Annotated in this window: 58 protein-coding genes; 35 read left to right on the top strand and 23 right to left on the bottom strand. The window is 62.7% G+C overall.

Translation table 11 applies throughout. The features are described 5' to 3' along the window. Positions 1-184: 184 nt before the first annotated feature. From OO306_RS13880 to OO306_RS13860, 5 genes are all read right to left on the bottom strand, one after another. Complete coding sequence (locus OO306_RS13880; RefSeq protein WP_186676797.1) at positions 185-1,318, bottom strand: HlyD family secretion protein; 1,134 nt, start codon at positions 1,316-1,318, stop codon at positions 185-187. Next, entirely contained in the window at positions 1,318-2,964 is a 1,647-nt protein-coding gene (locus tag OO306_RS13875; protein ID WP_265969066.1) for an MFS transporter, read from the bottom strand. Before OO306_RS13875 ends, OO306_RS13880 begins: the two co-directional genes overlap by 1 nt. A gap of 68 nt (positions 2,965-3,032) precedes the next feature. Continuing rightward, complete coding sequence (gene mobA / locus OO306_RS13870) at positions 3,033-3,608, bottom strand: molybdenum cofactor guanylyltransferase MobA (protein WP_265969064.1); 576 nt, start codon at positions 3,606-3,608, stop codon at positions 3,033-3,035. A gap of 61 nt (positions 3,609-3,669) precedes the next feature. After that, positions 3,670-6,798 (bottom strand): efflux RND transporter permease subunit, encoded by a 3,129-nt coding sequence (locus OO306_RS13865; protein WP_265969062.1) that lies wholly within the window; start codon positions 6,796-6,798, stop codon positions 3,670-3,672. Positions 6,799-6,809: 11 nt separating this feature from the next. Next, on the bottom strand, positions 6,810-7,997 hold the full coding sequence (locus OO306_RS13860; RefSeq protein WP_099429461.1) for an efflux RND transporter periplasmic adaptor subunit: 1,188 nt from the start codon (positions 7,995-7,997) through the stop codon (positions 6,810-6,812). A 157-nt stretch (positions 7,998-8,154) separates the two neighbouring features. On the opposite strand from OO306_RS13860, the gene OO306_RS13855 reads away from it, so the two are divergent. From OO306_RS13855 to ilvA, 4 genes are all read left to right on the top strand, one after another. Beyond that, positions 8,155-8,856 carry a response regulator transcription factor gene (locus tag OO306_RS13855; protein ID WP_027596751.1) on the top strand — a complete coding sequence of 234 codons (702 nt, stop codon included), beginning with the start codon at positions 8,155-8,157 and terminating at the stop codon, positions 8,854-8,856. A gap of 6 nt (positions 8,857-8,862) precedes the next feature. Then, positions 8,863-10,164 (top strand): ATP-binding protein, encoded by a 1,302-nt coding sequence (locus tag OO306_RS13850; RefSeq protein ID WP_238211772.1) that lies wholly within the window; start codon positions 8,863-8,865, stop codon positions 10,162-10,164. A gap of 260 nt (positions 10,165-10,424) precedes the next feature. Next, a complete protein-coding gene (locus tag OO306_RS13845; RefSeq protein ID WP_265969060.1) occupies positions 10,425-10,856 on the top strand; it encodes a PACE efflux transporter in 432 nt (143 codons plus the stop codon). Between the two features lie 181 nt (positions 10,857-11,037). Further along, entirely contained in the window at positions 11,038-12,600 is a 1,563-nt protein-coding gene (gene ilvA, locus OO306_RS13840) for a threonine ammonia-lyase, biosynthetic (protein WP_027596754.1), read from the top strand. A gap of 121 nt (positions 12,601-12,721) precedes the next feature. On the opposite strand, the gene OO306_RS13835 is transcribed toward ilvA, so the two are convergent. After that, entirely contained in the window at positions 12,722-13,903 is a 1,182-nt protein-coding gene (locus OO306_RS13835) for a hypothetical protein (RefSeq protein WP_027596755.1), read from the bottom strand. 307 nt (positions 13,904-14,210) lie between these two features. Between OO306_RS13835 and OO306_RS13830 the strand changes: the two genes are divergently transcribed. Beyond that, positions 14,211-14,444 carry an RHS repeat-associated core domain-containing protein gene (locus tag OO306_RS13830; protein WP_323055830.1) on the top strand — a complete coding sequence of 78 codons (234 nt, stop codon included), beginning with the start codon at positions 14,211-14,213 and terminating at the stop codon, positions 14,442-14,444. Between the two features lie 132 nt (positions 14,445-14,576). Here OO306_RS13830 and OO306_RS13825 read toward each other — a convergent pair whose 3' ends face one another. Further along, complete coding sequence (locus tag OO306_RS13825) at positions 14,577-15,044, bottom strand: VOC family protein (RefSeq protein WP_099429457.1); 468 nt, start codon at positions 15,042-15,044, stop codon at positions 14,577-14,579. Between the two features lie 109 nt (positions 15,045-15,153). Then, entirely contained in the window at positions 15,154-16,773 is a 1,620-nt protein-coding gene (locus OO306_RS13820) for an NADP-dependent glyceraldehyde-3-phosphate dehydrogenase (protein WP_265969059.1), read from the bottom strand. A gap of 150 nt (positions 16,774-16,923) precedes the next feature. Here OO306_RS13820 and OO306_RS13815 point away from each other — a divergent pair, with 150 nt between their 5' ends. Then, positions 16,924-18,402 carry a bifunctional diguanylate cyclase/phosphodiesterase gene (locus OO306_RS13815; protein ID WP_265969058.1) on the top strand — a complete coding sequence of 493 codons (1,479 nt, stop codon included), beginning with the start codon at positions 16,924-16,926 and terminating at the stop codon, positions 18,400-18,402. A gap of 20 nt (positions 18,403-18,422) precedes the next feature. On the opposite strand, the gene OO306_RS13810 is transcribed toward OO306_RS13815, so the two are convergent. Further along, positions 18,423-22,250, bottom strand: a complete 3,828-nt coding sequence (locus OO306_RS13810; protein WP_265969057.1) for a DUF6543 domain-containing protein — start codon at positions 22,248-22,250, stop codon at positions 18,423-18,425. 331 nt (positions 22,251-22,581) lie between these two features. Here OO306_RS13810 and OO306_RS13805 point away from each other — a divergent pair, with 331 nt between their 5' ends. The 7 genes from OO306_RS13805 (at position 22,582) to OO306_RS13775 (ending at position 29,927) form a co-directional block, all read left to right on the top strand. Then, positions 22,582-23,736 (top strand): hypothetical protein, encoded by a 1,155-nt coding sequence (locus tag OO306_RS13805; protein ID WP_265969056.1) that lies wholly within the window; start codon positions 22,582-22,584, stop codon positions 23,734-23,736. Between the two features lie 43 nt (positions 23,737-23,779). Beyond that, a complete protein-coding gene (locus tag OO306_RS13800; RefSeq protein ID WP_265969055.1) occupies positions 23,780-24,898 on the top strand; it encodes a glycosyltransferase 61 family protein in 1,119 nt (372 codons plus the stop codon). A 410-nt stretch (positions 24,899-25,308) separates the two neighbouring features. Then, positions 25,309-25,485, top strand: a complete 177-nt coding sequence (gene eppA, locus OO306_RS13795; RefSeq protein WP_077068395.1) for an EPS-associated small membrane protein EppA — start codon at positions 25,309-25,311, stop codon at positions 25,483-25,485. A 347-nt stretch (positions 25,486-25,832) separates the two neighbouring features. Further along, positions 25,833-26,390 (top strand): polysaccharide biosynthesis/export family protein, encoded by a 558-nt coding sequence (locus tag OO306_RS13790; RefSeq protein ID WP_085273384.1) that lies wholly within the window; start codon positions 25,833-25,835, stop codon positions 26,388-26,390. A 23-nt stretch (positions 26,391-26,413) separates the two neighbouring features. Further along, on the top strand, positions 26,414-27,529 hold the full coding sequence (locus OO306_RS13785; RefSeq protein ID WP_085273383.1) for a hypothetical protein: 1,116 nt from the start codon (positions 26,414-26,416) through the stop codon (positions 27,527-27,529). Positions 27,530-27,549: 20 nt separating this feature from the next. Then, positions 27,550-29,109, top strand: a complete 1,560-nt coding sequence (locus OO306_RS13780; RefSeq protein WP_099454019.1) for a Wzz/FepE/Etk N-terminal domain-containing protein — start codon at positions 27,550-27,552, stop codon at positions 29,107-29,109. A gap of 11 nt (positions 29,110-29,120) precedes the next feature. Beyond that, complete coding sequence (locus OO306_RS13775; protein ID WP_027596764.1) at positions 29,121-29,927, top strand: CpsD/CapB family tyrosine-protein kinase; 807 nt, start codon at positions 29,121-29,123, stop codon at positions 29,925-29,927. Between the two features lie 134 nt (positions 29,928-30,061). On the opposite strand, the gene galE is transcribed toward OO306_RS13775, so the two are convergent. The 3 genes from galE to OO306_RS13760 form a co-directional block, all read right to left on the bottom strand. Next, a complete protein-coding gene (gene galE, locus OO306_RS13770) occupies positions 30,062-31,030 on the bottom strand; it encodes a UDP-glucose 4-epimerase GalE (RefSeq protein WP_265969051.1) in 969 nt (322 codons plus the stop codon). 108 nt (positions 31,031-31,138) lie between these two features. Beyond that, positions 31,139-33,739, bottom strand: a complete 2,601-nt coding sequence (locus OO306_RS13765; protein ID WP_265969049.1) for a cellulase family glycosylhydrolase — start codon at positions 33,737-33,739, stop codon at positions 31,139-31,141. Positions 33,740-33,744: 5 nt separating this feature from the next. Beyond that, positions 33,745-35,271, bottom strand: coding sequence for an O-antigen ligase (locus OO306_RS13760; protein ID WP_085273379.1), 1,527 nt, complete (start codon positions 35,269-35,271; stop codon positions 33,745-33,747). A gap of 94 nt (positions 35,272-35,365) precedes the next feature. Here OO306_RS13760 and OO306_RS13755 point away from each other — a divergent pair, with 94 nt between their 5' ends. The 11 genes from OO306_RS13755 to OO306_RS13705 all read left to right on the top strand — a co-directional run bounded on the left by OO306_RS13755 (position 35,366) and on the right by OO306_RS13705 (position 47,515). After that, on the top strand, positions 35,366-36,742 hold the full coding sequence (locus OO306_RS13755) for an oligosaccharide flippase family protein (protein WP_238211729.1): 1,377 nt from the start codon (positions 35,366-35,368) through the stop codon (positions 36,740-36,742). Between the two features lie 275 nt (positions 36,743-37,017). Then, positions 37,018-38,484, top strand: a complete 1,467-nt coding sequence (locus OO306_RS13750; protein WP_265969046.1) for an FAD-dependent oxidoreductase — start codon at positions 37,018-37,020, stop codon at positions 38,482-38,484. A 106-nt stretch (positions 38,485-38,590) separates the two neighbouring features. Beyond that, positions 38,591-39,208: a DapH/DapD/GlmU-related protein gene (locus OO306_RS13745; RefSeq protein ID WP_085273376.1), complete on the top strand. Its 618-nt coding sequence runs from the start codon at positions 38,591-38,593 to the stop codon at positions 39,206-39,208. Further along, positions 39,201-40,157: a glycosyltransferase family 2 protein gene (locus tag OO306_RS13740; RefSeq protein WP_265969045.1), complete on the top strand. Its 957-nt coding sequence runs from the start codon at positions 39,201-39,203 to the stop codon at positions 40,155-40,157. Before OO306_RS13745 ends, OO306_RS13740 begins: the two co-directional genes overlap by 8 nt. Positions 40,158-40,165: 8 nt before the next feature. Beyond that, positions 40,166-40,696 carry a serine O-acetyltransferase gene (locus OO306_RS13735; RefSeq protein WP_027596772.1) on the top strand — a complete coding sequence of 177 codons (531 nt, stop codon included), beginning with the start codon at positions 40,166-40,168 and terminating at the stop codon, positions 40,694-40,696. A gap of 5 nt (positions 40,697-40,701) precedes the next feature. Next, positions 40,702-41,679 carry a glycosyltransferase family 2 protein gene (locus OO306_RS13730; RefSeq protein ID WP_265969043.1) on the top strand — a complete coding sequence of 326 codons (978 nt, stop codon included), beginning with the start codon at positions 40,702-40,704 and terminating at the stop codon, positions 41,677-41,679. 7 nt (positions 41,680-41,686) lie between these two features. Continuing rightward, entirely contained in the window at positions 41,687-42,688 is a 1,002-nt protein-coding gene (locus tag OO306_RS13725; RefSeq protein WP_085273372.1) for a VirK/YbjX family protein, read from the top strand. Between the two features lie 49 nt (positions 42,689-42,737). Continuing rightward, entirely contained in the window at positions 42,738-43,940 is a 1,203-nt protein-coding gene (locus tag OO306_RS13720; protein WP_027596775.1) for a glycosyltransferase, read from the top strand. After that, positions 43,937-45,124, top strand: a complete 1,188-nt coding sequence (locus OO306_RS13715; protein WP_265969042.1) for a glycosyltransferase family 2 protein — start codon at positions 43,937-43,939, stop codon at positions 45,122-45,124. Before OO306_RS13720 ends, OO306_RS13715 begins: the two co-directional genes overlap by 4 nt. Beyond that, on the top strand, positions 45,124-45,888 hold the full coding sequence (locus OO306_RS13710; RefSeq protein ID WP_265969041.1) for a WecB/TagA/CpsF family glycosyltransferase: 765 nt from the start codon (positions 45,124-45,126) through the stop codon (positions 45,886-45,888). Before OO306_RS13715 ends, OO306_RS13710 begins: the two co-directional genes overlap by 1 nt. A gap of 211 nt (positions 45,889-46,099) precedes the next feature. Then, positions 46,100-47,515 carry an undecaprenyl-phosphate glucose phosphotransferase gene (locus OO306_RS13705; protein WP_085273370.1) on the top strand — a complete coding sequence of 472 codons (1,416 nt, stop codon included), beginning with the start codon at positions 46,100-46,102 and terminating at the stop codon, positions 47,513-47,515. A gap of 32 nt (positions 47,516-47,547) precedes the next feature. Here OO306_RS13705 and OO306_RS13700 read toward each other — a convergent pair whose 3' ends face one another. Continuing rightward, positions 47,548-48,483, bottom strand: coding sequence for a LysR substrate-binding domain-containing protein (locus tag OO306_RS13700; RefSeq protein ID WP_085273369.1), 936 nt, complete (start codon positions 48,481-48,483; stop codon positions 47,548-47,550). 146 nt (positions 48,484-48,629) lie between these two features. On the opposite strand from OO306_RS13700, the gene OO306_RS13695 reads away from it, so the two are divergent. After that, complete coding sequence (locus OO306_RS13695; RefSeq protein ID WP_265969040.1) at positions 48,630-50,006, top strand: L-serine ammonia-lyase; 1,377 nt, start codon at positions 48,630-48,632, stop codon at positions 50,004-50,006. Between the two features lie 165 nt (positions 50,007-50,171). Here OO306_RS13695 and OO306_RS13690 read toward each other — a convergent pair whose 3' ends face one another. Further along, positions 50,172-50,849 carry a DUF3313 domain-containing protein gene (locus OO306_RS13690; RefSeq protein ID WP_265969038.1) on the bottom strand — a complete coding sequence of 226 codons (678 nt, stop codon included), beginning with the start codon at positions 50,847-50,849 and terminating at the stop codon, positions 50,172-50,174. A 252-nt stretch (positions 50,850-51,101) separates the two neighbouring features. Here OO306_RS13690 and OO306_RS13685 point away from each other — a divergent pair, with 252 nt between their 5' ends. Continuing rightward, positions 51,102-51,344 carry a type II toxin-antitoxin system RelE/ParE family toxin gene (locus OO306_RS13685; protein ID WP_265969037.1) on the top strand — a complete coding sequence of 81 codons (243 nt, stop codon included), beginning with the start codon at positions 51,102-51,104 and terminating at the stop codon, positions 51,342-51,344. Continuing rightward, on the top strand, positions 51,325-51,630 hold the full coding sequence (locus OO306_RS13680; protein WP_186676873.1) for a DNA-binding transcriptional regulator: 306 nt from the start codon (positions 51,325-51,327) through the stop codon (positions 51,628-51,630). Before OO306_RS13685 ends, OO306_RS13680 begins: the two co-directional genes overlap by 20 nt. A gap of 131 nt (positions 51,631-51,761) precedes the next feature. Here the strand turns inward: OO306_RS13680 and OO306_RS13675 are convergent, their stop codons facing one another. The 3 genes from OO306_RS13675 to OO306_RS13665 form a co-directional block, all read right to left on the bottom strand. After that, positions 51,762-53,057 carry an FAD-binding oxidoreductase gene (locus OO306_RS13675; RefSeq protein WP_265969035.1) on the bottom strand — a complete coding sequence of 432 codons (1,296 nt, stop codon included), beginning with the start codon at positions 53,055-53,057 and terminating at the stop codon, positions 51,762-51,764. Positions 53,058-53,071: 14 nt separating this feature from the next. Next, entirely contained in the window at positions 53,072-54,160 is a 1,089-nt protein-coding gene (locus tag OO306_RS13670) for a polyamine ABC transporter substrate-binding protein (RefSeq protein WP_265969034.1), read from the bottom strand. A 129-nt stretch (positions 54,161-54,289) separates the two neighbouring features. Then, complete coding sequence (locus OO306_RS13665; protein WP_027596784.1) at positions 54,290-55,648, bottom strand: glutamine synthetase family protein; 1,359 nt, start codon at positions 55,646-55,648, stop codon at positions 54,290-54,292. Between the two features lie 152 nt (positions 55,649-55,800). On the opposite strand from OO306_RS13665, the gene OO306_RS13660 reads away from it, so the two are divergent. Further along, on the top strand, positions 55,801-56,700 hold the full coding sequence (locus tag OO306_RS13660) for a helix-turn-helix domain-containing protein (RefSeq protein WP_099429435.1): 900 nt from the start codon (positions 55,801-55,803) through the stop codon (positions 56,698-56,700). An 81-nt stretch (positions 56,701-56,781) separates the two neighbouring features. Next, positions 56,782-58,695, top strand: a complete 1,914-nt coding sequence (locus OO306_RS13655; RefSeq protein WP_265969033.1) for an AAA family ATPase — start codon at positions 56,782-56,784, stop codon at positions 58,693-58,695. Between the two features lie 36 nt (positions 58,696-58,731). Here the strand turns inward: OO306_RS13655 and OO306_RS13650 are convergent, their stop codons facing one another. Continuing rightward, complete coding sequence (locus OO306_RS13650) at positions 58,732-60,117, bottom strand: aldehyde dehydrogenase family protein (RefSeq protein WP_265969031.1); 1,386 nt, start codon at positions 60,115-60,117, stop codon at positions 58,732-58,734. Positions 60,118-60,223: 106 nt separating this feature from the next. Here OO306_RS13650 and OO306_RS13645 point away from each other — a divergent pair, with 106 nt between their 5' ends. Further along, positions 60,224-61,114, top strand: coding sequence for a LysR family transcriptional regulator (locus tag OO306_RS13645; RefSeq protein ID WP_099430907.1), 891 nt, complete (start codon positions 60,224-60,226; stop codon positions 61,112-61,114). A 77-nt stretch (positions 61,115-61,191) separates the two neighbouring features. On the opposite strand, the gene OO306_RS13640 is transcribed toward OO306_RS13645, so the two are convergent. After that, on the bottom strand, positions 61,192-61,455 hold the full coding sequence (locus OO306_RS13640; protein WP_265969029.1) for a PAAR domain-containing protein: 264 nt from the start codon (positions 61,453-61,455) through the stop codon (positions 61,192-61,194). A gap of 1,497 nt (positions 61,456-62,952) precedes the next feature. Between OO306_RS13640 and OO306_RS13635 the strand changes: the two genes are divergently transcribed. The 3 genes from OO306_RS13635 to OO306_RS13625 all read left to right on the top strand — a co-directional run bounded on the left by OO306_RS13635 (position 62,953) and on the right by OO306_RS13625 (position 64,923). Then, a complete protein-coding gene (locus OO306_RS13635) occupies positions 62,953-63,396 on the top strand; it encodes a hypothetical protein (RefSeq protein ID WP_099429423.1) in 444 nt (147 codons plus the stop codon). A gap of 57 nt (positions 63,397-63,453) precedes the next feature. Continuing rightward, positions 63,454-64,200, top strand: coding sequence for a phytanoyl-CoA dioxygenase family protein (locus OO306_RS13630; RefSeq protein ID WP_252824243.1), 747 nt, complete (start codon positions 63,454-63,456; stop codon positions 64,198-64,200). Positions 64,201-64,401: 201 nt separating this feature from the next. After that, positions 64,402-64,923, top strand: coding sequence for an acyloxyacyl hydrolase (locus tag OO306_RS13625; protein ID WP_027596791.1), 522 nt, complete (start codon positions 64,402-64,404; stop codon positions 64,921-64,923). 114 nt (positions 64,924-65,037) lie between these two features. Here the strand turns inward: OO306_RS13625 and OO306_RS13620 are convergent, their stop codons facing one another. The 4 genes from OO306_RS13620 to OO306_RS13605 form a co-directional block, all read right to left on the bottom strand. Continuing rightward, positions 65,038-67,173, bottom strand: a complete 2,136-nt coding sequence (locus OO306_RS13620; protein ID WP_265969023.1) for a TonB-dependent siderophore receptor — start codon at positions 67,171-67,173, stop codon at positions 65,038-65,040. 296 nt (positions 67,174-67,469) lie between these two features. Further along, on the bottom strand, positions 67,470-68,360 hold the full coding sequence (locus OO306_RS13615) for a universal stress protein (protein ID WP_238211675.1): 891 nt from the start codon (positions 68,358-68,360) through the stop codon (positions 67,470-67,472). Between the two features lie 55 nt (positions 68,361-68,415). After that, positions 68,416-69,882, bottom strand: coding sequence for an efflux transporter outer membrane subunit (locus OO306_RS13610; protein WP_265969022.1), 1,467 nt, complete (start codon positions 69,880-69,882; stop codon positions 68,416-68,418). Between the two features lie 17 nt (positions 69,883-69,899). Further along, positions 69,900-70,682 (bottom strand): helix-turn-helix transcriptional regulator, encoded by a 783-nt coding sequence (locus OO306_RS13605; protein ID WP_238211655.1) that lies wholly within the window; start codon positions 70,680-70,682, stop codon positions 69,900-69,902. A 415-nt stretch (positions 70,683-71,097) separates the two neighbouring features. Here OO306_RS13605 and OO306_RS13600 point away from each other — a divergent pair, with 415 nt between their 5' ends. Further along, the gene (locus tag OO306_RS13600) at positions 71,098-77,466 is read left to right on the top strand and encodes a non-ribosomal peptide synthetase (RefSeq protein WP_265969021.1); all 6,369 of its coding nucleotides are present in this window, start codon (positions 71,098-71,100) and stop codon (positions 77,464-77,466) included. Positions 77,467-77,675: 209 nt separating this feature from the next. After that, the coding region (locus tag OO306_RS13595) for a non-ribosomal peptide synthetase (protein ID WP_265969019.1) at positions 77,676-89,076 on the top strand (11,401 nt) is incomplete at its 3' end.

Below are 89,076 nucleotides of genomic sequence, written 5' to 3'. Positions count from 1 at the left end.
CGATGCTGAGAACCTGGTGATGTTCAACGGTGTTGTCATTCGCCCGGCTGCTGTAGCGCGCTGCCATGTCATACGGGCTTTGTGTAGGAGCAGCCTTGCGCTGCGAAGAGGCCAGTAAAAGCAGCGAATAACTACTGTGTTTTCACCGGCCTCTTCGCAGCACAAGGCTGCTCCTACACGGAATCTACTGCGCATCCCGGGTATCGATACTGACCACCACCGACATCCCTGGCCGCAACCGCTTCGCCTCTGGCTGGTCGGCATCCACAGTGATGCGCACCGGGATCCGCTGGGCAATCTTGACGAAGTTGCCGGTGGCGTTGTCGGCCTGCAGCAGGGCGAATTCGGAGCCGGTGGCCGGCGAAATCTGCTGCACATGGCCGTACAGCTTCTGGTGGTTCAGCGCATCCACGGTGAAACTCACCGGCTGGCCGATGCGCACCGCGGCCATCTGGGTTTCCTTCATGTTGGCGATCACCCACAGAGTATCAGGCACCAGCGCCATCAGTTGCGCACCGGAATTCACGTAGGCACCCAGGCGCGTGCCGATCTGCCCCAGCTGGCCATCGCGCGGGGCGGTCACGCGGGTGTTGTCGAGGTCGATACGGGCGAGCTCGACGGCGGCCTTGGCATTTTCCACCGACGCCTGCAACGCGGCCCGGTTGACCACCACGGTTTCCCGGTCCTGCCGGGCGATTTCCAGGGCAGCCTTGGCCTGGGCCAGGCTGGCGACAGCAGCCGCCTGGCTGGCACGGGCCAGGTCCAGCTCGCGGCGCGACACCGAACCGTCGCTGACCAGCGCCTGGTTACGGCTGAGGTCGGCCTTGGCCTTGGCCGCCTGGGCCGTTGCATCGCCGATGGCCGCCTGGCGCTGGGCAATGGTGGCCTCGGCGCTGTTGCGTTGCTGCAGGTTATTGGCCAGTGCCGCCTGCTGCTGTTGCAACTGGGCGATGGCCTGGGCCAGGCGTTGCTTATAGATGCGGTCGTCCAGTTGCACCAGCAGGTCGCCTGCCTTGACGAACTGGAAGTCATGCACCGGCACATCGACGATGTAGCCACTCAGTTGCGGGCCGATGATCGTCACCTGGCCGCGCACCAGTGCGTTTTCGGTGCTCTCGATGGCGCTGCCGAACGGGGGCAGGCGCCAGGCGTAGAGCACCAGCAGGATGCCGGCCAGGGCCACACAGGCAAAACTGATCGACGACAGGATGCGCATCCGGCGCGAGCGTACCGGGCTGGTCGGTTCACTGGGCGGCGGCGTGCCTTCTGGGGTTTCAGCAAGGGCAGTGGTGGTGGTCGTGCGGGTTTCGTCGGTCATCAGGTAGGCGCGCCGCGGCTAGAGTCAGGGGAGGTGGCCTTGCGGGCCGTGTACCAGAGCCAGGTGCTGCGGATGCAGATCCAGATCATGGTCAGGATAGCGATGCTGCCGATCAGCATGAACACATCGTTGTAGGCCATCACGTTGGCCTCGCGGGTGGCCGCACTGGCCAGCACGCGCATGCCGGCCTCGCTGCGCAGCGCGGGGTCGGCAAGGAGGCCGGCATAGCCGCCACCGCCGCTTTGCACCCGGGCGTTGACCAGGGGTTCGAGGTAGCTGAGGCGGTCCATCAGGTGGCTGGAATGGAATTTCTCGCGCCAGGTCTGGAAGGTGCCGAGCAGCGCCGCGCCAATCAGGCCGCCGAGGTTGTTGCAGATGCCGAACAGCACCGAAAAGCTCACCAGGTTGCGCGGGTTGGCGCGCACATGGCTGATGCCTAGGGCCATCGACGGGCCCAGGAAGAACGTGCTGCCGAAGGCCAGCAGGAACTGGCTCAGGTACATCTGTGCCGGGCGGGTGAGGTTGCTTGAGCTGCTGTCCATGAATGCCCCGGTGGCCATCGCCAGTAGCGACACCAGCAACGGGATCACCAGGTGCTTGGGGTCGATGGTCAAGGCGCTGGTCGCCAGGCCCGCCACCGCACCCAACAACATGATCGCGTACAGCGTGCGCATCTGCTCGCTGCCCATGTTCAACACTTGCAGAAAACCGACCGCGCCGGTGGACTGCTCCGAGGTGACCATGCGGATCAAAATCACGCACAGGGCCAGGCGGATGATCGTGCCGCTGCCCAGCCAGCGGGTCATCAGCAGCGGGTTCTGGCGATTGTGCTCGATGGCCAGCCCGCTGAATATCAGGCCAATCGACGCGGCCAGGGCCACACCGATCCAGGGCGTGTCCAGCCACCAGTCAATGCGCCCCAGCGACAGCGCGGCGCAGAGCAGGGCAGTGCCGCTGGCCATCAGGGTGAAGGTGAGAAAATCCAGCGGCTCGAAGGTCTTGAAGCGGTCACCCGGTGGCAACTTGAGCATCAGCACGCAGCCCAGTGCGGCCAACGCCAAGCCGAGTTCGAACAGGTATAGCCCGCGCCATTCGGCGATCTGCAGCAAGTCTTCAGAGAACAGCCGCGCCAGCGGCAAGGCCAATTGCGAGGCGCCCAGGCCCAGCACCATGGCCTTGAGCCGCCACTGCGCGGGGAACGCCTGGATCATATAGTACAGGCCCAGCGAACTCAGCGCGGCGCCAACCATGCCATGGGCGGCGCGCACGGCAATTGCCGAGTTGAGGTCATTGACGAGCAGGTGGCCAAAGGTGACCAGCGCATAAAGCACCAGGAACACTTCGGTGAAGGCACGCAGGCCGAACTGCTGGCGAAACTTGACCAGCAGCAGGTTGATGGACACGTTGGTCATCACATAGGCGGCCGGCAGCCAGGCCATTTCGGCGGTGGTCGCCCCCAGCGCACCCTGCAGGAACACCAGGTTGGCTGTTACCAGCGCGTTGCCCAACCCACCGGTGATCGCCACCAACAGGCCCACCAGGCCAAAGGCCAGGCGTTTGGCGGGCGAGTGCAAAGGCGTCGACGGCGATCCGGGCAGGCTGGGTTTTTCGTGGGGGAGCCACTGGCGGGGGGCGTATTTGTCCATGGGCAGACTTTACGTGAGGGGCTGGGGCATTAACACCGTCTGGGCTCAAGCTTGCCGCGCGGCGTGCGTCAGTTTTGCAGTGTTTCCGGGCTATTGAAGTTGCTCAAACGCGGATCGTCTTCGGCACACACCAGCGCGTGCACAGCCCCTTTCAGCAGGGCCTTCTGCAAACTTCGCTCATTGGCCGCCCACGCCTGCTCCAGCACCGGCAACACCTTGCGCGGCAGCACACTGAACATTGGCTGCCAGTAGCCTGCTTGGCGCACCATCGCCGCACTGTCGCCGGCCACCGCCAGCCGCAGCAGGTCTGCGATCAACGGCTGGTCGATCAGCGGTGCATCGCAGGCCAGTACCACCACCCATTCGTGGCGTGCCGCTGTCAGGCCTGCAATCACCCCGGCCAACGGCCCAGGGAAATCGGGGGCTGCATCGCCCACCAACTGGTCAGCATAGGCTCGATAGGCGTCCTGGTTGCGGTTGCAGGAAATGATCAGGTCATCGCTCAGCGGGCGTACCACGCGTTGCACATGCGCCACCAATGGCTCGCCTTGCCAGGCCAGTAACCCCTTGTCGCGGCCGCCCATGCGTTGGCCGCGGCCACCGGCGAGGATGAGAATGGAGCAGGGGGGCAGGGCAGCAGGCATGAAAAAGGGTTCCGGGCAGTCAATGCCAGGAACCCTCCCATGTCATGCGGTGCTTGTCCAGTCAGCGTGCGTCAAGTGCTGGGGTCGCCTCGGCTTTAGCGCCGCGACCGCGCCCGGCCAGGCGCATCACCACGACGAAGAACACCGGCACGAACACCACCGCCAGGGTGGCGCTGAGCATGCCGCCGATCACACCCGTGCCAATCGCCTGCTGGCTGGCCGAGCTGGCGCCGGTGGCGATGGCCAGGGGCACCACGCCGAGGATGAACGCCAGCGAGGTCATCACAATCGGCCGCAGACGCAGGCGGGCGGCCTGCACCGCGGCATCGACGGCATCGACACCCTGGTCCACCAAGCTCTTGGCAAACTCGATGATGAGGATCGCGTTCTTGGCCGACAGGCCGATCAGGGTGATCAGGCCGACCTTGAAGAACACGTCATTGGGCATGCCCCGCAGGGTGACTGCCAGGACCGCACCGAGTACCCCGAGCGGCACCACCAGCAGTACGGCAGTGGGGATCGACCAGCTCTCGTACAACGCAGCCAGGCACAGGAACACCACCAGCAGCGACAGCGCCATCAGGATCGGCGCCTGGCTGCCGGACAGCCGCTCCTGCAGCGACAGGCCGGTCCATTCCAGGCCTGCTCCGGCCGGCAGCTGCGCGACCAGGCGCTCGACTTCGGCCATGGCTTCACCCGAGCTGTAGCCCGCCGCCGGTTCACCGGAGATCGACACCGCCGGGTAACCGTTGTAGCGGGTCAGCTGCACTGGGCCGCTGACCCACTTCGCCTGGACGAAGGCCGCCAGCGGCACCATCTTGCCACTGCTGTTGCGCACATGGATTTTCAGCAAGTCTTCGACCTGGCTACGCTGGTCGCCTTCGGCCTGCACCACCACCCGTTGCATACGCCCTTGGTTGGGGAAGTCGTTGACGTAGCTGGAGCCGACGGCGGTATCCAGCACCGCGCCGATGTCGGCGAACGACACTCCCAGGGCATTGGCCTGGCGACGGTCGATTTCCAGTTGCACCTGCGGGCTTTCGGCCAGCGACGCTTCGCGCACGTTGGTCAGCATCTTGCTTTTGCCAGCACCTGCCAGCAGCGCATCGCGGGCGGCCATCAGCGCGGTGTGGCCCATGCCGCCACGGTCCTGCAGGCGGAACTCAAAACCGGTCGACTCGCCCAGGCCATCGATGGGCGGTGGCAGCACGGCGTAGGCCACAGCGTCCTTGAGCTGAGTGAAGGCCATAGTGGCGCGGTCGGCAATCGACTGGGCGCTGTCATCGGCACCGCGCTCAGACCAATCCTTGAGCGTGGTGAACGCCAGTGCCGCGTTCTGCCCGCTGCCAGAGAAGCTGAAGCCGAGGATCAGCGTGGTGTTGCCGACACCGGGTTCCTCTGCGTTGTGCGCTTCGATCTGCGCCGCTACTTGCTCGGTACGCATGCGGCTGGCGCCTGGCGGCAGTTGGATGTCGGTGATGGTGTAGCCCTGGTCTTCGGTGGGCAAGAACGCCGTGGGCAGTTGGCTGAAACCGTAGCCCAGCACGGCCAGCAGCACGCCGTACACCAGCAGGTAGCGACCGCTGCGCTTGAGCGCTTGCACCACCCAGCGCTGATAGCCGTTGCTCATGCTGTCGAAGCGTCGGTTGAACCAGCCGAAGAAGCCCTTGCGCTCGTGGTGCTCGCCTTTGCCCAACGGTTTGAGCAAAGTCGCGCACAGTGCTGGGGTCAGGCTCAGGGCGAGAAACGCCGAGAACAGGATCGACACCGCCATCGACACCGAGAACTGCTGGTAGATCACGCCCACCGACCCTTTCATGAAGGCCATCGGCAGGAACACGGCCACCAGCACCAGGGTAATGCCGACAATCGCCCCGCTGATCTGGCCCATGGCCTTGCGCGTGGCTTCCTTGGGCGGCAGGCCTTCTTCGGCCATGATCCGCTCGACGTTTTCCACCACCACGATGGCGTCGTCGACCAGAATGCCGATGGCCAGGACCATACCGAACAGGGTCAGCACGTTGACCGAGAAGCCCATGGCCAGCATCACGGCGAAGGTGCCCATCAGCGCCACCGGCACTACCAGGGTCGGGATCAGCGTGTAGCGCAGGTTCTGCAGGAACAGGAACATCACCGCGAACACCAGCAGCATGGCTTCGAACAGCGTGTTGATCACCTGCTGGATCGACACTTTGACGAAGGGCGAGGTGTCATACGGGATGTCGTATTTGACGCCTTCCGGGAAGTAGCGCGACAACTCCTGCATCTTGGCCCGCACCAGGTCGGCGGTTTCCATGGCGTTGGCGCCGGGGGCCAGCTGTACGCTGAATGCGGTCGCGGGTTTGCCATTAAGGCGCGTGCCGTACTGGTACTCCTGGGCACCGATCTCGACCCGGGCGACATCGCCGACGGTCACCGTGGAGCCGTCCGCGTTGGCGCGCAGGACAATGGCCGCGAACTCCTCAGGCGTGCTCAGCTGGCCCTTGACCAGCACGTTGGCTGTGATTTCCTGGGTGCCGCGGGCGGGCAGGTCACCAATACTGCCTGGGGCGACCTGGGCGTTTTGCGCGGCAATGGCATCAGCCACATCGTTAGGCGTGAGGTTGAAACCGATCAGCTTGCTCGGGTCGATCCAGATCCGCATGGCACGCTCAGAACCATACAGCTGAGCCTTGCCGACGCCCTTCAGGCGGCGAATCTCGTTCATCACGTTGCGCGCAAGAATGTCCGACAGGGCGGTTTCGTCGAGCTTGCCGTCCTCCGAAGTCAGGGTGGCCAGCAGCAGGAAGCCGGTGGACACCTTCTCCACCTGCAGGCCCTGCTGGGTCACGGGGCGAGGCAGGCGCGACTCGACCACCTTGAGGCGGTTCTGCACATCGACCTGGGCCAGGTCCGGGTGCGTGCCAGGTTCGAAGGTGGCGGTGATGGTGGCGCTGCCCAGGCTGCTTTGCGACTCGAAGTACAGCAGGTTGTCGGCGCCGTTGAGTTCCTGCTCGATCAGGCTGACCACGCTCTCGTCCATGGTCGCCGCCGAGGCGCCTGGGTACACGGCGTAGATTTCCACTTGCGGCGGGGCCACGTTGGGGTACTGGGCCACCGGCAGTTGCGGGATGGCCAAGGCGCCGGCAAGCAGGATGAACAACGCGACTACCCAGGCGAACACTGGGCGGTCAATGAAAAAGTGCGGCATCAATCAGCCCCTCACTGGCGGTTGTGCTGTGCGATCGGCGGCGCGCCGGGCGCTGTGCCCTGGCTCGCTTCGACCTGCACCTGGTCGCCGGCCTTGACGTGTTGCAGGCCTTCGATAACCACTTGTTCACCGGGCGCCAGGCCTTCGCTGACCACCCAGCGGTCGCCCTGGGCGCTGCCCAGCACGACCTGGCGATCGCTGACGCGGGCCTGCGGGTCGACCACCAGTACTTTCGGCACACCGGCGCTGTCGCGCAGGATGGCGCGCTGCGGCACGCTGAGGCCCTTGGGCTGTACCGCTTGTTCCAGGCGCACGCGCACGTAGCTGCCCGGCAGCAGGTCGAGGTCCGGGTTGGGGAACTCGCTGCGCAGGGTGATCTGGTTGGTGCTCGGGTCGACGCTGATGTCAGAGAACAGCAGCTTGCCGGGCAGCGGGTAGGCGCTGCCGTCGTCCTGAATCAGCGTGGCGCGAGCCTGGCCGTCGCCGACCTGTTGCAGCTCGCCGGCACGCAGGGCACGGCGCAGGGCGTTGAGCTCGCGGGTCGACTGGGTGACGTCGGCATGGATTGGGTCCAGTTGCTGGATGGTGGCCAGGGGCGTGGTCTCGTTCTGCCCGACCAGTGCACCTTCGGTCACCAGCGCGCGGCCGATGCGCCCGGAAATGGGCGCGGTCACCGTGGCATAACCCAGGTTCAGGCGGGCGCGCTCCAGGGCAGCCTTGGCCTCGGCGACCTCGGCATCAGCCTGCAGGAAGCTGGCCCGGGCATTGTCGTATTCCTGGCGGCTCACGGCTTTGTCGTCGACCAGCTCGCGGTAGCGTTGCTCTTGCAGGCGCGCTTGATACAGGTTGGCCTGGGCCTTGGCCAGGGTGGCGCGGGCGCTGTCGTGGTCGGCCTTGAACGGCGCCGGGTCGATGAGAAACAGCACGTCGCCTTGCTTGACGTCGCTGCCCTCGCGGTAGACCCGCTTGAGCACCACGCCAGCTACACGTGCGCGCACTTCCGCAGTCCGCGGTGCCAGGATACGGCCGCTGAGTTCGCTGCTGATGGCCAGCGGCTGCAGTTGCAGGGTTTCGACGCGCACCTGCGGGGTGGGCTCTTTTTCGTCCTGCTCGGCGCTGTCGCCACAGCCGGCCAGGGATATGCTCAGAAACGCCAGAAGCGCCACGGGGCGCAGGCGAGGGGGGAGGCTAGTAGGCATACGGATCTTCCGATGATGACGCGGTGTATGCTACGGCAGGCGTTCCCTTGGTGGCTGTTAATACCTGTAGGGCGAGTGTGAAAAAGTGTGAAGAAGCGTCCTGCCTCGGCGTAGGATTCTATATCCTGCCTGGACTTCCTCTTGTGTCAAAGCGCTTATGCCAAACCTTTTATTGGTCGAAGACGACAGTGCCTTGTCCGAACTGATCGCCAGCTACCTGCAACGCAATGATTTCCATGTCCAGGTGATCGCCCGCGGCGACCACGTGCTGGACGCGTTTCGCCGGCAAAAGCCTGACCTGGTGATCCTCGACCTGATGCTGCCCGGCATCGATGGCTTGCAACTGTGCCGCTTGCTGCGCCAGGAATCGCAGAGCCTGCCGATCCTTATGCTGACCGCCCGTGACGACAGCCACGATCAAGTGCTGGGCCTGGAAATGGGCGCGGACGATTACGTGACCAAGCCCTGCGAGCCCCGTGTGCTGCTGGCCCGTGTGCGCACGTTGTTGCGCCGCAGCAGCGTCAATGAACCGCGCCTGGACAGCGATTTGATCCAGATCGGCGGCCTGCGCATCGACCTGGCCGAGCGCACCGTCAGCTGGCGCGGCGAAGAGGTGGAGCTGTCCAGCGGCGAGTACAACTTGCTGGTGGTGCTGGCGCGCAACGCGGGCGAAGTGCTGAACCGCGACCGCATCCTGCAGCAACTGCGCGGCATCGAGTTCAACGGCACCGACCGTTCGGTGGACGTCGCCATCTCCAAGCTGCGCCGCAAGTTCGACGACAGTGCTGGCGAGGCGCGCAAGATCAAGACCGTGTGGGGCAAAGGCTACCTGTTCAGCCGTGTCGAGTGGGAGTGCTGACCGAGCATGCTGAAGATCCTGGTGCGCCTGTACCTGCTGATCATCGTCGCCTACGCTGGTGCGCTGCTGTTCATCCCTGACTCCATCGTCGGCCTGTTCCATGAACGCTTCATGGCGTACAACCTGGACCAGACCAAAGGGGTGCAGTCGCTGATCGTCCGCCAGTTCCACCAGGCCCCGCAAGAGCAGTGGCCAGCGGTGGAGCGAGACCTGGCCAATGCCTTCGCACCGCTTGAGGTCAAGCTGCTGCGCATGGACCAGGCCGACCTCAGCGCGGATGAACAGGCCCGGCTGGAACATGGCTTGTACGCCGTGCGCATCGCAGACTGGGGTTATTACGAGACGGTGCTGGCACCGCTCGACAAGGACTGGCTGGTGCGCCTGCATGCGCCCCCTGATCCACTGGACATCAACGTGCTGTCCTGGGGCGTGACGGTGTTGATCGGTGCAGCCATGCTCGGCTGCCTGCTGCTGTGGGTGTGGCCGCACTGGCGTGACCTGGAGCGGCTCAAGGAAACCGCTCGACGCCTGGGTCAGGGGCAGATGGCAGAACGTACACACATTTCGCCGCACTCGAACATCGGTGAGCTGGCCGGGGTGTTCGACACCATGGCCAGCGACCTGGAACGCCACGTCAACCAGCAGCGCGAGCTGCTCAATGCCGTGTCCCACGAGCTGCGCACCCCACTGACCCGCCTGGACTTCGGCCTGGTGCTGCTGTTCGACGAAGTGCCGGCTGCCAGCCGCAAGCGGCTGTTGGAGCTGGTCGGCCATGTGCGTGAACTGGATGAGCTGGTGCTGGAGCTGTTGTCCTACAGCCGTTTGTACAACGCCGACCAGGCGCGTGAGCGGGTCGAGGTATCGCTGCTGGAGCTGGTAGACAGCGTGCTGGGCAGTTTTGCCGAAGAGCTCGACAGCCGTGGTATCCAATGGGAAGTGCGGGCCGAGCGTGAACTGCCACGCTTTGTGCTCGACCCCCGGTTGACCGCGCGGGCCGTGCAGAACCTGGTGCGCAACGCGATGCGTTATTGCGACGAAAGCCTGTTGCTGAGGTTGCGGCTCGAGGATGACGGTGCCTGCCTGCTGACGGTCGAGGATGACGGGATTGGTATCCCGGTCGAGGAGCGTGAGCGGATTTTCCAACCGTTCTACCGGTTGGACCGTAGCCGTGATCGCAATACCGGCGGGTTTGGCTTGGGGTTGGCAATCAGTCGACGGGCCATCGAAGGGCAGGGGGGCACACTGACGGTGGCGCAATCGGCGCTGGGCGGGGCGCAGTTCAGGATTCGTTTGCCGGCGGGTGGGTAGGTTGGCTGTGCCGGCCCGTTCCCACAGGAACGCACACTTTTGAAGTGAGGCGGCGAGCCTGTGGGAGCGGGCTTGCCCGCGAAAGGGCTTAGCCTGCTAGATGCAGCTTTCGGCCAAACGACTCGTCCACAGCACAAACCGATCCTTGCCGCTAGCCTCACGCCCATGCGCCGCAGTGCCGGTTTGCCCGCGCGCGCAGCACTGGTACTCTTGTGGGCCAAATCTTTAGGTTTGGCAGATCGTATTTCAGGGAGTTGAACATGCAAGGCAAGGCCCGCAAGATCGTCCAGGCCATTCTTTACGAAGCCATCGCCGTTGCCTGCGTGGCACCCGCGCTGGAACTGGCGTTTGGCGCCGGGATGGCTCAGTCGGCGGTGTTGTCCTTCCTCATGTCAGGAATCGCCATGAGCTGGAACATGGCATTCAACTGGGGCTTCGAGCGTTGGGAAGCGCGTCAGCCGCAACGCGAACGCACCTTCATGCGCCGGGTCTTGCATGCCTTGGGCTTTGAAGGCGGGCTGGTAGTGATTCTGCTGCCGCTGGTGGCGTGGTGGCTCGATGTCAGCCTGTGGGCGGCCTTCTTGACCAACCTGGCGCTGTTCGTGTTCTTCTTCGTGTATGCATTCGTTTTCCAGTGGGGGTTCGACAAGGTGTTCGATGTGCCGCTTTCGGCGCAGCAGGCAAAGTGTTGACTTGCTGCCCTGCGGCGGGATAAGTTCCTACCCCATGAATACCTTCCCGCATGTGAACGCCATTATTATTACCGCCATTATCAGTTTGGCGGGCTAGCGCGTACGTGCACCTAACCCGCCCTGGAGGCGGGTTTTTACTCTCTGACTCCTGGGCAACGTGAAAATAGCCAAGGAGTCATCGATGACCAGCTTCAGCGCCAACCTGCGTACCCCTGTCACGCCACAGCAACTGCTGTCGGAACAGGTACGGCGTATTCTCGCCGCACCGGTGTACGACCTGGCCATCGAAACGCCGCTGCAGGCAGCGCCAGCACTGTCCGCCAGCCTGGGCAACCAAGTGTTGCTCAAGCGTGAAGACCTGCAACCCACCTTCTCATTCAAGATCCGCGGTGCCTACACCCGCCTGTCACGGCTGACGCCCGCCCAGCGCGAACGTGGGGTGATCACCGCGTCCGCCGGCAACCATGCCCAAGGCGTGGCGCTGGCGGCTTCGCACCTGGGGCTGAAAGCCACCATCGTCATGCCAACCACCACGCCCTCGTTGAAAGTGGAGGGCGTGCGCTCGCGTGGTGGCCATGTGGTGCTACACGGTGAGAGCTTCCCCCATGCACTGGCCCACGCCCTGCAATTGGCCGACAGCGAAGGTGCCACCTTCGTACCGCCGTTCGATGACCCAGACGTGATCGCCGGTCAAGGCACCGTGGCCATGGAGATCCTGCGCCAGCGCCCAGGTGCACTGGATGCGATCTTCGTCCCGGTGGGCGGTGGTGGGTTGGTGGCGGGCATTGCGGCCTACGTGAAATACCTGCGGCCCGAGGTCAAGGTGATCGGCGTCGAGCCGGAAGACTCCAACTGCCTGCAGGCGGCCTTGGCCGCGGGCGAGCGGGTGATCCTGCCGCAAGTCGGCACCTTTGCCGATGGCGTGGCGGTGGCGCAGGTCGGTGCTCACTGTTTTGAGCTGTGCAGGCACTTCGTCGATGAAGTGATCACCGTTAACAGCGACGAACTGTGCGCAGCAATCAAGGACATCTACGACGACACCCGCTCGATCACTGAACCTTCCGGTGCCCTGGCTGTGGCCGGCATCAAGAAATACGTGGCCCGCGAAGGCGTGCAGGGGCAGACCTTGGTGGCGATCGACTCTGGTGCCAATGTCAATTTCGACCGCCTGCGCCATGTGGCGGAGCGGGCCGAGCTGGGTGAACAGCGTGAGGCGATCATCGCCGTGACGATCCCTGAGCAGCCAGGCAGTTTCCGCGCATTTTGCCAGGCACTGGGCAAACGCCAGATCACCGAGTTCAACTACCGCTATTACCCGGGCAAAGAAGCGCGTTTGTTTGTCGGGGTGCAGACGCACCCGCTGCACGACCCTCGGGAAAACCTGCTGACCAACCTCGCCGAGCAGGGTTACAGCGTGCTCGACCTGACCGACAACGAACTGGCCAAGCTGCATGTGCGCCACACTGTGGGTGGGCATGCGGCGCCGGGGGCGGATGAGCGTGTACTGCGCTTCGAGTTCCCGGAGCGGCCAGGGGCACTGCTGGGCTTTCTGGAGCGGTTGGGCAAACGCTGGAACATCAGCCTGTTCCATTACCGTAACCATGGTGCAGCGGAGGCGCGCGTATTTGCTGCGCTGGAAGTGCCAGGGGATGAGCTGGCGACGTTGCCGCAGACGCTGGATGAGATGGGCTACCGTTATTGGGATGAGACCGAAAACCCAGCGTACAAGCTATTTCTGGGTTGATCTGTAGGAGCAGCCTTGTGCTGCGAAGAGGCCGGCGACAGCAACCTTGATCTTGGTTATGTTCACTGGCCTCTTCGCAGCGCAAGGCTGCTCCTACAAGTTGCGCGTAGCGCTGGGGTGCTTAGCGCTCACGCATAAAGAAGCCCGCCACATACTTGCGGAAGGTTTCCAGGCTCTTGAAGTCGGCATAGCGCTTGAAGTTCTCGGCATCCGGCTCCGGGCCAATTGGCTGCTCCAGCAGCGACACCGAAAGCACCCGGTCCTGATCAGAGGTCAGCACCAGCTCATCCATCACCTGCCCGCCGATCACCGGTCGACGCATCTGGACCTTCACGCCTTTGCTGGCCATCCAGTCGATCAGCGACACCAACGCCTTGAGTGGCTCACGCTCTTCATCGCGGTACACCGGGAACAGGTGAGCGCGTGACAGCACGGGCACGCTGGCGACATGGATCAGCTCGTAAAAGTGGCTGCCAGCACTAGCAGGCGAATACAGCGCCAACGCCAAGAGCGGCCCGGCTGCACGGCTGCCTCCCCAATACAGGTGGTGGCCCTGGAAGTCGAACCCGTCCTCGCTGCGGCTATTGAACAGCTTGCGCCCTTTGATCTGGTCGACGCAGTCCAGCATCAGGCCATGCCGACGATGATTGCCGAACACCGTCGCCTCGCGCAGGCGGGCCTTGAGCATCATCATGTGCTTCATGTCCAGCCGGGTTTCAAGGTAGTTGCTGGCTGGCACTCGCTCCAGCAGCGGGTAGCGGCTGGCAACGCTGCGCAGCTCGGCAAACTGCCCAGTGAGGTCTTTTTTCAGGTGGGTGGCGTAGAGGTTCAAGCCGCTGATCTCGATCCAGGTCAGCAGCAGCGACAACAGCCGTTGTTGTTCGCGCCGGTCAGTGCCCTCACTGCCACTGTTGTCCTGGGCCGGGCGAAAGTCACCGATCAGGCGCAATGGCGTATCAGGTGGCAGCCAGGCCGCAGGTGGGGCGGGGTCGTCTTCGCGTTCTGCAGCTTCACGCTCGTCCTTGGTGAACGGGCAACCAGGCGCATGCTCGGCAGTGCCTGGGTTGTTTTTCAGGAACAGCGTGCCGGTGTTGCCGTTGAGGGTCACGTTCAGCACCGGCAGCGCGTCCTTGCGGCAGTCGCAGGCCAGCCATTGGTTGGCGTTACGCACCTTCATCAGCAACTGGTTGGCCTGCAGCAGGCGAGGGCCAGCGAGCGTGCCTGTGTTGAAACCGACCAGCAGCTCTTCTTCAGCGGGGGTCAGGCTGCGGACCTGCGCGGCGGTCTTATCGATGATTCGCATTAAGGGGCAGCTCCAAGCTACGAGCCTCAAGCTTCAAGCAAAGTAGAGCCGCTTTCAACCCGTTAAGTCATGTTTGCTAGTCTGGCTGGCGTCGCGGTAGACCTCCCTCGGGCCGGTGCGTCTCGCAACAGGGCAAAAGCTGTTCAGTGCCGCTTGGTTAAAGTCAGATTTTGGGTACTGTCAATTCTACGAGTTGAAGATGAGCGGGTGACGCTTCAGCATGCGGCCTAATCAAAGAAACTAATCGGAGACGTTTGCGAAGTTCCGATTGGACGATAAACGAACGCTATGATGGGCGTATGGCCAAATGAAAAAAACAGCAATGCTTGCTTACGGGGGGCTTTGGCCATCTGTAAATCTTTTACAGGCTTACAACGGTGAACGCTCGGACCGAGTGACGGAACATTATCCACTGGGCAATGGCTACCGAAACTACAGCCCTCGGATTATGCGGTTTACAAGCCCCGACGGGCTTAGCCCTTTTGGCAACGGGGGGAGGAATGCATGCATACCGCGAGAAAGACCCAATGAACAGCGTTGATCCGTCGGGACACTTCATCGTGGCCTGTTCGCCTGTATCCGGTGAGGGCAAAAGGCCCTCCGCCGGATGTTTCCCGCAGGCGCATCACAAGGCCGAGGCGCGCCCAATCAGAGCGGGTACAAAACGCGCCGCTCAGTTACCACTGAACATCTGCGCGGCGCGGGCGCGAATCTCGTCAGGGCTGAGGTCCTCCTTGTGGGTCGAGACGAACCAGATATTGCCGAACGGGTCCTTGAGGGTGCCGCTGCGGTCGCCATAGAACTGGTCCGTCACTTCGCGCAGCTGGGTGGCGCCGCAGGCCAGGGCCTGGGCATAGACCTTGTCGCAGTCTTCGACATACAGGTGCAGGCCTACGGCCGCGCCCGCGAGTTTCTGGCTGGCGGTCAGGCCACCTTCCATGTCGCAGGGGTCGCCGAGCATCAGCGACGAATCGCCGATTTTCAATTCAGCATGCCCCACGCGACCGCCCGGGGCGTCGAGGCGGAACATCTCGACCGCGCCAAAGGCTTTCTTGTAGAACTCGATGGCCTTGGCGGCGTCGTTGATGCCCAAGTAGGGGGTGATGCTGTGCTGGCCTTCGGGGATAGGTTTGGCTGCCATGTTCGCTCTCCTTTGAAACGGGCGCCGGTTGGCGCCCTTTTGCTTAGAGTCGTTTGCACAGATGGAAAATCGACAGCGGCGCTAGATCGATTCTCTATAACGGCGGCCGTCAGAAGATGTAATCGGTGGTCAGGAAGCTCGATTGGCGATTGCGGATGATCTCGCTGATCAGCGTCTTGTTGGCCTCCTGGAACTTGGTCGCCACCAACGTGCGGATCGAGAACACGCGCAGGGCGTCATGCACCGACAAAGTACCTTCGGCACTGTTCTTGCGGCCGTTGAACGGGTAGGTGTCTGGCCCGCGTTGGCACTGGGCGTTGATATTGATGCGGCCGACCTGGTTGGCAAAGGTGTCCACCAGGCTGCCGATGGTCGCCGGGTCGTTGCCGAACAGGCTCAGTTGCTGGCCGTAGTCGGAGTCGAGCACGTAGTCAATGACGGTTTCCAGGTCGCGATAGGGCACCACCGGCACCACTGGGCCGAACTGCTCCTCGTGGTACACGCGCATGTCATGGCTCACCGGGTAAAGCAGGGCGGGGTAGAAGAACGAACCGCGGCTTTGCCCACCGCCTTCGTTGATGACCCGTGCCCCCTTGGCTGTGGCATCGGCCACCAGGCCATCGAGGTAGTCGACCTTGCCCGGTTCCGGCAATGGCGTTAGCGCCACACCGGGTTCCCATGGCATGCCAGGTTTGAGCGCGGCGAGTTTGCGCTGGAATTTTTCCAGGAAGGCGTCGACTACGTCTTCGTGGACGAACAGTACCTTCAGCGCCGTGCAGCGCTGGCCGTTGAATGACAGGGCGCCCGTCACGGCCTCTTCGACCGCGTTGTCCAGGTCGACCTGGGGCAACACGATGCCGGGGTTCTTGGCGTCCAGGCCCAGGGCCGCGCGCAGGCGGTGCGGGCGCGGGTGCAGTTTTTTCAGGTCGCTGGCGGCCTTGTGGGTGCCGATGAAGGCGAACACATCGATCAGGCCGCTGGCCATCAGCGCGCTGACGGTTTCGCGGCCGCGGCCATAAATGACGTTGATCACCCCCGGTGGGAAGCTGTCGCGGAAGGCTTCGAGTAACGGGCGGATCAGCAATACGCCAAACTTGGCCGGCTTGAACACCACGGTGTTGCCCATGATCAGCGCCGGGATCAACGTGGTGAACGTTTCGTTCAGGGGGTAGTTGTAGGGCCCCATGCACAATGCCACGCCCAGGGGGGCACGGCGGATCTGGCCGAGGGTACCCTGTTCGAGCTCGAAGCGGCTGGAGCGGCGGTCGAGGTCCTTGAGCGCATTGATGGTGTCGACGATGTAGTCGCAGGTGCGGTCGAACTCTTTTTCCGAGTCCTTGAGGTTCTTGCCGATCTCCCACATCAGCAACTTGACCACGGCCTGGCGCTGTTCGCGCATGCGCGCCAGGAAGCGTTCGACGTGCTGTATGCGTTCGGCAACGCGCATCGTCGGCCAGGCGCCACGGCCCTTGTCGTAGGCCTGCACGGCAGCGTCGAGCGCGGTGAGGGCGGTGTCGGCGTCAAGCAGCGGGGCACTGCCGAGAATGACCTGGCGCTCGCCGTCGGCTTCCTTCAGCCAGACCGGGCTGCGCACCGTGGCCAGAGGGCCGTCCCAGCGCCTGAGCTGGCCGTTCACCAAATAGTCGCGTTGTTCCAGGGGGGCTTCCAGGCGCCAGGTGTCGGGGATGTTCTCGGCGGTCGGGAAAAGTGAATCGAGCAGACGGTCCATGGGTACTGCACCTCACATATCTGAGCGGAGTTGGTGCCAGGTGAAACGCTTCAGCTTCGAGCATGCACCGGTCACAGGAAAAACACCAGTCTGGCTCAACATTGCCTGCACTGCGCCGATACAGAGCTAACCCGGTGCGTCAGCAGGCCTATGATCACTTCCATTTCCCCAAGCGACGATACACAGACGGCCGCACTGCTGGCTTCGCCCTTGTTCTGGTTGGCGTTGGCCGCCATCGGCCTGCTCGGCCTCTGTGTCGTGCGGCTCAATGGCAAGCAGCGCCAGCTGCAGCAGCATAACCACGAACTGCGCCGGTCACAGGCACAGTTCGAACGCCTGGCGCACTACGACACCATTACCGGGTTGCCCAACCGGGTGCTGTTCCAGCGGCAACTGGCCGAGGCCATCGACAAGGGGCACGGCCTGGCCGTGCTGATGCTCGACATCGACGGGTTCAAACAGGTCAACGACAGCCTTGGCCACGCGATGGGCGACCTGCTGCTGCAGCAAGCGACCGCGCGCTTCCTGCAGGAGCTGGACCTGCACGACCGCGTCTGCCGCCTGGGCGGTGACGAGTTCGTGTTCATGCTCCAGGGCACACAGGGCCAGGTAACCCACCAGTTGCGCCATGTGCTGCGGTGCCTGCAGCGGCCGTTCGACCTCAAAGGTAACGCTGCATTGGTTACCGGCAGCATTGGCCTGGCCTGGTGCCCGCAGCATGGCGAGGATGTGGACAACCTGCTGCGCCACGCCGATACCGCCATGTACGCCGCCAAGGAGAGCGGGCGCAATACCTGGCGGGCGTATCACCCGGATATGACTGCGCGCTTGCAGCAACGCCTGGAATTGGAGCGCAACCTGCGGCGAGCGCTCAACAATGATGAATTCGAACTTTGGTACCAGCCCAAGGTGGACCTGTTCAGCGGCAAGCTGGAAGGTGTCGAGGCGCTGCTGCGCTGGCGCGACCCGCAAGCAGGCCTGGTGTCACCGGCCGAGTTCATCCCCTTGGCAGAGCGTACCGGGTTGATCATTCCCTTGGGCGAGCGCGTGCTGGAGCTGGCCTGTGCGCAGCTGGCAACCTGGCGTCGGGATGACTGCCTGCCCGGGCCGTTGGCGATCAATGTCGCGGCATTGCAGATCGAGCGCAGCGACTATGTATCGAGCCTGGCGATGGCCCTGGAGCGTCATGGCCTGGCCGCCAATCTGCTGGAGGTGGAGATTACTGAAAGCCTGTTGATGGAAAGCCAGCAGCAGGCCTGCGCGGTACTCGCGCAACTGCAGGCCATGGGTGTGGCCACTGCGGTGGATGACTTCGGTACCGGTTATTCGTCGCTGGCCTACCTGCGGGCGCTGCCTATCGACCACCTGAAGATCGACCGCGCGTTCATCAAGGACCTGCCCGCAGACGATGATGCGGTGGCCATTGCCCGTGCCATCATCGACCTGGGGCATGCCTTGGGTTATCGCATTACTGCCGAAGGCATCGAAACTCAGGAACAGTACGATTTTCTGCGCAATGCCGGCTGCGATCAGGGGCAGGGCTACCTGATGGGGCGGCCGATGCCGGCCGCCGAGTTGCAAAGCTGGATAGCGCGTAACCCGCGTAGGCAGCGCCTGTCATCTGGGTAACAGGCGCTTTTCGCCGCTCGCTACAGGGGAAGGCGGAACAGATTGTGCGGCGGGTGCATCAACCACTCCTGGCGTAGCACGGGGTCAGCATCGATGGCTGCCAGACGCCGCCAGAACTCCGCGCGGGCTTGTTGCGGGCGGGCTATGAAGAAATCGTTTTCAAGCAGAGGCCTGAGGTCGCGGCGGTACTGAAGTGGCAAACGCTGCCACAGCGCAGCCTGTTCCGGGCCCGTTCCCTCAAAAAACTCTGCATAATCCCCCTCGCACACCAGCAAATCGACTTCATGGGCAGTATTGTAAGCATCGACCTGGGCGAGCATGCCTTCGCTCAGCCACTCACTTTCCAGGCACAGGGCTTCGGCGGACGGGCCGGGGAGGTTGAAATCCACCCGCAGCCGCTGGAACTGGTTGCCAGACAGGTCCAGGACGAGAGGCTCGGCAACGACGTCCAGGCCTAAGGGCAGTTCGACCAGCCCACACTCGGACAGGAACAGGGTTTTCAGGTGGTCAAGCCCGTGCAGGTCTGGCGCCTCCAGCAGCGGGTTGCCCGACAGGTCCAACACGATAAGCCCGGCGCACTGGTTCAGCGCTACCTGGTTGCGGTTGTCCCAGGTGATGCGGTTGTTGTCCAGATCAAGCCAGGTCAATCGATCGGGGTTGGCCACACGGGGCAGGGCGTCGAACCGGCAATTGGACAGTAACAAGCGTTTCAATTTGGGAAAGCGCTCCAGGAACTCTGCAGGGAGCTGGCTGAGTGAAGGGTTGCTGTGCAGCGATATGTGCTCCACATGGGTGAAGTCGTCCGGCAGGGCCAGGCTGGCCAGGTCCTGGTTTTCCAGTTCGAGGCCGGAGAGGTCGAGGCTGGCGATCCGGCCACCGCCTGCGAGTGGCACGCTCGAGAGGCGCCGCCAGGCGTTGATGATTGGGCGGATCGCCCGCTGGCGTTGGTGCGGGCGTTGAGGGGCGGGGCGGGCCCATTCCTGCAGGTTGCGGCGCAGCGTATCCAGGCGTTGTTGCAGGTCGCGCAGCCTTTGTGTCGGTGAGCGAAGGTCATTGTCTTCAGGGTCGCTGCCAAGTACATCTTCGATTTCCGAATCAGTGGCATCGGGGTACAGGCGGCGATAGGCGCCGGCCAGTGAACCTGTGTGGCGCGGGTGCGGGGCTTGTGGGGCGAGTGGGCGACCTCCACGCAGCTGGACTGGGCGGGCGCGACGCCTGGCGCGTGGCCCCCACAGCCGTTGTGCAAGGTCATCTCGGTTGTCGTTGACCCAAGCCAGGACGCGCTGGCGTAACGTACGCCCATCGGCCTGGACAATCGCCAGCGCGTCGCGCTGGATGTGCGGCAGTGCCTGCTCCACAGCGCGGCACAGGTCCAGGTCCCGCGTGGTGGGGGCAGGGCGCTGCCCCAGGTCCGCCTCATAGCCTTCTGCGCTTTTGATCACTCGGCAGGTACGGCCTGCTGAGTTGCTTCCGATATGTTCAAGCAGAGGGCCTTCGGGGCTACCCGCACGTAGCTCCAGGCGCACATCGCGCGGCCAGTCGGGCAAGCCATCGAGGGCACTGAACAGCAGGCGTTCGCTACCGGCATCGGCCCGAGCGGGAACGAGCACGCCTTCCACGGCACGTATCAGAGGCAGTTCGCTGTGCGTGTGTTCAACCTGCTGACGCAGCCAGGCCGGTAACACCGCGTCGTTTTCCCAAGCGAGGGATTGCGCGGCGCTCAGGGGCGCCAGCAGACGCCTGGCGAGTACGGCCGACAGGCGAGGGTAGGCTTCCAGCAACCTGCGTGTTGCCGGTTCGATGGGCGCATTGCCGTTATACAACCGTTCGAACAGGTTGCCCGGCGCGTCGCTGCCCAGCGCAACTACCTTCGCTTGCGCGGCCATACGTTGCAGGGTGTCGAGCAGCAAAGCCGGTGGCGGCTGCCCTTCGAGGTGCACGCGGCGCAGGTACGCGGCATCGGTCCCACACATGCGGCCAGCCAGCTCAAGTTGTTCGGGTGTGAACGTTGCGTAGTTTTCCCCCAAGCGGCGAGCCAGTATTGCGAAGGACCACTGTGATGGCTGTTCATGGCTGGCGCGCCAGGCACCCTGTTCGTTGTGTTCCAGAGGCGGCTGCCAAGCGTCCTGCGCGTGTGGGTGCACAAGCCGCCACTGCTGTGTCTGCGTGTCCAGGCGCTGTTCGTAGAGGTGGCCATCCATGCGAATGAAATACCGGCCATCGTGCAGGTACTGGCCTTGAGCATTGGCGTGCACGCTCTGCGGCAAGTCCAGGGGGCTGCGATAGGGTGTGAGGTCTGCCTGCCAGAGCCGGTAGCGGCCATCGGGCTTGCGAACTTCCTGCAGGCTCTCCAGCAGCGGGCTTTTGAACAACTTCGGCACCACGTGGCCAGCGACCACCAGCCCGCCGATCAGGGCCAGGTTCAGGCCGACTGCCTCCAGGTGACGCAATGCCAGGTGGCGGTCACCCTGATGCCAGGCTTCATAGCCTTCGTACACTTCGCCAAGCAGTTGGCACGCCGTCACCGCCAGCATCAGCGTGCCCACGGCGGGGATGAAGAAGCCGGCCAGGTTGAGCGCGTCCATGCCGAGGTCTTCCCACGCTTGCAGGCGGTTTGCCCGCGCCGTGGCGTCGGCTTCGGCGGTCGGCACCGCCAGCTGGCGAGCTTCGCGCTTGAGGCGGTCAAGGTGCAGCGCCTGATAAAAAGCAAAAGGTTCCTCGGTGATTGCCAGCCGTGTGGGGCGCAAATCCGCCTCAGGGGCCCGCTGCCATGCCTTGTCGTTGGCAGAAGCGCCTGAGGCGTCAAGGTTTTGGTGCAGCAAGTCAAGAAAGTGTTGCTGCTGACCCTGCTCCACGTACGCCATGAACGCCTGCCGGTCGGTGGGTTCCAGCAGCAGGGCCGCCAGTGCCTCGTGTACAGCCTCAAGGTCGGCGCATTGACGCAGGGCCTGGTCGTGGCCTGGCAAATAGAGCAGCAGCCCGCTGATGCCGGTGTCGATCAGCATCACCTCATGCAAGGTGATACCGAACAGCGCCAGTTGCCAGCAAGGCATCTCGTTGCCCTGCAGAAACAGGTCGACTTGGTCGCGCGCGGTGCCGGTGAGCACATGACGCATGTAAGCCAGGTCGGCCGCCAGGCGCAGCCTATCCTTGTACACGGCGATCGCCTGTTCGCGTACGTGTGGCTTAGCGAAATGGTGCTGCAGATGGGCCTGGTATTGCTGCCCCAAATCGAGCGAACGGCACAGTGCGGCGAAGCCAGCGGGTGTGAGCGGCAGCCGCTCCACCTGGTAGCGCTCCGACACCAGCGGGAAGTGCGCTGGGGGTGTCTGCGGGCCCAGTACTGCGGTGCCCCGTACCTGAACGGGTGTGACCTGGATCGTGTGGCTTGGTGCAATGGCGCTCTGGGCGCTGAAGCGTTCGTCATCGGCGAAGTTCTGCAGCGCGGCCTGCAGCAGCGTGTCACGACGATGACTGTTCAGGTAACGCATGCCTGCCCAATGCCAGGTGCTTTCTACCCGAAGCAGTTCGGTGCCACGAAGCGGGGCGCTGCACCCGTGTTCGGCAAGGCGTGCCGTCAGCCGGGGCTCAGCGAACGCAGTGATTTGCTCAAGCCCCTCAAGGGCCCGGGCCAAGGTGCTTTGCGAGCGCAGCAGGCGCGACTGGCTACGGTGCACGGCCTGGCGAAGATCGGGGGCGGCGTTGGCAAACCAGGCCTGCGTGTAATAGGCCGGTAGTTGGCTTTGCCTCAAACTGTGCCATTGAGGCGGGGCTATTGAGTGTGCCCAGGTGGGCAATTGCGTTTCCAGTAGCGTTTGATGCGGTTCGAGCGTTGAAAGGGTTGGCATATCGATGCTCCTTTATGAGGAGAGAGCATCAAACGGTATTGGTTAATAACCAGGTGGTAACCCGGTATTGCCTGCAACTCAACAGGCGTCATGTGTTAGCGTCACACGATCATCAAAATAAAAGCGTTTTTTGACGTCATAAAATAGATTGGCATGCTGTCAAAGTGCCGCTTGCCAAACCGTTGCCTGGCATCTTAAATTGTTACTGAATGTGAGAGTGAAGTTTCGATAGTAATCTTTTGTATATCAGTGCGTTGGGTGTGTTTATTACAGCTAATTATGATCTTGTTCTGATCTGCCCATAGACAACATCAAAGGACGTCGAAGAAGAATGAAACAGCACTTGGCAGCGGTGGCACGAAAACTCATCTCTCCTTCGACGCGCTACGAGATCAGGCTGCTTGCCAGCCAAGTCCGTGAAGTGCTTGGCCGAGCCTGTGTCTGGCGGTGGGAGGTCGCCAGGTTCAGGCTGCAGCAGGAAAGCCCCTACGAAATCCTCTACATCGGGCGCAAGCAGCAGCGCGAGATGGCCAAGCTGCTGATTGGTGGCAAGGCTCCGGGCAACGCTCCGGTTGCCGGCAGCAGTGCAGAGCCAGACGCGTCGAACCATGTGGTGGTGGTGAGTGAAATGCCCACCACAGGGGCGTTGTCCGTGCCGCACTACCTGAGTGCCGTGGTACCACTGGGGCGAACGCTGGATGACATTACCGCCCGCTACGACAGCGAGTTGCGCCGTAGCATTCGCAAGAACCGGCCGCTTTATCAGATGAGGCAGACGCTGTCGGATGAAGAAATCGCAATGGCTGACAGCCAGTTGCTGCGCCCCTATGCCACGGCCAGGCAGGGTATTCATGCTGCGCAGTTTCCCACGGACGATGTGTTCCGCATTGCCAAGAGCGTTGGGCGCCTGGACCTCATCACCTTGGGCGACGAAGTGATCGGTTGCCACCTGGGTTGTGAAGTCACGCGCGGTGGCAAGCGCTACTGGAGCACCCTGCGTTTTGGTTATAGCGAAGCGGTGTTTTCAGATGCGAAAAAACTGCGTGAGGTGAACTCCATCACCACCTTCATGGCGCTGGAGTGGGCGTTGCAACATGGCTTCGATTATTACGACATTGGCCTGTGCCTGGCGCGGCCGGATGACGGTTTGCTGAAGTGGAAAAGAAGGCGCGGTGGCGACATTGATTCGTTGGGCAACCACGCCTACCTGTTCGTGCGGCTACCCAAGACCGGGACGGCGAAATTTCTATGGGAAACGCCAATGTTCGCGGTTGAAGGCGACAAATTGACACTGCACCTGGGCTTGCCGGACGGGCCGAGCGATGAAGAGGTCGCCAGCCGGTACCACGAGATGGTCTTTGGCGGCCTGCACAAGATCTACCTCTATGGTGACAAACGTTCGGGCGAGTCGTTTATCGAGACCTTGCGCACGCGTTACGCCAATTTACAGTCGCCGCCGACGATGGAAAGGATCACATCCAACTGAGTCGTTCAAAGGCTTGTGACCACGCCACCTCGGGGAGCACTTCATGGGCAGCGATATCTCCAAATTCAGCGCACCGTCTGCCGGTAAACGGCATAAGTGGACCCTTGCCGCGTACAAGTACATGGCGCGCAAGCGGCTCGCACGTAATTCTGCCATCGACCTGAAAAGCATCGCGTCAAAAAGCTGGGATATCGCGCCTGGTGAAACAACGGTTTCCCCGGCCGCCTTCTATTTGCCCAATCAGCTGGAGCGGGTGACGGGGTGGGAGGCAAAGCGCTTTTACCCCTACGTGCATCCCGCCCGCACGATGGAGGGTGGGCTCAGCGTGGCGCAGGGCCCTACACGAGGGTACCTGATCAAGGACGTGTGGTTGGTCGATGGCGCGCTCTACAAAGGCAAGGCCAGCCACTGGTTATCCTTGAAACCGAGCACCTTCCCGCGGGTTGTGGTGGAGCACGAGATCGAGCGCGCGGCCATCTACTGCACGCAAAATGGCAACTCCTGGTTTGGCACCTGGTTGATGGAAGACTGCGTCACCTATGCCCTGGCCTGCAACGAGGGCGTACCGGTGACCACTGCGCCCTCTGCGCGCTACCCACTGTTTACCCAGGCGCCGGCTTATGAAGACTGGCTGGGCATGAAGCCCCTTCGTTTGCGCAGTGCGTTTTTCCGTGAGCTGGTGCTGTTCGACGACCAGAGCAACAACCAAAGCCGCCACTTGCGCTACCGGGCCATGGGCGAAAAGCTGCTGTCGCATGTGCCCCACGAACCACACCCCGGTGTGTTCATATTGCGTGGTGGCGACGGCGACTTGCGCTTCCTGCGCAATGAAATGGCCGTAGCAGAGCACTTGCGCACGCACTGGGGCTTTCGCATTGTCGACCCGCTGAAAACCGACGTGCCGAGCATTATCGCGGCGTGCGCGGGCGCCAGAGTGGTGGCCGGGGTCGAAGGTAGCCAGCTGGTTCATGGCGTGAACGTGCTGCAGGCCGGCGGCTCAGTGTTGACGTTGCAGCCACCGAACCGTTTTGTCAGTTATTACAAATACCTGACAGACCGCGACCAGCAGCACTTTGGCTTTGTGGTGGGCATGCCGGAAGGAGACGGGTTCAGGATCGACATCGATGAGGTGGAGCGCACCCTGGATTTGATGCCGGTGTAGCTACCGGCCAAGCCTCAGGTAAACGCGCCAGATTTCGGTTCGGAAGGCCAACCATTAGCATTTGGTTTCTCAGCGATGAAACGCAAGAGCTTGCCTCCTTCACGTCTTCGTTTGATGAGCAATCACGATAGCGCCAGCCGCCGGGGTCTCCTGTGCGGCTTCTATCGCAGAAAAGTTCGCTATATCAGCGCCTTACACTTAATTGACCATTATCTAGCAGTACCGAGAAATGCCTGCAGTTTATGTGTGACGGCATTTTGACGAAGCCACCCCTTGCTCATTGAATTTTATTATGGTGTCGGATCATTGACGTAGTGTCATTGTGCCCATAAGCTCAAATCAACAGCGAGGAAGTCTCCCGCTAAACCCACCAATAAATATTTTTATTATCCTCTTTATAGGAGGGGGTTATGCGCTCGACACTGTTCATTAAATCAATATTCTTGTTGGTGCTTTTAAGTGGCGCGGCGCGCGCTGCTGATTCGTATGTCAATCAAAACAGTGTCATTCCTGTCGCAACGGCAGGGTGGTTCTTCGCCTTTGCAGTCATCGGTTTTGTTGCCGTTGCCAATAGAAGAAAGATTTAAACGTTCACGCGTGGCAAGGGTAATAGGGGGCTTTAACAGTTGATCAATTACGGGGCTTTTTGGGGTTGTCGGTAAATTGACGTCTGAGGTTTGTTGTTGATGGCTTCGCAGCCGCTGACAGCTTGTCAATTTTCCAACTGTTGCTATATTCCAGTGGCGACTCATCGCCATTAGCCGTAGGGTGTCGCAGCGGGCGGGTCAGGCAGGGTGTCGAGGTGTCAAGGTACAGGGCCTCCAGGAAGGTTGAGGCCATCGCAGCAGGCAGTGCGGTTGCGAAGTGGAGCGAGAGTTGGTGTGCCGTTCTCATTCAGTGCTCTTTGTCAGGCCAGTAGGCCGGAGGGACCCTCATGGTACGTTCATTGTGTTCCGCTTTTTGCGTGCTGATGCTGTGGTCTGGTACCGGCAACGCGGTCGAAAATAGCGCAGCTTATCGGCTCAGCCCTGGCGATGTGGTGATGGTGTCCGTCTGGCAAGAGGAGAGCCTGCGTCAAGAAGCCACCGTGCTACCCGATGGCAGTATCACCTTCCCCTTGGCAGGGCGGATCGATGTCGCCGGCCTTGATGTCACGGCCGTTGAAAAACAGGTCGCTGCCAAACTCGAAAAATTCCTCCCCGACCCGAACGTCAGCGTTGTCGTCAAAAGCATCGCCGGCAACCTTGTGTACGTGCAGGGCAAAGTGATCAAGCCTGGGCCCGTACAAATGGCGGGGCCCACGGCCGTATTGCAGGCCTTGAGCATGTCGGGTGGTTTGGACAAATTCGCTGACGAAAGCGACATCAAGGTGGTTCGCGGCCAGGGGGCTTCCCAACGGATTCTGCCCGTGAGATATAAGGACCTGGTTTCCGGGCGTGACATGTCCACCAACATTCAACTTCAGGCTGGCGATACGCTGGTCGTTCCTTGATCTTGCCTTAATAAGAACACTTAATGCCTCTTCTTAGAACAACTAGCATTGCAACGGCAATCATGGTCTTGCCGTTTACGGACGCGGTCCAGGCAGCAAATTGGCAGTCATCGGTGGTGGTACCGACCTCGGTCGAATACGACAGCAACCCGTTGTTGCTGTCGTCTGAAGAAAAGGGTGTGACGCGCACCATCATTGCGCCCGACTACACCCTTGTCGGTACCTTCGACCGCGACGAATTACGGTTGGGTCTTGGCATGCATGTGTTGCGTTCTTCAGACACGGACATCGTCGACGACCGCGAAGACCCCAATGTAAGCCTGGGCTGGCAACGCGACACCGAGAAAGGGCGTTTTGGCCTGGTGGCTCAGTACAACGAAAGCTCTACGTTGTCCGGCATTGTCCAGGACACCGGTGTGGTAACCACCGACGGCACGCAGAAGCTGTATACGCTGGCAGGCAATTGGAGCAGCGCCATCACCGCGCGCAGTACGTTGTCCAACGAAACCAAGTACAGCCGAGCGCGATACGACATCAATACGCTGACCGGCTACAACGAGCTGGGCAACGTGACAACCTGGACCTACGCCTGGAACGAGCGGGCCGATGTGTATACCCGGTTTGGGGTGAGGCGCTATGAGCCCGAACAGGACCTTACTGCGACCGCCTCTAACAGCTACACCCCTGCAGTTGGGGTGAAGTATCAGTTCTCCGAGCGCCTGAGTGCCGATGCGCACGTTGGCGTCAACCAGGTGTCCGGCTCTGAAGGCGGTCGGCGCGGGGAGGGCGGGGCCTCGCTGCTGTATACCGGGGTGCGTTCCGACCTCAGCTTGAGTGCCGAACGCAGCACGGTCGCCAGCGCGGAGGGCGGTTTTGCCGAGCTCGACATGGTGCGCGGTATCTACAGTTACGCGGTCAACGAGCTGACCCGCGTCGGCGCCGATGCCACCTGGCAAGACAGCAAAGGGCAAACCCCCAACACACTGCAAATGTACAGTGTCTGGGCCAGCCGGGAATTTTCGCCTTTTTGGGATCTGCGCCTATCGTTGATGTACAAGGAGCGGCGGCAGGACGATGCACCCACTGCGGACGCAACAATTGTTGGTTTGACGTTGACGTATAGGTACCCCGACCTCTGAACTTCAGCCTGGTGGCCTTTATGAAGTCTGACTACGAGCTTTCCCTTAAAGATTACATCGCCATCATCAAGGATAGGGCCCTGTTATTAGGGATCAGTATCGTAGTCATTCTTGCCGCGACCGTGGTGGTCGCGGTCAGCGTGCCACCGATCTATCAGTCCACCGGGACCATTCTGGTGGAGTCGCAACAGATCTCCCCCGAGCTGGTATCGGCGAACAACAACAGCTTTGCCGATGAGCGCATCGAGGTCATTCGTCAGCGCGTCATGACCCGCGAGAACCTGCTGCGGATCATCGACAAGTACAGCCTGTTCGCTGACAAGCGGCTCAGCGAAAGCGACAAGATCGACCAGATGCGCAATGCCATCGTGGTCGCTACCCTCAGCACGTTCGTCAGAGGGCGGGGTGAGGCCACAGTCGCATTCAATGTGTCCTTCGAGCACAAGCAAGCGCAGGTGGCCAAGGATGTCGCCAACGAACTGGTGACGCTGTTCCTCAACGAAAACCTCAAGCAGCGCACCGAGCGCGCCAACGAAACCACCGAATTCCTGACCCAGGAAGCCAACAAGCTGGGTGCCGAGCTTGCCAGCCTGGAAAACCAGCTGGCGGACTTCAAGCAAGCCCACGCCAATGCCTTGCCTGAGCACCAGTCGCTGCGCATGAGCATGTTGTCGCGTTCGGAGCTGGAGTTCCGGGAGGTCGACCGCGATTACAAGACTGCGCAAGAGGAACTGCGTTACCTGGAGCTTGAATTGTCGGCGGCCAATGCCGGCTTGACCACCAAGGCTGACGGTACCCGGCCTTCCAGTGCCGACCAGCCACAAGACCTGCCCAGCCTCAAGGCCGAGTACGCCCGGCTGCTGACCAAATACAAGGACGCGCACCCGGACGTAGTTGCGGTCAAGCGCAAGATCGATGCCCTGCAGGCCAGCGGCGGCGGCAGCAAGGCTGCGTCGTCGGTCAGTCTGGATGTAGCGCGGGTGCGTGCGCGGATTGGCGCGGCCCAGGAGCGCATCACCTCACTGGCGGAGCAAAAGCGTGAGCTGGTGAAGAAAATGGAAGGCTACGAGGCGGAGATTCTTGAAGCCCCGCAAGTGGAGCGTGGCCTGGTCACCTTGATGCGCGACCACGACAACGCGCGCAAGAAGTACGAAGAAATCCGTGCCAAGGAAATGGGCGCGAAAATTACCGAAAGCCTGGAACAGGAAAACAAGGCAGAGCGTTTTGTGCTGCTGGAGCCACCGCTGCTGCCCGAGAAGCCGATCAAACCCAACCGCAAGAAAATCGCCGCCCTGGGCCTGGTGCTGGCACCGGCAGGCGGTGGCGCGTTGGTGATGCTGCTGGAAATGCTCAATCAGCGGGTACGGGGGGTAGGGGCGTTGGAGAGCGTGTTGGGCAAGCGTGTGCTGGTGACGGTGCCCTTCATCACCACCCAGGCGGAACTGGCAAAGCGTAAACGCTGGCGCAACCTGCTGATCCTGGCGGTGCTTGTGCTGATTGCTATGATGGTAGTGCTGGTGCACGTGTTCTACATGCCGTTGGATGTGTTGCTGTTCAAGGCTATGGCGCGGTTTGAATAGGGAAAGCAGTGATGGACAGGATCAAGCCGGTAGTTGGCAATGGTATTCATCAAGTTTCTCCAGGTGCTGCCCAGGCACCGCAAACCGCCCACGGGGCGGAGCCTCCAGAAGTGCCAGGGCAATTCGATTACGTGAAGACCAAGGTGGTGCCGTTGCGTGCGGAGCACCTTGAGCGCAATCGGATTGTCGCGTTCAACAAGAACTCGAACATGAGTGGGCCGATCGACCTGTTGCGCACGCAGGTGCTGCAGGCGATGGAGGAAAACGGCTGGCGTACCTTGGCCATCACCTCGCCAACACCCGAGGCGGGCAAGACGGTGCTGGCGATCAACCTGGCCATGAGCATCGCGCACCACACGACCAAGACGGCGCTGTTGGTGGACTTCGACCTGCGTCGCCCCAAGGTCGGCAGCAGCCTGGGCTTGCCGATGGAAAAGGCCCTCAACGAGTTGCTGTCTGACCAGGCTGGGCTGGAAGAGGTGCTGGTCAACCCGACGTTGCCGCGTTTTGTAGTGCTGCCGACGCGGGTGCCTATTCCGATGTCTACCGAAATGCTGTCCTCCCCCCGGGTGAACAACCTGATCAGCGACTTGCGCAGCCGCTATGAGTCGCGCATCTGCATTTTCGATTTGCCGCCATTGTTGAGCTCAGACGATGCAATCACCGTGATGCCCAAGTTCGACTGTGTGTTGTTGGTCGTCGGCAACGGCATGAACAGCAAGCAAGAGATCGAGGAATGCCTGCACCACCTGGCGACAGTCAACCTGATTGGTACGGTGTTGAACAAGGCGGATGAAAAGCCGCGCACCTATTACTGACTATTCACTATCGAGTGTAGGAGCAGCCTTGTGCTGCGAAGAGGCCGGTGACAGCAGCGAAGATTCGCTGTGTTTTCACCGGCCTCTTCGCAGCACAAGGCTGCTCCTACACCCGATAGTGAATAGCTGAATGATTACGGCTGACGCCACGGGTACTGCAACTCCCACCCCCAGGCATGCGCCACGATCTGCTCCAGCGATGCATACGCTGGCCGCCAGCCCAACACAGTCATCGCTTTGCCTGCATCCGCCACCAACCTGGGCGGGTCACCCGCGCGGCGGGGTGCATCGAGTGTGTGGATCTGCCGGCCCGTCACTGTGCGGGCGGTATCGATCACTTGCTGCACTGAAAAGCCCAGGCCATTGCCCAGGTTGAACGCCGCGCTGGGGCCGCCAGCGACCAGGTAGTCCACCGCCAGCGCATGTGCCGAAGCCAGGTCGGCGACATGCACATAATCACGAATACAGGTGCCATCGGCGGTGTCGTAATCCCGGCCAAACACCGTGACCGCCTCACGCCTGCCAGCGGCCGCCTGGAGGATCAACGGTATCAGGTGGGTTTCCGGCTCATGGCGCTCGCCCAGCTCCCCGTCAGGGTCAGCCCCTGCGGCGTTGAAGTAGCGCAGGCACACCGACTTCAGCCCGTAAGCACGGTCGAAGTCCTCGAGAATTTGCTCGACCATCCACTTGCTGAGCCCATAGGGGTTGATCGGTGCCTTGCCATGCGCCTCGTCGATGGGCACATACAGCGGGTTGCCGTAAACGGCTGCGCTGGAGGAAAACACCAGCCGCTTGATGCCCGCATTCACCATCGCCTGCAGCAATGTCAGGGTGGCCGCTACGTTGTTCTGGTAGTACTTGCCAGGGGCGCAAACCGACTCGCCCACCTGAATGAACGATGCGAAGTGAAAGACCGCATCGAAGTGGCACTCGGCGAACAGCACATCCAGCGCCGGCTCGTCGGCAATGTCGAGCTTGGCCCATTGCACCCCAGGCCCTGGCGACACAAGGTCCGCCACCACCACATCATGGCCCGCGGCCAGCAAGTGCTTGACCATGTGCGAGCCGATATAACCTGCGCCACCGACAACCAGAAACTTCATCCGTGCCTCCTGGACTCTGCTGTTGTACAGACGCCGCGGGTCGTCCCTGAATCGAACAGGTGGGAGTATCAGCTACAGGTCTCTTGAGACTGTAGATGGCCAAATGCCCTATTTCAAGAACAGCCAGTTGGACATGTACTGGCCATCGAACGTGATCACATAGCGCCCGTTCTGGTACGCCACTGGCAATTCCTTGAGTTGCGCTTGGGCATCGCGCGCGAACAGTTTCAGGCCGGCCGCTGCCTTGATGGCCAGCGTGCCTTCGAAGGGCTCGACATTGAACGGTGTCTTGTCGTCGGCCTTGGGCACGGCCCGGGTGCCCAGTGAGATCAGCAGGCTGCGAGCCTGGCCCAGCGGTTTGGCATCCAGGCTCTGCACGACGACACTGGCATAAGGCGTCTTTGCCTGTACCTCGACCTGCCCAAGGTTGAGGGTTCGACCGCCCAGCCAGCCGGTCGCCGCCTGGGTCAGGGGGGTATCGATGGTGTAGAGGCCTTGTTGCCAGTTGCGCTTGAGCTCCCCGGTATCGGTTACCGACTCGGTGGCGTCAGGGGGCAGCAACGATTGGGCAGGGTCACGCAGCACTTGGGCATCGGCCGGGATGATGCTGGGTTTCAGCCAGGGCAACTCCGGCGTCTGCGGCATGGCGATCTGCAGCCTGCCTTTTTCCATGGCGGTGCGCAGCAGCAGCGAGTTGCGCGGCGTGATGTCCTGGTTGAACAAGGTGGCGGGTGTTGGCGCGAAGACGTAACGGGTGGTGGCTTGCTGCACGTCCGCACGGCGGTAGAGCAGGGCAGCCGCGGGGAGCGTGGCCAGCATGGCCGGGTCGTTGTACGCGTGCCAGTTGTCTGCCGTGCGCCAACCGCTGTTGAAGGCCTGTTGGCTGTAGGCATACTGCATCATGGCGTCCCAGCCTTGGTGGCTGGCCGTGCCCGCCACATACAGGGGCAGCGAGTGGCGGTCGGGCAGTGGGAAGGGTTCGGCGTTCCATTCGGTGACCGTCAGGGGCAGGCCGACGACCTGGGCCGCGGCAATCCAGTTGATCATCCCGTCGCTGGTCAGCGGGTTCTTCTCGAGCTGGCCGATGGCGCCGTAGCTGTGCGCATCGATCACATCGCCCGAGGTCAGCGCGGGCAGCGCGCTCAGGCCATTGCCGCCCCAGGTGCTGGTGGTGGCAATGGGTACCTTGACCCCCAGACTGCGCAGGTGCGCAATCATGTCGACATCGAAACGGCGTTCCAGATCATTCAAGAAGAGCTTCGACGGGCCATGTTCCCAGGCGCGCCAGGTGCGGTCTGCAGGCAGGTCATTGCGCTTGGCGAAGGCGTCTGCCTGCTCCTGGTAAAGCTTGGTATGTGCGGGGACTTTTTTGTCCGGCATCAGGGCGTTGCCGTAGTGCTGGGTGATGTCGTTCTCGTTGGTGATCAAAACCGCAGCAATGGCCGGGTCGTCTTTGTAGGCAAGGCCGGTGTAGGGGTTCACATGGGTCATGTACTGCTCAATAAAGTGTTTCATGGCCTGTTGAATGCTCTGGTTCACATAGGCGTAGCCTTTAAGGTCGACCCTGGGCTCGCCCTTGGCCAGCTCATCGAAATCTTCGATGTTGTCATTGGCGGTAAGGGCGCGCTGTACGTGCATGTCGAGCCAGACGTAGATGCCCTCGTCCTTGAGGCTTTTGACCCACAGGTCGATCTTGCGCAGCGACTCGGCATTGAGCTGCTGGGTATCGCGAATCAAGGTGCCGTCGCCAAACACGTTCGGGCTGACCCACGGGGAGTCGTGGTGGTGCAGCCGGACGAGGTTGAAACCCAGTGCCGACAGGCGTTTGGCCTGTTTGATGATTTCCTCGTCTGGCGTCTTGAACAGCGAGTACGCAGACAGGTTGGTGCCCCAGAAACGCACGGGGGTGTTGTCCTCGAACGCCAGTTGCTCGCCGGAGGCCTTTACAAAGCCGCGCTTGCCTGCCGGTTTCTCGGGTGCGTTGAGAAAAGACAGGTCGACCGGCGAGGTTTGCCAGTCAAGCTGGTCGTCGGGCCACTGCGCGGGGTCTTGCAGGCCAAAGCGCTCGGTGGGGGTTGGGCCCAGCTCGATATCGCCCGTCACGTTCAACGTCGCCTTGATCTGCTGCTGGCCGGCGCTGATGGGGTCTTTGTAGAAGAACGCGCGGATCTCGGCATTGCTACCCGGTTCGAAGTACACCTTTGCCAGTGCAGGTTCGAAGCGCATCTCGATGCGCCTGCCTTGCGCATCCTTGCCCCAGGACCAGCCACGGTTGTCGGGCAACAGCACGGGCGCGCCCATCTCCCCATTGAACAGGGCCGGGTCGAACTGGAAAACGATGCCGCCGCCCATCACGTTGGACTGCCTGCTGTGTGCGGTCAGGTCGAACGCCCAGGTCAAGGTTTGTGTTTGCGGCTTGCGGATATCCGCCGTCAGGTCGAAGTCCAACTGCTTGTTCTTGCCCTGCAGGGTGTAGCTGTAGGGCGCATTGACCTTCATGGCAGTGTAGAAGCCAGTCCAGCTCCAGTTAGCCGCCCAGAAGTCGAACTTGGCTTTCATCACCTGCCCGCCACCGCGTGTCACGCTGGGCAGGCCGTTTTGCTCTTCGACGCTGACGACCCACCCGGAGGCCCAGCCAGCCTGGGACATGACGGCCAGGCCAACGAACAGGGATACCCGCATGAAGGGGCGCAAGGGGAAACGGCTCATGGGCATCACCTGATTTGAAGGCCGGCAGCGGGAAGGTCGCTGGCCTGGCTGGAACGGAGCCTGCGCACCCGCTGTATGTAGGCCACCCCAAGCCCTGCGACCGACCAGTACACGGTGGGGATGATAGTGATGCTGCTGACGGTGAAGATGATCACCAGGATCCCCACCAGCGTCGCCAACAGCGCCCGGCCCAGTTGCCGTTGCTCGTCATCCTTGTCGGGGAACGCGCGCATGGCCTTGCGGATGCCCAGCAACACGGTGACGAAAAACGCCACGAACAGCGCGAGCCCGACCAACCCGACCCGCAGGGCCAGGCTGACGTAGGTGTTGACGATGTCGATAATGCCTTCCCCCTGAATCATCGACTGCATTTCAGGGGTGTTACGGAAGTCGAACGAACCGAACAAGGGGTTACGCTGGATCACGATCCAGGAGTTGTCGATCAAGCGTTCCCGGTAGGTGATGTTCTCTTTTTCGATATTGCCGATGAAAGGCAACAGGTCCAGCACCTTGTCGCCCCCAGGTAGCACAGTCAGCAGCGGCAGAGCCAGTACGCCGGCAAGGGCAAGCACAGTCAGGCGCTTGATGGCGCCTTTGCCCATGGCAATGAACACCACGACGATGACCACGGCGCCAATCCAGGGGCCGCGAGACAACGGCGCGAAAAGCCCTGCAGCCAGCAGCAGGGCGCCGAGCACCCGCTGCAGCTGGCTGCGCACATACCCCTGGACGAACAGGTACAGGCCGATGGCCACACTCATCACGTAGCCCAGTGCAATCGCCTGCCCGGTGGTGGCGCTGGCGCGCAATGAGCCGCCACGGCTCAGGTAGCCGGACATGCTCCACTGCACGCCCATGGCATCGATCAGGGCGTTGTACAGCAGCCAGTGGCGGACGAACTCGGCAACGCCGATCAGTGCCAGGACGAAGGATGCCAGCACGAATGCCAGCATGGCGTCCTTGAAATCGCTGATTTCCTTGAGCCCTCGGCTGGCGACGTAGTAGGGCAAGAACACATCGACATACAGGTAGAGCGCCTGGCGCAAGGTGTCGGTCAGGGTGGTTTCACGCAGGTACAGCACACTCATCAGCACCAGGCTGGCCGCCAGCAGCTTGTCGGGCCAGGTGCGGCCGAAGCGCAGGGTATCGCTTTGCCTGCTCAGGGCCAGCGCCGCGGGCAGCAGCACGCACAGCGTCAGCAGGCGAACATGGTTGAGGTCGACCAGGTAGTTGACCACGCCAAACCCAGGTATTTGCACCGAGGCCGGCGGAATCAGGAACAGCAACATGAAAAACAGCGCCATGGCATTGCGTTCGCGCCGCCCGGCGATGTACATGATGAGCCCGGCAGCGGCCACGTACACCCAGAAGCTGTGGGAGGCGAAGGCCACCAGCGTCAGGACGAACCACAGGTTACGCCGGCGCTTGAAGTCGCTGTAGGGGATGAGGTCTGTCGCCGGGCGGCGCGCCATGACAAAAACGACGCCTGCCAGAAACAGAATGACGATCAACGCACGAAAATGTTCAGGCATTGGCTAAGGACACCTTTCCCTTGGTGGGCACGGCTAGCATCATGGCTAATTGAAACTATAGTGACTTTTAGCCAATCAGTCAGAGATTGAAGTCATGCCGTCGATTGATGTGTCAGCCTCCGCGAGCCTGCGCAAGCGCGCACTGAAGGCCGGGTCATGGAACCTGGTGTCGCTGGTGGCGTCACAGGTCATGCGCCTGGGCGGCAACCTGATCATGGCCCGTTTGCTGCTGCCGGAAATGTTCGGTGTGATGGTCATCGCCACCACGGTTTCGGTACTCCTGCACTTGCTGTCCGATGTTGGCCTGCGCCAGAACATCATCCAGAGCCACCGGGGCGACGACCCCGAGTTTCTCAATACCGCCTGGACCGTCCAGATCATCCGCGGCTTCGTGCTGTTTGCCCTGACCTTGCTACTGGCCGCCGCCTCCTGGTTCGCGCAGCTGGCCAACCTGTGGCCGGCGGACTCCACTTACGCCGCGCCCGAGCTGCCGATGGTGCTGGCGGCGACTGGCCTTTCGGCCATCATCTGGGGATTCCAATCGACCAAGATAGATGTCGCCGTACGAACTTTCCAACAGAAGCGCGTGGTATTGGTGGACCTGGCCTCGCAAGTGGTCGGTTTGATCGCGATGCTGGTGATCGGTTATTTCACCCGGTCGATCTGGTCGCTGGTGATCGCCGGGCTGGTCAGCGCCCTGGCGGGTACCTTGCTGGGGCACCTGGCGCTGGAAGGGCCGAACAACCGCCTGCAGTGGGACCGAAGCGCGCTGAACGAGCTGATTGTGTTTGGCCGCTGGATCCTGCTGTCGTCGATGGTCGGCGTACTGGCCATGTACGGTGACCGGATCTGGTTTGGTGCGAGCATGACAGCGGGGCAGTTGGGGGTGTACTCGATTGCCGTGCTGATCCTCGGGTCCGTGCAGACCGGGTTGCTGAAACTGGTGGGCTCGGTGGCGCTGCCCGCGTTCAGCGAAGCTGCTCGGGAAGGTGACAAGGCACGCCTGAAGGCGCTGTACTACCGTTTCAGGTTGCTGGTCGACCTTGTGATGCTGTTTGCCTGCGGGGTGTTCCTGACCGCCAGCCCGTTGTTGATCGGCTGGATGTACGACGCGCGCTACACCGAGGCGGGGACGATTCTTGCGATTCTTTCGCTGTCGTTCTTCACGCTGCGCTATACCTTGGCACACCAGATATGGATTGCCCTGGGCCTGACGAAATACCAGGCCATGGACAACATCATCCGGCTAGTCTCGTTATGGGGGTTGTTGCCACTGCTGCTGGCCATTGGCGGTGTCGACTACGCAATCTGGGGGGTGGCCCTGCATACCTTCCCGACGTTGCTGTTGATCGTCTACGTTAACTGCAAGCTGGATATCTTCAGTGTCAAACGCGAGTTGGTGGTACTGCCGATGGTGGCCGTGGGGGCACTCTGTGGGCTGTTGGCGACCCGTTTCTTCGAGTGGCTGTGATGAGGCCAGAGGCGGGCGATGGTGCAATGTGGGGGCGGTCGAGTGACTGATTGTTAACACTTCATCGAGATAGGTCTGGGGATCATGGGGAAGCTTACGTTGTGTACTCCGCAGTTGGGTCGTAGGGGTTTTCTCCAGAGCTGTGTCCTGCTGGGCGTTGGCGGCGCGGTGTTTGGGGTGGCCGCAGACGTTGCCCGCAAACCCGTCGAAAAAACCGGGTTCGTGGTGATCAACGGCTGGGTGTTGCCTTCTCAGTACTTCCGGAACGAGCCAGCATGATCAAGGACTATCAGCAGCAGAAAACGCTGCGTGACGACTATGATTTTTGCATCATCGGGGCCGGCCCCGCTGGCATTACCCTGGGCCTGCGGCTGGCAGCTGCGGGTTGGAACGTGCTGCTGGCCGAGGGCGGTGGGCGTGAGTATTCACCGCACTCGCAAGGGCTGTACACGTGCGCCTCGACGGGGCTCGAACTGTACGCCGCAGAAACACGCCTGCGTTACCTGGGCGGCACGTCCAACCACTGGGCAGGGCGCTGCCGGCCGTTCACCCCCTCAGACTTCGCCATGGCGCCGCCCGGCGACTTGCCCGGCTGGCCGATCCCCTACTCGGAGATCGAGGGCTACCTGGCTGCGGCCATGGACATCGTCGATTTGCCGCCAGGCTCGGAGTTTCACGCGATGAACACCGGGCTTGCGGGTGATGACTTCGAACCCGACCGCTTCCTGCTGAGCCCTCCAACGCGCTTTGCGCAGAAGTACGCGACTGCACTGAACGAAACCCACGGGCTGGACGTATTCATCAATTGCAACTGCGTCGACCTGGAGTTCGACAAAGCCTCGGGCCATGTGGTGGCTGCGGTGGTGTCCGATTACGACCGTCATCGTCAGCGTGTGGTGGCCAGAAACTTCATCCTGGCGACGGGTGCCATCGAGAATGCCCGGCAGTTATTGAACAGTGAATCCCTGTTGGCCGCGGGTATCATCAACAAGGAAGGGCTGACCGGGTGTTGCTTCATGGAGCACCTGAACATCGACATGGGCACGTTCATCCTGAAGTCGGACCAGGACACCCAGATGCGTCAGTACTACACCACCGACGCCTTTGTTGAGGAATACCAGGCCGGTAAAGGCAATATCACCGCTGCACTGCTCTCGGATGTGCAGACGTATGGCCGCACGGCCGAGGTCAAACACTTTCTGGAAAACCTTGCCTGTGACATGGGCGTTGCCGACAAGATCGCCTTGGTCGCCAAGTTCAGTTGCCCGGGCGACGGTGTGATCGGCACCATGATCGAGCAGTTTCCCAACCGACAAAGCCGCATTTCATTGCTGAATGAGAAAGACGAGCTGGGGGTGGCCAAGGTGAACGTGCATTGGGCACTGAGCGAAAGTGACAGGCACACCATCAAGTGCATCGGCACCGAACTGGCCAAGCAATTTGCCGACATGGACTTGGGCTTCGTCAAGCTCAACGACTTCGTCTACGACACATCGGTGCCGTTGAAGATGGCGCCACATGCCCATCACATGGGCACCACGCGCATGGCTGCGTCACCTGAGTTCGGTGTGGTCGACGCCAATTGCAAAGTGTTCGGCACCCAGAATCTCTATGTGGCGGGAAGCAGTATCTTTGCCAAGGGCGGCGCGTCCAACCCGACCATGCCGTTGTTGCAGTTTGCCGTCAGGTTGGCGGACCACCTCAATGAAAAGTTGAAATCGGCTACGGGTGCCGCGGTGTAACGCACGTTGTAAATGGGTTGAGTGCGAGGCGGTCAGCACCAAGAAGAATGAGACCGAAGTCGCCTCAGGGACAGTTCAGAATCGCTTTGATTGCGAGGCTCGCAGAATGAATGGATGGATACGGAGTGCACTGACGCGTTATGTCAACTCGACCGGGCGGGGAAGCTCGACGTACAAGAAGTTGTGTAATCCAACGGGGCGAGAGTGGGGGAGCTATCTAACCCGTTGGGGTAAGTTTCATTCGGTAGGGGCCAACTTTCATATGAACCCAGGGTGCAACGTGACCGACCCTGCGCTGGTGCGCATCGGTAACAACGTCGGCCTGTCGGATTGCACACTGATCGGCCACGACGGCGTGGTGGCATTGATCGAGCTCTGCTACGGGAAACACCTCGATTCGGTCGGCTATATCGACATCAAGGACAACTGCTTCATCGGCCATGGCGCGATTGTGATGCCCCGCGTGACCATCGGGCCCGATGCGATCGTCGCTGCCGGTGCGGTCGTCACCAAGGACGTGCTGCCGGGTACCGTGGTGGGTGGCAACCCGGCCAAATTCATCTGCACCACCGAAGCACTGATCAAGAGGGTGGAGGAGCGCTGCGAAAGCTACCCGTGGATAGAACTGGTCAAACAGCGCAAAGGTGCCTTTGACCCGACCGTGGAGCCTGCCCTTGCCGCGCAACGACGGCAGTACTTCTTTGGGGACGGTAGCAATGGATAGAAAACCCGTCGATGTGATGGTGGTCAATTTCAATACCGCGTCCTTGCTGCAGCCCATGTTCGATGCGCTGCGCCAGGCCGACAGCGAAAAGCTCGCCAGTTACCTGGTCGTCGACAATGCCTCGGTCGATGATTCTCTGGAGCGCATGGCCAAGGTGTGCCCCGAGGCGCTGTTGCTGAGCAACAAGAAGAACGTCGGTTTCGGGCGCGCCAACAACCAACTGCTGGCGCACTTGAAGGGCAAGTACGCACTGCTGCTGAACACCGATGCCTTCGTGGCGGCCGATTCACTGGCCAAGACCATCGAGTACATGGACAACCACCCCGAGTGCGGCGTGCTGGGCGTGCGCCTGGAGGGCCGCGATGGCGACCTGCAACCCAGTTGCCGCTACTTCCCGACACCCCTGAACGTGTTTGTCGGCCGTACCGGGCTGGGCCGTTTCTTTCCAGGCTTGAAAATGGTCGATGAGATGACCTGGGACCATGGCTCGGTACGTGAATGCGATTGGCTGCCCGGTTGTTTCTACCTGGTGCGTCGCGAAGTGCTGGACCAGGTGGGCCTGTTCGATCCGCGCTACTTCCTCTATTACGAGGAGGTTGACCATTGCAAGCGGGTCAAGGAAGCGGGCTGGAAGGTCGTCTTCTATCCCCATACCACGGTGGTGCATATCGGCGGCGAAAGCTCCAAGTCGGTCAGCGAACTGGAAGCGGCCAGCCGGCAGATTTCCAGCTACCAGATCGAAAGCGAACTGCTGTACTTCCGCAAGCACCACGGCGTTGCCGGGCTGGCGCTGCACATGCTGCTGGTGTGTGTGGGTGACCTGGTACTGGCACTCAAGGCACTGCTGAAGGGGCGAGGTCGCGCGGCGATCCGGGCGTGCTGGCGGCACTGCCAGACTACCTGGTCGCTGTTGTTCAAGACACGGTTCGCAAGCCAACCCACACGGTAGGTGACGTCATGTTCGAGAATATCCGCGCCGACTTGCGTGCACACGGTGGTGATTGGGGCGCCCAGGGGTTTTGGGTATTGCTGGTGTATCGCTTCGGGCGCTGGCGCTATAGCGTGCGCCCGGCACTGCTGCGCAAACTGTTCTCCATCCTCTACAAGATCCTGTTCAAGTTCGTGCAGATCATTACGGGTGTTGAATTGCCCTGCGAGGTTGTGATTGGCCGCAACTTCGTCATCGACCATTTCGGCGGCATCGTAATCAGCGGTTATGCCCGCTTTGGCGATGACTGCCGGATTCGCAACGGCGTGGTGGTGGGGCTGAAGAATGTCAGCGAGCCGATTGCGCCGGTGTTCGGCAATAACGTCGATATTGGCACAGGGGCCAAGGTGCTGGGCAACATCCGCATCGGCAACAACGTGGTCATCGGCGCCAACGCCGTGGTGCTGGTGGACGTGCCAGACAACGCGTTGGCGGTCGGCGTGCCTGCGACCATCAAACTGCGCAACCCCACCGAGGCGGCGCAGTGCACGGTCGAGTGAGGCCCATGGAGACAGGTATCGGCGTTGTAGTGATTGGACGCAACGAGGGCCTGCGCCTGGAGCGCTGCCTGCGCTCGTTGGCGCACGGTGCGGACCGGGTGGTGTACGTGGACTCAGGCTCCACCGACGGTTCCGTGCAGATGGCACAGGCCCAAGGGGTCGAAGTGCTGGCGCTAGACATGAGCCGGCCGTTTACCGCAGCCCGGGCCCGCAACGAGGGCTTCACCCGCCTGCAACGCCTGTTGCCGTCGATACGCTATGTGCAGTTTGTCGACGGCGATTGCGAGGTGGATGCGGCCTGGCTGGGCAATGCCCAGGCCTTCCTTGACGCACGCCCAGACGTAGCGGTGGTGTGCGGGCGGCGCCGTGAGCGGTTCCCGCAACGCTCGGTGTACAACCTGCTGTGTGACCTGGAATGGGACACGCCCATCGGTGAGGCCAAGGCCTGTGGGGGGGATGCGTTGATGCGCATCGATGCCTTCACGCAAGTGAGCGGTTTTCGCCCGGACCTGATCGCCGGCGAAGAGCCGGAGCTGTGCGTTCGCTTGCGCGCGAAGGGGTGGAAAATCTGGCGCCTGGCCGCTGAGATGACCTTGCACGACGCTGCCATGACGCGTTTCAGCCAGTGGTGGCGGCGCAGCTTGCGCGCCGGCCATGCCTATGCCGAGGGTGCCTTTTTGCACGGGCGAGCGCCAGAGCGCCATTGGTTGCGAGAGTCCCGCCGCGCTTGGCTCTGGGGCTTGGGCATCCCCTTGGCGATCGTGTTTGCCAGTGGCCTGCTGGGTGTGTGGGCGCTGCTGCTGTTGCTGATCTACCCGCTGCAAGCGGTGCGCCTGGCGCGTCGCGCTGGCAAGCCGACACGCGAGCGCTGGCTGCAGGCGGTGTTCCTGGTGCTCGGCAAATTCCCTGAAATGCTTGGGCAGGTAAAGTTCCTGATGAACAGGTTCTCTGCCGGCAAAGCCGTGCTGATCGAGTACAAATGAGATTCCTATGATTGCCAGATCGATAGTGAAAAGTGTGCTCACCCTGCAGCCCGGCTACTCGCTGCGGGCCTTGAACAACAAGGTCAAGCTGACGCGGCAGATCACCCGCGAGTGGCCCGCGCTGAAGGCCTTCATGCAGCGCATGTCGACGGCGCTGGGTGATGACCGGTTTGCAAGGCTTGGGGTCGATTGCATTGGCGTCGTGCAGTGGCCCTACATCAGCAAGGGCTGGGAGGCGCAGGAGCGGCTCGGTGTGGTGGCGTCGCATTTTGAGGTGGTTGCCCGGCAGTTTCCCACGTTGCTGCTGCTCGGTCGCGACGAGCGCCTGACCCTGTGCGACCTGTCGGCCTATTCGAAGGGCTGCGCCCTGGTGCTGGACCGGCCGATCTGGTTCAAGCGCGAAGGGGAGCTGGTGCTAAACCTGTTCCAAGGGGATTTGCGCGTGGCGTCGCTGGCGTTCAGCCTGTGCCGCCAGCACGGTGAGCTGTGCGTGTTCATCGGCGCCGTGCAGGGCATTCACAAAGGCATCGACAGCGAAACTTCGCTGAACATCTACCGTGACCTGACCAAGGACTTCGAGGGCCTGCGCCCGCGCAGCTTCCTGCTGGAGGCCTTCAAGTGCATCGCCAGAACGCTGGGGGTGGTGCGCATCTACGCAGTTGGCGATGCGCACCGGCATCATCGCCATCCTTACTTTGGCGCTGACAAGGCGCACGACCTGGCCGCCCATTACGATGCCATCTGGCTGGAAAACGGCGCAACGCCTTCGGAGCGCGACGACTTCTTCAGCCTGCCGCTGGCCGCTGCCAAACGCGCCGCAGACGACATCGCGCCCAAGAAACGTGCGATGTACCGCCGCCGTCATGCCTTGCTGGATGAGGTATTCGCGCGCGTTGAAGCGGCTTTATCAGGCAGCGAGCCCGTCCATGGGCTACAAGGGATGAAGGGGGATGTGCTTGAACGTGCATCGGCAGGGAGCCCGCCGCCGGCGATCGACAGCCTGAAGTAACGGGTTGCAGTTGGTAAGGCTCATTACGCAGGCATTGATCTGGATTCCTATGCGCATTGCTTACTTCATCAATCAGTACCCGAAAGTCAGCCATAGCTTCATTCGACGCGAAATTCTGGCGTTGGAGCGCCAGGGCATGGAGATCCAGCGCATTGCCTTGCGGGGTTGGGATGCCGAACTGCAGGATGACGAGGACATCGCCGAGCGGGGCAAGACCCGCTACGTGTTGCAGCACGGCCTGAAGGGGTTGTTGGCGCCCACGCTGCAGGTGCTGCGTGCCGAGCCACGACGCTTTTTCGCCACCCTGTGGTTGGCCCTGCGCCTGGGCCAGCGGGCGGACCGCGCCTGGCCCTATCACCTGGTGTACCTGGCCGAGGCCTGTCAGGTACTGCTCTGGTTGCAGGCCTTTGGCGCGAAGCATGTTCATGCGCATTTTGGCACCAACTCGACCGAGGTGGTGATGCTGGCCCATGCCCTCGGCGGGCCTGCCTACAGCTTTACCGTGCACGGGCCGGAAGAATTCGACAAACCACAGTTTCTGCACGTGGGCGAAAAAGTCCGGCGCGCCGCGTTTGTGGCGGCGGTCAGCTCGTATGGGCGCAGCCAGTTGTTCCGTTGGGTGGCGCACGAACACTGGGAGAAGGTGAAGGTCGTGCATTGCGGCCTGGAGCGCGACTTCCACGCGGTTGCCGCCGTTGCCGCACCCTCGGCGCCACGCCTGGTGTGCGTCGGGCGCCTGTGCGAGCAGAAGGGCCAACTGTTGCTGATCGAGGCGGCCCACCTGCTGGCCACCCAAGCCATTGCATTCGAGCTGGTGTTGGCGGGTGATGGCGAAATGCGCGAGCAGATCGAGGCCTTGGTCACTCGGTATGGTCTGCAGGCGCAGGTACGCATCACCGGCTGGATCAGCAGCGCCCAGGTGCGGGAGGAAATTCTCGCTGCCCGTGCGTTGGTGCTGCCGAGTTTCGCCGAAGGCCTGCCGGTGGTGATCATGGAGGCCATGGCATTGCGCCGGCCGGTGCTGACCACCTACGTGGCCGGCATCCCGGAGTTGGTGCGCCAGGGCGAAAACGGCTGGTTGTTCCCCGCCGGCACGGTAGAGGAGTTGGCTGCGGCAATGGCCGACTGCCTGTCGCAACCGGCCGACGTGTTGCAGCGCATGGGTGAAGCCGCTTACCAGCGGGTGCTGCAACGCCACGATATCGACACCGAGGCCGCCAAGCTGGCCCGCTACTTCAAGGCATCCGCATGATCAGCATCGTGGCGTGGTTATTAAGCCTGGTGGCGTTTTGCATCTTCGTGCCCGCGCTGGTGCTGTTTGCGCAGGTACTGCTGGCGTGCCTGCCGGTGCGATCACGACCTGGGGCGGATGGCAGGCGCCCGCGCGTGGCGGTGCTGGTGCCCGCGCACAACGAGGCCTTGATCATTCGGTCGACCCTGGCCAGTGTCGGCCCGCAATTGCTGGCGCATGACCGCTTGCTGGTGGTGGCGGACAACTGCACCGACGACACCGCGCAGTTGGCACGCAGCGCGGGCGCTGAGGTGGTGGAGCGCGACAACGACCTGTTGCGCGGCAAGGGGTATGCGCTGGACTTTGGTGTACGGCATCTGGCGCAGCGTCCACCCGAGGTGGTCATTATCGTTGACGCCGATTGCCAGGTGGGCGAGGGCGCCATTGACCTGCTGGCACGCCGTTGCCTCGAAGCTTCACGGCCGGTGCAGGCGCTGTACCTGATGCGCGCGCCCGCCGGCGCGGGCCTGAAGGTGCAAATCGCGGAATTTGCCTGGCGGGTCAAAAACCTCGTTCGCCCGCGTGGTTGGGCACGCCTGGGCTTGCCCTGCCAGCTGATGGGCGCGGGTATGGCCTTCAGTTGGCGCGACCTGGTTGCGGTCGACCTGGCCAATGGGCACCTCGTCGAAGACTTGAAGCTTGGCCTGGACTTTTGCCGAATCGGCAAACCGCCGCTGTTTTGCCCGGATGCGCAGGTCACCAGCCAGTTTCCGCTTAGCCAGGAAGGCTTGAGCAGCCAGCGCACCCGCTGGGAGCATGGCCACCTGGGGGTGATCCTGGCCGAGGTGCCCAAGCTGCTGGTGAGCGCGGTCACTCGGCGTAACGCGCCCTTGCTGGCCATGACCCTGGACCTGCTGGTGCCGCCATTGGCGTTGCTGGTCATGGCCCTGGTAGGGGTTGCATGTGTTGCCTGGCTGGCCGCGCTGCTGTTCGGTATCACTGCACCTGCATGGGTCGCCACGGGTGCCCTGGTCATGCTGGGTGTTGCAGTTCTGCTGGCGTGGGGCCGGTTTTCTCGTGAACTGATCCCCTTTTCGGTCTTGCTTTACGCCCCGTTCTACGCCGCGAGGAAGATACCCCTGTACCTGGGGTTCTTGATCAAGCGACAGGTGGAGTGGGTGCGCTCGAAACGGGATGACAGCTAATGGGCGAATGGCAAAGCAGCTGGAAAGCGATTATCGGCAAACTTCAGACCGTGAGTGACCCTGCACACGAGCAGCGCTTGCTCGAGGCCCTGTGCCAATCTGAGGCGCCCACGGTGCTGGGTTTCGTTAACGCCCACGCCATGAACCTGGTCGCGGGCAATGCCAATTACTGCCAATCGCTGGCCTCGGCCGATGTGCTGCTGCGCGATGGTGCCGGCATGTCAATCCTGTATCGCCGCCTGGGGCTGGCTCCTGGGCTGAACATGAATGGCACGGATTTCATCCCCAAGCTGCTGGCGGCCTTCAAGGGGCGGCGGGTGGCATTCTGGGGCACTCAGGAGCCGTTCTTGAGCCGGGCCGTAGCGTGCAGCGAGGCGCGGTTTGGTGTGTTGCCGGTGTCGGTTCACGACGGGTTTGCCGAAATGGCCACCTACCTGGAGCTTGCGCGGGTAACGCAGCCAGAGCTGATCGTGCTGGGCATGGGGATGCCCAAGCAAGAAGCCGTTGCCGCTCGTCTGGCTGCCAGTGGGGGCCCGTGCCTGATCGTGTGTGGCGGGGCGATTCTGGATTTTCTCGGCGGCAAGGTCAGCCGGGCACCGCAATGGCTACGGCGATTGGGCGGGGAGTGGGTCTACCGCTTGCTGAGGGAGCCCAGGCGCTTGTTCATGCGCTACGTGGTGGGCAACCCGCTGTTCCTGTTACGCACCCTGTTGTGCACCAAGGCAATGACGCTCGAGGCCCGAAACACCCCAAGGCGCATCTGATGATTCTGCCACCTGAATCGTCTGAAACGGCCAAAAGCCAGGGCAGGGGTGATTCTGCCCGCTGCGTGGGCGGGCGACTGCTACAGTAATAGCAAGCGCCCAGGGGGGCGGCGAAGACCATTCAGTGTACAGGATTATATTTTAAAGGCTGGTATTGATTGACTGAATAAGCTGCCGGGCATTTGCTACGCGCTAATTAATGAGGTCTGAAATGGTTCTCGAACCCAGAAGCAGTCGTTCCTTACTTCAACGAAGAAGCAGCGTAAGTAACGCCATTCAGGCCGGCCTTGATGGGATTGCAGTCACCGGCGTCGCCTGGTACTTGATCTACGATCAGTTTGGTCACATTACTTCGGATTATGTGATCATGCTGCTCTTGTTGATTGGGGCGCTGGCCGTTATTTATGATCATTATGCGATCTATCGGACCAACGTTGGCTTGTCCATCAAGGCGTTCAGGTTATTCAAGGCCTGGTCAGCAACGTTTTGTTTTCTGGTGGTCATGGCGTTTTTGACCAAACAGAGCGAAACGTATTCGCGGTTGTTGGTGGTGCAGTTGTTTGTCATTGGATATGTCGTGCAGTTGTTTTTGCATTTTGCAGTGCGTGAACTGCAAAAACGGTTTACCGCGCACGCCCGGCTGGACAACGCACTGATTATTGGCGCCGGCGACCTGGCCAACTTCCTGCACCAGAAGATCAGCAACAACCCGTGGTTCGGTGAGCGTGTGCTGGGGTGTGTGCTGATAGACGATGTGGCTGAACAGGGCGCGCCTGATGCAAAGCAACGCCTGCCTGTGCTGGGCCACGTCGCTGACCTTGACGAGATCGTTGCCAAACATGCCATTCGCACGGTGTACTTGGTGACGCCATTAGGCGGCTCGGCGGTCATTAACGAAGTGTATTTGAAGTTGCTCGACAAGTGCATTGCAGTGAACTGGGTGCCGGATATCTTCTCGCTGCGTTTGATCAACCACAGCGTCCGCGAAATTGCCGGTATCCCGGTATTGACGTTGTCAGAAACGCCGTTGACCGGCATGAGCCTGTTCCTTAAAAACCTCGAAGACCGAGTACTCGCTGCACTGATATTGTTGTGTGCATCGCCGGTGCTGTTGGCAGTGGCCATTGCGATCAAGCTAGACAGTCGCGGCCCGGTATTCTTCAGGCAAGAACGCATGGGCTGGACCGGTGAATCGTTCCGCATCTGGAAGTTCCGCAGCATGCATGTTCACCAACCGGAAAACGGTGTGGTCAAACAGGCCCAGAAGAACGACCCGCGGCTGACCCGCGTTGGGGCTTTTATTCGCAAGACCAGCCTGGATGAACTGCCGCAGTTGTTCAATGTATTGACCGGCGAAATGTCGTTAGTGGGGCCGCGCCCGCATGCACTTCAGCACGACACGCTGTATTCGCAGGATATTGTCGACTACTTCGCGCGACACAACATCAAGCCTGGCATGACAGGCCTGGCACAGGTCAGGGGCTTCCGGGGTGAAACCAAGGACATCGAGCAGATGATCCAGCGGGTCGACTCGGACATCGAGTACATCAACAACTGGTCCTTGTGGCTCGATTTCGTCATTTTGGTGCGCACGCTGAATGCTTTTACCGGCAAGCAGGCCTATTAGCCGGGGCCGACCAGCGGCCCCGTGGCAGGCACTCAACCCAACGGGTGCAATTCCCTGAACCCACGGGCCTCTTCCACCAGCCAGTCATGCACCGCGCGGGCACCGGGCTGGGTCAGCCCGCCCGGTGGGTAATGCACCACGTAGCGCTTGTGGTTGGCGATCGCCACGCCGAACGGCACGATCAGCGCCCCCCGTTCCAGTTCATCGTTGAGCAAGGTCCGCCGCGCGATTGCTACGCCAACCCCGGCAATCGCCGCTTCGATGGTCAGGTGGTTGCGGTTGAAGGTGTGGCCCCTGCGCACGTCCAGGCCACCTGCGCCAATGCCTTCCAGGTAGAACTCCCATTCAGCGTATTCCGAGGCCCCCCGCCAGGCGGTGATGTCGTGCAGCAGCGGGTAATGCGCCAGGTCAGCCGGCCCGTGCAGCGGCGGGCGACCGCGCAGCAGGGCGGGGGAACAGACGGGAAAGATCTGCTCGTCCAGCAATGGCGTCGACAACATGCCAGGGTAACTGCCGTCGTTCAGGTCGATGGCCAGGTCGAAGTCGCCCGGGTGCAAGGCTTGCGCACTGTCTTCGGCCACCAGCCGCAACTCGATGTCCGGATACCGCTGTTGAAAGCGCGGCAGGCGCGGCGTCAACCATTTGGCCAGGAAGGAGGGGATCGAGCGCAGGCGCAGGGTGCCGCGGATCTCGCCGGCGTCCAGGCGCAGCAGCTCGGCCTCGATGCTGCCATAGGCCTCTGAAACCGTTTGCGCCAGGCGTTGACCCTCAGCGCTCAGCTCAACCCCACGGGCGCGGCGCAGGAACACGCGATAGCCCAGCCGTTCTTCCAGCTGGCGCATTTGCTGGCTGACGGCGCCAGGGGTGATGTGCAGTTCTTCGGCGCAGCGGGTAAATGACAAATGCCGGGCCGCACAGGAGAACACATGCAACCAGACGAACATTTGGCCATTGAGTTGTCGTCGCATCGTTTAGTACCACTAAAGGCTTGCTTAGGAAGTTTCGTTGGTCATCCACGCGGGAGCAGGTCAGTATCGCTCAAGTTCGCAGTAGTGTTCAATTTCCCCAGAGAACCGCGCATTGGCGATTCTGCCCAACGCGGTCAGGCATTAGTATGGCTATCAGTGTTTTCGACCTCTTCAAAATCGGCATCGGCCCTTCCAGCTCTCACACCGTAGGCCCGATGCGTGCAGCGGCAACCTTTGCCCAGGCCCTGCGTGAGCGTGGTTTGCTGGCCCGGGTCAGCCGCGTCGAAGTGCGTCTGTATGGCTCGCTTTCGGCCACGGGAGTTGGCCACGCCACCGACCGTGCCTGCCTGCTTGGCCTGATGGGGCAGTGGCCCGACCGGATCGACCCGGCCACGATCGAGCCACGCATCGGCCAGGTGATGCAGGAGCAATGCCTGATGCTCGATGGCAGCCATCCCCTGGCGTTCAATTACACCCGCGACATGCTGCTGCTTGAGCAAAGCCTGCCGTACCACCCGAACGCCATGAGCCTGGAAGCACTTGACGGGCAGGGCAGCCTGTTCAGCCAAACCTACTATTCGGTGGGCGGTGGTTTCATCGTCGAGCAGCAAGAAATCGATGCCCCCCAAAGCGAGGCGAATGCGGTCGAACAGCCGTATCCGTTTGCCAGTGCGGCTGAGCTGTTGGCGCTGTGCAAGGCGCACGGAATGGGCGTGGCGCAGCTGATGATGGCCAACGAATGCGTCTGGCGCCCGGAAGCCGAGGTACGCGAAGGCTTGATGCGCATCTGGGCGGCGATGCGTGAATGCGTCGACAATGGCCTGCGCAATGAGGGCATCCTGCCGGGCGGGCTCAAGGTCAAGCGCCGGGCTGCACGTTTGCACCGCAGCCTGCAGGAGTTGGGCAAACCGAACGTGATCGGCTCGACCCTGAGCGCCATGGAATGGGTCAACTTGTTTGCCCTGGCGGTCAACGAAGAAAACGCCGCCGGCGGGCGCATGGTGACAGCGCCCACCAACGGTGCGGCGGGGATCATCCCGGCCGTGCTGCACTACTACATGAAGTTCAACCCGGATGCCTGCGACGACGATGTGGTGAGGTTCCTGCTGGCGGCGGCCGCAGTCGGCATCCTGTGCAAGACCAACGCGTCGATCTCCGGTGCTGAAGTGGGTTGCCAGGGTGAAGTGGGCTCGGCGTGCTCGATGGCAGCCGCTGGCCTGGCCGAAGTGCTCGGTGCTACGCCGCCGCAACTGGAAAATGCCGCGGAAATCGCCCTGGAGCACAACCTGGGGCTGACCTGCGACCCGGTAGGTGGCCTGGTGCAGGTGCCGTGCATCGAGCGTAATGCGATTGCCGCGGTCAAGGCGATCAACGCGGTGCAAATGGCCCTGCGCGGTGATGGCGAGCATTTCATCTCGCTCGATCAGGTTATCCGCACCCTGCGCGACACCGGTGCGGACATGCATTCCAACTACAAAGAAACCTCGCGCGGCGGCCTGGCCGTCGCCTTTGTCGAGTGCTGATTCGCAGCCCTAGGTTTACTCAGGGGGCCGTTGCCTTACCCGATCAAGGGCATTGACACGCTACCCGGTAGGAGCAGCCTTGTGCTGCGAAGAGGCCAGTGAACACATCATCAATCTTCGCTGCTGTCACTGGCCTCTTCGCAGCACAAGGCTGCTCCTACACGGTCAACGGCTCTTCTGTTTCAGCGTCAGGAAGCTCGCGCGCATGTCTTTGGCCCAGCCGTCGAGCACCGGTTTGACGTCATTGAGGGTGAGTTTCTGGGTGTCGTTCTCCAGCTCCTTACCCGCGCCCTTGCGCACCACCTGAGCGAGCACTTTCTGACTGGCACCGTCCAGGAAGGCCGCCTCTACGCCAACATCTACTTCCTGGTCACGGCCGCCCATGGCGGTATTGACGCCCGCCGAGATCAGCGCAATAGGGATGACCTCATAAGGCTTTAGGCCTTCGTTGCTGGTAGACACCGCGGTGATCGCCGGGCGTACCACGATGGTGCCTGGGCCGGGAGCCTTGGCCAGGGTCAGCACGCTGCCCAATTCACGTCGCATGGCCTCGTTGAAGTAACGGGTAATCTCCTGCAGCGTCTGCGCCGAAATAACCGCTGTCGGTTGCGGCTTGGGGTAGAACTGGCTGGGCTCGATGAACACCTGGCTGTATTGATTGACGTTGACCTTGGGGTCGATCCAGCGCATCACCGGCGCGCCGGATGGGCTTTCAGCGGGCTGCAAGCGGCTGTAGTCCTTCAGAAAACCGGAGTAGTCACTGGGGTCCACGCGGTTGCTGGAGCAGGCGGCTACGGCCAGCAAAGCTGCGCACAACAAGGTGATGCGGGGCAATGATTTCATGATCGTGATGCATCCATGAGAGGTCGGCCAGAACAACGCTAGCAGGTGCAGGGCAGTTGGCCAGTGACCAGGGCAATCTTGGGCGCTGACGCAGCGGTGTAGTAGGGCGAAGGCGCCTTCGATTGGCGCAAATGCCCGAAGCTCGGGTGTGTAACAGAGAAGATTCCTACGCCGCAGTAGGATCACGATGGCTTTTCATCTGCGCTCGCTATTGGAAAACTATGCCCGTAACGGGTATGGTTGGAGCGAGTCATGGAGATTTTCAAGCGCAAGGATTTCGCGCGTTGGCAAGTCGGGCAAAGGCTTACTGACAGTATGTTGTGCAAGGCGGTAGAAGAAATGCGCAGAGGGTTGGTTGATGCCAGCTTGGGTGGCGAGTTGTTCAAGCAGCGCTTTGCGGGCAGGGTTTTTCTCGAGTTGTCGTCAGTGGCGCTCTGCCGGGCGTTACAGTCAGGTGTATTAATGGAGGTCTGTTGTGAGCAGCAAACTGATTGAGTCGTTGCGTGATGACCTTGCCCTCTTGCATGAAGCAGGTGCCATCGGCAAGGTCACCCTACGCGATTTCGAAGCAATCTGCCCTGCGCCGGTGCGGGATTTCAGCCCGCTGGACATACGGCATTTGCGTGAAGCGCTGAATTTCAGCCAGCCAGTGTTTGCCATGCACCTGCACACGAGTGCTTCAACCGTTCGAAAATGGGAGCAAGGCGAGACACGTCCAGCAGGGCCGGCGCTTAAACTCCTTAACGTAATACAATTCAAAGGCTTACAAGCTATTCTTTAAGTATTTTATTCGTAGTGGATTCTAACGTTAATCAATAGAATTCAATAAGTTAACTATTACTCTTCATGTACTGTCTTATTGTCGTCGCCCTCATCGTGCAAGCGTCCACGACGAGGGCACACAGGCAGCACTTACCCCAGCACCTCGCGCAACCGGTACCACAACATCCCCAACGCCAGCAGCGGTGAGCGCAATGCCTTGCCGCCCGGGAAGGTCAGGTGGGGTACCGCACTGAACACGTCCAGCCCTTGGCTGTGGCCCACGGCAATACCCTCGGCCAGCAGCTTGGCTGTCCAGTGGGTCACGTTCAGCCCGTGTCCTGAATAGCCTTGGGCGTAGTAAACGTTAGGGTGCTGGCGCAGCCGCCCGACCTGCGGGAAGCGGTTGGCCGTGATGCCGATCATGCCGCCCCATTGGTAGTCGATGCGTACTTCGGCCAACTGCGGGAACACCTTGAGCACTTTCGGCCGCATGTACGCGGCGATGTCCTTGGGGTCGCGCCCGGAATAGTGGCAGGCACCGCCGAACAGCAAACGACGGTCGGCAGTGAGGCGGTAGTAGTCCAGGCCGACCTTCTGGTCGCAAAGCGCCATGTTTTGGGGGATCAGGCTATTGGCGAGCGCCTCGGGCAGTGGCTGGGTGGCCACCACGTAACTGCCGGCCGGCAGCACCTTGCCGCTCAGGCGCGGCTCCAGTTCATCGAGGTGCGCGTTGCAGCCAAGCACCAGGCTCTGTGCCCTGACCTTGCCGTGGGCGGTATGCAGGGTCACGGTGGGGCCGTGCTCGATGCGTAGCACCGGGCTCTGCTCGAAAATGCGCACGCCAAGGGCTGCGGCCGCACGTGCTTCGCCCTGTACCAGGTCCAGTGGGTGCAGATGGCCCGAGCCCATGTCGACCAGGCCGCCGGCGTACTGGTCGCTGGCGACGATCTGGTGCATGTGCTCGGGGCTGACCAGGCGGGTTTCGTGGCGATAACCCAGCGCGGCCAGGTCCTCCTGTTCTGCCTTGAAGGCGGCAAACTGGGCGGGGGTGTTGGCCAGTTCGCAGAAGCCCCACCGCAGGTCGCAGGCAATGCCGTATTGCGCGATGCGCCTGGCCACCAACGCGACCGAATCGATGCCGGCCTGTTGCAGGTAGCGCACGCCGTCCTGGCCGACATAGCGGGCAAAACCACTGACGTCATGGCCGATACCGCGGATCAGCTGGCCGCCATTGCGCCCACTGGCACCCCAGCCGATGCGCCTGGCTTCCAGCACGATCACCGAAAGGCCGCGCTCGGCAAGCTCCAGTGCGGTATTGACCCCGGTCAGGCCACCGCCGACCACGCACACGTCGGCGCTCAGTTCGCCGTCCAGGCTGGGGTAGGGCGCCGCGTCGCGTGCCGTGGCGGCGTAGTACGAAGCAGTGTGCAGGGTATCGAAAGGCATGGTGCGTTCTCGGCTCAACGGTTGGACTTGATCTTGCTCCAGGAGCGGGTCATCACGCGCATGATCTTGGGGCTTGGCGTGCTGGAGATGTACAGCTTGTCCAGCACTTGCTGGGGGGGATAGACCTCGGGGTTGTTCACCAGGGACGCATCCATGTAGGCCTGGGCGTCGGGGTTGGCGTTGGCATAGCCGACCGTGGCACTGACTTTAGCGATTACTTGAGGCTCAAGCAGGTAGTTGATGAACGCCAGTGCCTGGTCCGGGTTGCTGGCGTCCTTGGGGATGGCCAGCAGGTCGAACCACAGGTTGCTGCCTTCCTTGGGAATGCTGTAGGCAACCTTGACGCCGTTCTTGGCTTCCACTGCGCGGTTGGCGGCCTGGAACACGTCGCCGGAGTAGCCGAAGGCCACGCAGACATCGCCGTTGGCCAGGTCCGAGACATATTTGGAAGAATGGAAGTAGGTGATGTAGGGCCGCAGTTCGAGCAGGCGGGCTTCAGCCTTGGCATAGTCTTCGGGCTTTTCGCTGCGTGGGTCCATGCCCAGGTAGTTGAGAATGGCCGGGAACAGCTCGTCGGGCGAGTCCATGAAGGCCACGCCACACTGCTTGAGTTTTTTCAGGCTCTCGGGCTCGAACAGCACCGCCCAGGAGTCGATGTGGTCCACGCCCAGCGCGGCCTTGACCTTGTCGACGTTGTAGCCGATGCCATTGGTGCCCCACAGGTAGGGCACCGCGTACTGGTTGCCGGGGTCGTTCTGCTCAAGCTGTTTGAGCAGTTTAGGGTCCAGGTGCTTCCAGTTGGGTAGCTTGCTGCGGTCCAGCGGCAAAAACGCACCGGCCTGGGCCTGGCGGGCGAGGAAGTGGTTCGAGGGCACGACCACATCGTAGCCAGTGCGGCCGGCCAGCAGCTTGCCCTCCAGGGTTTCGTTGGAATCGAACACGTCATAGACCACCTTGATCCCACTGCTGGCCTGGAAATCGGCCAGTGTCGTGTCACCGATGTAGTCGGTCCAGTTATACACGCTGACGGTCGGCGCGGCCTGGGCAGCTGCGCCGAACAGTAAGGTGAATGCAGCGGGAACCAGGGATTGCAGATGACGCATGTCGACACCTCGTTGGTCTTGTTCTTGGGTTCGGTGTATCGGGGGCTGCGTTGCAGCCCTTTCGCGACGCAAGGCCGCCCCCACAGGAAAGCGTGGCCTTGCGTCATCGCACGGGCAGTGCCCTTGGGTTTAAACGCTGAGCATCAGGAATTCACGTTCCCAGGAACTGATCACCCGTTTGTAGTTCTCGTGCTCGGCACGCTTGACCGCTACATAGCCTTGGACGAACTGCTTGCCCAGGTACTGCTGCACGGTTTCGCAGTCTTCCATGTGCTGCAGGGCATCCTCGATGGTGATGGGCAGGCGCAGGTTGCGTCGCTCATAAGCCCGGCCCTGCACCGGCGCACTCGGGTTGATCTTCTCGACCATGCCCAGGTAGCCACACAGCAGGCTGGCAGCAATGGCCAGGTAAGGGTTGGCATCGGCGCCCGGCAGGCGGTTTTCCACGCGCATTGCATCGGGGCTGGAGGTTGGCACACGCAGGCCGGCGGTGCGGTTTTCTTCACCCCACTCGACGTTGACCGGTGCCGACGTGTCCGGCAAGAAGCGGCGGAACGAGTTGACGTTAGGTGCGAACATCGGCAGCAGCTTGGGGATGTACTTCTGCAGCCCGCCGATGTGGTGCAGGAACAGCTCGCTCATGCTGCCGTCTTCATTGGCGAACACCGGCTTGCCGGTCGCGATGTCGACCACGCTCTGGTGCAGGTGCATGGCACTGCCGGGTTCGTCAGTGATCGGCTTGGCCATGAAGGTGGCCGCCACGTTGTGCTTGAGCGCGGCTTCACGCATGGTGCGCTTGAACACGGTGATCTGGTCGGCCAGGTCCAGGGCGTCGCCGTGGCGGAAGTTGATCTCCATTTGCGCCGGGCCGTCTTCATGGATCAGGGTGTCCAGGTCAAGGCCCTGCAGTTCGCACCAGTCATAGACGTCTTCGAACAGCGGGTCGAATTCGTTGGCGGCATCGATCGAGAACGACTGGCGACCGCTTTCTGCGCGGCCCGAGCGCCCCAGGGGTACCTGCAGCGGCAGGTCTGGGTCTTCGCAACGCTTGGTCAGGTAGAACTCCATCTCCGGTGCGACAATCGGCTGCCAGCCTTTGTCGGCGTACAGCTTCAGCACCTTCTTCAACACGTTGCGCGGCGACAGCTCGATCGGGTTGCCTTGCTTGTCGAAGGTGTCGTGAATCACGATCGCGGTCGGCTCGATTGCCCAGGGGATCTGGTACACCGCAGTCGGGTCAGGGCGGCAGACCATGTCGATGTCGGCGGCATCGAGCAGGCTGTAGTAGATGTCGTCGTCAACGTAGTCGCCGGTGACCGTCTGCAACAGCACGCTCTCGGGCAGACGCATGCCACGTTCGTGCAGGAATTTGGCGGTCGGTGCGATCTTGCCGCGGGCGATGCCGGTCAGGTCGCTGATCACGCATTCGACTTCGGTGATCCGGTGTTCTTTCAGCCACGTGGACAGCTGATCGAAGGGGGCGTTCATACAGACCTCTTGGTTGGGTTTTTGTGTGCGCGGCGGGAGCGGGTGGCTTCCCAGGTGACGCGCTGGAGACTATCTTGGTCGCAGCCCCCTGGGGCGATCTATCCACTTTCTACGCTAATCAATGCACCAAAAGAGTGCATACAGGACAATGCGTGACAACGCTCAACGCCTTGCAGGTTCAGGCTTTCCACACCACCGACGTCACCGAGCAGGTGCGTGCCACCCCTGGCTGGCAACAGCAATACCGGCAAATGTCGCCCGGGCATTTCAGCGGCGAACTGCGTTGCCTGGGGCTCGATGGCGTGGAGGTTTATGAAGAGCGGCTCAATACCCGAGTCGAGCAGTTCTTTCGCCCCCCCAGTGGATCGCTGGCGTTCTGTTTCGACCGCAGCGAAAACAGCCTGTACCTGCTCAACGAGCAGAGCCGCAATATCTGGATCACCCCGGAGAACTACGAAGAGGTGGCCGTGGTGTTCGACCAGGCGTTTCTGGCCCGTCATGGCCTGGATACGCAGCGCCTGGAAGGCTTGTTCATGGTGCCATTGGGCAGTGGCCAGAACGCCTTGTTCGGCAGTTGGCTGAGCGCCACCTTGACCCGTCTGGGCAACGCCGATTGCCCGCTGCAGGGGCAGGCGCTGGCGGAGCAGTTGCTGGAAGACTGCCTGTTCATCCTCGACAGTGCCTGCCAGCGGCTGGACAGCGGTGCGCTGGGCAGGCGCAGTGAAGAGCGCTCGATCATGCGGCGGGTCAGTGAATGGGCGGCGGACTGCCCCGAAGAAACCCTCAACCTAGTGGCACTGGCTGACGTGGCCGGCGTTTCGCTGCGCCAGTTGCAGCAGGCGTTCAAGGCCTTTACCGGTATGCCGCCGGGGACCTGGCTGCGGTTACGCCGGCTAAACGGTGCGCGACGGGACTTGTTGCGCGGTGGCGAGGTAACGGTAGCGGAAGTCGCCATGCGCTGGTCGTTCTGGCACCTAGGGCGGTTTTCCGAGAGTTACCGGCAGCTGTTCAAGGAGTTGCCGAGCGAGACCCTGAAGCGGCGCAGGGGCTGAGGGCCGGCAGCCGGCACATTGAACCCAGCACCCCCCACGGAAAGTTGCTATCGTGCCGACCTGTTTCCACCCGAGGTCCCGATGTTCTACCTGCCATTGCCCAGCGACCAAGCCGACCGCCTTGCCAGCGAACCCACCGCCAGCGATTTTTTCCTGACTGCCAGTTTGCTGGAGGCCGCGGCGGTGCTGTTCGTGCAAAACCTGCCACGCCAGCCCGCCACTGCAACGGCCGACGCTCAGGAGCGGCGCTTTGCCGAAATCGTGCGCATCGCCAACGAGGTCGAAACGGCCGCGCCGGGGCGCTTTCAAGGCCAGGTGGCGCAGCACTTCGACCGCGAGGCATTCGCCATGGGCCTTGGCATGCTGGGTGAGAATGGCATCGGTTTGCTGTCCGCCGAGGTCCAATACGACGTCGAGGACCTGCAGGATGACCAAGGCCAGTGGAGCTTCCAATTTGCCGATACCTACCGCCAACAGGTCACGCCGCTGCATCCCGTCTATCTGCCATCGCTGGCCAGCGACCTGCTGCTGAGCGATCAACAAAACCGCCTGCTGCGCGAGTTTCTGTCAGGTGTTGACGAGTCGGTGGCGGTGCAAGGCTTTGCCGGCACCGGCAAGACGTTCCTGATTCACCAGTTCGCCCGTTTGCTCGACCCCCAGCGCACGCTGCTGCTGGCCTTGACCGAGGGCCAGCTGCGCGCGTTGCAGGCACGCGTCAAGGACGCCCAAGCCTACACCGCACTGACCTTCGGCCAACTGGCAGACGAGCTTCTCAACCGAGACCTCACCAGCAACGGTTGGCGCTTGCGTGACCCGTACCGCACCAAATTGTCCTGGCGCCCGCAGGAGGCGCAGGTGGTGAAGTGGCTGAATATCCCCGATATCGGCCCGCTCGCGGCCCGCGACGTGGTTGCCTTGTGCATCAAGGCCGTGCGCAGTTTCTGCCGCAGCGGCGATGCAGAGGTCCAGCTTCACCATTTGCCCTGGGCCGGGCCGGGCACCTCGCCACTGGACCAGGAAGTGCTGCTGGAAAAGGCCCGGCTGTACTGGCAGGAGCTGATTCGCCCCTCAGCGCGGGAGATTCAACTGCCGGTGCGTGATTACCACCGGGTCAAACTGCTGTCGCTGACCGCTGACATGATCGACAATCGGTACACCCACGTCATCGTCGACGAGGCCCACGAGCTGTCGGCACCGATGCTCGCCGTGCTGGACCGCAGCCCGCAGTCGATCATCACCCTGGGCGACGAGCTGCAGAACCTCAATGGCCTGAGCCCGCACCACGGTGGCTTCATCCGCCAGCGTTACATCGACCATTCGCTGCGCGCCGGGCCCGCCATGGATAACGTCCTCAACCCGCTGATCCAGGCGCATCCGGCCAAGATCCAGGCGGCATTCAGCGGCAGTGCCGAGCACTACACCCGGGTCAGTTTCTTCGACACGGTCACGGTGCCAGAGCAGCCCACGGCACTGATTGTCGATGACGAGTGGGGCCTGTTTGGCTGGTTCCAGCGCCTTACGCACCAAGGGGTGCCGTTCGTGTTGTTGAAGAGTGCGCGCAAGGATTTCGAGCTGTTCGTCGAAGATTGCATCGAGCTGTACCGCTACGGCACCCGGCCGCGTCACCCCATGCTGTTCCGCTACGCCAGTTGGCAGGCGCTGGAGCAGGACAAGGGCGACGACAAAGCCTTCGTGGCGGTCGCCAACATGCTGCGCAAGGGCTATACGCCAGAGCATTTCGCCAAGGCCAAGAGCCGTTATCGTTGGGACAAGGCGCCCAAGCTGTTCCTGGGGCGGGTGCGGGACGTGAAGAACATGGAATTCGCCCGGGTGATGGTGTCACCGGAGCTGATGGTCGCGCCCGTGGCGGCGGGCAATCGCAACGAACGGGCGCGGATGCTGGCGGGCCTGTATACCGCCTGTTCGCGGGCACGGCATGAACTGATCGTGCCGGGGGGGATGCTGGACTGGGTGAAGGACCAGGTCAGGGACTGAGGAAATCGGGGCCGCCAGGCGGCCCCGATTCCCCCATCAATTACGGTCCAGCCACACCGTTTGCGCGTTGGTGAATTCCCGCACACCAAAGTGCGACAATTCGCGGCCAAAACCACTCTTCTTCACGCCGCCAAAGGCGACGCGGGGGTCGGATGCGCAGTAGCCGTTGATGAACACGCCACCGGTATCCAGTGCTGCGGTCATGCGTTCAGCCAGCGCATAGTCGGCGGTGTAAATGGTCGACGCCAGGCCGAATTCGCTGTCGTTGGCCAATGTCACGGCATGGTCGGCATCCCGCGCAGTGATGATCGCCGCCACTGGCCCGAACAGTTCCTGCTTGAACGCGGTCATTTCCGAGGTGACGTTGGCAAACACGGTCGGTGCGTAGAAGTTGCCCACGCCTTCGATCTTGTTGCCGCCCAGCAGCAAAGTAGCGCCTTCGGCGAGTGTCGCCTGAACCTGCCCATCGAGTTCATCGCGCAGGTCGTAGCGGGCCATCGGGCCGATGTAGGTGTCGTCTTCCAGCGGGTTGCCAACCTTCAGCTGGCGCGTTGCTTCGACAAACTTTTGAGTGAACGCTTCAACGATGCTTTCTTCGATGATCAGGCGTTTGGCCGCCGCGCAAACCTGGCCGGTGTTCTGGTAGCGACCGATGACGGCCGCCTTGACTGCGGCATCCAGGTCGGCATCAGCCAGTACGATGAACGGGTCCGAACCGCCCAGCTCCAGCACGCACTTCTTCAGCGCGGCGCCGGCTTGCGCACCGATCGCCATGCCAGCGCGCACGCTGCCGGTGAGGGTCACGGCGGCAATGCGAGGGTCGTTGATGGCGCGGGTGACACCGTCCGGCGTGACGTTCAGTACTTCAAAGACGCCGTCCGGCAGGCCGGCATCCTTGAACAGTTCGCCCAGCAAGTAGGCGCTGCCCATGACGTTCGGGGCGTGCTTGAGCACGTAGGTATTACCCGCCAGAATCGCCGGCACAGCACCGCGCAGCACTTGCCAGATCGGGAAGTTCCACGGCATCACGGCCAGGATCGGGCCCAGCGGGCGGTACTCGATGCGCGCTTTTTCGACCTGGGTTGGTTCCGCTGCCAGCATGGCAGGGCCGTGCTCGGCGTACCAACGGCACAACCCGACACACTTGCTCACTTCGCCCCGGGCCTGGGTGATCGGCTTGCCGATTTCACGGCTGATCATTTGCGCGAACGCTTCGGCCTTGGTTTCCAGCGTGTTGGCCAGGGCGAGCAACCACTCACTGCGCTGACCCAGCGACACCTGGCGCCATTGGCCATAGCCCACCTTGGCGCGTTGCAGCGCCGCTTCCAGTGCGGCGTCGGTATCGAACGGGTAGGCGCCAATCTGCTCGCCGCTGTGCGGGTCGAGGGAGATGGCGTGGGTCAGGCTGCTGATCGCGCTCATGGTGGAAACTCTCGCTGTTGTTGATCCGTGACGCCAGACTAGTGGTGTAGGGATTTAATGAAAACTGAATAATAATGAGCGAAACATTCACGTTTGGAGAATGACTGTGGACCTGGTGCAACTGGAAATCTTCAAGGCAGTGGCCGAGCAAGGCAGCATCAGTGCCGCCGCGCAGCATATCCATCGGGTGCCCTCGAACCTGACCACGCGTATCAAACAGCTGGAGGAAGACCTGGGCGTCGAGTTGTTCATCCGCGAGAAAAGCCGCCTGCGCCTGTCGCCAGCGGGCTGGAACTTTCTCGAATACACCCGGCGCATTCTCGACCTGGTGCACGAGGCGCGGCTAACGGTGGCCGGCGAAGACCCGCAGGGCACCTTTGCCTTGGGTTCGCTGGAAAGCACCGCAGCCGTGCGGATCCCGGCTTTGCTGGCGGCCTATAACCAGCGCTACCCCAAAGTCGACCTGGACCTCTCGACCGGGCCGTCGGGGACGATGCTCGAAGGGGTGCTGTCTGGGCGATTGGTAGCGGCCTTCGTCGATGGGCCGGTGTTGCACCCGACGCTGGAAGGCATGCCAGTGTTCGAGGAAGAGATGATGGTCATCTCGCCCCTCAACCATGCGCCGGTAACCCGCGCCCAAGACGTCAACGGCGAGAACATTTACGCATTTCGGGCCAACTGCTCGTACCGCCACCACTTCGAGAACTGGTTTGTGCAGGATCAGGCCGTGCCAGGCAAGATCCATGAGATGGAGTCTTATCACGGCATGCTGGCATGCGTGAGTGCCGGTGCCGGGTTGGCCATGATGCCGCGCAGCATGCTCGACAACATGCCGGGCTGCAGCACGGTGAGCGCCTGGCCGATGTCGGAGGATTTCCGGTATTTGAAGACCTGGCTGGTGTGGCGGCGGGGGGCGGTTTCGCGCAGTTTGAGTATGTTTGTGAAGTTGTTGGAAGAGCGGCAGGGGAGTTTAGGTATGGCTGTAGATACCGTATAGATCAACTTGTGAGAGCAGGGGCGTAGCTACCGGCGCTTGCCACGACCCGAAGGCTCTCTCTTCTTGGTTTAATCAACTCAGCGATGGACGCTGCTGTGTGAAGCGCTGGCGATCAGGCTGGCGCCGCACGCGGTCTTCATGCCGTCGAGTGCGACGGGGATGCCATCGACTCGGTAGGTGTCACTGCCATCGATGATGGGGAAATTGCCTTTGCATAGAGGGCAGAAAACCATGTTGCCTTTGCCGGCCATCGGTTTGCCGTTGAGGTTTGTATGCGGGATACATTCAACTACATACCCTCCATGATCTGTTTTATCGCCAAGGCGAACGATGTGGTTCATAAAATTTCGCCTTTAGGAAGTTTGTATCTTTAAGAGTCCTGCCTCAGTGCCGCTCTCAGAAATGTTTGGGGACAAAAGTAGGTAACTCATGCCTCCTGCGAATAGGCCTCTGTGGTCTGGGAACAGCGCGTCTAGGTCGTATTCATCGATTTGCATAAAGAAAACCAATCCGTTGCTCTCGTCGTCTTGTATCCAGCAGGGTATTCCCCCTACTTTCGATACCCCATTTGCACTGCTGTCTGGTTCGTTTGTTTCCTCCGCCCCGATTGGCGATTTTTTGAGGGGGAAGGGATGTTCATTTCTTTCAGTGTTCGCGACTGAGTACGCAATAGCAATGCCATTTTCATTCATTGCTTTATGGATGTGGTTTAGAGGGTTGGTGTCGAAGGGGGTGAATACAGAGATGGTAAGTCCGTGATTTACTGAGATCTCATGGCTGTTGTCGTTAACAAAGCTTGCGGGTAGGCTGATTAGGTGCATTAACGGGCAGCCTTGGGAGTCATGCGGCCATGCTATGTTTTGGGGCAGGCGCGGACTCCCCCCTAGGAATGCCTCATCTTTTTTTGGAGGGGCTGAGAATGTTAGTTTTTTCAAAGTAATAAACTCCTATGGGCAGAAACAATCGCAGTTGATGAATTGATTGGCTTGAACCCTTAGTCTCCTTGCCTGTGATGCTGGGACGCCTGCTTGCCTTAGGGCGCCTTGCCAAACATCCATTTGTCGTTTAGTTGGTGTACCAGAACTGTTGAAATCGAACTGATTGATTCCTAAGTTTAAGTGTTTTTCAGCCAGCGCGGACTCATTTCTGTGTGCGGCTGTATGCATGGAGCGCGGAATGGCTATCGAGGGGTTGTTGGGGTTCCGCGCAGCGGAAGACGTTACTCCCATCTGCCGGAATGCTTGATGTCGTATGAATTCATGTGCATCTAAGCTGTCTCCTTCATGGCCTTGTCCAGTAAGGTCCGCGTATCTCCCCAGCTGACAATTCCGCGCTAGTCCTAATGGATCAATCCACTCTGTAGGATTTGGGGCGTAGTTGTAAACATTAATTCCGCCTATGAATCCAATGGGATTGCATATCCCACTGTGTTTGATTATGCCTGTCGTGGCGCTATTTGATCTGTGTTGATGTAAGTCATGTTGTTGGATGATGGTTGTGTTCGATCGGTGTATCTTTAAAAATTTGTAGGAAAATTCGCTATCGCGTTCGTCGAAATTAAACAGCTCGAACACTAGAGTGCATTCTTCCGGAAATTCACGATGTACTGAGTGATGGTTTCCTGTCGAGTATTTGGGTGTAAGAAAATGTGTGTTCGCTAGTCGTTTGCCGATCCAGCCTTTTTTGAATAAAGAGTGCAATATGCCCATGAAATATAAATGCGCACGTTGAAGCGACGACTTGCTGCCCGTGCCCGGACGACCCTCTGTCAGTAAGAAAACGAGTGTCGTTAGAGGGCGTAATAATAGGTAAACCATCCTCAGAAGGAGGGTTCTACCATGCGTAATCATCACTATGCCCTTGGTGCTGCGCTACTGCTCACCCTGGCCATGCCTTGGACGTTGGCGGCGGCTGCCGACCTCAATGCGCCTATCGACATGCAGGCTGTCCAGCTGCAGCCGCAAGAGCAAAACGGCATCCGTTACCTGGAAGGCGGTATCGGCCAGGATGAAGCCAATGCCCTGCGCAAGACCAAAGGGTACGACTTGCATGTCGAACTCTCGGCAGGCCCGGGAAGCGAGTTCCAAAGTGGCGCCACAGTCGACATCCAGAGCGCACAGGGCCAACCCGTGCTGAGCGTTACCAATGTAGGCCCGCTGCTTTATGTGCAGTTGCCACCGGGCCATTACAAAGTCACCGGCAACGCCCAAGGTGAGACGGTACAACAACAGGTGGCCGTCGACGGCAAAGCGCCTGCCACGGTGAACCTGCACTGGCGTTGAATGGCACAGTCCGGGTAGGAGTACATCTGTACTCCTGCCGAAAAGGAGCGCACCGCCATGAGCCTGGACCTTCAGCTGGAGATGTTGGACGAGCGGGGTTTTGTGTTGATCCCCGGTGTGCTCGAACCCCTGCGTATCGCTTTGCTGCGCTGCGCCATCGATGACTTGCAGCCCATTCACTGGGATTACCAAGGGCTGCTCGAACACTACAAGTGCGTGTTCAACCGCAACCCCCTGTGGTTGCCCTTTCTTGATCTGCCACCGCTTATCAACCTGGCCGAGGCCGCGCTGGGCGAGGACTGCCACGTGATCGGCCAGACCGCCTGGCGTAGCCACCCCGGTTACCCCGGCATGGCGCTGCACCTTGATCACCTGCCCATGCAACTGCCCGCCTGGCTCAGCGAGCGAGGAGCCTTTACCCAGCCCATGCAGATCCTTACCGCGCAGCTGTACCTCAGCGATATCGATCACAGCATCGGGCCGACTTGGATCGTGCCTGGCAGCCATCGGGCAGCACGCCCACCCGAGGCCGGCGAGTCCGAGTGGCAAGGGCGTGAAGCGCATCCGGTGTTGTGCAAGGCGGGGGATGCATTGGTGTTTCGCAGTGATGTCTGGCACAGCGGCGGCGCCAATTGCACGCAGTCGCGTGAGCGCGACATGCTGCAGGTGCATTACGGTCGACGCATGGTGGCGCAGAAGTTTTCGCCGTATTTGCACTGGCAATTCAACCCCCAGGTGCTGGAGGAGGCGACGCCGAGGCAGCGGCGGCTGTTGGGTGAGCATGAAGAGGCGGCCTACGACTGAACGGCGACAGGGCCCGTGATAAGGCCGTCGCCCTGGTATTAGCCAATGGTGGCAAACAGCTTTCAACTTTCTGATTATCTGGACAATAATCAGAGAAGTATTACTTGGTGTGACCGGTTTGGATGCGCTGGCCACCGCATAAGCTCGAGGGGCTCAAGCCCCCACTTTGCCCGTGTTGTAGACCATCAGGAGATGTCATTGATGAAAACCCGTCTCGCTGCTTCGCTGGCCGCTGCAGTGCTGGCCTTCGCGGGGGCCAACCTGGCCCAGGCCGCGCAGGTATCGGCTGCAGTTGGCGCCACCAGCCAAGGCGACATGACCTACCGTATCGGCCTGTCGTTCGACTGGGACAAGAAATGGCTGGAAAGCAGTACCGGTTATGTAACCGGTTACTGGGATGCGGCCTACACCTATTGGGAAGGCGGCGACGCCAGCGGCGCGCACTCGTTGTCGTTCAGCCCGGTATTCACCTACGAGTTCAGCGGTTTCACCTACACCCCCTACATCGAGGCCGGTATTGGCCTGGCGGCGTTTTCCAAGACAGAAGTGGGCGACCAGCGCCTGGGTTCGGCGGTCAACTTCGAAGACCGCATCGGTTTTGGCCTGAAGCTGCCGGGTGCGCAGAAGGTCGGCATCCGCGCGATGCATTACTCCAACGCGGGTATCAAACAGCCTAACGACGGGATCGAGTCGTACGCGTTGTTCTACAGCAAGGCGTTCTGAGTTTGATGCGCTTTTTGTAGAAGCAGCCTTGCGCTGCGAAGAGGCCGGTACTGGCACTGCATAGATGTTGTCGGTACCTGCCTCTTCGCAGGACAAGGCTGCTCCTACAGTCAGCTAGAAGGTGTACGAAACCCCGGCCTGCACCGTTCGCGGTGCGCCCGGGTACACGTAGTTGTTGAACGCCCCTTCGTCATAACCCTTGTTGAAGACGTTCTTCACATCCAAGTTCAGCCGCACGTGTTCATTGACCTTGTAGAAGCTGAGCAGGTCAACCACGCTGTAGCGCTCCATGGTGTAGGTCGTCACGGCTGTCTGGCCGGCGCGATCATCCACGTATTTCAGGCCAACACCCAATCCAAGGCCTTTGACCGCGCCGTCCTGGAATTCGTAAGTGTTCAGCAGGCTGAAACTGTTGCGCGGGATGTTGGCCAGGTGGGTGCCGGTAGGCAAGCTGGTGTCCTTGGTCACTTCGGCATCGACATAGGCGTAGCCACCGATCACGCGCCACTCAGGGGTGATGTTGCCCGCAATGTTGATGTCCAGCCCGCGGCTGCGTACCTCACCTGCTGCGATGCTGTAGACCCCGGTGGGGTCGTTGGGGTCGCGTGCCAGCACGTTTTCCTTGACGATGTGGTACACCGCCGCATCGATGCTCAGTTGGCGATCGAGCGCTTCCCACTTCACGCCCAGCTCGTAGGATTTACCCTTCTCCGGGTCGAAGCTGCCGCCCCCCGCAGGGGCGCCACTGTTGGGCTTGAATGACCGCGCCGTGTTGGCATAGACCGCCACCGTGTCGGTCAGGTCGTAGATCAGGCCAACGCGCGGGGTGACGCCGTTCTCGCCCTTGCTGAAGTCACGGGTGTCGACCAGCTTGTCGTCATAGTCGTGCTCAAAGCGCTCGAAGCGGATGCCGGCCAAGGCCTTGAGGCGCTCGGTCAGCGCCACCTGGTCCTGAATGAAGAAGGCCCAGGTCTGCAGGTTTTCCTTGTCCCAGGTGGTGGTGCGTGTCAACGCGGGCCTTGGCTGGCCGAGCACCGGGTCGTAGATATCGATGGGGTAGGTGCCGACGGCTGCCGAGGAACGCTGGATGATCGAGTTGTAATCGTAGTTTTCGTACTCGATGCCGGTCAGCAGGGTGTGGCTGAAACCACCGGTGTCGAAATGCCCGGTAAGGTTCAACTGCCAGTCACGGTCAGTCCATTCCAGTTTGCGGTAGTTGAAGTTGCGCTGCAGGGTACGCCCGTCAGCGGGTGCGCCGTTGGCCTCCACCGCGTTGCCCTTGAGCGAGCCATCGAGAAACTGGAACCCGCCCCCCAACGTCCAGTTGTCATTGAGCAGGTGCTCGAAGCGCACCTGGGCCATGTTGTTGTCGTTGTGCAGCACGTTGTCGCTGCCTTTCTCCCAGATGTAGGTGTCGCGCGAGGCGCTGCCGGTCTGGGTGGCATAGCGGGTCAGGCCGCGGTCCAGTGGGTGGTTGTTGCGCATGAAGTCGCCTTCGAAGACGATTCTGGTGCTGTCGTTGACCTGCCAGCTGACCACGGGCGCCACGTCGTAGCGCTCGCTCTCGACATCATCGCGAAAGCTCTCGCCACCTTCGCCAAGCACGTTCAACCGGTAAGCGAGCGAGCCGTCCTGATTCAGCGGGCCGGTGGCATCGAGGGTGGCGCGGTGCATGCCTTGGTCGTCGATCTGGCTGCCCAGGGTGACCTTGCGTTCAGCCAGCGGTTGCTTGCTGACCACGTTGAAGGTGCCACCAGGGTCGCCACGCCCATACAGGCTGGTTGCTGGGCCGCGGATCACTTCAAGGCGTTCGACGGTGTTGGCGTCGGGGGCGTTGGGGTAGCCGCGGTTGATCGGGAAGCCATTGCGGTAGAACTCGCCCGTGGTAAAGCCACGCACCGTGAACGTGGTCAGGCCCTGGCCGCCAAAGTTGTTGGCGCGGCCAACGCCGCCGGCGTAGTCCAGGCCATCTTGCAGCCGCGTGGCGCCGGTGTCTTCGAGCACGTCCTTGGGGACCACGCTGACCGATTGCGGGGTTTCGTGCAGGGCGGTGTCGGTGCGCGTGGCGCTTGCCGAACGGCTGGCCTTGTAGCCGACGACCGGGTCATCGGCGCGCTCACTGTCGGCAGTACCGGTGATACTCAAGGCCTGGAGTTCGATCCGGGCGGGGTCGCTGGGCGATTCGGGCTCAGCCCAGGCCAGCGGGGAGACAGCATGAAGCACACAAAGCGAAACGAACGTGCGACGCATCGACGGTACGATCCTGGAGTAGGGCGCTAGCGGGAGGGGTAGAAAGCGTCGCGAAACTACTACGAATCATTATCAAATGCATTCTTTTTAAATGGAGCGCACGTGCCAAATGCCTACCTTCACCGCCGGCCCCCTGTAGGAGCGGCCTTGCGTCGCGAAAGGGCCGCGCAGCGGCCCCCGATTTCAGTGTCACCTACAAAATTGCTGGGGCTGCTCCGCAGCCCTTTCGCGACGCAAGGCCGCTTCTACAGGGGCTGCGGATTAATGACGAATCGGGCACATAGTTCGCCGAATACTCAATGCATCGCCTTGATCGCCAGCACATTGCACAGCGGATGCTCCAGCACATGCGCCGTGGTACCGCCCAAAAAGGTCTGCATGGCGTCGTGGCGGTGGCTGCCCATGACGATCACATCGACCCGGCTATGGCTGACGAACTGGGCAATCGCACGAATAGCTGGCCCCTCGACGAAATGCCTGCGCTCCAAGGGCACCTGGTGATGGTCGCCCAGGCGGTTGAATGCTGACCGTTGCGCAGCTCGCACACTGCCATCGAAGCCAGGCATGGTGACGGTGCCGGCACCGAAGTCGGCGATGTGGGTTCTGGCCGCGTCGCACACATGCAGCAGGTGCAGTTCGGCATTGCACTGCAGCGCCAGCGCATGGGCGCTGTGAATGACCTGCTCGTCGAGGTGTTCACCGGCGCCATGGCTGTTCAGGTCCACCGCGGCGGCAATCTGCTTGGGCAAGGGCAGGCGGATGTCACTGACCAGGTGCACGGCGACCGGGCTGTCCTTGAGCAACTGCCAGTCCAGCGGTGTCACCAGCAAGCGTTTGAGCACCGGTTCGTGCTGCACGTCCTTGATCAGCAGGTCGCAGCCCAAGCGTTCGATGCGCTCGAGCACGCTGGCCAACGGATCGCGGGTCAGCAGCAGTTCGGTCGACACATCCAGGCCGGCGTCGGCCATCTGCTCGGCTTCATCGGCCAGCCACTGGCGATTGTCGCTGAGCAGCCGTTCACGCTCCCGGCCATCGCTCATCAAACCGAAAGTGTCGACATCGTCGACGAATACGTTGATATCGAGTAGCGCACCGCTTGACTCTGCCAACGCCGCCGCGCGTTGCAGAGCCGGCGTGTGGCGCATCTGCGGGCCGAGCATGACGAACAAACGCTTGAACTGGCTCATCTCACACCTCCGCGTGTGGAAGCCCCCCGGTTCATGCCTGGTGATCTGGCCCTGTTCAGTCTAGACCCACGTAGGCACCCTTGGGCGCCGCTTCGCTTGCGCTTGCCGCAGACGGAGCCTGGGTGTCAGCGGCCTCTTTCCACCCGCCACCCAACGCCGCGTACAGATTCACCTCTGCCACCAACTGCGCCAGGCGGTCATTGATCAGCCCCTGCTGGGCACTGAACAACGAGCGCTGCGCGTCGAGAAAGGTCAGGCTGCTGTCCACGCCGATCCGGTAGCGGTGTTCAGCAAGGTTGTAGTAACGCTGGTTGGAGGCCACCAAGTCGCGCTGCGCCTGCAATTGCCGCTGGTAAGTCGCCCGTGCCGCCAAGCCGTCCGCCACTTCCTGAAAGGCGCTTTGGATTGCTTTTTCGTACTGCGCTACCTGAATGTCCTTCTGCAACTGGGCATAGTCCAGGCTGGCACGCAGGCTGCCGGCGGTGAAGATCGGCAGGTTGATCTGTGGCTGGAACAGCCAGGTCCCTGACCCTGCATCGAACAGCCCACTGAGCGCCGGGCTGGTACTGCCGGCATTGGCGGTCAGGCTGATGCTCGGGAAAAACGCCGCACGCGCGGCGCCAATATCGGCGTTGGCCGCACGCAGCTGGTATTCGGCCTGGAGGATGTCGGGGCGGCGTTGCAGCAGGTCTGACGGCAGCCCGGCTTGCAAACCGGCGATCTGTTCGTCGGCCAGCGGCAAGGCGCCGAGGCCGTCGGCCACAGGGGCGCCGACCAGTACCGTCAGTTGGTTGAGGTCTTGGGCGACTTGGCGTTTGTAACGGGCGACGGCCGCCCGGGTACTGTCGACGCTGGTCCGCGCCTGGATCTGGTCCAGGGCCGACACTGTGCCAGCGCGGCGCTGGTTGGCGGTCAGGCGCAGGCTGCGCTCGTCTGCGGCCAGGGTTTCGTTGGCCAGCGTCAGCAGTTCCTGGTCGGCACGCCAGGTCAGGTACACGCTGGCGACACTGGCCACCAGGCTCAATTGGGTGCTGCGCCGGGCCTGGTCGCTGGCTAGGTAAGTCAACAGCGCTTGGTCACTGAGGCTGCGCAGGCGACCGAACAGGTCCAGTTCATAAGCACTCACGCCTAGCGTCGCAGCAGTGGTGGAACTGATCATGCCCTGGTCGGTACCGGTCATGCGCCGCGGCAGGTACTGGCGTTGCCCCTGGCCATTGGCCGAGACCTTTGGCAACAGCTCGGCTCGCTGAATGCGGTATTGGGCGCGGTAGGCTTCGACATTGAGCGCCGCGCTGCGCAGGTCGCGGTTATTGGCCAGGGCGCTGTCGATCAGTTGGCGCAGGGCAGGGTCGTGGAACACCTGGCGCCAGTCCTCGATGGCCGGGTGCTTCTGCACATCGCCGGCGTAGGCCGGCCCTTGCGGGTACTGGAGGGAGACGGGTGTGTCCGGGCGCTGGTAGTCAGGGGCCAACGAACAGCCGCACAACAGCGCCGCGCACAGGATAAGGCTGGATCGGGGCATCAGAGGGTCTCGCAGAGTCAGGCGCCTGCCATCCACTTGGTCAAACCATGGCGGCCACTGACCCCCAGCTTGGCGGTGGCGCGCTTGAGGTAGGTTTCGATCGAGCTGTTCTTCACGTTAAGCCGCTGCGCCATTTCTGGCACCGTGCCGCCCGTCAGCAGGCCCAGGCAGACCTCCTGCTCACGCGTCGAAAGCCGCACGGCTTCTTGCACCAGCCGTTCGCCAAAGGAGTGGCGTAACGCGCCCGCCTGCAAATCGCACAGCGGCGAGCCGGCCTGCCGCGCGGCCCCTTGGTTGAGCAACTGGCCGTGGTGCTCGACCAGGGGCAGCAAGGTGTCGGACAGGCTTTTCAACTGCGACAACTCACTCAACGAAAAGCCCCGCTGGCTGGGCAGGCGGTGAAAGCAGATGACCCAGCGCCGGGCACCGCTGCAAGACACCAAGTTGCACTGGTGGGCGCTGTGGCGCGGGTGGTCGGTGTCCGGAGGGGCCTTGAACTCGATCAGCAGCGGGTCCTTCATCTGCATGATGCTCTGCAGCAGTGGGTGGCGCAGAGGGTCGACGCCGGGCAGTTCAGGTGCAGGGCCGGCGCTGCCGAGTACCCTGATGCGGCTGATGCTGGCGCCGTGTGGGTCGAGGGTCCATTCGCTGAGGTCGAGCCTGTGGATCGGCACTTGGGCATCGACCAGGTGCAACATCTGTTCGGCAAAGCCCTCGGCGCCGGTACTGGCGATCAGCTCGCCAAGTTGCAGATACAGCTGGGGGTCGGGGCGGTGTTCGAGGCTGTCGGTCAGCTTCATAGCGTTGTCATCCTTGATCCAAAGCGTTACGGCGGGTGGTGTCGCTGGCGAGTCCTCCGGGTGGCGAGTGGTTTGTGGCGGTATTCAAGCCCGGCCTGGGGGCCGCGTCTGTAATGGAAAACAGGGACAGAAAGTGCCACCGATTACGGATCAGTGGGGCAGGGCACTTACAGGCGAGACGCTGCACATGAACGGATCAGCCAGCCAATTGACGTCAGAAGCGTGGCGATCAAGGCCTGATCACGACCGATGGCCCCTTCCGTAGGCCAAACCGGGCAGCCGCTGTGGCAAATCTCCTACATGTTTTTCAGCAGCCATCGACAGGCCCGGTGCGTGTCCGGGTTTCGGGGGCCATACAGCCTGAAGGTAGGGTGCTTGAATCCGCGGATGATCAACCAGAAGGACCTGACGAACCATGCCTGCCGCCCAAACCTTTGCCCTGACCGTTGCCCAGCGCGACATCTGGCTGGACCAGATCAGCCACGGCGACTCGCCGCTGTACAACATCGGCGCGTACGTCGAACTGGCCGGCGGGGTGGATGCCGAGCGGCTAAACCGGGCACTGGCGCACCTGGTCGCCCAGCATGATGGCCTGCGCACTGTGCTGGTGACGCACGCGGGCCAGGGTGGGGTAGCCCGCCAGTACTTTGCCGAGGCCCTCGATGTGCAGCTGGTGCAGCAAGATGTCCGCAGCGCGGATGACCCGTTCGGCGCTGCCCAAGGCCTGTTGCAAACACAGATGCAGACACCGTACCGCCTGGATGCCAGCCCATTGTGGGGGGCGACATTGATCCGCCTGGGCGAGCAGCGGTACCTGTTTGCCGTGCAGGCCCATCACCTGATTCTCGATGGCTGGGGCGTGGACCAGTGGTTCAAGCAGATCGCCGACCACTACCGCCTGCTTGAACAAGGGCTGGCATTGCCAGACAGCGCCCCGTCTTACCGCGCGTTCATCGAGGACGATGCCCAGTACCAGGGTTCGCCACGCCATGACCGCGACCGCGATTACTGGCTGGCCAAGTACCAGCAGCTACCCGATGCCTTGCTGGCACCCCGCGAGCGCAATGCGCAGCACGTGTCGCCGCCCAGTGCGGTACTCGAACAGCCCTTCGATACCCGCTTGCTGGCACGTATGCGGGCCCTCGGCACCACGCTGCAGGCCTCGCCCTTCCATGTGCTGCTGGCGGCGTTGCATGTGTGCAGCGCACGTACCTGGCAGCGTGACGAGTGGGTGGTCGGCCTGCCGGTGCGCAACCGTGGCAACGCCCAGTTCAAGTCGACCCTGGGGCTGTTTACCCAAGTCAGCGCGCTGCGTATGGACTTTGGCCGTGAACGCTCGTTTAGCGCGCTGGTACAAGGGATCCGCGATGCGCTCAAGCAAGATTTTCGCCATCAGCGTTTCGCCCTCAGCGAACTCAACCGCAGCCTCGGCGCATTGCGTGAAGAACGGCCTCAACTGTTCGAGCTGATGGTGTCATTCGAGGAGGATGGCAACGACCTACGCTTCGGTGACGTGCCCGGCCACACGGTGATGGTCTGCAATGGCCACGAGCCCACGCCCCTGAGCATCCACCTGCGTTGCAACAGCCAACGCGACAGCGCGTGCCTGCACCTGGTGCACAACCGCGCCTGGTTCAGCGAAGAGGACGTTACGGCGTTGGCCGAGCGCTTGCTGCATGTACTGGAGCAAGGCCTGGAGCAGCCCGAACAAAGTATCGCGGCGTTCGACCTGCTGACCGCCCGCGAGCACGCCCGCCTGCGGCAGTGGAATGCGATGGCGCAAGCAGCGCCTGAACAGGCTGAGGCGTTGATCCATCGTCGTATCCAAGCCCAGGCCAACGCCACGCCACACGCCGTGGCGGCGCTGCACGACGGCCAGCGCCTGAGCTATGGCGAACTCGACCGGCGTGCCGACGCGCTGGCCCGGCACCTGGCAGCCCTTGGCGCCAAGCCTGACCAACGGGTAGCGGTGGTCGCCCAGCGCGGCCTGGACACCTTGGTCGGCCTGCTGGCTGTGCTCAAGGCCGGGGCCGCTTACGTGCCGATCGACCCGGCCCACCCGCAGGAGCGCCTGGCCTATCTGCTGCAAGACAGCGCGCCAGCCGTGGTGCTGACCCAGTCGCGGCTGCTCGGCCGCCTTCCGCCCCATGGCCTGCCACAGATCGTGTTGGACCGCTGGAACTGGAACACGGCAACCGCCGCAATGCCAGCGCCTGTGCAGCCGCAAGCGAGCGACCTGGCCTATGTCATCTACACCTCTGGCTCCACCGGCCAGCCAAAGGGCGTGATGGTCGAGCACCACATGCTGGCCAACCTGGTCGACTGGCACTGCAGTGCCTTCAACTTGGGCCCCGGGCGCCACCAGTCGAGCCTGGCCGGCTTCGGCTTTGACGCCATGGCTTGGGAGGTGTGGCCCGCGCTGTGCAGTGGCGCTACTTTGCACCTGGCACCGGTGCGTGACGGTGCTGAAGACATCGACGCCTTGCTCAGTTGGTGGCGCGCCCAGCCGCTGGATGTCAGCTTTCTGCCCACCCCGGTGGCTGAGCATGCCTTCGCCCAGGGCGAGCTGCACCCGACCTTGCAGACCCTGCTGATTGGCGGCGACCGCCTGCGGCGCCTGGCCCGCGAGCGGCGCTACCGGGTCATCAACAACTATGGCCCCACCGAAGCCACGGTGGTGGCGACGTCGGGCGAAGTAAACGCCGGCGGCCCGCTGCATATCGGCCGCCCGGTGGCCAACACCCAGGTGTACGTCCTCGATGAGCAGTGCCGCCTGCTGCCGATCGGCGCCCCAGGCGAATTGTATGTGGGCGGCAAGGGGGTGGCCCGGGGTTACCTCAACCGGCCGCAGATGACCGCCGAGCGTTTTCTCGACGACCCGTTCAGTGCGCTGCCAGGGGCACGCATGTACCGCACGGGCGACCTGGTGCGCTGGCTGCCCGATGGCACGCTGGAGTACCTCGGGCGCAATGACGACCAGGTGAAAATCCGCGGTGTGCGGGTTGAACTGGCCGAAATCGAAGCTGCCCTGGCCAGCCATGCGGCGGTGCGCGAGTGTGTGGTGATGCTGCGCGAAGGCCAGTTGCAGGCTTGGTTCATTGGCGAGGCGGCGGTGGAGCCCAGGGCGCTGCATGACCACTTGCGCGAACGCCTGCCAGTCGCTTTGTTGCCGGTGGCCTATGTCAACTTGGCCAGTTGGCCATTGACTGCCAATGGCAAACTCGACCGCCGTGCCTTGCCGACAGCGGACGAAGCCGCCAAGGTGCGTCGCGAGCACGAGGCGCCGATCGGCGACGTCGAGCAACGCCTGGCCTTGCTGTGGGCCGAATTGCTGCAGGTCGAGCGGGTAGGGCGCCAGGACCACTTCTTCGAGCTGGGCGGCCACTCGCTGCTGGCCGTGCAACTGATCGAGCGCATGCGCCAGCAGGGCCTGCAAGCCGATGTACAGGTACTGTTCGGCCAATCGACCCTGGCCAGTCTTGCGGCCAGCGTAGTGGTCGGCGAAGCCGCGCGCGTGCCGGCCAACCGGGTTCCGCTAGGGTGCCAGCACATCACGCCGGGCATGCTCACCCTCAGCGACCTCTCGCAGGTTGATATCGACCGCATCGTTGCCACGGTGCCGGGCGGCGCAGGCAACGTGCAGGAAATTTATCCGCTGGCGCCCCTGCAACAAGGCCTGCTTTACCACCACGTCACCGATGCTCGCGACCCGTACCAGCAGCAGGCTTTGTTTACCTTTGCCAGCCGCATGCAGTTAGAGGCCTTCACCGAAGCGTTGCAGCAGGTGATAGACCGTCACGACATCTTGCGCACCAGCCTGGCCTGGGAGGGGCTTGAACAGCCCCAGCAGGTGGTCTGGCGCCAGGCCCTTCTGACGGTCGACAACTGGGTGGGGGAGGCACACGCAGGCAACATTGCCGGGCAAATGCGCAGCCAGTTCGCCCCCCAGCAACGGCCCTTGGACCTGCGCCAGGCACCGATGATGGCGCTGGCCTGCGCCGAGGATGCCCAGCACGGGCGTTGGTTGGGCTTGCTGCGCTTCCACCACTTGGTCAACGATGCCGTTTCGCTGCAGGTGCTGTTGGGCGAGCTGGACGCCTTCATGGCTGGGCGCGGCGAGCCGTTGCCGGCACCTGTGCCGTATCGTGACTACGTGGCGCTAAGCGCTGCCCCCGAGCGCCAGGCCCGGCACGAAGCCTTCCTCCGCGAGCAACTGGCTGGCATCGAACCACCAGCGCCGATTGCCGGGCTGGGTGGCGAGCCGGTCGACGAGGGTGACCTGCACAGCCACAGCCAGGTGATCGATGCGCCGCTGGCAGGCCAGTTGCGCGCTCAGGCCCGGCACCATGGCGCGAGCCTGGCCAGCCTGCTGCACCTGGCCTGGGCCCAGGTGCTTGGCGCCCTCGGAGGGCGTGATGAGGTCACCCTGGGCACCGTGTTGCTGGGCCGCAGCATGGCTGGCAACGGCGCTGATCGTGCCCTGGGCATGTTCATCAACAGCGTGCCCTTGCGGGTAGGCCTGGCGAATCGCTCGGTCGACCAGGCGCTGAGCGAGACCCACGCGCGGCTGGCCGCCTTGCTTGGCCATGAAGATGCGCCGCTGATCCTCGCCCAGCAGTGCAGTGGCTTGCCCGCTGGCACGCCGCTGTTCAACAGCCTGATCAACTACCGCCAAGGGGCAGTAATGCTCGGTCAGGTATTGCCGGGCGTAGAGCTGGCCGAAGCCAGTGAAGTACACAGCCATGGCCTGGTCCTCACGGTGGACGACCATGCCGACGGGCTACAGCTCGCCCTGCGCGCGCCGCGTGCGATTGGCGCGCAGCGGGTGCTGAACTACCTGTTGACCACCTTGCGCCAACTGGGTAATGCCCTGGCCGAGCGCCGCAGCACGCGCTTGGATGCACTGTGCGCGGTGCCAGACGGCGAGCTGCACCGCTTGCTGCAGGGTTTCAACGCCACCGAAGACCCGCAAAGCCCGGTCAGGCAGACCTTGCCGGCGCTGTTCCAGGCCCAGGTGCGGCGTACACCCCATGCCATCGCCCTGCAGGCTGAGGACGGCTGCCTCGATTACCAGGCCCTCAACGCCCAGGCCAACCGCCTGGCCCACCACCTGATCGCCCTGGGTGTTAAGCCCGACGCGCGGGTAGCGGTTTGTGTCGAACGTGGCGTTGCACTGATGGTCGCCTTGCTGGGCGTGCTCAAGGCCGGCGGCGCCTACGTGCCACTCGACCCCGCTTACCCGGCCGAGCGGCTGCGCTTCATGCTGGAAGACAGCACGCCGTCGGTGGTGCTGGTGCACGGCGCTACCCTGGGCCTGTTCGAGCAAATGCCAGGCCCTGTGCTTGACCTTGACCGTGGCGATTGGCACGCCTGCTCGGCAGCCGACCCGCAAGTGCCGGGCCTGGGCCCGAGGCAGTTGGCCTATGTGATGTACACCTCGGGCTCCACCGGCACCCCGAAGGGGGTGATGGTCGAGCACCGTGGCCTGTGCAACCTGATGCACTGGGGTTCGCGCATCTGCCCGCCACGCCCGGGCGATGCCTTGCTGCAACGGGCGCCGTTCACCTTCGACGGTTCGGTCTGGGAGCTGTTCTGGCCGCTGACCGCCGGTTTGCGCCTGGTCCTGGCGCGCCCTGACGGGCACCGCGACCCGGCGTACCTGGTGCAGTTGGTGCAGGCCAGGCAGGTGACCACGATCAAATTCGTCCCGGCGCTGCTGCATCAGTTTCTGGAAGAGCCGGGGGTTGAGCGTTGCACTAGCCTGACGGACATCTTCTGCGGCGGCGGTGAACTGACATTGGCGCTGGTACAACGCCTGCGCGAATGTCTGCCCACGGTGCGCCTGCACAACGTCTATGGCCCGACCGAAGCGACGGTAGACAGCACCGCCTGGACCCTGCAGCCGCACGAACCGCTGCCGTTGATCGCGCCGCCGATCGGCCGGCCGATCGCCAATACCCGCCTGTATGTGCTCGATGCGCATGACCGCCCGGTGCCACTCGGCGCGGTGGGCCAGTTGCACATTGGCGGCGTCGGCGTGGCCCGCGGCTACCTCGGGTTGCCGGCATTGCAGGCTGAGCGCTTCATCGCCAGCCCGTTCGTCGAGGGCGACCGCCTGTATCGCACGGGGGACTTGGTGCGGTACCGCCTGGACGGTGAGCTGGACTTTGTCGGCCGCAACGATTTCCAGGTCAAGCTGCGTGGGTTGCGGGTCGAGCTGGGGGAAATCGAAGCGTCGCTGACGGCGCACCCGGCCATCGGGCAGGCCGTGGTGCTGATGCGCGAAGAGCGCCTGGTTGCCTACTTCACCTGCCGCGAGGGCAGCAGCGCACCCGCGCTTGAGGTGCTGCGCAGCCACGTGCTGGCGCGCATGCCCGATTACATGGTGCCGCAGGCGTTCGTGGCCCTGGCCGAGCTGCCGTTGAGCAACAACGGCAAGGTCGACCGCCAGGCCTTGCCAGCGCCCGGGGCCGAGTCGGTGATCAGCCGCCAGTACCATGCCCCGCGTGGCGAGCTGGAAACCGCGCTGGCCGAGATCTGGACCGATGTGCTGAAGATCGAGCAGGTTGGGCGTGACGACAACTTCTTCGAACTGGGCGGCCACTCGCTGCTGGCGGTCAGCCTGGTGGCACGCATGCGCCAGGCCGGGTTGCATGTGGATGCCCGCACCTTGTTCAGCCAGCCGACCCTGGCTGCGCTGGCCGCCAGCACCCGCCTCGAGCAGGTCGAGGTGGTGATACCGCAGACCACCATTCCCAGCCTGGGTAAACGCAGGCGCATCTAAGATCGCCGGGGCCGCGTTGCGGCCCATCGCCGGCAAGCCAGCTCCTACAGGGGCCTCACAAGGTCTGAGCCTGCGCAGATACCTGTGGGAGCCCGCTTGCCGGCGATGGCGCTATCCGAAATTGTCCCCGCTTCCCATGTCAGACCGACCGGTCACGATCCTTTAGCGTGTCCACGATTCCCATTCCAGGCAAAGCAGGATGCTTACCGATGCACTTCAGCGAACTGATGGCTGCTCTTTCCACCCGTGCGATCCGACTCCAGCGTGAAGACCAGGACCTGATCGTCCTCGGCGATGACGATACCCTGGACGACAGCTTGTGGGAGGCGTTGTCACGGCACAAGCCGGCGTTGCTGGAGATGCTCGCCGAACGCGATGACGACTGGCTCAGCCCGGCCTTCCGGATCACCCCCGACATGCTGCCGCTGGTCACGCTGGACCAGGAAGCCATCGACCGCATCGTCGCCAGCGTGCCGGGCGGCGCAGCCAACGTTCAGGACATCTACCCGTTGGCCCCGCTGCAGCAGGGCATGCTGTACCACCACCTGTCCGCCACCGAGGGCGACCCGTACCTGTCGCAGGTGCAACTGCGCTTCGCCAGCAAAACCCACCTGGAAGCCTTCGCCGAGGCGCTGCAGTGGGTGATCCAACGCCATGACATCCTGCGCACCGCACTGCACTGGGAATACCTCGACCAACCGGTGCAGGTGGTCTGGCAAGAAGCGACGCTGGTCCGCGAAGCCGTGCCAGTCGCTGGCAGCACAGCCCTTGCCGAGCTGTGCGCGCGCTTCGACCCGCGCCAGTATCGTCTCGACCTGCGCCAGGCACCGCTGATGCAACTGATGCACGCGCAAGGCGAGGGCACTACGTGGGTGGCGCTGCTGATGTTCCACCACGTGGTGATGGACCATACCGCCTTGGATATCGTGCGCCGTGAAATCCAGGCGCACATCGCCGGCCAGTCCGACCGACTGGCGGCCCCCATGCCGTTTCGCAATGTGCTGGCCGCCGCTCGCCAGGCACTGGATGAGGACGCCCATGAGCGCTTCTTCCGCGAGATGCTGGGCGACATCGATGAGCCCACGCTTGCCTTCGGCCTGCAGGACAAAGGTGATGTGCAACTGGAGCAAGCACGCCTGACCCTGCCGCCTACGCTCAGCCAGCGCCTGCGCAGCCAGGCCCGGCAACTCGGCGTGAGCCCGGCAAGCGTGTTGCACCTGGGCTTTGGCCGGTTGATCGGGCAACTGTCGGGCCGCCAGCAGGTGGTGTTCGGCAGCGTGCTGCTGGGCCGCATGACCACCGGCGACGGTAGCGAGCAGGCGCTGGGGATGTTCATCAACAGCCTGCCGTTGCGCATCGACCTGGGCCCAACCAGCGTGCGTGACGCCCTGCTGGCCACCCATCGACGGCTCAGCGCCTTGCTCGGCCACGAACAGGCGTCGCTGGCCCTGGCCCAGCGCTGCAGCGGTGTGGCCGCGCCAGCGCCGCTGTTCAATAGTCTGCTCAACTACCGGCACAGTGACGTCGGTGATGCCGCCGAGATCATCCCGGTGGCTGCTGGCATCGATATCGTCGGCGCCGAGGAGCGCACCGATTACCCGCTGACTGTCAGCGTCGACGACCTCGGCGACGCGCTGCGCCTGACCGTACAGAGCCTGCCGGCGTGGAGCGCGTCACGCCTGTGCGCGCAGTTCGAACAGGTATTGGCAAGCCTGGTCGACGCACTGGAACACAGCCCCGCGTCAGCGCTGCAAGGGTTGCAGGTATTGCCGCCTGCCGAGCGTGATCAGGTGCTGCACCAGTTCAACCACACCGCTCAGCTTTACCCGCAGGGGCAGACCGTACACGCCATGGTCGAGGCCCGTGCCGCCACCGCGCCAGCAGCGGTTGCGCTGTTGCAGGATGGCCAGGCGCTGCGTTACGACGAACTCAACCGCCGTGCCAACCAACTGGCTCACCAACTGATCGAACGCGGCGTTCAGGTGGGGGACCGCGTGGCCCTGTGCCTGCCGCGCAACAGTGGGCGCGTGGTTGCGTTGCTGGCAGTGCTTAAAGCGGGCGCGGCCTATGTGCCGGTGGACCCGGCGTACCCAGCAGAGCGCATTGCCTACCTGCTGGCTGACAGTGCCCCGGCATTGGTCGTGAGCGAGACTGCGGTAAATGGGCTGCCGGCCCAGGTGCCGCGCCTGGACCTGGACCACATCAGCACCTGTACTGCGCACGACAGCAACCCACAGCGACCTGGGCTGGACTCGCAGCAACTGGCCTATGTGGTCTACACCTCCGGCTCCACCGGCCAGCCCAAGGGGGTGATGATCGAGCACCACACGCTCGCCAACCTGGTGCATTGGCACTGCCAGGCCTTTGCGCTGGACGCCGATGCGCACACGTCAAGCGTGGCCGGTTTCGGGTTTGACGCCATGGCCTGGGAGGTCTGGCCAGCCTTGTGCGCCGGGGCCACGCTGCACCTGCCACCCGCGCACATCGCCAACGAGCATGTCGATGAGTTGCTCGACTGGTGGCTGTTGCAGCCACTGAAGGTCAGCTTCCTGCCCACCCCGGTAGCGGAGCAGGCCCTGCGCCGGGAACACCAGCACCCGACCCTGCGCACCTTGCTGGTGGGCGGGGACCGCCTGCGCCAGTTCGAGCGAGCGCCAGGCTTTGCCCTGATCAACAACTACGGGCCAACCGAAACCACCGTGGTCGCCACCTCTGGGCAGGTCTTGCCCAACGGCGCACTGCACATCGGCCGGCCCATCGCCAATACCCGCGTCTATGTACTGGACGAAGGCTTGCAGCCAGTCCCGGTTGGCGTCGCGGGTGAGCTGTTCATCGGCGGCGCGCAAGTGGCGCGGGGCTACTTCAATCGCCCGGCGTTGACCGAACAGGCTTTTCTTGTCGACCCGTTCAGCGAGCAGCCCAACGCACGCATGTACCGCAGCGGTGATCGGGTGCGCTGGAATGCCGACGGCACCCTCGACTACCTCGGCCGCAACGACGACCAGGTGAAGATCCGCGGTGTGCGGGTTGAGCTGGGTGAAATCGAGGCCACCCTCGCGGCGCAGCCGGGTATCGACGCCGCCGTGGTGCTGGTGCGGGGCGAGCGTTTGCTGGCCTGGTTCACCGAGACCGCCCCTGTCGCCCTCGACGCCTTGCGCCAGGCCCTGCAGGCCCGCTTGCCGGCGCACATGGTGCCGCTGGCGTTCGTGCGCCTCGATGAGCTGCCGCTGACCAGCCATGGCAAACTCGACCGCCGTGCGCTGCCTGACCCAGAGACCTCGCAGTTGTTCGGTCAGGCCTACGAAGCGCCCGCCGGCGAAACCGAAGCGACGATGGCGGCGATCTGGGCCGATGTGCTGGGTGTGCAGCGGGTAGGGCGCCATGACAACTTCTTCGAACTGGGCGGCCACTCGCTGCTGGCGGTGACGTTGGTCGAGCGCTTGCGCAAGGCTGGCCTGCTGATCGATGTGCGGGTGCTGTTCGCCCAACCGACCCTGGCTGCCCTAGCCGGCGCGGCGGGCATCGGCCACGAAGTGAAGGTGCCGGCCAACCGGGTGCCCGCGCAGGCCCAACGCATCACGCCGAGCATGCTCAGCCTGATCGACCTGGACCAGGCAGCAATCGATGACATCGTCGCAACGGTGCCGGGTGGCGCCGCCAATGTGCAGGAAATCTACCCGCTGGCCCCGCTGCAGGAAGGCATTCTCTACCACCACCTGAGCGCCGAGCAGGGCGACCCCTACCTGCTGCAGACCCGTCTGGCCTTCGACAGTGTCGAGCGCTTGCTGGCCTGGGCCGGTGCGCTGCAACAGGTCATCGATCGCCACGATATCCTGCGCACCGCCGTGCTTTGGCAAGGGCTGGCGCAGCCGCTGCAGGTGGTTTGGCGCAAGGCTGAGTTGGTGGTCAGCGAAATCGACGACCTGGCCGATGACGATGGCCTGGCGCGGGTCGAACAGTTGCATGCCCGGTTCGATGCGCGGCACCACCGGTTGGACCTGACCCAGGCGCCATTGACCCGCCTGTATTACAGCCTGGACCCCGCCAACCAGCAGGTGGTGGCAATTCTGCTGTTCCATCACCTGACCCTCGACCACACGGCCATGGACGTGGTCGCCCGCGAGATGCGCGCCTTGCTGTTCGGCCAGGGGCACACACTGCCGGCAGCGGTGCCATACCGCAATTACGTGGCCCAGGCTCGCCTGGGTGACCAGGCGGGCCACGAGGCGTTCTTCCGCGAGATGCTGGCGGATGTCGAAGAACCGACCTTGCCACTGGGCTATGCCGATGTGCAGGGCGATGGCCGCGGCATCGAAACGGCGTTCCAGGCACTGGACGGCGAAGTTGCCAACGGTTTGCGCACCCAGGCGCGGCAATTGGGCGTCAGTGCCGCCAGCCTCATGCACCTGGCCTGGGCGCGCGTACTGGGCGTGCTGGCCAACCGCGATGATGTGGTGTTTGGCACGGTACTGATGGGCCGCCTGCAGGGCGGCGAGGGCGCTGACCGGGCATTGGGGATGTTCATCAACACCCTGCCGCTGCGGGTGGACACCACGCTGGCCGTGCGTGCCGCCGTGCGCGCCACCCACCGCAACCTCTCGGCCTTGCTGGGCCATGAGCACGCGCCGCTGGCCTTGGCCCAGCGCTGCAGTGGCGTGGCCGCGTCCGCGCCGTTGTTCAGTGCCTTGCTCAACTATCGGCACAGCGCCGACGCGGCCACCGGCGAGGCAATCTGGGAGGGTGTGCGCCTGCTCGGTGGCGAGGAGCGCAGCAACTACCCGCTGACCCTCAGCGTCAATGACCTGGGTGAAGGTTTCACCTTCAGTGTGCTGGCTATCGCAGGGATTGGTGCGGCGCGGGTCGCCGCCTGGATGGTCAATGCCGTCACCCAGCTGCTGCAAGCATTGCAGCAAGGGCAGGAGGCGCGGGTCGACAGCTTGTCGATCCTGAGCGACGAAGCGCGCCAACAGCTGCTGGGCAGTTTCAACGCCACCGCACAGCACTACCCGCAAGGGCTGACGGTGCACGCGCTGGTGGAAGCCCGAGCAGCCGAGACCCCGGATGCCACGGCCGTGAGCCAGGATGGCCAGGCACTCAGCTATGGTGACCTGAACCTGCGGGCCAACCGCCTGGCGCATCAGCTGATCGCACGCGGCGTGCGCGTCGGTGACCGCGTGGCATTGTGCGTGGGCCGCAGCGCCGAGCGAGTAATCGGCCTGCTGGCCGTGCTCAAGGCCGGCGCTGCCTATGTGCCGGTCGACCCGGGCTATCCTGCCGAACGCATAGCCTACCTGCTGGCCGACAGCGTGCCCGCCCTGGTGCTGAGCGAAACGGGCATTGCCGGCCTGCCTGCTGACATACCCCGCCTGAACCTCGACCAGGCCGCCGCCGATGATGCCCTGGACAGCAACCCGCACGTACCTGGGCTGGATGCGCACCACTTGGCCTACCTGGTCTACACCTCCGGCTCCACTGGCCAGCCCAAGGGCGTGATGATCGAACACCACACCCTGGCCAACCTGGTACACTGGCACTGCCAGGCCTTCGCGCTGGAGGCCGGTGTGCGTACCTCGAGCGTCGCAGGCTTTGGCTTCGACGCCATGGCCTGGGAAGTATGGCCGGCGCTGTGTGCCGGTGCCACGCTGCACCTGCCACCTGCGCACATCGGCAATGAACATGTGGATGAACTGCTCGACTGGTGGCTCGAGCAGCCGCTGGCGGTCAGTTTCTTGCCCACGCCGGTGGCCGAACAGGCGCTGCGCCGCGAACGGCAACACCCCACCTTGCGCACCTTGCTGATCGGTGGCGACCGTCTGCGACAGTTCGACCGCGATCCAGGCTTCGCCTTGGTCAACAACTATGGGCCGACCGAGACCACGGTGGTCGCTACCTCTGGCCAGGTCTTGCCGGGCGCGGCGTTGCACATTGGCAAGCCCATCGCCAATACCCGCGTCTATGTGCTCGATGCCCATCGCCAAGCGGTGCCCGTGGGCGTCGTGGGCGAGCTGTACATCGGCGGCGCGCAGGTAGCGCGGGGCTATTTCAATCGCCCTGAACTGACCGAAGAGCGCTTCCTCGCCGACCCGTTCAGCCGCAAGCCCGGCGCGCGCATGTACCGCAGTGGCGACCTGGTGCGCTGGAACGCCGATGGCACGCTGGACTACCTCGGCCGCAATGACGACCAGGTGAAGATCCGCGGCGTGCGCGTGGAGTTGGGTGAAATCGAGGCGGCGCTGACGGCCCAGGCCGGTATTGCCGATGCCGTGGTATTGGTGCGCGGCGAGCGCCTGGTGGCCTGGTTCACCGAACAGGTGCCGGTGGCGGTCGAGGCTCTGCGTCACGCGCTGCAGGCCAGCTTGCCGGGGCACATGGTGCCGCAGGCGTTCATCCGCCTGGACCAATGGCCGTTGACCCGCCATGGCAAGCTGGACCGCCGGGCCCTGCCTGAGCCGGACGCGGCCCAACTGATCAGCCAGGGCTATGAAGCCCCTGCCAGCGAGACCGAAGCGGCCATGGCCAGTGTCTGGGCCGACGTGCTGGGCGTGGAACGGGTAGGGCGGCACGACAACTTCTTCGAGCTGGGCGGCCACTCGCTGCTGGCTGTGACCCTGATCGAACGCTTGCGCCAACAGGGCCTGCAGACCGACGTGCGGGTGCTGTTCGGCCAGCCCACCGTGGCTGCACTGGCTGCCGCGCTGGGCAAAGGTCGCCAGGTCAGCGTGCCCGAGAACCGTATTCCAGCGGGCTGCACCCACATCACCCCCGCCATGCTGCCTTTGCTGACGTTGGACGCCAGTACCCTCGAGCGCATCGTCGCCACGGTGCCAGGTGGTGCTGCCAACGTGCAGGACATCTACCCGTTGGCACCGCTGCAGGAGGGCATTCTCTACCATCACCTGAGTGCCGCAGACGAAGACCCGTACCTGCTGCAGTGGCGCGTCGCATTCGACAGCCAAGCCCGCCTGCTGGCCTTCGCCCAGGCCTTGGACAAGGTCATCGCGCGCCACGATATCCTGCGTACCGCCGTGCTCTGGGACGGCCTGGTGCAGCCGGTGCAGGTGGTATGGCGCAGGGTGCCAGGCTCGGTGCTGGTCAATAGCAGCGAAGCCACCGGGCCTCTCGATCTGAGCCAAGCCCCACTGATCCGCCTGCTGCAGACCCCACAGCCAGGCACCGAAGTCCTCGAAGCCACCCTGCAGTTCCACCACATCGCCCTGGACCACACGGCCATGAAGGTGGTGCTGGAAGAAATCCGCGATCACCTGCGCGGCCAGCAGCCCAGCCAACCGGCCGTGCCGTACCGCAACTACGTGGCCCAGGCGCGCCTGGCCATCAGCGAGGCCGAGCACGAAGCGTTCTTCCGCGCCGAACTGGCCGACATCGGCGAACCGACCTTGCCCTATGGCCTGGCCGACCTGCAGGGCCAGGCCAGCGCCTTCGAGTTGGCCACGGTGCAACTGGCCCCTGAGCAATACCGGCGCCTGCGCAGCCATGCCCAGCAGTTGGGCGTGAGCGCCGCCAGCGTGCTGCACCTGGCCTGGGCGCGGCTGGTGGCCGCCACCAGTGGCAACGACCGCGTGGTATTCGGCACCGTGCTGTTGGGCCGCCTGCAAGGGGGTGCCGGCGCTGATCGGGGCCTGGGCATGTTCATCAATACCTTGCCACTGCGCCTGGACCTGCAAGGGCTAGGCGTGCGTGCAGGGGTGCGCCTGGCCCACCAGCGGCTGAGTGCGTTGCTGGTGCACGAGCACTCTTCGTTGGCCTTGGCCCAGCGTTGCAGCGGCGTGGCTGCGCCGACGCCGTTGTTCAGCGCCATGCTCAACTACCGGCATGGCGCCAGCCAGCCCGAGCAGCAAGCGCAACGCGAAGCCCTGGAAGGCATCCAGGCACTGCCCAGCGGCGGCCACGGTAACTACCCGCTAAGTGTCAACGTGGACGACCTGGGCGATGGCCTGCGGCTGACGGCCCAGGTCAGCGCTCAGGTGGGCGCGCAGCGTGTCTGCGACCAACTGCTGCAGGTGCTGCACGGGTTGCTGGATGCACTTGAGCACGCGCCTGACACGCCAGTGCAGCAGTTAGCGGTACTGACGCCTGATGAGCGCCGGCGACTGCTGGCCAATGCCCCGCAAACGCCTCACGACGTGGCGCAACCGCTGCACGGGCTGTTCGAGGCCCAGGTACGGCGCACGCCCACTGCCATTGCACTGGTCGCCGAGGAAGGCGAGCTGAGCTATCGCCAGCTCGATGAGCAAGCCAATCGGCTTGCCCATCATTTGATCGGCTTGGGCGTCAAACCGGATGATCGTGTAGCGATCTGCGTCGAGCGCGGGCTTTCGATGGTGGTCGGGTTGCTGGCCATCCTCAAGGCAGGCGGTGCCTATGTACCAGTCGACCCGGGTTATCCGGCTGAACGAATCCGCCACATGCTGAGCGACAGTGCGCCGCTGGCCGTGCTGATGCACAGCGCTACCCGTGAGGTCCTACACGGCACCCCGGTGCAGTTGATCGACCTCGATCAGCCTTGCTGGGAAGCCCAGCCGATCAGCAACCCTCGCGTAGCCGCGCTGAACGCGAGCCACCTGGCGTACGTGATCTATACCTCCGGCTCCACAGGCCAACCCAAGGGGGTGATGGTCGATCACCGCAACGTGGTCAACCTGGTGCGCTGGAGCCAGCGCCTTTGCCAGGTGCCTGGCCCAGGCGCTGTGCTGCACAAGACCCCGGTCAGCTTCGATGCCTCGGTGTGGGAACTGTTCTGGCCGTTGTGCAGCGGCCTACGCCTGGTACTGGCGCGCCCGCACGGCCAGCGTGACCCGCACTACCTCGCGCAATTGATTGAGGCGCAGCAGGTCAGCGTGGTGCAATTCGTGCCGGCGTTGCTGCAGCAGTTCCTTGAAGCATCTGCGAGCGCTCGCTGCACCAGCCTCAGCGATATCGTCTGCGGTGGCGGTGAGTTGACCCAGGCGCTGGCCGCCCAGGTACGCGAGCGTCTGCCGGGTGTGCGCCTGCACAACGTGTATGGCCCGACCGAGACCACCGTCGATTGCAGCGCCTGGACGCTGGAACCGGGCGCGGATCTGCCGCACGGGGCGTTGCCGATTGGTACCGCCATCGACAATACCCGGCTGTATGTACTCGACCACTACGACCAACCCGTGCCGTGGGGCGTGGTCGGCCACCTGCATATCGGCGGCGCGGGCGTAGCGCGGGGTTACCTGGGTTTGCCCGAACAGCAGGCCGAACGCTTCATCGCCAGCCCCTTCGTTGACGGTGATCGCCTGTACCGCAGCGGTGACCTGGTGCGCCAGCGCGAGGATGGCAACCTGGTCTTCCTTGGCCGTAACGACCACCAGGTCAAAATCCGCGGCCTGCGCATCGAGCCGGGCGAGATCGAAGCCTGCCTGGTGCGTGTGCCCGGTGTGCGCGAGGCCGTGGTACTGGCTTACGATGCCCCGGCCAGTGGGCCGCGCCTGGTCGCCTACCTCACCGGTGAGCCGCCCGTGGCGGACAGCCTGCGTCAGGCGCTGCTGCACGACCTGCCGGAATACATGCTGCCGGCACAGTACATCCACCTCGACCAGCTGCCGTTGACGCCCAATGGCAAGCTCGACCGTAAAGCGCTGCCCGCACCGGATGCCGCCCTGCATGAACGCCCCTACCAGGCGCCGCAGGGGCAGACCGAAACCCTGCTGGCCCAACTGTGGGCGCAACTGCTGGGCGTCGAGCACGTGGGCCGTCACGACAACTTCTTCGAGCTGGGTGGCCACTCGCTGCTGGCGGTAAGCCTGACTGCGCGGCTGCGCCTGGAAGGGCTGCAAGTCGATGTACGGACCCTGTTCGGCCAGCCTACCGTCGCGGCCCTGGCCGAGACCTTGGGTCGCAACCAGCAAGTGCTGGTACCTGAAAACCGCATCCCTGCCGGTTGTACTCATATCACCCCGGGCCTGCTGAGCCTAATCGACCTCGACCAACCCGCGATCGATCACATCGTCGCGCGCGTGCCGGGCGGTGCGGCCAATGTGCAGGACATCTACCCGCTGGCCCCGCTGCAGGAAGGTATCCTTTACCATCACCTGAGCGCCGAGCACGATCCCTATGTGCTGTATTCCCGGCTGCGTTTTGACAACGGCGAACGCCTGCAAGCCTTCGCCAGCGCGCTGGACCAGGTCATCGCCCGCCACGACGTGCTGCGCACAGCTGTGCTATGGGACGGCCTGCCGCAGGCTGTGCAGGTGGTCTGGCGTCACGCACCGCTGCAGGTCCTGCGCGACGACGATGCGGCTACCGTTGGCCTGGACTTGAGCCAAGCGCCGCTGATTCGTCTGCTTCATCGCCAGGCACCGGGCAGCGGGTGCATCGAAGCCACCTTGCAGTTCCACCACATCGTCCTCGACCACACCGCCCTGGAGGTGGTCGGTGAGGAGTTGATTGGCTTCCTGCAGGGCACGCCGCCAGTCCAAACCCCCGTGCCGTATCGCAACTACGTGGCCCAGGCGCGCCTGGGTGTCAGCCAGGACGAACATGAGGCGTTCTTCCGCGAGCAGTTGGCGGATGTCGACGAGCCGACGTTGCCGTTCGGCCTAAGCGATGTGCAAGGCGATGGCCTTGGCATGCAAGAAGCCAAGCTGGCGCTGTCGGCCGAGCTGGCCGCAGGGCTGCGGCGCCAGGCACGGCACCTGGGCATCAGTGTCGCCAGCCTGTTCCACCTGGCTTGGGCGCGCCTGTTGGCCGCTGCCAGCGGCAAGGACCGCGTGGTGTTCGGCACTGTGTTGCTGGGGCGCCTGCAAGGCGGTGAGGGCGCCGAGCGGGCGCTCGGCATGTTCATCAATACCTTGCCGCTGCGGGTCGACCTGGGCGAGGTGAGCCTGCGCGAAGGGGCGCAGGCCGTGCATCAGCGCCTCAGTGCACTGCTGGCGCACGAACACGCGTCCTTGGCGTTGGCCCAGCGCTGCAGCGCTGTGGCTACACCGTTGCCGTTGTTCAGCGCCATGCTCAACTACCGCCATGGCGCAGAAGCCAGCGCCGAACAGCGGCAGGCGTGGCAAGGCATCGACGTACTCGAAGGCCAGGAGCGCACCAACTACCCGTTGAGCCTGAACGTGGATGACCTGGGGGAGGGCTTCCGCCTGGTTGCCATGACCCCGGCCGACGTAGGCGCGGCGCGTATCTGTGGGCAGATGAACCAGGTGCTGGAGGCCATGGTCGAGGCGCTGGAGCGGACACCGGAACTGCCGGTGCAGCGCTTGCCGGTGCTGGAAGCGCAGGAGCGTGAGCGTGTGCTGCTGGGCTTCAACGATACGGCGGTGGGCTATGACCTCGAGCAGACCCTGCACGGGATGATCGAGGTGCAGGTGTTGCGTACGCCGGATGCGTTGGCGGTTACGGCCGAAGAGGGGGCGCTGAGCTATCGCGAGCTGAATGAGCAAGCCAACCGGCTGGCGCATCACCTGATCGGTCTGGGTGTTAAACCCGATGATCGGGTAGCGATCTGCGTCGAACGTGGGCTGTCGATGGTGGTTGGCTTGCTGGCCATTCTTAAGGCAGGCGGCGCGTATGTGCCGGTTGACCCCGATTACCCAGCGGAGCGCGTGCGACATATGCTGAGTGACA

Source organism: Pseudomonas sp. DCB_AW (assembly GCF_026240895.1).
GTDB classification, from domain to species: domain Bacteria; phylum Pseudomonadota; class Gammaproteobacteria; order Pseudomonadales; family Pseudomonadaceae; genus Aquipseudomonas; species Aquipseudomonas kermanshahensis.
This window is presented reverse-complemented; position numbering and strand designations above follow the sequence as displayed.

Excerpts from the sequence above, each read along its gene's own strand:
- OO306_RS13880 (WP_186676797.1), bottom strand. The coding sequence starts at position 1,318 with ATGACCGACGAAACCCGCACGACCACCACCACTGCCCTTGCTGAAACC.
- OO306_RS13875 (WP_265969066.1), bottom strand. The coding sequence starts at position 2,964 with ATGGACAAATACGCCCCCCGCCAGTGGCTCCCCCACGAAAAACCCAGC.
- mobA (WP_265969064.1), bottom strand. The coding sequence starts at position 3,608 with ATGCCTGCTGCCCTGCCCCCCTGCTCCATTCTCATCCTCGCCGGTGGC.
- OO306_RS13865 (WP_265969062.1), bottom strand. The coding sequence starts at position 6,798 with ATGCCGCACTTTTTCATTGACCGCCCAGTGTTCGCCTGGGTAGTCGCG.
- OO306_RS13860 (WP_099429461.1), bottom strand. The coding sequence starts at position 7,997 with ATGCCTACTAGCCTCCCCCCTCGCCTGCGCCCCGTGGCGCTTCTGGCG.
- OO306_RS13855 (WP_027596751.1), top strand. The coding sequence starts at position 8,155 with ATGCCAAACCTTTTATTGGTCGAAGACGACAGTGCCTTGTCCGAACTG.
- OO306_RS13850 (WP_238211772.1), top strand. The coding sequence starts at position 8,863 with ATGCTGAAGATCCTGGTGCGCCTGTACCTGCTGATCATCGTCGCCTAC.
- OO306_RS13845 (WP_265969060.1), top strand. The coding sequence starts at position 10,425 with ATGCAAGGCAAGGCCCGCAAGATCGTCCAGGCCATTCTTTACGAAGCC.
- ilvA (WP_027596754.1), top strand. The coding sequence starts at position 11,038 with ATGACCAGCTTCAGCGCCAACCTGCGTACCCCTGTCACGCCACAGCAA.
- OO306_RS13835 (WP_027596755.1), bottom strand. The coding sequence starts at position 13,903 with ATGCGAATCATCGATAAGACCGCCGCGCAGGTCCGCAGCCTGACCCCC.
- OO306_RS13830 (WP_323055830.1), top strand. The coding sequence starts at position 14,211 with ATGAAAAAAACAGCAATGCTTGCTTACGGGGGGCTTTGGCCATCTGTA.
- OO306_RS13825 (WP_099429457.1), bottom strand. The coding sequence starts at position 15,044 with ATGGCAGCCAAACCTATCCCCGAAGGCCAGCACAGCATCACCCCCTAC.
- OO306_RS13820 (WP_265969059.1), bottom strand. The coding sequence starts at position 16,773 with ATGGACCGTCTGCTCGATTCACTTTTCCCGACCGCCGAGAACATCCCC.
- OO306_RS13815 (WP_265969058.1), top strand. The coding sequence starts at position 16,924 with ATGATCACTTCCATTTCCCCAAGCGACGATACACAGACGGCCGCACTG.
- OO306_RS13810 (WP_265969057.1), bottom strand. The coding sequence starts at position 22,250 with ATGCCAACCCTTTCAACGCTCGAACCGCATCAAACGCTACTGGAAACG.
- OO306_RS13805 (WP_265969056.1), top strand. The coding sequence starts at position 22,582 with ATGAAACAGCACTTGGCAGCGGTGGCACGAAAACTCATCTCTCCTTCG.
- OO306_RS13800 (WP_265969055.1), top strand. The coding sequence starts at position 23,780 with ATGGGCAGCGATATCTCCAAATTCAGCGCACCGTCTGCCGGTAAACGG.
- eppA (WP_077068395.1), top strand. The coding sequence starts at position 25,309 with ATGCGCTCGACACTGTTCATTAAATCAATATTCTTGTTGGTGCTTTTA.
- OO306_RS13790 (WP_085273384.1), top strand. The coding sequence starts at position 25,833 with ATGGTACGTTCATTGTGTTCCGCTTTTTGCGTGCTGATGCTGTGGTCT.
- OO306_RS13785 (WP_085273383.1), top strand. The coding sequence starts at position 26,414 with ATGCCTCTTCTTAGAACAACTAGCATTGCAACGGCAATCATGGTCTTG.
- OO306_RS13780 (WP_099454019.1), top strand. The coding sequence starts at position 27,550 with ATGAAGTCTGACTACGAGCTTTCCCTTAAAGATTACATCGCCATCATC.
- OO306_RS13775 (WP_027596764.1), top strand. The coding sequence starts at position 29,121 with ATGGACAGGATCAAGCCGGTAGTTGGCAATGGTATTCATCAAGTTTCT.
- galE (WP_265969051.1), bottom strand. The coding sequence starts at position 31,030 with ATGAAGTTTCTGGTTGTCGGTGGCGCAGGTTATATCGGCTCGCACATG.
- OO306_RS13765 (WP_265969049.1), bottom strand. The coding sequence starts at position 33,739 with ATGAGCCGTTTCCCCTTGCGCCCCTTCATGCGGGTATCCCTGTTCGTT.
- OO306_RS13760 (WP_085273379.1), bottom strand. The coding sequence starts at position 35,271 with ATGCCTGAACATTTTCGTGCGTTGATCGTCATTCTGTTTCTGGCAGGC.
- OO306_RS13755 (WP_238211729.1), top strand. The coding sequence starts at position 35,366 with ATGCCGTCGATTGATGTGTCAGCCTCCGCGAGCCTGCGCAAGCGCGCA.
- OO306_RS13750 (WP_265969046.1), top strand. The coding sequence starts at position 37,018 with ATGATCAAGGACTATCAGCAGCAGAAAACGCTGCGTGACGACTATGAT.
- OO306_RS13745 (WP_085273376.1), top strand. The coding sequence starts at position 38,591 with ATGAATGGATGGATACGGAGTGCACTGACGCGTTATGTCAACTCGACC.
- OO306_RS13740 (WP_265969045.1), top strand. The coding sequence starts at position 39,201 with ATGGATAGAAAACCCGTCGATGTGATGGTGGTCAATTTCAATACCGCG.
- OO306_RS13735 (WP_027596772.1), top strand. The coding sequence starts at position 40,166 with ATGTTCGAGAATATCCGCGCCGACTTGCGTGCACACGGTGGTGATTGG.
- OO306_RS13730 (WP_265969043.1), top strand. The coding sequence starts at position 40,702 with ATGGAGACAGGTATCGGCGTTGTAGTGATTGGACGCAACGAGGGCCTG.
- OO306_RS13725 (WP_085273372.1), top strand. The coding sequence starts at position 41,687 with ATGATTGCCAGATCGATAGTGAAAAGTGTGCTCACCCTGCAGCCCGGC.
- OO306_RS13720 (WP_027596775.1), top strand. The coding sequence starts at position 42,738 with ATGCGCATTGCTTACTTCATCAATCAGTACCCGAAAGTCAGCCATAGC.
- OO306_RS13715 (WP_265969042.1), top strand. The coding sequence starts at position 43,937 with ATGATCAGCATCGTGGCGTGGTTATTAAGCCTGGTGGCGTTTTGCATC.
- OO306_RS13710 (WP_265969041.1), top strand. The coding sequence starts at position 45,124 with ATGGGCGAATGGCAAAGCAGCTGGAAAGCGATTATCGGCAAACTTCAG.
- OO306_RS13705 (WP_085273370.1), top strand. The coding sequence starts at position 46,100 with ATGGTTCTCGAACCCAGAAGCAGTCGTTCCTTACTTCAACGAAGAAGC.
- OO306_RS13700 (WP_085273369.1), bottom strand. The coding sequence starts at position 48,483 with ATGCGACGACAACTCAATGGCCAAATGTTCGTCTGGTTGCATGTGTTC.
- OO306_RS13695 (WP_265969040.1), top strand. The coding sequence starts at position 48,630 with ATGGCTATCAGTGTTTTCGACCTCTTCAAAATCGGCATCGGCCCTTCC.
- OO306_RS13690 (WP_265969038.1), bottom strand. The coding sequence starts at position 50,849 with ATGAAATCATTGCCCCGCATCACCTTGTTGTGCGCAGCTTTGCTGGCC.
- OO306_RS13685 (WP_265969037.1), top strand. The coding sequence starts at position 51,102 with ATGGAGATTTTCAAGCGCAAGGATTTCGCGCGTTGGCAAGTCGGGCAA.
- OO306_RS13675 (WP_265969035.1), bottom strand. The coding sequence starts at position 53,057 with ATGCCTTTCGATACCCTGCACACTGCTTCGTACTACGCCGCCACGGCA.
- OO306_RS13670 (WP_265969034.1), bottom strand. The coding sequence starts at position 54,160 with ATGCGTCATCTGCAATCCCTGGTTCCCGCTGCATTCACCTTACTGTTC.
- OO306_RS13665 (WP_027596784.1), bottom strand. The coding sequence starts at position 55,648 with ATGAACGCCCCCTTCGATCAGCTGTCCACGTGGCTGAAAGAACACCGG.
- OO306_RS13655 (WP_265969033.1), top strand. The coding sequence starts at position 56,782 with ATGTTCTACCTGCCATTGCCCAGCGACCAAGCCGACCGCCTTGCCAGC.
- OO306_RS13650 (WP_265969031.1), bottom strand. The coding sequence starts at position 60,117 with ATGAGCGCGATCAGCAGCCTGACCCACGCCATCTCCCTCGACCCGCAC.
- OO306_RS13640 (WP_265969029.1), bottom strand. The coding sequence starts at position 61,455 with ATGAACCACATCGTTCGCCTTGGCGATAAAACAGATCATGGAGGGTAT.
- OO306_RS13635 (WP_099429423.1), top strand. The coding sequence starts at position 62,953 with ATGCGTAATCATCACTATGCCCTTGGTGCTGCGCTACTGCTCACCCTG.
- OO306_RS13630 (WP_252824243.1), top strand. The coding sequence starts at position 63,454 with ATGAGCCTGGACCTTCAGCTGGAGATGTTGGACGAGCGGGGTTTTGTG.
- OO306_RS13625 (WP_027596791.1), top strand. The coding sequence starts at position 64,402 with ATGAAAACCCGTCTCGCTGCTTCGCTGGCCGCTGCAGTGCTGGCCTTC.
- OO306_RS13620 (WP_265969023.1), bottom strand. The coding sequence starts at position 67,173 with ATGCGTCGCACGTTCGTTTCGCTTTGTGTGCTTCATGCTGTCTCCCCG.
- OO306_RS13615 (WP_238211675.1), bottom strand. The coding sequence starts at position 68,360 with ATGAGCCAGTTCAAGCGTTTGTTCGTCATGCTCGGCCCGCAGATGCGC.
- OO306_RS13610 (WP_265969022.1), bottom strand. The coding sequence starts at position 69,882 with ATGCCCCGATCCAGCCTTATCCTGTGCGCGGCGCTGTTGTGCGGCTGT.
- OO306_RS13605 (WP_238211655.1), bottom strand. The coding sequence starts at position 70,682 with ATGAAGCTGACCGACAGCCTCGAACACCGCCCCGACCCCCAGCTGTAT.
- OO306_RS13600 (WP_265969021.1), top strand. The coding sequence starts at position 71,098 with ATGCCTGCCGCCCAAACCTTTGCCCTGACCGTTGCCCAGCGCGACATC.